Source organism: Xanthomonas sp. WHRI 10207 (assembly GCF_040202975.1).
In the GTDB taxonomy this organism is placed as follows: Bacteria; Pseudomonadota; Gammaproteobacteria; order Xanthomonadales; family Xanthomonadaceae; genus Xanthomonas.
The window spans coordinates 340,722-425,647 of the sequence record NZ_JBEGDX010000004.1; the positions used below are offsets into that span (position 1 = coordinate 340,722).

70 protein-coding genes, 4 other RNA genes and 2 pseudogenes (1 of these 76 only partly in view) are annotated in these 84,926 nt (G+C 65.0%); 25 read left to right on the plus strand and 51 right to left on the minus strand.

Going from position 1 to position 84,926, the window contains the following annotated elements; translation table 11 throughout:
* Nucleotides 1-635, minus strand: partial view of a transglycosylase SLT domain-containing protein gene (locus tag ABQU90_RS15815; protein ID WP_323522447.1) — the 5' end (the start) only. The gene continues 1,339 nt to the left of window position 1, outside the view; only the first 635 of its 1,974 coding nucleotides appear in the window; it begins with the start codon at nucleotides 633-635; its stop codon lies off the left edge, out of view.
* Nucleotides 636-906: 271 nt separating this feature from the next.
* Here ABQU90_RS15815 and ABQU90_RS15820 point away from each other — a divergent pair, with 271 nt between their 5' ends.
* Nucleotides 907-3,786, plus strand: coding sequence for a TonB-dependent receptor (locus ABQU90_RS15820; protein ID WP_323522446.1), 2,880 nt, complete (start codon nucleotides 907-909; stop codon nucleotides 3,784-3,786).
* Between the two features lie 204 nt (nucleotides 3,787-3,990).
* On the opposite strand, the gene ABQU90_RS15825 is transcribed toward ABQU90_RS15820, so the two are convergent.
* The 9 genes from ABQU90_RS15825 to ABQU90_RS15865 form a co-directional block, all read right to left on the minus strand.
* A complete protein-coding gene (locus ABQU90_RS15825) occupies nucleotides 3,991-5,193 on the minus strand; it encodes an FAD-dependent monooxygenase (protein WP_323522445.1) in 1,203 nt (400 codons plus the stop codon).
* A 58-nt stretch (nucleotides 5,194-5,251) separates the two neighbouring features.
* Nucleotides 5,252-5,704, minus strand: coding sequence for a MarR family winged helix-turn-helix transcriptional regulator (locus tag ABQU90_RS15830; protein ID WP_311238559.1), 453 nt, complete (start codon nucleotides 5,702-5,704; stop codon nucleotides 5,252-5,254).
* Nucleotides 5,705-5,896: 192 nt separating this feature from the next.
* Nucleotides 5,897-7,567 carry a choline dehydrogenase gene (betA, locus tag ABQU90_RS15835; protein ID WP_323522444.1) on the minus strand — a complete coding sequence of 557 codons (1,671 nt, stop codon included), beginning with the start codon at nucleotides 7,565-7,567 and terminating at the stop codon, nucleotides 5,897-5,899.
* A gap of 148 nt (nucleotides 7,568-7,715) precedes the next feature.
* Nucleotides 7,716-9,188 (minus strand): betaine-aldehyde dehydrogenase, encoded by a 1,473-nt coding sequence (betB, locus tag ABQU90_RS15840; protein WP_323522442.1) that lies wholly within the window; start codon nucleotides 9,186-9,188, stop codon nucleotides 7,716-7,718.
* Nucleotides 9,189-9,226: 38 nt separating this feature from the next.
* Nucleotides 9,227-11,206, minus strand: a complete 1,980-nt coding sequence (gene betT / locus ABQU90_RS15845) for a choline BCCT transporter BetT (protein WP_323522441.1) — start codon at nucleotides 11,204-11,206, stop codon at nucleotides 9,227-9,229.
* Between the two features lie 134 nt (nucleotides 11,207-11,340).
* Nucleotides 11,341-12,078, minus strand: coding sequence for an endonuclease/exonuclease/phosphatase family protein (locus tag ABQU90_RS15850; RefSeq protein ID WP_055848219.1), 738 nt, complete (start codon nucleotides 12,076-12,078; stop codon nucleotides 11,341-11,343).
* Between the two features lie 49 nt (nucleotides 12,079-12,127).
* Nucleotides 12,128-12,940, minus strand: coding sequence for a thiol:disulfide interchange protein DsbA/DsbL (locus ABQU90_RS15855; protein ID WP_323522440.1), 813 nt, complete (start codon nucleotides 12,938-12,940; stop codon nucleotides 12,128-12,130).
* A gap of 91 nt (nucleotides 12,941-13,031) precedes the next feature.
* Nucleotides 13,032-13,682, minus strand: a complete 651-nt coding sequence (locus tag ABQU90_RS15860) for a thiol:disulfide interchange protein DsbA/DsbL (protein WP_311238557.1) — start codon at nucleotides 13,680-13,682, stop codon at nucleotides 13,032-13,034.
* Between the two features lie 95 nt (nucleotides 13,683-13,777).
* Nucleotides 13,778-14,575, minus strand: a complete 798-nt coding sequence (locus ABQU90_RS15865; protein ID WP_055848228.1) for a c-type cytochrome — start codon at nucleotides 14,573-14,575, stop codon at nucleotides 13,778-13,780.
* 143 nt (nucleotides 14,576-14,718) lie between these two features.
* On the opposite strand from ABQU90_RS15865, the gene yihA reads away from it, so the two are divergent.
* Both yihA and ABQU90_RS15875 read left to right on the plus strand, forming a co-directional pair.
* Nucleotides 14,719-15,342: a ribosome biogenesis GTP-binding protein YihA/YsxC gene (gene yihA, locus ABQU90_RS15870; RefSeq protein ID WP_055848231.1), complete on the plus strand. Its 624-nt coding sequence runs from the start codon at nucleotides 14,719-14,721 to the stop codon at nucleotides 15,340-15,342.
* Between the two features lie 326 nt (nucleotides 15,343-15,668).
* On the plus strand, nucleotides 15,669-17,033 hold the full coding sequence (locus ABQU90_RS15875; RefSeq protein WP_323522439.1) for a glutamate--cysteine ligase: 1,365 nt from the start codon (nucleotides 15,669-15,671) through the stop codon (nucleotides 17,031-17,033).
* Between the two features lie 294 nt (nucleotides 17,034-17,327).
* Here the strand turns inward: ABQU90_RS15875 and ABQU90_RS15880 are convergent.
* The 3 genes and pseudogenes from ABQU90_RS15880 to ABQU90_RS15885 form a co-directional block, all read right to left on the minus strand.
* A pseudogene (locus tag ABQU90_RS15880) lies at nucleotides 17,328-18,374 on the minus strand (ATP-binding protein); the annotation flags it as partial.
* Nucleotides 18,375-18,457: 83 nt separating this feature from the next.
* Nucleotides 18,458-18,800 (minus strand): annotated as a pseudogene (locus ABQU90_RS22820) (two-component sensor histidine kinase); the annotation flags it as partial.
* Nucleotides 18,797-19,516 (minus strand): response regulator, encoded by a 720-nt coding sequence (locus tag ABQU90_RS15885; RefSeq protein WP_115513884.1) that lies wholly within the window; start codon nucleotides 19,514-19,516, stop codon nucleotides 18,797-18,799. The pseudogene ABQU90_RS22820 and the gene ABQU90_RS15885, both read right to left, overlap by 4 nt.
* A gap of 137 nt (nucleotides 19,517-19,653) precedes the next feature.
* On the opposite strand from ABQU90_RS15885, the gene ABQU90_RS15890 reads away from it, so the two are divergent.
* Nucleotides 19,654-20,754 (plus strand): glycosyltransferase, encoded by a 1,101-nt coding sequence (locus ABQU90_RS15890; RefSeq protein WP_323522437.1) that lies wholly within the window; start codon nucleotides 19,654-19,656, stop codon nucleotides 20,752-20,754.
* A 306-nt stretch (nucleotides 20,755-21,060) separates the two neighbouring features.
* Here the strand turns inward: ABQU90_RS15890 and ABQU90_RS15895 are convergent, their stop codons facing one another.
* Nucleotides 21,061-22,233: a TDT family transporter gene (locus tag ABQU90_RS15895; RefSeq protein WP_323522436.1), complete on the minus strand. Its 1,173-nt coding sequence runs from the start codon at nucleotides 22,231-22,233 to the stop codon at nucleotides 21,061-21,063.
* A 107-nt stretch (nucleotides 22,234-22,340) separates the two neighbouring features.
* Between ABQU90_RS15895 and ABQU90_RS15900 the strand changes: the two genes are divergently transcribed.
* The 5 genes from ABQU90_RS15900 to fghA all read left to right on the plus strand — a co-directional run bounded on the left by ABQU90_RS15900 (nucleotide 22,341) and on the right by fghA (nucleotide 26,455).
* Nucleotides 22,341-23,255, plus strand: a complete 915-nt coding sequence (locus tag ABQU90_RS15900; protein ID WP_323522435.1) for a LysR family transcriptional regulator — start codon at nucleotides 22,341-22,343, stop codon at nucleotides 23,253-23,255.
* A 219-nt stretch (nucleotides 23,256-23,474) separates the two neighbouring features.
* A complete protein-coding gene (locus tag ABQU90_RS15905) occupies nucleotides 23,475-23,750 on the plus strand; it encodes a metal/formaldehyde-sensitive transcriptional repressor (RefSeq protein ID WP_046963271.1) in 276 nt (91 codons plus the stop codon).
* 64 nt (nucleotides 23,751-23,814) lie between these two features.
* Nucleotides 23,815-24,924 carry an S-(hydroxymethyl)glutathione dehydrogenase/class III alcohol dehydrogenase gene (locus tag ABQU90_RS15910; protein ID WP_055848253.1) on the plus strand — a complete coding sequence of 370 codons (1,110 nt, stop codon included), beginning with the start codon at nucleotides 23,815-23,817 and terminating at the stop codon, nucleotides 24,922-24,924.
* Nucleotides 24,925-24,991: 67 nt separating this feature from the next.
* A complete protein-coding gene (gene gfa, locus ABQU90_RS15915) occupies nucleotides 24,992-25,567 on the plus strand; it encodes an S-(hydroxymethyl)glutathione synthase (protein ID WP_055850259.1) in 576 nt (191 codons plus the stop codon).
* 57 nt (nucleotides 25,568-25,624) lie between these two features.
* Complete coding sequence (gene fghA, locus ABQU90_RS15920; RefSeq protein WP_323522434.1) at nucleotides 25,625-26,455, plus strand: S-formylglutathione hydrolase; 831 nt, start codon at nucleotides 25,625-25,627, stop codon at nucleotides 26,453-26,455.
* A gap of 324 nt (nucleotides 26,456-26,779) precedes the next feature.
* Here fghA and ABQU90_RS15925 read toward each other — a convergent pair whose 3' ends face one another.
* Together ABQU90_RS15925 and ABQU90_RS15930 are read right to left on the minus strand one after the other, a co-directional pair.
* The gene (locus ABQU90_RS15925; RefSeq protein WP_055848259.1) at nucleotides 26,780-27,118 is read right to left on the minus strand and encodes a hypothetical protein; all 339 of its coding nucleotides are present in this window, start codon (nucleotides 27,116-27,118) and stop codon (nucleotides 26,780-26,782) included.
* Nucleotides 27,119-27,204: 86 nt separating this feature from the next.
* Nucleotides 27,205-28,149, minus strand: a complete 945-nt coding sequence (locus ABQU90_RS15930; protein ID WP_115513876.1) for a DegV family protein — start codon at nucleotides 28,147-28,149, stop codon at nucleotides 27,205-27,207.
* A gap of 581 nt (nucleotides 28,150-28,730) precedes the next feature.
* Here ABQU90_RS15930 and ABQU90_RS15935 point away from each other — a divergent pair.
* From ABQU90_RS15935 to ABQU90_RS15950, 4 genes are all read left to right on the plus strand, one after another.
* Entirely contained in the window at nucleotides 28,731-29,546 is an 816-nt protein-coding gene (locus ABQU90_RS15935) for a GH12 family glycosyl hydrolase domain-containing protein (protein ID WP_323522433.1), read from the plus strand.
* Nucleotides 29,547-29,902: 356 nt separating this feature from the next.
* A complete protein-coding gene (locus tag ABQU90_RS15940) occupies nucleotides 29,903-30,694 on the plus strand; it encodes a GH12 family glycosyl hydrolase domain-containing protein (protein ID WP_238151853.1) in 792 nt (263 codons plus the stop codon).
* 255 nt (nucleotides 30,695-30,949) lie between these two features.
* Nucleotides 30,950-31,025: non-coding RNA, sX9 sRNA (locus ABQU90_RS15945), on the plus strand.
* Nucleotides 31,026-31,091: 66 nt separating this feature from the next.
* Nucleotides 31,092-31,164, plus strand: a non-coding RNA gene (locus ABQU90_RS15950) — sX9 sRNA.
* Between the two features lie 4 nt (nucleotides 31,165-31,168).
* Here ABQU90_RS15950 and ABQU90_RS15955 read toward each other — a convergent pair.
* Nucleotides 31,169-32,770, minus strand: a complete 1,602-nt coding sequence (locus ABQU90_RS15955) for a rhamnogalacturonan lyase B N-terminal domain-containing protein (protein ID WP_323522432.1) — start codon at nucleotides 32,768-32,770, stop codon at nucleotides 31,169-31,171.
* 73 nt (nucleotides 32,771-32,843) lie between these two features.
* Between ABQU90_RS15955 and ABQU90_RS15960 the strand changes: the two genes are divergently transcribed.
* Nucleotides 32,844-32,920: non-coding RNA, sX9 sRNA (locus tag ABQU90_RS15960), on the plus strand.
* Nucleotides 32,921-33,124: 204 nt separating this feature from the next.
* On the opposite strand, the gene ABQU90_RS15965 is transcribed toward ABQU90_RS15960, so the two are convergent.
* The 6 genes from ABQU90_RS15965 to ABQU90_RS15990 all read right to left on the minus strand — a co-directional run bounded on the left by ABQU90_RS15965 (nucleotide 33,125) and on the right by ABQU90_RS15990 (nucleotide 38,221).
* Entirely contained in the window at nucleotides 33,125-33,466 is a 342-nt protein-coding gene (locus ABQU90_RS15965) for a PH domain-containing protein (RefSeq protein ID WP_323514825.1), read from the minus strand.
* Between the two features lie 22 nt (nucleotides 33,467-33,488).
* Nucleotides 33,489-34,244: a hypothetical protein gene (locus ABQU90_RS15970; protein ID WP_323522431.1), complete on the minus strand. Its 756-nt coding sequence runs from the start codon at nucleotides 34,242-34,244 to the stop codon at nucleotides 33,489-33,491.
* A 35-nt stretch (nucleotides 34,245-34,279) separates the two neighbouring features.
* A complete protein-coding gene (locus ABQU90_RS15975; protein WP_323522430.1) occupies nucleotides 34,280-34,699 on the minus strand; it encodes a ribosomal maturation YjgA family protein in 420 nt (139 codons plus the stop codon).
* On the minus strand, nucleotides 34,696-35,277 hold the full coding sequence (locus ABQU90_RS15980; protein ID WP_323522429.1) for a hypothetical protein: 582 nt from the start codon (nucleotides 35,275-35,277) through the stop codon (nucleotides 34,696-34,698). Before ABQU90_RS15980 ends, ABQU90_RS15975 begins: the two co-directional genes overlap by 4 nt.
* Before the next feature lie 269 nt (nucleotides 35,278-35,546).
* A complete protein-coding gene (locus tag ABQU90_RS15985; RefSeq protein WP_115554587.1) occupies nucleotides 35,547-36,827 on the minus strand; it encodes an amidohydrolase family protein in 1,281 nt (426 codons plus the stop codon).
* On the minus strand, nucleotides 36,824-38,221 hold the full coding sequence (locus ABQU90_RS15990; RefSeq protein ID WP_115554586.1) for an amidohydrolase: 1,398 nt from the start codon (nucleotides 38,219-38,221) through the stop codon (nucleotides 36,824-36,826). Before ABQU90_RS15990 ends, ABQU90_RS15985 begins: the two co-directional genes overlap by 4 nt.
* Nucleotides 38,222-38,361: 140 nt before the next feature.
* On the opposite strand from ABQU90_RS15990, the gene ABQU90_RS15995 reads away from it, so the two are divergent.
* Nucleotides 38,362-38,922: a DUF924 family protein gene (locus ABQU90_RS15995; RefSeq protein ID WP_055848284.1), complete on the plus strand. Its 561-nt coding sequence runs from the start codon at nucleotides 38,362-38,364 to the stop codon at nucleotides 38,920-38,922.
* A 97-nt stretch (nucleotides 38,923-39,019) separates the two neighbouring features.
* On the opposite strand, the gene ABQU90_RS16000 is transcribed toward ABQU90_RS15995, so the two are convergent.
* A complete protein-coding gene (locus ABQU90_RS16000; protein ID WP_323522428.1) occupies nucleotides 39,020-39,889 on the minus strand; it encodes a hypothetical protein in 870 nt (289 codons plus the stop codon).
* A gap of 98 nt (nucleotides 39,890-39,987) precedes the next feature.
* Nucleotides 39,988-40,914: a Grx4 family monothiol glutaredoxin gene (gene grxD / locus ABQU90_RS16005; RefSeq protein ID WP_055848291.1), complete on the minus strand. Its 927-nt coding sequence runs from the start codon at nucleotides 40,912-40,914 to the stop codon at nucleotides 39,988-39,990.
* Nucleotides 40,915-40,974: 60 nt separating this feature from the next.
* Between grxD and ABQU90_RS16010 the strand changes: the two genes are divergently transcribed.
* Nucleotides 40,975-41,790, plus strand: a complete 816-nt coding sequence (locus ABQU90_RS16010; RefSeq protein ID WP_115528897.1) for a polysaccharide deacetylase family protein — start codon at nucleotides 40,975-40,977, stop codon at nucleotides 41,788-41,790.
* Nucleotides 41,791-41,943: 153 nt separating this feature from the next.
* On the opposite strand, the gene ABQU90_RS16015 is transcribed toward ABQU90_RS16010, so the two are convergent.
* The 13 genes from ABQU90_RS16015 to ABQU90_RS16080 all read right to left on the minus strand — a co-directional run bounded on the left by ABQU90_RS16015 (nucleotide 41,944) and on the right by ABQU90_RS16080 (nucleotide 58,709).
* Nucleotides 41,944-43,452 carry a hypothetical protein gene (locus tag ABQU90_RS16015; protein WP_323522427.1) on the minus strand — a complete coding sequence of 503 codons (1,509 nt, stop codon included), beginning with the start codon at nucleotides 43,450-43,452 and terminating at the stop codon, nucleotides 41,944-41,946.
* Nucleotides 43,453-43,468: 16 nt separating this feature from the next.
* Nucleotides 43,469-44,314, minus strand: a complete 846-nt coding sequence (locus tag ABQU90_RS16020) for a hypothetical protein (protein ID WP_323522426.1) — start codon at nucleotides 44,312-44,314, stop codon at nucleotides 43,469-43,471.
* 11 nt (nucleotides 44,315-44,325) lie between these two features.
* Nucleotides 44,326-45,555, minus strand: coding sequence for a hypothetical protein (locus ABQU90_RS16025; protein ID WP_323522425.1), 1,230 nt, complete (start codon nucleotides 45,553-45,555; stop codon nucleotides 44,326-44,328).
* An 18-nt stretch (nucleotides 45,556-45,573) separates the two neighbouring features.
* Complete coding sequence (locus ABQU90_RS16030; protein WP_323522424.1) at nucleotides 45,574-46,881, minus strand: hypothetical protein; 1,308 nt, start codon at nucleotides 46,879-46,881, stop codon at nucleotides 45,574-45,576.
* A 51-nt stretch (nucleotides 46,882-46,932) separates the two neighbouring features.
* A complete protein-coding gene (locus ABQU90_RS16035; protein ID WP_055848303.1) occupies nucleotides 46,933-47,985 on the minus strand; it encodes a hypothetical protein in 1,053 nt (350 codons plus the stop codon).
* Nucleotides 47,986-47,996: 11 nt separating this feature from the next.
* Entirely contained in the window at nucleotides 47,997-49,901 is a 1,905-nt protein-coding gene (locus ABQU90_RS16040) for a hypothetical protein (protein ID WP_153066888.1), read from the minus strand.
* 28 nt (nucleotides 49,902-49,929) lie between these two features.
* Entirely contained in the window at nucleotides 49,930-51,369 is a 1,440-nt protein-coding gene (locus ABQU90_RS16045; protein WP_323522423.1) for a S8 family peptidase, read from the minus strand.
* Complete coding sequence (locus ABQU90_RS16050; protein ID WP_115513864.1) at nucleotides 51,366-52,145, minus strand: hypothetical protein; 780 nt, start codon at nucleotides 52,143-52,145, stop codon at nucleotides 51,366-51,368. Before ABQU90_RS16050 ends, ABQU90_RS16045 begins: the two co-directional genes overlap by 4 nt.
* Complete coding sequence (locus tag ABQU90_RS16055) at nucleotides 52,142-52,381, minus strand: hypothetical protein (protein WP_323522422.1); 240 nt, start codon at nucleotides 52,379-52,381, stop codon at nucleotides 52,142-52,144. Before ABQU90_RS16055 ends, ABQU90_RS16050 begins: the two co-directional genes overlap by 4 nt.
* On the minus strand, nucleotides 52,381-53,361 hold the full coding sequence (locus tag ABQU90_RS16060; RefSeq protein WP_323522421.1) for a hypothetical protein: 981 nt from the start codon (nucleotides 53,359-53,361) through the stop codon (nucleotides 52,381-52,383). Before ABQU90_RS16060 ends, ABQU90_RS16055 begins: the two co-directional genes overlap by 1 nt.
* A gap of 7 nt (nucleotides 53,362-53,368) precedes the next feature.
* Complete coding sequence (locus ABQU90_RS16065) at nucleotides 53,369-56,947, minus strand: papain-like cysteine protease family protein (RefSeq protein ID WP_323522420.1); 3,579 nt, start codon at nucleotides 56,945-56,947, stop codon at nucleotides 53,369-53,371.
* A 9-nt stretch (nucleotides 56,948-56,956) separates the two neighbouring features.
* Nucleotides 56,957-57,280, minus strand: coding sequence for a hypothetical protein (locus tag ABQU90_RS16070; RefSeq protein WP_323522419.1), 324 nt, complete (start codon nucleotides 57,278-57,280; stop codon nucleotides 56,957-56,959).
* A gap of 514 nt (nucleotides 57,281-57,794) precedes the next feature.
* On the minus strand, nucleotides 57,795-58,709 hold the full coding sequence (locus ABQU90_RS16080) for an AfsR/SARP family transcriptional regulator (RefSeq protein ID WP_323522418.1): 915 nt from the start codon (nucleotides 58,707-58,709) through the stop codon (nucleotides 57,795-57,797).
* A gap of 439 nt (nucleotides 58,710-59,148) precedes the next feature.
* On the opposite strand from ABQU90_RS16080, the gene ABQU90_RS16085 reads away from it, so the two are divergent.
* Complete coding sequence (locus tag ABQU90_RS16085; RefSeq protein WP_345785616.1) at nucleotides 59,149-59,286, plus strand: hypothetical protein; 138 nt, start codon at nucleotides 59,149-59,151, stop codon at nucleotides 59,284-59,286.
* 206 nt (nucleotides 59,287-59,492) lie between these two features.
* On the opposite strand, the gene ABQU90_RS16090 is transcribed toward ABQU90_RS16085, so the two are convergent.
* The 3 genes from ABQU90_RS16090 to ABQU90_RS16100 all read right to left on the minus strand — a co-directional run bounded on the left by ABQU90_RS16090 (nucleotide 59,493) and on the right by ABQU90_RS16100 (nucleotide 62,221).
* Nucleotides 59,493-60,164, minus strand: coding sequence for a methyltransferase (locus ABQU90_RS16090; protein ID WP_055850271.1), 672 nt, complete (start codon nucleotides 60,162-60,164; stop codon nucleotides 59,493-59,495).
* A gap of 135 nt (nucleotides 60,165-60,299) precedes the next feature.
* A complete protein-coding gene (locus ABQU90_RS16095; protein WP_323522417.1) occupies nucleotides 60,300-60,950 on the minus strand; it encodes an SGNH/GDSL hydrolase family protein in 651 nt (216 codons plus the stop codon).
* Nucleotides 60,950-62,221, minus strand: a complete 1,272-nt coding sequence (locus ABQU90_RS16100) for a pyridoxal phosphate-dependent aminotransferase (protein ID WP_055848333.1) — start codon at nucleotides 62,219-62,221, stop codon at nucleotides 60,950-60,952. The genes ABQU90_RS16095 and ABQU90_RS16100 overlap by 1 nt, the downstream gene beginning before the upstream one ends.
* A gap of 152 nt (nucleotides 62,222-62,373) precedes the next feature.
* Here ABQU90_RS16100 and rsgA point away from each other — a divergent pair, with 152 nt between their 5' ends.
* From rsgA to ABQU90_RS16115, 3 genes are all read left to right on the plus strand, one after another.
* A complete protein-coding gene (gene rsgA / locus ABQU90_RS16105) occupies nucleotides 62,374-63,465 on the plus strand; it encodes a ribosome small subunit-dependent GTPase A (protein WP_323522416.1) in 1,092 nt (363 codons plus the stop codon).
* Nucleotides 63,465-64,727, plus strand: coding sequence for a flavohemoglobin expression-modulating QEGLA motif protein (locus ABQU90_RS16110; protein ID WP_115513850.1), 1,263 nt, complete (start codon nucleotides 63,465-63,467; stop codon nucleotides 64,725-64,727). The genes rsgA and ABQU90_RS16110 overlap by 1 nt, the downstream gene beginning before the upstream one ends.
* A 160-nt stretch (nucleotides 64,728-64,887) precedes the next feature.
* Nucleotides 64,888-65,568, plus strand: coding sequence for a type 1 glutamine amidotransferase domain-containing protein (locus ABQU90_RS16115; protein ID WP_055848341.1), 681 nt, complete (start codon nucleotides 64,888-64,890; stop codon nucleotides 65,566-65,568).
* A gap of 8 nt (nucleotides 65,569-65,576) precedes the next feature.
* On the opposite strand, the gene ABQU90_RS16120 is transcribed toward ABQU90_RS16115, so the two are convergent.
* From ABQU90_RS16120 to ABQU90_RS16130, 3 genes are all read right to left on the minus strand, one after another.
* Nucleotides 65,577-65,649: non-coding RNA, sX9 sRNA (locus ABQU90_RS16120), on the minus strand.
* Nucleotides 65,650-66,405: 756 nt separating this feature from the next.
* Nucleotides 66,406-68,325, minus strand: a complete 1,920-nt coding sequence (locus ABQU90_RS16125) for an amylosucrase (protein WP_323522415.1) — start codon at nucleotides 68,323-68,325, stop codon at nucleotides 66,406-66,408.
* Nucleotides 68,326-68,360: 35 nt separating this feature from the next.
* Nucleotides 68,361-70,814: a TonB-dependent receptor gene (locus ABQU90_RS16130; protein WP_323522414.1), complete on the minus strand. Its 2,454-nt coding sequence runs from the start codon at nucleotides 70,812-70,814 to the stop codon at nucleotides 68,361-68,363.
* 266 nt (nucleotides 70,815-71,080) lie between these two features.
* On the opposite strand from ABQU90_RS16130, the gene ABQU90_RS16135 reads away from it, so the two are divergent.
* A complete protein-coding gene (locus tag ABQU90_RS16135; protein WP_323522413.1) occupies nucleotides 71,081-72,400 on the plus strand; it encodes an MFS transporter in 1,320 nt (439 codons plus the stop codon).
* Nucleotides 72,401-72,520: 120 nt separating this feature from the next.
* Here the strand turns inward: ABQU90_RS16135 and ABQU90_RS16140 are convergent, their stop codons facing one another.
* The 4 genes from ABQU90_RS16140 to ABQU90_RS16155 form a co-directional block, all read right to left on the minus strand.
* Entirely contained in the window at nucleotides 72,521-73,552 is a 1,032-nt protein-coding gene (locus ABQU90_RS16140; RefSeq protein WP_115554568.1) for a LacI family DNA-binding transcriptional regulator, read from the minus strand.
* A 402-nt stretch (nucleotides 73,553-73,954) separates the two neighbouring features.
* A complete protein-coding gene (gene phbB, locus ABQU90_RS16145; RefSeq protein ID WP_055848354.1) occupies nucleotides 73,955-74,695 on the minus strand; it encodes an acetoacetyl-CoA reductase in 741 nt (246 codons plus the stop codon).
* A gap of 169 nt (nucleotides 74,696-74,864) precedes the next feature.
* Nucleotides 74,865-76,193, minus strand: coding sequence for a CitMHS family transporter (locus ABQU90_RS16150; protein ID WP_115554567.1), 1,329 nt, complete (start codon nucleotides 76,191-76,193; stop codon nucleotides 74,865-74,867).
* Between the two features lie 216 nt (nucleotides 76,194-76,409).
* Nucleotides 76,410-77,603, minus strand: coding sequence for an OprO/OprP family phosphate-selective porin (locus tag ABQU90_RS16155; RefSeq protein WP_115554566.1), 1,194 nt, complete (start codon nucleotides 77,601-77,603; stop codon nucleotides 76,410-76,412).
* Nucleotides 77,604-77,858: 255 nt separating this feature from the next.
* Here ABQU90_RS16155 and ABQU90_RS16160 point away from each other — a divergent pair, with 255 nt between their 5' ends.
* The 4 genes from ABQU90_RS16160 to ABQU90_RS16175 all read left to right on the plus strand — a co-directional run bounded on the left by ABQU90_RS16160 (nucleotide 77,859) and on the right by ABQU90_RS16175 (nucleotide 81,819).
* Nucleotides 77,859-78,560, plus strand: a complete 702-nt coding sequence (locus ABQU90_RS16160; RefSeq protein ID WP_323522412.1) for a response regulator — start codon at nucleotides 77,859-77,861, stop codon at nucleotides 78,558-78,560.
* Nucleotides 78,553-79,938, plus strand: coding sequence for a sensor histidine kinase N-terminal domain-containing protein (locus tag ABQU90_RS16165; RefSeq protein WP_323516580.1), 1,386 nt, complete (start codon nucleotides 78,553-78,555; stop codon nucleotides 79,936-79,938). Before ABQU90_RS16160 ends, ABQU90_RS16165 begins: the two co-directional genes overlap by 8 nt.
* The gene (locus ABQU90_RS16170) at nucleotides 79,938-80,987 is read left to right on the plus strand and encodes an ABC transporter substrate-binding protein (RefSeq protein WP_323522411.1); all 1,050 of its coding nucleotides are present in this window, start codon (nucleotides 79,938-79,940) and stop codon (nucleotides 80,985-80,987) included. The genes ABQU90_RS16165 and ABQU90_RS16170 overlap by 1 nt, the downstream gene beginning before the upstream one ends.
* A gap of 193 nt (nucleotides 80,988-81,180) precedes the next feature.
* Nucleotides 81,181-81,819: a response regulator gene (locus ABQU90_RS16175; RefSeq protein WP_055850273.1), complete on the plus strand. Its 639-nt coding sequence runs from the start codon at nucleotides 81,181-81,183 to the stop codon at nucleotides 81,817-81,819.
* Between the two features lie 236 nt (nucleotides 81,820-82,055).
* Here the strand turns inward: ABQU90_RS16175 and ABQU90_RS16180 are convergent, their stop codons facing one another.
* The 3 genes from ABQU90_RS16180 to ABQU90_RS16190 are packed head-to-tail and all read right to left on the minus strand — an operon-like array spanning nucleotide 82,056 to nucleotide 84,071.
* Complete coding sequence (locus ABQU90_RS16180; protein ID WP_323522621.1) at nucleotides 82,056-82,427, minus strand: Atu4866 domain-containing protein; 372 nt, start codon at nucleotides 82,425-82,427, stop codon at nucleotides 82,056-82,058.
* 11 nt (nucleotides 82,428-82,438) lie between these two features.
* The gene (locus ABQU90_RS16185; protein ID WP_323522410.1) at nucleotides 82,439-82,984 is read right to left on the minus strand and encodes a nuclear transport factor 2 family protein; all 546 of its coding nucleotides are present in this window, start codon (nucleotides 82,982-82,984) and stop codon (nucleotides 82,439-82,441) included.
* A 16-nt stretch (nucleotides 82,985-83,000) separates the two neighbouring features.
* A complete protein-coding gene (locus ABQU90_RS16190; RefSeq protein WP_323522409.1) occupies nucleotides 83,001-84,071 on the minus strand; it encodes an aldo/keto reductase in 1,071 nt (356 codons plus the stop codon).
* Nucleotides 84,072-84,926: the final 855 nt, after the last annotated feature.

The window sequence follows — 84,926 nt, forward strand, 5'->3', positions numbered from 1 at the left end:
TCGGTGGCCAGTGCCAGATCAGCCGCCGGCAAGCCACGCGCCGCCGCACGCATCACTGCAGGCAGCTGCGCATCGGCAGCGGCTTCCACCCGCTCCCAGCGCAGTGCCGGGGTGAGTTCGCCGCGCGACTCCAGCCCCGCCACCACCGGCTCGCACGCATCCGGCAACGCCTTGCCGTTGCGCCACAGGGTGAGCGCATCGCGGCTCCACTGTGCGTCCAGCTTGCCGGTGGCCTGGCGCGCGGTCAGCTGCGCGCAGCGCAGTCCTACGTTCTCGGTGCTCTTCCAGTTGGCCAGCAACGTGGTCCAGTCCTGGCGGCGCGCGACCGCCGGCAACCAGGTGCTACGGAAGATCTCGGCCACTGGCTGGCCTGCGTAGCGCTGCAAGAATCCCTGCGCCTGCGCGTTGGAGACGTTGTCGATGTTGCGCTTGAGCGTGGCGTACTCCAGCCAGCCGTACAGCGGATGGCGGCTCAATGCCGAGAGCTGGGCGGGATCGGATTGGCCGCGCTCTGCGGCGGCGATTGCATCGCGCATGGCAGTCAATTGCGGATCCAGGCTTTGCGCATGCAGCGCAGTGCTGCCAAGGCACAACAGGCCGACGAAAACAGTGGCAAGACGCGGGAAATAAGTCATCGCGCGACTATACCGAAGCACGCCTGAGCGCTTGAGTGAATACGCATCGCGCCTGACAGCGCATGCCCTATCGATGCCGCTGTGCGTTCGTCGTCTGGACGATGCGCTTGCGCGTCTCTATCGGTATCTGCGCTCACACCATGCACTGCGACGCGAATCGCAGTGCTGCACCGCCAGATTGCGGTGCGTTAAGGTTTCGTTTACAACTTGGGCCGGACCGCAGGGCACGGGGGCGTGCGGACACTTAAAGATCCTTCTGGAGAGAGAAAGGATGAAGCGTCTGATTGGCCCGTCTCGGTCATGCCTGGCCGTGCAGTTGTCGTTGTGTCTGATTCCCACGCTGGCCTGGGCGCAACAGCCCGAGGCCGCCCCCGGTACGCGCACGCTCGATAGCGTGCAAGTCACCGGCACCCGCATCAGGACTGCCGAGCTGCAAGGCCAGGTGCCGATCCAGACGCTCAACCGCGCCGACATCGAGCGCACCGGCCTGACCTCGATCGGCGAAGTGCTGCAGGAACTCACCGCGTCCGGTTCGGCGCTCAACGCCAAGTTCAATTCGTCCGGCAATTTCGGTTTTCCGCCCGACGGCGGCGGCGTGGGCGCGGGTTCGGCGCAGGTGGATCTGCGCCACCTCGGCTCCAAGCGCGTGCTGGTGCTGGTCGATGGCATCCGCTGGGTCAATGAGTCGTCCGCCTCGGGTGTGGGCTCGTCGACCGACCTCAACACCATTCCGCTGGCGATCGTCGAGCGCATCGAAGTGCTCGAAGATGGCGCCTCGTCGTTATACGGATCCGATGCGATTGCCGGTGTGGTCAACATCATCACCCGGCGCAGCTTCGACGGTGCGCAGGTCACGCTCAACTACGGCCAGTACGGCAAGGGCGATGGCGCCAACCAGGGCGTGGATCTGGCCTGGGGCACCAGCGGCGAGGATTTCAGCCTGTTTTTAGGCGCCAGCTACGTCAAACAGGACCCGATCTATGCGCGCGACCGTGCGCAGGCACGCTTTCCGATCCCGGGCACCGGGCTGACCTTCGGCAGCTCGGCCACACCGGATGGGCGCTTTCAGTTCGTCGACCCCACGACCGGCGCGCGCCAGAATCTCACCCCCAATGCCGGCGTCGGCACGCCGCAATACGACGGTAGCGCGGGCTGCACGCGCAGCGACGACTACCACTGCTTCGGCACCGCAGACCGCTACAACTTTGCCGAGCAGAACCTGCTGCTGACACCGTCCGAGCGCAAGGGCGTGTTTGCGCAATTCCGCTATTACTTCAACGACGACGTGCAGTGGTACGTCAAGGCGTTGGGCAATCGGCGCGAGTCGACCAACCAGGCCGCGCCGGAGCCGATCTTTCTTGGCCCCGATGCCGGCACCGGCAATCCGCTCGCCGACAACATCGTGATTTCCGGTTTGAATCCGTTCAATCCGTTCGGCTTCGATCTGAATTCGGCCACCAACCTGATCCAGATCGGCCGGCGTCCGGTGGAAGGCGGGCCGCGTCGCTACGAGCAGCAGGTGGATACGCAGTACTTCGGCACCGGGTTGGTGGGGACCTTCGAAGCGGCCGCGCGTACCTGGTATTGGGACGTCAACGGCATGTACAGCAAGAACAAGGCCGAGCAGACCAACTACGGCAGCTACAACCTGTTCAACATCAATCTGGCGTTGGGCGATCCGGCTGCGTGCGCGGCGGTGGCCGGCTGCGTACCGCTGGATATCTTCAGCGGCGCGGGCAGCATCACGCCGGACATGTTGCGCTGGATCCAGCCGGTGGTGCGCGACCGCAGCCAGAACGAGTTGAGCCTGTTCACTGCCAACCTCAGCAGCGAATTGTTCCAGCTGCCGGGCGGCGCGGTGTCGTTTGCCAGCGGCTACGAATACCGCAAGTACGAAGGCTCATATCAGCCCGATCCGCTCACCGTGGCCGGCCGCTACAACGGCGTGCCGTCGTTGCCGACCTCCGGTAGCTACGACGTCAACGAGGCGTATCTCGAACTCAATATCCCGATCTTCGCCAACTCGTCGTTGGGCGACAAACTCGATCTGAATATCGCCGGGCGCTATTCGGATTACTCGACCTTCGGCGGCGAATTCACGCCGAAGTACGGCCTGCGTTGGCAGGTCACCGACGAGTTGGTGTTGCGGACCAGCTCCGCCGAAGGCTTCCGTGCACCGACCATCGGCGAGCTGTTCGGTTCGGCCGCGCGCGCCGATTTGCAGTTATCCGATCCATGCTCGATCGGCCTGGGCGGCACCGCCCCGCGCGGCAGTGCGGCCAACTGTGCCGCACTGGGCGTGCCGGGCGGCTATCAGCAGGCCAACCAGCAGATCTCGGTGACCACCGGCGGCAACGAGCAGCTGGACCCGGAGCGCTCGCGCAGCTTCAGTGCCGGCTTTGTGTTCAGCCCGGGATTTGCCAGCAACGCCAGCTGGTCCGACCGGCTGGACATGGAAGTGACGTTCTATCGCCATCATGTCGACGGCGCGATCCAGGCCATCAATGCGCAGACGCAGCTGGATCTGTGCGTGGACACGCTGGATGCGCTGTACTGCGACGGCATCGGCCGCGCGTCCACCGGCGGCATCAATGCCTTCAACAACCGGCTGACCAATCTAGGCTCGATCAAGACCGATGGTTGGGATGTGGATCTGTTCTGGACGCTGCCGGAAAGCGCGTTCGGCCGCTTCAAGTTGTCGTGGCAAAACACCTTCGTGGGCCGTTACGAAGCACTGGGTGCGGCTGGACAGCGGCAGCCGCAGGGGCCGGGCATCGAAGTGGTCGACAGTGCGATTCCCGAGTGGACCAGCAATGCCGTGCTGGATTGGTCGTTGGGCAATTGGACCGCATCGTGGACGGCGCGCCACATCTCCAAGCTCACCGAGCAGTGCGGCGATGCGGTGGAGTTTGCGGTGTGCTCCAATCCTGCCGTGGGCACCAATCGGCTGGACGCGATCACCTATCACGATGCGCAGGTGGGGTATCGCGTCGATTGGCTCAAGGGGCTGCAACTCACGGCTGGCTTGAACAACGTGTTCGACAAGGATCCGCCGCTCTGCCTGTCGTGCTCACTCAACGGCTATGACGCATCCACTTACGACATTCCCGGTGGGCGCTTCTGGTATGCGCGTGTGGACTTGAAGTTCTAGGGCGGCCGGACGCTGCGTGGTTCTTCAGTGAGAACCACGCAGGCTGATTGGGTCACTGCGGCGATGCGGAGGCGTCGTCGTCGCACCGCGCATGGTTATGGCAGGTGAAGCGCAGATGCCGGTTGCCGGCGTATCGCAGCGGGGCACTGCAGCGCGGGCGCGTTGTCGTGCAGTCGTTGTCGTCGATTGGCGACAACGACTGTTTCAGCGCGGCTCTACCGGCCGATAGTCCGGCAAGGCGATGCTGTTGGAATCGCGCGCAAAGCGGTTGTTGATGACGCGTCGGACAAGCGGGGTGCCAGCCAGGCGCATCGCGCCGCGCAACAGCGTCAGTCCAACGGCGGAGTGCGGCCAGAGCAGACGAGGGACGATCTTGGGAACGTTCTGCCCCTCTTTGACGAACGGGCGCATGATCCGTTCGTAGTGCGTAAACGCTTGCGTCGGCGCGCTGGCCTGGGCAAGTTCGCCCGCCAGTACATAGCTGCCCACCATCGCCAGCGTCGTGCCGATGCCCGACAGCGATGTGGGGCACCACGCGGCATCGCCGGTCAACACTACCCGGCCAGCGGACCAGCGCGGCATGCGCACCTGTCGCAGCACCTCGAAGTAGAAATCGTCGACATCCTTCATCGCCTCGAGAATGCGCGGGAATTCCCAGCCGTCGTTGGCAAATTGCGCTTGCATGTAGTGCCGTTGCCGCTCCGGGCTCCACGCGTTCTCGCCCTCGGGCCGCTTCTGCAGGCCGAGATAGGCGCCCAGCTTGCCGTCCAGGGCGGGCTTCAACGTCGCGCCGCGCCCACCCACCGTGTTGTATTGCCTGGCATAGGCACTGTCGTGCGGGAGTCGGGGGATGCTGAAGTACGCAATGGTCATGTCCATCCAGTACGGCACGTTCTCGCCGGGAAACACCAGCTCACGCGTGTGCGCACCAACGCCTTCGGCGACGACGACAGCGTCGTAGCGTGCGGAGTGGCCGCTGTGGAAGGTGACGTCGACGCCGTCCTGGTCCTGGGCGAGGTCGCAAATGCTGTCGCCGAAGCGATAAGGCACGCGCTCGCGGGTGGCGTCGTACAGGATGCGCGCGAGGTCGCCGCGACGGATTTCCAGATCGGCAGTGGGCCCGCCGTCGGTGTCGGACTCGTCTGCCTTGAAGCGCGCAATGACGCGATTGTCTTCGCCCACCCAATCGGTGCCGAGTTCCTTGGTGCTACGTTCGAATGCACGCGCCTCCAGTCCCATGCGGCGCAGCACCTCGCGCGCATTGCCGCGCACGTCGACGTTCTGGCCGCCATCACGAAACGCCGGCGCGCGTTCGACGACGTCGACCTCGACTCCGTAAGCATCGAGCCACCATGCCGCAGTGGTCCCGGCGACGCTTGCGCCACTGATGAGAATCCGACGGGACATGGTGCCGCTCCTGCAGTGAACGTATATCACGCATGATACTTAAATATCATGCGTGATGCTATTCGCTTGCGGCGGTTTCCAGATTGTCGATCAGTCGGCCAAGCAGAACAGTCAGCAGCGCGGCTTCTTCGTTGGAAAAGCCGGAGACGCCGACGGCATTGAAGTGAAGCAGCGCGGTGCGCCCGGTGGCAGCGGCGTCTTGGCCGGCATCGGTCAGCCGAACGGTGGCGGCGCGTTTGTCGCTGGACAACGCTTCGCGCGCAATCAGCGCCATCGCTTCGAGCTTGTCCAACAGCGCCACCATCGCAGGCTGCTTCACTGCGGAGTGGCGCACCAAGTCCCGCTGCAGCATCGGGCCTTTCCACGACAGCAGCAGCAACGGCGCAATCAGCGCAAGCGTGAGCCCGTGTTCGCGCAGGCGCGCGTCGACACTGCGATTGAAGACGCGCGCGGCATGGTTGGCCAGATAGCCGGGCGCGATGGCGGCTTCCGGGTGGATGTCCGAGTTCATGCTCGAAGCATATCCCACGCGTGCGGGGCGATGGCACCGCGCGACTGGGGCTGTCGCGCGGTGGGGCAGCGTGGCTTGCCCGTCATGGCAAGGCGTATGTTTCGACGATGGCGCAATGCTTGCGATGGGCTGCGGATGCGCGACGCGTCAGAACGCATCCGTGCATCCGCAGCCTTCAATCGTGGCCGATCGTTATCGACGCACCGGCGCGTCGCCGGCGATGTAGTAATCGGCCGTACTGCGCGCCAACGGCGCACGTCCCCGCATGCGGTCGGCGATCTTCTCGGCGATCATGATCGTGGTGGCGTTGAGGTTGCCGGTGATGATGCGCGGCATGATCGAGGCATCGATGACGCGCAGGCCTTCCATCCCATGCACGCGGCCTTGTCCATCCACCACGGCCATGTCATCGGTGCCCATCGCACACGAACACGACGGGTGATATGCGGTCTCTGCACGCGAGCGCACGAACGCGTCCAGCTCGGCGTCGGTCTTGCAATCGGCGCTGGGGCTGATCTCGCGTCCGCGGTAAGGGTCCAGCGCGGGCTGCGCGATGATCTCGCGGGTGATGCGGATCGCATCGCGAAATTCCTGCCAGTCCTGATCGGTGGACTGGTAGTTGAAGAGGATGGACGGATGCTGGCGCGGGTCGCGCGACTTGGCGTGCACATGCCCGCGGCTGGGCGTGCGCATCGAGCCGACATGCGCCTGAAATCCATGTTCCTTCACCGCATTGCTACCGTTGTAATTGATCGCCACCGGCAGGAAGTGGTACTGGATATTAGGCCAGTCGAACTCATCGCGCGTGCGGATAAAGCCGCCAGCTTCGAACTGATTGCTGGCGCCGGTGCCGGTGCCGGCAAACAGCCACTCGGCGCCAATCGCGGGTTGGTTCCACCATTGCAGCGCCGGATACAACGACACCGGTTTGGTGCAGGCGTACTGGATATAGACCTCCAGATGATCCTGCAGATTCTGGCCGACGCCGGGCAGGTCGTGGACCAGCTGGACGTCGAGTGCGCGCAGCAGATCCGGTGCGCCGACGCCGGAGCGCTGCAACAGCTGTGGTGAGGCGATGGCGCCGGCACAGACCAGCACTTCGCGGCGTGCATGCGCATCGATGCCCTCGCTGCTGTTGCCGACCAGGTAATGCACGCCGATCGCGCGCTTGCCAGCAAACAGGATGCGATCGGTGGTGGCGTGGGTGACGATGTGCAGGCCATCGCGCGGCTTTGCCATGTCCAGATACCCGCGCGCCGTGCTCGCACGACGGCCCTGTGGCGTCACGGTGCGATCCATCGGCCCGAAGCCTTCCTGCTGGTAGCCATTGAGATCGTCGGTACGCGGATAGCCTGCCTGTACGCTGGCATCGACCATCGCGTGGAACAGCACGTTGTTGTCGTTCTTCGGCGTGGCCACGCTCACCGGGCCTTCGCCGCCGTGATAATCGTTGGCGCCGATGTCGCGCGTCTCGGCCTTGCGGAAGTAGGGCAGCACGTCGCGGTAGCTCCAGTCTTCCAGACCCGGGCGTTTGGCCCAGTGGTCGAAGTCGAGCGCGTTGCCGCGGATGTAGCACATGCCATTGATCAGCGACGAACCGCCCAGGCCTTTGCCGCGCCCGCATTCCATGCGCCGGTTGTCCATATGCGGCTCCGGCTCGGTTTCATAGGCCCAGTTGTAGCGGCGGCCCTGTAGCGGAAAGGCGAGTGCGGCCGGCATCTGGGTACGGAAATCCAGCCGATAATCCGGCCCGCCCGCTTCGAGCAGGAGCACCGTCACGCCGGGGTCTTCGGTCAGACGTGCAGCCAGCACGTTGCCTGCCGAGCCGGCGCCGATGATGATGTAGTCGTATTCGCGTTGCATGGTGGTCTCCTGATGCGTGTGCGGTGCAGCGGCAGTCAAGGCACTGCGCAGTCGCTGTTCTGTGCGCGGCAACGTGCCGGTGCACGCAGCGCGTGTGTCGGGCGCAACGCACGCATCCATCGATCGCGTGCGTTGCGGCGTGGGCCGCTTAAAACACCGATGCGTAGCGTTCCAGCTCGACCTGTATCGACTTGGTGCGCGTATACGCCTGCAGGGTCGCCAGGCCATTTTCGCGCCCCACGCCGGACTGCTTGTAACCTCCCACCGGCATCGGTGCAGGCGACTCGCCCCAGGTATTGATCCAGCAGATGCCCGCTTCCAGACGATGGATCAGCCGGTGTGCACGCGCCAGATCGGGCGTGACCACACCGGCGGCCAACCCGTACGTGGTGGCATTGGCACGGGTCACTGCTTCGTCTTCGTCGTCGTAGGTGAGCAGGCTCAGTACCGGCCCGAAGATTTCCTCGCGCACGATCGCCATCACGTCGGTGCAATCGCTGAAGATCGTCGGTGCTACGTAGTAGCCTTGCGCCAGCGCACCGTCGCGTAGCCGCTCGCCGCCGCAGAGCAGGCGCGCACCTTCGGCCTTGCCCTGGTCGATGTAGTCCAGCACGCGCTGCATGTGCGCGGCGCTGACCATCGGGCCAAACGTCGTGTTCGTATCGAGCGGGTCGCCGATATGGATGCGTTGCACGCGTGCCAGCAGCCGCGCTTCGAAGGCGGTGCGTAGCGCACGCGGCACGAACACGCGGGTGCCGTTGGTACACACCTGTCCGGAGCTGTAGAAGTTGGCCATCATCGCGATGTCGGCGGCCAGATCCAGATCGGCATCGGCGCACACGATCAACGGCGATTTGCCGCCCAGCTCCATGGTCACGTCTTTCAGTGACGAACTCGATGCGCTGGCCATTACCTTGCGCCCGGTGGCGGTGCCGCCGGTGAAGCTGATCTTCTCGATCTGCGGGTGTTCTGTGAGTGCGGTACCCACGCTGGCGCCGTCGCCGGGCAGCACGTTGAACACGCCATCGGGCAGGCCGGCTTCAGTGAAGATTTCGGCCAGTTTGAGTGCGGTGAGCGGCGTCACTTCGCTGGGTTTGAAGATCATTGCATTGCCAGCCGCCAGCGCAGGCGCGGCCTTCCACAGCGCGATCTGGATCGGGTAATTCCACGCACCGATCGCGCCGACCACGCCCAGCGGCTCATGCCGCGTGTAGAAGAAGCTGCCTTCGCGCAACGGCACCTGCACGCCTTGCAGCGCCTGCGATACGCCGGCGTAATACTCCAGCACGTCGGCGCCGGTGACGATGTCCACGCTGCGCGTTTCGCTCAGCGGCTTGCCGGTATTGAGCGTCTCCAGCTCGGCCAGCACGTCGTTGCGCTCGCGCAGCAATGCCACCGCGCGCAGCAGGATGCGCGAGCGCTCCACTGTCGTCAGTGCCGCCCACACGCGTTGGCCGGCCTTGGCGCTATCGACCGCGGCGTCCAGATCGTCGGCGCCAGCGTTGTGCACATTGGCCAGCACTTCGCCGGTGGCGGGGTTGATCACTTCGAACGTGTGGCCGCCGCGGGCGGGAACATATCGGCCGCCGATGTACAGCAGCTGGTCGGGGAAACGTGGCATGACAAACCTCCTTGGGACGGTCGCCGCAGCGATGCAACTCAGCGTGTGAGGTGCAAAAACTGCAGGTGACGCTCGTATTGATCGATGATGTCGTTGATGATTTGTTCGCGGCTGTAGCCGACCAGGTCGTAGTCCTGACTGCCTTCGTACAGATAGACTTCGGCGCGGTAATAGCGCTGGTTGCGGAAACGCTGCGCCACAAACGACGGAGTGAGATATCCGCGCATCACCACCTGGTAGCGGAAGCCTTGTTGTTCGCCGTGATCGACGCTGATTTCCATGTCGCCGTCGTCGACCCGGCTGCTGACCTTCCAGCCTTCTTCCTGCAACTGTGCGGCCACCGCTTCGATCGCCGGGCGCACCTGGTCGTGCATGAAACGGTAGACCTCATCGCGCGCCGGGAAGTGCATCGCCTGGCCCAGGCGCTGGCGCCAGCCACCGTGATGACGCGATTGCCCGATGAGCGGGCTGGGGCTGTAGAGCTGTGCACGTTTGCGCTGCGATTCTTCGCTCAGCGCGCGCGACAGGCCCCAGGCCATCAGCAGCAACACCGCAGAAAACGGCAGCGATGCCAATACCACTGCCGATTTCAGCGCGTCCATGCTACCGGCCAGCAATAGACCTGCAGTGACCACGGCGGTGAGCACGCCCCAGAACACGCGCAGCCAGCGCGGGCCGTCGTCGTGCGGCTCGCCGCCGTGCGAGGACAGCGTGGACAGCACCACGGTGCCGGAGTCGGCAGAGGTGACAAAGAACACGAAGCTGATCGCCACCGTCACCGTGATCACGGTGCGGCTCCACGGGTAGTTTTGCAGCAGCGAGTACAGCACCGTCTGCGGCGCATCGATGGCCTGTTGCGCCAATGCGCCCTGGCCATGGTGCAGCAACTGATCCAGCGCGCTATTGCCGAAGATCGACAACCACGCCAGGGTGAATCCCAGCGGGATCAGCAACACGCCCAGCACGAATTCGCGAATGGTGCGGCCGCGCGAGATGCGCGCGATGAACAAGCCAACGAAGGGTGCCCAGCCGATCCACCACGCCCAGTAGAACACCGTCCAGTTGCCCAACCAGTCGGCACGGCCGCCATAGGCATAGACGTCGAAACTCTTGCCGACCACGCTGCCCAGGTAGTCGCCCAGGTTCTGCATCAAGGCATTGAGCAGGTATTGCGTGGGGCCGGCAAACAGCATGAACAACAGCAGCGCGATCGCCAGCAGCATGTTGATGTCCGACATCCAGCGCACGCCTTTTTCGACGCCGGACACTGCCACCACAATCGCCGCGCCCATCATCGCCGCGATCAGTGCGACCTGCACCCAATGCGTGTGCGGCACATCGAACAAGGTGCTCAGCCCGGCATTGAGATGCAGCACGCCAAAGCCCATGTCTGCGCCGATGCCGAACACCGTCGCCACGATGCCCAGCGCATCCACGGTGTAGCCGATCGGCCCGTTGATGCGCTTGCCGATCAGTGGATACAGCGCCGAGCGCAAGGCCAGCGGCAGGTTATGACGGAAGGCGAAATACGCCAGCGCCATGGCCGCCAGCGCGAACACGCCCCAGCCGTGCAGGCCCCAATGCAGAAACAGCAATTGCATGGCCTGACGTGCGGACGCTTCACCGCTGCCGGTGCCACCCTGGGGCGGCTGCAGATAATGGGTCAGCGGTTCGGAGACGCAGAAGAAGAACAGCGTGATGCTGATACCGGCCGCGAACAACATGCCGGCCCAGGAGAGATAGCTGAATTCCGGCTCGTCGTGATCGGCGCCGAGCTTGATGTTGCCGTAACTGGAGAGCGCAGTGCCCAGCACGAACACCAGATACAGCGTCATCGCCAGCAGGTAGTACCAACCGACATTGCGCGAGGCCCAGGTCTGCGCATCCAGCAGCACGCGGCCCGCGTCCAGCGGAAACAGCGCAACCAGCAAGGCGAATGTGCACACCACCGTCGCCGCCAACAAAAACACCGGCCGCAAGGTGCGCACCGGCAACGGCTGCGGTTCGACTGCACTCATACCGACGCACTCATAGGATGCGTATCACGTGACGTGCTCCCAACGAAAAACCGCCTGCGTTATCGCACAGGCGGTGTCTAGGGGGTGTCGTCGGTCGAGTTCGCCAGTGCGAACCCGTCGGCACTTTGCGTGCGCTAGCGCAACAACTGCAGCGGAACGCGGATGTCCATGCCCACTGCCAGATGATCTGAGAACGCGGCAGGAATCGCTTCGGTGTGCTCGATCACCAGACTGTCGCTGACCAGGATATGGTCGATCGCCCGGTCCGGGCGCCAGCTTGGGAAGGTGTGCACCACGCAGCTCGGCGGCTGCAATCGCGTATGCCGATACAACGCCTGCATCTCCGGCCGGTCGGCCACGCAGTTGAAGTCGCCCATCAGCATCGCGTTGGGATGCTCGGACAGCAGCTCGGCGATGAAGGCCAACTGGGCCATGCGCGAATTGGCGCCCAGCGACAGATGCGCCACCGCAACCGCGAGCCCATCGCGGCCTTGCCCGAACTTGGCCAGCAGGATGCCGCGCCCGCCGATGCGGCCGGGCAGGGCGTGGTCCTGGACTTCCAGCGGTTCCAGCTTGCTCAGCAATCCGTTGGCACTGGACGCCACCCCGCCCATGCGGCGGTTGGGCTGGTGGCTCCAGTAGTGGAAGCCGGCACGCTCGGCCAGATAGTGGGTCTGGTTGGTGAAGCCCGAGCGCAGGCTGCCTGGGTCGGCCTCCTGCAGGCCGACGATGTCGCGGTCGCCGGCCAGCTTGGCGATGCTGTCCAGGCTGGTGCGTTTGGCCCCCAGCGGTAACGCATGCGACCAGCTGCGGGTGACGTAGTCGCTGTAACGGCGGGTGCTGGAACCGGCCTGGATATTGGCGGTCAGCACCCGCAGGGTGCGCGAGTCCGAAGCGTTCACGATGCGGCGGTCGCCCCGATCACTTGGCCAGCGTGGCGCGTTCGCGCGCGATCAGGTGATCGGCGATGCGCAGCATGTCCGGGAAGCTCTTGCCCTTGACCAGGTACTTGCCGTTGACGATCAGCGACGGCGTGCCGGTGATCTGGCTACGGGTAGCGAACTGCTTGGCGCGGTTGGTCTTGGCCGAGACGCCGAAGCTGCTCATGGTGTCGATGAAGGTCTTCTGGTCCACGCCATACTTGGCGTAGAACGCGGCGATGTCCTGCACCGAATCCTTGCCGCGCTCGCCCTTGAGGGTCTGGTCGACGTGGATGGCCTTGTACAGCGCTTCGTGGGTCTTTTCCTGCACGCCCAGCGTCTCGGCGGCGTAGAACGCGCGCGCATAGTCATCCCACGGGCCACCGAACATCGCCGGGACGTAGACGAAATGCACGTCCGACGGCAGGCCGGCCTTCCACGGCCCGATCAGCGGCTGGAACGCGTTGCAGGCCGGGCAGACATAGCCGAACACCTCGGCCACTTCGATCTTGCCGGCAGCCTGCTGGTACGGCTGGGCTGCCTGGATGTCCACATAGTCGGTGCCGGCGACCGGCTCGGGGCCGTTCGGTGCGCGTGGGGCGGCGCTGGGCGCGGCGGCCGGCGGCGTGGTGGCGCTTTCGCCCACCGCAGGCGGGGCGGCCGGATCGGCAGCCGGGGCAGCGGCAGGTGCAGACGTCGTCTCGGCAGCCGGCGTTGCGGCGGCAGGTGCGGTGTCGGACGAGCCGTCCTGGGCCTTGCAGGCGACCAGGATCGGCAGCAGCGCCATCAGCGTCAGGGCGAAGCGGGTCTTCATCGGATTGGATCTCCAGCGTGGGGCGAGGAAAGGGCCGGACGGCCGCGGGGCGCATGATGCCACGGGCCGCCGTCGGTGGCGGTTACGCGGTTCAGCGCTTGGCAGCTGCGGCGTGCTCGCGGGCGATGAGGTAGTCGGCTACGCGCAGCATGTCTGGGTAATTGCGCGCGCCGATCAGATAGCGCCCGTTGACGATGATGGCCGGGGTGCCGGGCAGCTTGCTGCGCTTGGCGAAGTCGCGCGCGGCATCCAGCTTGGCGTCCACCGCCTGGCTTTTGTAGGTCTCGACGAAGCGCTGCTGCGGCACGCCGTAGTCGGCGTAGAACGCCGCCAGTTCTTCCGGTGCCACGTTCTGGGAAGGCACGCTCTGCTTTTCGTGGATGGCGTCGAACATGGCGCGGTGGCTGCGCTTGGCCACGCCGAGGATGTCGGCGGCGAAGTAGGCGCGCGCGAACGCGTCCCAGAACCCGCCAAAGGCTGCCGGCACCGGGGTGAAGCGCACATAGGACGGTTGCTTGGCCGCCCAGGCTTCCAGCGTCGGCTCGAAATGCGCGCAATGCGGGCAGGTGTAGCCGAACACTTCCACCACTTCGACCTTGCCGGCCAGTGGCGCATACGGCTGGCCGCCGTCGATCAGGGTGTAGTCCTCGCCTTCGACCGGCGGCGCCGTCTTGTCGGCGGCGCAGGCCACCAGTGGCACCAGGATCAACAATAGCAGGGACAAGCGGGAAAGCAGATTCATGCAGGCTCCGTGGGGATCTCAAGAGGGGGCGGGAAACGACGACGCCGGTCGCGGGACCGGCGTCGTGACACGGTGGAGCAGGTGGGCGCCTCAGCTCATGAGCGCGCCGGTGTCCCGGCGGGCGTCTGTGCAGCGGCGGCATCGTCGGCGCGGTCGTGCAGACCTTGCAGATAGCTGGACAGCGCCTGGATCTCCTGCTCGCTCAGCGGGCGTGCCACCTGCGCCATGATATTGAACAGCGCCGGATTGCGCTCCTGGGTGGTGCCGGCCTGGTAGTCCTTCAGGCGCCGCGCCACGTAGTCGGCATGCTGGCCACCCAGGCGCGGATACGCCGGGCCCGGATTGCCGCCACCGGACGGGCCGTGGCACGCCATGCAGGCCGGCACGCCGCGCGCGATGTCGCCACCGCGGTAGAGCTTTTCGCCGACCTCGTAGAACTTCATGCCCTGATACGGGCCCTCGGCGATCACTGCGTCGTCGGCGACCCCGGCGGACGCCTTCTGGGTGGCGAAGTAGGCGCCCAGGTCGCGCATGTCCTGCGCGGTGAGGTCCTTGACGAACGGCACCATCACCGCCGACATCCCGCTATTGCGCTCGCCGCTGGCGATCAGGGCCACCTGATGCGCAACGTAGCGCTCGGTTTGCCCGGCGATGCGCGGGTACATGGCCACCGCCGGATTGCCGTCGGGGCCGTGGCAGGCTGCGCAGGCGGCCGCCTTTGTCTGCCCGGCCTTGGCATCGCCCCAGGTGGTCTTGGCCAGATCCACCTCCAGCGGCGCAACGCGCACGGGCGGTGGATCGGGGATCGGCGTGACCGCCGATTGCGCAAACGCCACGGCGGCAATGACCGGCACGGCGAGGGCGGTGAGGACTAGCACACGAGCATGGCGCATCAGCTAAAGCTCCGTATGGACCCGGCCCGCGCGCGTTGGGTGCTGGCAGTGGCAGGCATGCTTGGATTATCGACACGCCTTTGCGCCAGGGTCAACGAACAGTGCAGCAAAACCGCCGGGCCCGAACGTGCGATCCTAGTGAGATGTCGCTCCTTATCGAACAAGCCCGCTACCACCTGTCCGCCCATAACGCCCGGCAATTGCCCGACGATGGCGGTTACGAGGTGGCCTTCGCCGGCCGCTCCAATGCCGGAAAATCCAGCGCACTCAATGCGCTGACCCGCCAGAACGCGCTCGCCCGCGTGTCCAAGACCCCCGGCCGCACCCAGCAGCTGGTGTTCTTCCAGATCCAGCCCGAGCGCTATCTGGTGGATCTGCCCGGTTACGGCTACGCCAAGGTGCCGCAGGACCTGCAGGCGCACTGGCAGGCCTTCATCGACCGCTATTTCCGCACCCGCGAGGCACTGCGCGGCCTGGTGGTGGTGATGGATATCCGCCATCCGCTCAAGGATTACGACCTGCAGATGCTCGGCTACGCCGCCGAACGCGGCCTGCCTGCGCACGGCTTGCTGACCAAGGCCGACAAGCTCGGCCGTGGCCAGCAGATGCAGACCCTGCAGAAGGTGAAGAAGGAAGTGACCTCGCGCTTCGGCGACAGCGTGACCGTGCAGACCTACTCCGGCGAATCGCGCCAGGGTGTGGACGAACTGCGCGGCATCGTCGGCGGCTGGCTGGGCCTGGGTGTGGAAACGCCCGCGGCCGAGTGATGCCTGGCGGCCGCCACGGCCGCGGCCCTTTGATGCGATGCAAGACGGCGAGCCAGTGCTCGCCGTCTTTGTGTGTGCCGGGCAGTACGGGCCTGTCGGCCGCCAGGGTCGACCGGTGTACCGGTTGCGGCCGGCTGGCGCATAGGCGGAGCGGTGGGCTGCGGTGATGCGCACTGCGGCCCATCCTGCGGCATGCGCATGGATGGAAATCTCAGACCCGGCCGGTGGCGGCAATACTTGCATGCCCTGCGGGTATAGTGCGGGCCTTGCGGTGGCTGGGAAGTATCCCCACATCGTCCCACCCCTTCACGTTTGCGAGCCTGCCCTTGTCGAGTCCCAGCCACGTTGCCGAAACGCCGATTACCGAACGCGCGGAACTGGTCCAGGTGCTGGCCTCCGGCGAAAAGCCCAGTGCGGACTGGCGGATCGGGACCGAGCACGAGAAGTTCGGCTTCCAGCTCGATGACCTGCGCGCGCCCACCTTCGAAGGCGCGCGTGGCATCCAAGCCCTGCTGACCGGGTTGACCCGTTTCGGCTGGGAGCCGGTGCAGGAAAACGGCCACACCATCGCGCTGCTGCGCGACGGCGCCTCGGTGACGCTGGAGCCGGCCGGACAGCTGGAACTGTCCGGCGCGGCGGTGGAAACCCTGCACGACACCTGCGTGGAAACCGGCACCCATCTGGACGAAGTGGCGCAGGTGGCCGGCGAGTTGCAGCTTGGGTTCCTGGGCATGGGCTTCCAGCCCAAGTGGCGGCGCGACCAGATGCCGTGGATGCCCAAGGGCCGCTACCAGATCATGAAGAACTACATGCCCAAGGTCGGCTCGCTCGGCCTGGACATGATGACGCGCACCTGCACGGTGCAGGTCAATCTGGATTACGCCACCGAAGCGGACATGGTGCAGAAGTTCCGCGTGTCGCTGGCGTTGCAGCCGATCGCCACCGCCTTGTTCGCCGATTCGCCGTTCACCGAGGGCAAGCCCAACGGCTACCTGAGCTATCGTTCGCACATCTGGACCGACACCGACGCCGATCGCACCGGCATGCTGGATTTCGTGTTCGAAGACGGTTTTAGCTACGAGCGGTACGTCGATTACCTGCTCGATGTGCCGATGTATTTTTCGTATCGCAACGGTGTCTATGTCGATGCCAGCGGGCAGAGCTTCCGCGATTTCATGCAAGGCAAGCTGCCGGCATTGCCGGGTGCGTTGCCGACGCTGCGCGATTGGTCGGACCACATGACCACCGCGTTTCCGGAAGTGCGCCTGAAGAAATATCTGGAAATGCGTGGCGCCGATGCCGGCCCGTGGAATCGCCTGTGCGCGTTGTCGGCGTTCTGGGTGGGCCTGTTGTACGACCAGATCGCGCTCGATGCAGCCTGGGACCTGGTGAAGGATTTCAGCCCGACCGAACGCCACGCCTTGCGCGACGGCGTGCCCAAGCACGCGCTGGGCCTGCCATTCCGCAACGGCACCGTGCGCGACCTGGCGGTGGAGGCAGTCAACATCGCCCGCGAAGGCCTGCGCCGACGCGCGCGCTTGAATGGCGATGGCCAGGACGAAACCGGCTTTGTCGACGTGATCGCCGAGATTGCCGAAAGCGGCGTCACTGCCGCCGAGCGCAAGCTGGCGCTGTATCACGGCGCCTGGAACGGCGATATCGACCGTGTATTCCGCGAGTTTGCGTACTGATTGAGTGATGTGCGGTCGACTGCGCGCCGTGATGCGGCGCGTGTTGCTGTGGGTCAGTGCGTGAGCGGTTAGCTGTCGGCAGTGAAGCCCTGGTTGTGTGCGGCTTCCACCCTGGGGCCCTGATGCGCACGGTCGCGCGCATTCTCCGCGTGGGTGACCGACGAGCGCGTTACCGACCCTGGCTCGGCGCGACAGCCTGGTAGCTAGGGGAATGCGTTGCCCCGTGATGCGCGCGATGAGGCCACTGCTGGTCGTGCGCGCTGATCCCTTGTCCCCGTCGGTTCCTGTCTGCGCTCAGCGCCGCTCCGGCATGCACGGCAGGCGCACCGTTACGCGCAGCCCGCCATGGGCGCGGTTGTCCAGGCGCAGGTCGCCGCCATGCGCCAGCACGATGCTGTGCGCCACCGACAAGCCCAGACCGATGCCACCGGTACCACGGTTGCGCGAAGACTCGCCACGCACGAACGGCAGTAGCAGTTGTTCGCGCTGGGTGGGGTCGATGCCGGGGCCGTCGTCGTCGATCCACAACACCCCATCTTCGCCATCGCGGGTGAGCTGCAGGCGCGCGCACTTGCCGTATTTCAGGGCGTTTTCGAGAAGATTCATCAGCGCGCGGCGCAATGCCAGCGGGTCGCCGTCCAGGGTGATGGTCGGGCCGGGCAGCAGCACCGCGTCGGCGCCGATATCGGTGGCGTTGTCGACCACGCTCTCCACCAGCAGGCGCAGATCCAGCGGCGCGCGCTCGCCGCGATGGCGATCGTTCTGGATGAAATCCAGCGCCGCGGAAATCATCGCCTTCATTTCGTCGATATCGGCCAGCGCCTTTTCGCGCAGTGGCGGTTGCAGGCCGTCCAGTCGAAACGACAGCCGCGCCAGCGGCGTGCGCAGGTCGTGCGCGATGGCCGCCACCATGTGGGTACGTTCGTTGATCAGCCGGTTCAGACGCCCCTGCATCGCATTGAACGAATCGGCGGCGCGGACGATCTCCGGCGGGCCGCTGCGTTGCAAGGCGGCGGCGTGGGGATTGCGGCCCAGCCGGTCGGCGGCTTCGGCAAAGCGCTTGATCGGCGCCGACAGTGCGCGCGAGAACCACCATGCCAGCGGCACATTGGCGAGCAGGCCGGCCAGGAACAGCAGCACGATATGGGTCTTGAACTCAGCCGACAGCCGCCGTCGCGGCGACTCCACCGTGCGCCAGCGGCCATCGGGCTGCTGCAGTGCGGCGGTGAAGCCGTCCAGCAGCGGCACGCCGGGGGTCAGGCGTTCGCTTTCCCAATCGTCCGGCGCCTGGTCCATGCGCAGCCCATTGCCGAACGGCGGGTCGCCAGCTGGGCGGCCGGACGCCCATTCCGGCGACATCCGTCGGATACCGTTGCTGTCCGCGGCACTGGCCGCGTGCTGCCGTCGCGGTCGGTCCGCAGCAAGCTGCGGGCTCTCGCGGTCGTCGGCACTGCGATAGAACCGCACGCGGTGCGCGTCGACATCCAGCCAGTGGGCCAGCAGCATTTCCGCGAAGGCGTCGCGCACCTGGCCAGGCGGCGCCGTTGGCACCTGCACGCTGTCGTGCACCTTGAGGGTCTGGGTGCCGGCGGGCATGCGCGTGGACAGCAGCGCCACCACTTCCGGCGGGTGCACCGGCGGCTCGTAGACGGGGGTGCGCATCACCAGCAGGGCGATGCCGATGGCCTGGGCGGTGAGCAGCGCCACCGCCAGCAGGACGAACGTGCGGGCAAAGATCGACAGCCCGCGACGTGCCGATTTGCTCACAGACGCGAGACGCCCGGCAGCAGCATGTAGCCTTCATTGCGTACGGTGCGAATCAGTTCGGTATGGACGCGCTCGTTGATCTTGCGGCGCAGGCGGCTGATCTGACTGTCGATGGCACGGTCGTAGACGTCGGTATCGCGGCCGCGCGCATAGTCCAGCAACTGGTCGCGGCTGAGCACGCGCTGTGGGTGCTCGACGAAGGTGCGCAACAGCGCGAATTCGCCGTCGGAGAGATTGATGAAGATGCCGGTGGGGTCGCGCAGGTCGCGGCGCACCACGTCCAGGCGCCAGCCGGCGAATTCGTAGACGTTTCCGCGCTGGTCGGCCTGCTCGTTGCTGGCTTGGCTGCGGCGCAGCAAGGCGCGCACCCGCGCCAGCAGTTCGCGCGGGTTGCAGGGTTTGGCCAGATAGTCGTCGGCGCCCACTTCCAGGCCGATGATGCGGTCGGTGTCGTTGCCCAGCGCACTGAGCATGATGACCGCTGGCGAACCGCGTTCGCTGGCCAGGGCGCGGGCTGCGCTCAGCCCATCTTCTCCCGGCATCATCACGTCGAGTACGATGAGGTCCGGGCGGCGTTGCGCCATGCGCGTGCGCATGTCCGCCACGTTTTCGGCAACGTCCACCTGGTAGCCATGCGCGCTGAGGAACTCGCCGATCAGCTTGCGCAGGTCCGGGTCGTCGTCGACCACAAGAACGCGGGGTTGTTGCATGTCCATGGGAATCATCGTCGGTGGCGCGGAGGTCGGACCGCGCAGGGTGGTGGCTACCGGATACATGATGCTCGCAGGTGCAAGGCTGGAACTCACATCATAAACATCAAATTTGTCAACTATTGGCACACGTGCAAGGCAACATGACGGGACGGGACATCACGCAGGACACCATCGCTTCGACACTGCGCCATCCCGATGGCGGGTTCGTGCATGACAAGGCGTTTCCGATGATGCGGGTGATCAGTCGCGACAACGGCGTGGGCCTGACCCGCGACATGGTACTGATGGCGCAGACCTTGCGCGCCGGCGGCGTGCCCGTGCAGGAGCTGGGGTTCACCAGCCAGCGGTTGCAGGACACCGGGCGCGAAGTGCGGCTATGGGCCAGTCGCGCGCTGTTCGGGCGGGTGCCGCTGCAGATCTTTTCCGAGCGTGTGTATGCGCGCTGCCTGCCGCTGGGGCAGATCAACCTGCTGGTGCCCAATCCGGAATGGCTGCTGCCCAAATGGCTGCCGTTGCTGCCGAAATTCGACGCGGTGCTGTGCAAGACCCACCATGCCGAGCGGATTTTCCAGAGCCTGGGCTGCACCACGCGTTTCATCGGCTTTACCAGCCCGGATCGCCACGATGGGCAGGTGCCGCGCCAGCGTGCGTTTTTCCATCTGGCCGGGCGCAGCACCGCCAAGGGCACCCGCGTGCTGCTGGAGACCTGGAAGCAGCATCCGGAGTGGCCGCTGCTGACGGTGGTGCAAAACCCGCGGACCGCCGGTAAACCGGTGGTGGCGCCGAATATCGATCACCGCGTGCGCTATCTCGACGATGCCGAGTTACGTCGGCTGCAGAACGCACACCTCTTCCACATCTGTCCCTCCGAGGCCGAAGGCTTCGGGCACTACCTGATGGAAGCGCTGAGCGTGGGGGCGGTGACCTTGGCCACCGATGGTGAGCCGATGAACGAGTTGGTCAAACCGGAACATGGCGTATTGATTCCGGTGGGCGACGTGCGCCAGCGACGCCTTGCGTCGTATTACTACGTGGACGCAGCGGGAATCGCGCAGGCGGTGGAGACCGCGCTCGCCATGCCGCAGGCCGCGCTGGATACGCTGTCGGCCAATGCGCGTGCGTTCTATCAGGCCAATGATGGCGCCTTTGCAGGGCGCTTCTGCAGCGCGGTACTGGCGTCTCTGCCGGAGCATGCGCCGCAACATGCTGTCTGCATCGCGCCGGTGGTGGTCGATCGTTGAGGGATTGACGCGCTTGTCAGCGCTTGTGGTCGTTACGACTGCATGCCGTTGCTCATCAACGGCATGCGCATCTTCCTCGTGCGCGGGTTCAAGCGGACGCTGCCATCGGAAGGTTGCAGCGTTACTGACGCTGCGCAGTTGACCCCGCTATTCGATCGCGCCGGCGCGCTGCCAGGCTTGCTTGGTACTCACAGTCGCGGCGTCGAATGCATGCAATGCACGATCGATTGGTCGCCGGCTAGATGAGCGTGCAGCGTTGGCGAAATCCAATGACAACGAATCGATCAATCACTCCTATTGCACCACTCACGGCGCGGTCGTTTCGCTGTGCAGCTCCGCAATGCAGGGCGACACAAATAGATTGCCGCGATATGCGCCGGCCAGCGTCCTGGCCGCGACGACTGCCCAGACCACACCAAGCACGGCCACCAGGGCGACGCCGAGTAGATTGAAGAACATCAGCTGCACTAGCGCGCCAAGTTTCAAGGTGGCCACGGCGTAGACGCCAAGTGGAAAGGTAAAACCCCACCAGCCCAGATTGAACGGCACCTCGGCACGGAAATAGCGTGCGGTGATAAGCACCGACAGCAGTAGCCACCAGGCGCCGAGGCCCCAGAACAGCACGCCGCCGATCACGCCGATGCCCGCCGCGATCTGCCCGAGCTCGGCCAGCCCGTGTGCAGCGAAGATCGCCGGGGCGTCGGCGCCCATCACCAGCATGCCCAGCGCACCGGTCGCGATCGGGCCGAGCGACAACCAGCTCGATGCCGCCATGCTGGCCGGCGGCAGCTGATGCAAGGCCATGCGCAGCAGCAGGATGACCAGGATGCTCATCGCCACCGGCACCGAATACGCCCACAACGCATAGCTGGCAATCAGCACCGCGAACCGGCTGCCTGCATCGGCAAGGTGCGGAGCCAGCAGCCCGCCGCTGGCCGCCGCCACTTCGGCCGCCACCACCGGCAACAGCCACACCGCGGTCATCTGCTCGATGCGGTGCTGCTGCCGGGTGAACATCAGATACGGCACGCCCACTCCGCAAGCCACGGCCATCGCCACATCCGCCCACCACAGGGCCTGGGCCAGCGGCAGCACGGCGCCGCCCCAACGTGGCATGCCGTACAGCAACAGACCGTTGATGATGGTCGCCAGGCCCATCGGGATGGTGCCCAGGAACATCGACGCGCTGGCGTGCCCGAAGATCCGTCTGGCTTCATCGAAGAACAGCACCCAACGCGCGGCATACAGCAGCGCGAAGACGACAAACAGCGCAACGTTGCACATCCACAGGCACGCGCCGATCGCCGCCAAGCCTGGAACAAGCCACGGCAGTTGCCCGAGCGCCAGGGCAAAAATGCCGGTGCCCATGGTGACCGCGAACCAGCTCGGGGTGAATTGACGGATGACCTCACGCGGGCCGGACAGTGCCTTGAAGGGGCGCAGCCACTGGGTGACTGGGAGTGCAGTGACGGTAGACATGGCGGCATGTGACGCAATGGGGAGGGCAGTGGCGACAGTGTCGAGCGCCAGTCCATAGCTGTAAAACGGGTAATATCGCTAATCAATACTTGTAAAGAAGGTAGATTGTGCGTCTGACGCTGCGGCAACTTCAGATCTTTTGCGCCATTGCCCAGCATGGCAGCACCACCAGTGCCGGACTGGTGGTGGCGTTGTCGCAGTCGGCCACCAGCGCGGCGCTCAATGAGCTGGAGCATGCGTTGGGCACGCAGTTATTCGATCGCGTCGGCAAACGCCTGGTGCTCAACGATGTCGGCACCGCGCTGCTGCCGCAGGCACGCAAGCTGCTCGATGGCGCACACGAGATCGAAGCGGGCTTCGAACCGGGCACCGCTGCCGCTAGAGGTCGCTTGAAAATCGGTTGCAGCACGACGATCGGCAATCATGTGTTGCCGCTGGTGCTGCATGCGCTACGCAAGCAGGCGCCAGCGCTGCGCGTGGATATGGAAAGTGCCAATAGCAGCACGATCGCGCGCAAGGTGGCCAACTTCGAGTTGGACATGGGGTTGATCGAAGGACCCTGTCATTTGCCGGAACTGCGTGCGGAGCCCTGGTTGCTGGACGAACTGCTGGTCGTGGTCGGTCGCCGACATGCGTTGGCCAAGCAGCCCAAGGTCGCGCTGGCCGACCTGCGCGACGCCGACTGGCTGTTGCGCGAGCCAGGCTCGGGCACGCGTGAAGAGGTCGAGCAGTTGCTGCTGCGGCATCTGCATGCGTTGTCCGATACCCGCCAGATCGGCAGCTCGGAAGCGATCAAGAACATGGTGGTGCAGGGCCTGGGTGTGAGTTGCCTGTCGCGCTGGGTTGTGGATGAGCTGATCGCAACGAAGAAGTTGAAGCCGCTGAGCGGCGGGCTGCCGCGACTGACCCGGCGGTTCTTTCTGATCGCGCATCGCGACAAGTTTTTTTCGCCGAATCTGCAGCGCTTTCACGACGCCTGCCTGCAGTTCAAGCTGGAGCGGGGCGAGCCTGCGCACCGTTAGGCATCGGCCATGCGCTGCTGCGCAATCGCGTGCGGCAATGCAGCAGGGTGATGCGCGCAGCAATGCCTGGATGTGACGCGAAGGCAGGACGGCGATGATGTGAGCGCGGTCACCTTCTGTTGCGTGCAGCGTGCGTATCGACTGCTCAACAGCCCTCGGCATCGCTTTTTCCATACAGATGCCTATACTGCCCCCCAGTATCTTGGGTCGAGGGCCGGCATGCCGCATTCGCCGCTGGAAAAGAAACGCGCACTGGCGCGGGTACGGCGGTTGCGTGGGCAGTGCGATGCACTTGAGCGTGCGTTGCAGTCGGGCGCAGACTGCGCCCCAGTGCTACAGCAGATCGCCGCGATCCGGGGGGCAGTGAATGGGCTGATGTCGCAGGTGCTTGAAGCGCATATCCGTGAAGACTTCGGGCATGCCGCTGCGTCCGATGCACAACGCGCCGAGCGGGTACAGGACTTGCTCGGCCTGGTCCGGTCTTACCTCAAATGAACTCCCACCGGGCCGGCGCATGCCGCGCCCGTCCTCGAACATCCTCGTCAGGAGCGCTATCCCAATGAAATCCCGTGCAGCAGTCGCATTCGGACCCGGCAAGCCGCTGGAAATCGTCGAGATCGACGTCGCACCGCCGAAGGCCGGCGAAGTGCTGGTCCGCATCACCCACACCGGCGTGTGCCATACCGATGCCTTCACGCTGTCCGGCGATGACCCGGAAGGTATCTTCCCGTCGGTGCTGGGCCACGAAGGCGGCGGCATCGTCGAGCAGATCGGCGAAGGCGTGACCAGCGTCAAGGTCGGCGACCACGTGATCCCGCTGTACACGGCCGAATGCCGCAAGTGCAAATTCTGTCTGTCCGGCAAGACCAACCTGTGTCAGGCCGTGCGTGCCACTCAGGGCAAGGGCTTGATGCCTGACGGCACCACGCGCTTCTCCTACAACGGCGAGCCGATCTTCCACTACATGGGCTGCAGCACCTTCAGCGAATACACCGTGGTGCCGGAAATCTCGCTGGCCGTGGTCAATCCCGAAGCGCCGCTGGAAAAGGTCTGCCTGCTCGGCTGCGGCGTCACCACCGGCATCGGCGCGGTGCACAACACCGCCAAGGTCAAGCCGGGCGAAAGCGTGGCGGTCTTCGGGCTGGGCGGCATTGGTCTTGCGGTGATCCAGGGCGCGGTGCAGGCCAAGGCCGGGCGCATCCTGGCCATCGATACCAACCCCGGCAAGTTCGACCTGGCGCGCAGCATGGGCGCCACCGATTGCATCAACCCGAAGGACTACGACAAGCCGATCCAGGAAGTCATCGTGGAGTTGACCGACGGCGGCGTGGATTTCAGCTTCGAGTGCATCGGTAACGTCAACGTGATGCGTTCGGCGCTGGAGTGCTGCCACAAGGGTTGGGGCGAGAGCGTCATCATCGGCGTGGCCGGTGCAGGCCAGGAAATCAGTACCCGTCCGTTCCAGCTGGTGACCGGCCGTGTGTGGCGCGGCTCGGCCTTCGGTGGTGTCAAGGGACGTACGCAATTGCCGGGTATGGTGGAGCAATCGATGAAGGGCGAGATCGATCTGGACCCGTTCATCACCCACACCATGCCGCTGGAAGAGATCAACGAGGCCTTCCATCTGATGCATGAAGGCAAGTCGATCCGCACCGTGATTCATTTCTGACCGTACGGCCAGGATCGGCGCGCGGCCGCTTCCGCGCACGCAGTACCCGATACCCGGGAGGGGCATGATGACTACCGTGTCGATTCATCCTTCGGTGGACAGTGGAGTAGCGCGTGGGGCGGCCGGCGGCTTTGCAGGCGGAACCCTGCAATGCCATTGCGCCAGCGACAAGGTAACCGTGGACGTGGCGGCGCAGACCGCGCACAACCATGCTTGCGGCTGCAGTAAATGCTGGAAGCCGGAAGGGGCGACCTTTTCCGTGATCGCGGTGGCGCCGCGCGACAAGATCACGGTGACCGCACATGCGGAGAAGCTCAAGATCGTCGATGAAAGTGCAACGATCCAGCGGCATGCGTGCACCGGCTGCGGTGTGCACATGATCGGCCGCATCGAGAAAAAGGATCACGCGTTCTACGGCCTGGATTTCATCCACACCGAACTGTCGCAGCAGTCGGGCTGGTCGCCGCCGGGCTTTGCGGCGTTCGTGTCGTCCATCATCGAAACCGGTACGCCGCCGGAGCAGATGGAAGGCGTGCGCGCGCGGCTGACCGAGCTGGGCTTGCAGCCGTACGATTGCCTGTCGCCGGGGTTGATGGACGCGTTGTCGGCCCAGGTGGCGCGTCAGAAGGGTCTGCTGCACTGACCCACCCTCCGCGCAGCCGGCGACGCCGGCTGCGCGGTCTTCTTTCGAAGGAATTCCATGGAACGTATCGAACACCGCGCCTGCTTCGGCGGTTGGCAGGACGTGTACCGGCATCAGTCGCAGGCCTTGGATTGCAGCATGACGGTAGGGGTGTATCTGCCGCCGCAGGCCGCCGAGGGTCCGTTGCCGGTGCTGTACTGGCTCAGTGGCCTGACCTGCACCGAACAGAACTTCATCGGCAAGGCCGGCGCGCAGCGCTACGCGGCCGAACACGGCGTGATCGTCGTGGCGCCGGACACCAGCCCGCGTGGCGACGATGTGGCCGACGCGGAGGGCTACGACATCGGCAAGGGCGCCGGTTTCTATGTCGATGCCACGCAGCAGCCGTGGGCAGCGCATTACCGCATGTACGACTATGTGGTGAACGAATTGCCGGCGTTGATCGAAGCGACATTCGCCACCACCGGTGCGCGTGCGATCAGCGGCCACTCGATGGGCGGCCATGGCGCATTGACCATCGCGCTGAAGAATCCGGGCCGCTATCGCAGCGTCTCTGCATTTTCGCCGATCGTGGCGCCGAGCCAGGTGCCGTGGGGCGAGAAGGCGTTTGGGCAGTATCTGGGCGACGATCGCGACAGCTGGAAGGCGTATGACGCCACCGCGTTGATCGCGCAGGCGCAGGAGCATTTGCCGCTGTTGATCGATCAGGGCGGGGCGGACGAATTCCTGGAAAACCAGCTGAAAACCGGGTTGTTCGAAGACGCTGCCAAGGCGGCGGCATACCCGGTGACCGTGCGGATGCAGCCGGGGTACGACCATAGCTATTACTTCATCGCCAGCTTTATTGGCGAGCATATTGCGCATCATGCTGCGGCATTGCGTGGTTGAGTGTGCTGTTATTGCGGTTGCAAGCGACTGTGATCCGGGATGCGCTCGCCGTGGATACATGTGCACCCTGCCGCATGTGCTGCGGTCGCCACTTGCTTAGGCTTGGTGCGTAGTTCCCTTCTCCCGTCGGGAGAAGGTGCCCCGCAGGGGCGGATGAGGGTACGGGCCACAGCTTGGTGCAGAGAGGGATTGCGTGAGTGGCTTCGCGCCCTACCCTCACCCCAACCCCTCTCCCGGCGGGAGAGGGGCTTTAAGCGGCACGATGCCTCTGACCGTACCTAGCGCAGTTGCTGCGCAGCGTGTCTGCCTATCTGATACACGCCGTCAACGTACGTCGCGCATTTCCCAGTGATGGCCGGCCAGGGCCTGCATGCGCTGCTTGAACAGATCGCCGGGGATGCTGGTGGTGGCGACCAGGTCGATGCGCAGATCGTCCTGCTTGCCGGTGACGGTGGCCGATGGATCGGTGATGCCCAGGCTGGGGTCCACCTCGTCCGGGTCGGCCTGCAGTTGGCGCCAGCGATCGAACCAGGCCGGGTCGCGCAGTGCGGCCTGCAACTGTTCGGCGAAGGCCTCGGCGCCGTTAGCGGTGAAGCTCACCGACGGCGCGCTGCCGCGGGCGAGCTTGGGGTCGGGCAGGCTGATCGAGTAGCTGACAGGCATGGACACACTCCGTTGAATGACGGCGGCACACTAGCCGAGGGCGGGTGAGAACGCCGTCGAAGGCCATGCGTCGTGACGCGCTTGCCTCAGGCGGAAAAACGGTGCGGTTCGGCGGCGAAAGCCACCGCCAGCGCGCCCTTGCCCACGTTGACCATGCCGGTCAGGCTCATCACGCTTTCGAACAATTCCACGCCATGGCTCTGGCAGGCGGCCTGCAGCGCGGCATAGCCGGGCAGGGCATGCAGCTCGGCCAGCTCGCCGCCATAGCCCACGCACACGGTGGGTGTCATCAGGCCCTCGCGGAGCTTGCGCACGGTGAAGCCGAACAGCTTCTCGGCCGACGGCTCGAAGCCCTTGAGCTTGGCAACCGGTTCGGTGACGCCGCGATACGCGCGCAGCACCGGCTTGATATCCAGTGCGCTGCCCAGCGCCGCGCCGATCAGGCCCACGCTGCGATCGCCCTTGGTGCGTGCACGTGCGCGCAGGTAATACAGATCGCGCGGAATCATGTAGCCGTAGGTGTGCTCGGCCAACTGCTCCAGGCGGGTGCGGATCGCTGCAACACCCTGGCCTTGCTCGCGCAGGCGTACCGCTTCCACCGCGGTGATGCCCTGGCCGGCAAACAGGTTCAAGGTATCGATCACGCGCAATGCGAAGGGCGAGCTGTGACCTGCGGCCTGACGGATCGGCTTGTAGTCGTTGAGGATCGCGAAGCTGGCCTGCATGGCGTTGTCGTAGATCTGGCTGCGCAGCTTGGAGATGGTCAGACAGAACACATGGTCGTAATCGATGACCAGACGCTGCAGGAACAGATCGCGGATCTGGTTGACCGAAAACGGTGTGGTCTCTGCCTCGTGGCCGCGCTCGGCCACATGCGCCTGCAAAAAGCTCAGCGTGGCTTCTTCATCGCGATGATCGGCCAGCACGGCCTCGCCGATACGGACGCTGATCGGCAGCACGATCACGTTGTTGCGTTGGATGAAGTCCTGCGGCAAATCGCACGCACTGTCCACCACGATTCCGATGCGCATCGTCGCCCCCTCCGGCTGTTGCGTCGTTTCCAACTGCGAACGCTATCGCAAAACGGTCGCCGCGCGTAGTCCAGCGGTCGGACCGGCCATGCCGGGAGGCAGCCAATGGCACCAAAACCTGTCTATCGAAGGGCGGTTCTTTACGATGCCCGCGGTGATCTGCGCGCTTGGCGTGTAGTGGTTGGGCAGGTTGGAGACGGCATGGTAGGTCCAGGTGGATTGGCAGGGACAGCGCCTCGCACGCAGGAACAAAGAGACGGCAGCGTCCGACCAGTGCAGCCTCCGGCCACCCGCGTCGACGCGACGACACGGGCATGTGGCTCTGCACCATTTGCGTGCGGCGCCAGGCCACGCACCTGAGCGGTACATGCCGGATCGACAGGAAGTTGGGTGCGAACTGAGGACCAGGGCACGCTCGGGGTGCAAGGTAGCGCCCGCTATCGCGCTTGGCACGGCTGTCCTGCCGGAATCGCTATAGCTCCTGCCGCAGTGCCGCTGCTAGGGTCGGCCGCAACCGCTGCAGGGCGGGTCCCGGGGGCGCCGCACTGGCGCCGCCGCGCTGAACACCATGGAGAGTCCACATGCACACCACCCTATCCAACACCCTCACACAGACCGGTGCACAGGCGCCCACCACACGGCGGCGCGCATCGCGCTGGTGGAAGGCCGCGCTGGCGATCGGCTTGGTGGCGCTGGCACCGGCGGCACTGGCCGGGCCGTACAAGATCTTTGGCAATCATTATGCGTGGGTCAATAATTTCAACGATCCCAACAACATCATCCAGGGCACCTTCGGCACCGGTAGCACGCCGGAGCTGACCGTCACCTTCAACTTCGCCGACTACAACCTGTATGGATATCCGGCGATCGTGCGCGGCTGGCACTACGACTGGAATCCGACCAGCGACAAGCTGTTTCCCAAGCAGATTTCCTCGATCAACTCGTTGCCGTTCAAGTTCAATTACAGCGCCGGCGGCACCAATCTGGCAGGCGATTTTGCCTACGACATCTTCTTCCGCTGGGACACGGCCAAGGGCAACCCGCAGCTGGAAGTGATGATCTGGGGCGACCATAACTCCTGGCCGATCGGCACGGTGACCGCCACCAAGGTGATCACTGCAGGCGGGCGCACGTTCGATCTGTGGGAAGGTTTCAACTCCGGTGCCGGCTACTACGTCTACACCTTCATCCCGACCGGCACCGCCGGCCAGCCGACGCTCAAGACCAGCGGCAATCTCAACATCGATGCCAAGCCGTTCTTGACCTGGCTGCAGAACAATCGCTCCAAGGATGGCCGCTACAACAACAGCATGTATCTGCATGCGGCCGAAGCTGGCTTTGAAGTGGTGCGCGGCAATGGTTGGGCCAAGGTCAGCGCCACGATGGATGCCAAGTAACAGCCCCTGATGAGCGGCGCATGGACCGTCAGCGACGCGGTCGGTCCATGCGCGGTGTGTCGTTGACGATATGCACCGCCGCCCGCGCGCTGCTACCTGCACTGCTACTGGGTTCAGTCGCATCGCAACAATGACGTGGTCGTCTGTGCGGCGCATGCAACGCATGTGCCGCGCATCGGATGAGGCCACGGTGATCGGTCTGCAGGGATGTCCATGTCCGCGCCCCGTCAGTGCGCGGGCATCCGGTACGGCGTGAAGGCGTCGTTGCGCCGGATGCATCCACGGTCATCGCCCACCCGCTGGCGTGTTGCCAGCGGGCGAGCGTGGCCCGCCTATCCATCATCGGAGTTCACCTCATGCACGTGCACGAACGTTTCCGTTTGCCCTTGCGTCGCGGCTTACTGCTGCACGCCACCACGCTGGCCTTGGTATTGGTTGCCTCCAGCGCCAGCGCCGCGACCGGCGAGACCAAGGTCTACGGCACGCAATACGCTTACAACAATAATTTCAACGACAGCAACAACAACATCAAGGCGACATTCGGGTCTGGCAGCACGCCCAGCCTGACGGTCTCCTACAACTTGCCCAGTGGGCAGTTGTACGGTTATCCGGCCATCTGCCGCGGTTGGCATTACACGATGAACCCGGCCACCGACAGCTATTTCCCGCATCAGGTCTCGAAGGTCGGCAGCCTGAGCGGCACGCTGGCCTTCACCACCAAGGGCAGCGGGCAGACCGGCGACTTTGCCTACGATCTGTTTTTCCGCAAGGACACCAGCAAGGGCAATCCGCAGCTGGAAGTGATGATCTGGGGCGCCAACAATTCGTACCCGCTGGGCACGTTGACCGCGTCCAATGCATTCACCTCTGGCGGCGTGACCTACGATCTGTGGGAAGGCAATAACTCGGCCGCCGGCTACTACGTCTACACCTTCATCCCACATGGCAGCGCCGGCAACAGCAACGCGCTTCCGGCCAAGGGCAACCTCAATGTGGACGTCAAGGCGTTTTTGACCAGGTTGCAAACGCTACGCGGTGGCGATGGTCGCTACAGCAGCGAGCTGTATCTGCAGGTGGTGGAAGGCGGTTTCGAGGTGACCGGCGGGATGGGGACAGTCTCGCTGACCGGCTCGATTGCGGCCAAGTAACTGCGACCACTCTCCATCGACGCGATGTGGCGATGACGTAGTCGATGCATGCGTCGCGCAACGTGGCGTATGTGTGTGCGCCACCTGATGCGGCGCCTCAAAAGATGACACCAACAGCTTGAGTCATGGTCACCACTGCACGTGCGTGTGTGCAGTGGTGGTCATGTAGGTGCTTCCAGGCCGCAAGCGATTTAGAGCCGCTAACAAACCGACAATGCTCACCGCCAGGCAGGCGCGGCCGGTGCTCGGTGCGGCATGTGCCATGCGTGCACTCCGGTTATGAGCGCGCCGTCCACATCCACCTGACGACTACTCTCTGCGTTTTGTAGCCAGTCTTAGAACAACTAAAAACGACAGTACTCACCGCCAGGCATGCACGGCCGGTACTCGGTGCGGCATGTACTCAGCGTCCACTCCGGTTCTGGGCGTGCCTTACCCACCTGACGACTGCTCGCTACGTTTTGTTGGCCGCTCCTAGAGCGCCACTAACTGGATGCTGTCGAACACCACCGCAGGGCTGAGGAAGCCGTTGTCCGGCGATCCCGATGCAAGCCCGATCTCGATGCGGTTGCTGCCGGCCTGCAGCGCCGACGCGGGGATATCCACCTCATACAGCGTGTTGTTGCCGCGCGTGGTGCCACGGGTGATGCCGCGCGTCTTTGGTTGGTTGGGTGCGGCAGGAAGCGGGCCATTCCAGCGTGCGTTGACGGCGATCTGCGGGCGCGCGCCGACCTGCGCCAGCGGCACGAAAATACGCAGGCGATAGCTGCGGAGTTCATTGGAGGCCAAGGTGAAGTCGATGCGGCTGGGCGTGTTGATGCTGCGCCACTGCACAGCCGGAAAGCTTCCCACGCTGCTCGACCCGACGGTGTAAGTGACCGGTGTCCAGCGCATGCGCGTGTCGGAAGGGTGCGCGCGCGGCAATAACTCGGCATGGCGAAATCCGGCTGGCGTGCCGTCGAGCACACCGATCTGCCACTTCACCGTGCCCGGCAACGCCACTGCCTGCAAGGCCGCTTGCGCGGTGGCATTGGCGAATACTTCGACATCGCGTTGCGCCACTTCCAGTTCGCCTTGATACAGCGTCATGCGATAGCGGCCCGGCCGCACGCCGGCAATCTGGTAATCGCCGCTGCCGTTTGCAGTGGCCCAGTATTGCGCCTGCTCGTTGCGCAGGCCGATCACGGCCGGCTGGCCGGACAGCACGCCGCTGACCCGCCCGCTCACTGCACCACGCCCGCTGCCGGCCAGATAGCCGCTCAATCCCAGCGTTGCGTCGACAAAGTCGGTGCTCAGCTGCGCACTGCTCGGTGCGCCGCCATCGGTAAACAACAGGCCGTACACACCCTGCAGGCCGCCGCGAAATGCTTCGGTCTGGGTATGGTCGGAATACATGTAGTTGTAGAGCTCATGCGTTACGCGGGTTTTCTGTGTGGCGATGTCCTTGAAGAACGGACCACCAGCACTGCGCTCGCGGTTGCCCATCAGCATGAACACTGCAACGCCCGAGCCGCTGACGCCATGCACCTGGTCGTCGATCATGCGGCGCGCCGAATAGAACTTGGAGCTGGTGCGTCCGTCCGGCAGCAAAAACACGTCTTCGCCTTCGATCACGGTGCCGACATTGGAGTCGGGTTCCTGCTGCGCGGTGGGCAGCTTGGCGACGTTCAAGCGCGCGATGAAGCGCAGCTCGCCCACCGGCAGCAACGTCGGCGCATAGGTGGCCATATAGATCGCATTACGGCCCTTGCGTGCGATGTAGTACTGGGTCAGATCGCCGGCCTTGGCCGACACCACGATCGCCCCGCCCACGACGCGTGCCTCCACGTTGGCGCTGCCCAGTCCCGAGGCGATATGCGAGCCCTTCGATTCGGTGGTCTGCAGCTCGTTGTCGCGGTAGCGCATCGACACGATGTCGCCGTTGTTGGCGTTGACCGAAAACACCAGCTCGGCGCCGGTGTCCACCACCACGCGGTCGCCGCTGCGGGTGAATCCGAAGGCGGCCATGGCAGGCGCGCTAACGCTGCCGTACAGACACAGCGCGCATGCCAGCGTGCGCAGGGTGGAGTGGCGCATGTTCAGTTCCTTAGAGCAGCTAATAAACCTACGGTGCAATCGCCAGGCAGGTGCGGCCGGCGCTCGGAGCGTCATGTACCACTCGAATGCTCCGGTTCTGAGTGCGCCGTGCACACCGACCTGACGATTGCTCGCTACGTTGTGTTAGCCGCGTTTAGTTGAGGGGAGGACGTGGCCGTGATGCCGATGCGCGATGCTAGGCGGGCTGGACCTTGGCTGCGACCGTCGAAGATGCAGAGCGTGCGCCCGGTTCAAACTTCAGCAATGAATCTAAGTACGGGTCACGCTTGTACTGCGACCTGGAGACGGCGCGTTGCTGCATGACCGCGATGGCTGCGTTTGGTCGCAGCTGTTTCAGGGCTGCTCGGCTTGGCTCAGCGCATCACGTGCGTTGGCGATGGCGTCAATCCATTGGTCGCGTTTGCCAATCACAAACCGGTGCTCGTCGCCGTTGTCCACCTGCACCGCCAGCGACGTCGGTGCCACCGGCAGCAGCCCGAACAGCCGGGTCCAGCGCGGTTGCAGCGACACGATCTGGCTCAGCGGAACAGTGAGCGAACGCGTTTGCACATTGAGCGCGTGCGGCTGGAACAACAGCGCGTTGGCGGTGAGGATCAGGCGTCCGCCCACTGCCTCTATCCCGCGCTGCAGATTGGCTGGTGCCTGGCGCAATACCACGCGCTGGATCGAGCGCAAGCCGCCGCCTTCAAACATCATGTCACTGGGAGGGGTCGGCGGCATCGCAAGCACGGCGCGGCTGCCAATCCCATGCACCTTGCGCGTTAGCCAGACGGACCTGCCAGCGCTGGGTGTCGTCGCTCAGACAGGTTGCCGTGGCCTGCAGTTGCGTGCCGAACCACTGCGGTGCGCTCAGTTCGGCGATACCGGTGGTGGCATCCTGGCTGAGCAGCATGCTGGTGGTTGAGATCAGCGTGCGCTTGTTGAAATCCAGGACGCGCCACTGCTCGCCGTCCATGCCGTCGACTTGTACAACGGCCAGATAGCGGCTGCGGTCCGGCGAAATCACCACCTGGGTACCGCCGGGGAGCTGCTTGCCGCTGCGGGTGTCGATCAACACGCCGGCAAAGCTGTCGCCATCACGGTGATGCAGCAACACGTAGGCATCGCGGCGATCGCAATAGCGGTACTCGGCGCCATCCAGCGGCTCATCGTAGGGTGGGCTGTCGTCGAACAGCTGCGTGCCCGCATCGGTTTTCACTTCCAACCGATGCGCCCCCACGCGCCGCACGCGATCGCCGGCGCCTGCGGCAATGGCGGCGGTTTCCTGCGCTGCATCGTCCAGATCTTCGCAGTGCAGCGTCAGTGCTGTGCGGGCAGGCGTCGTGGCGGCAGCAGCGATCGCCCCGGCACTCGAGGGCGGTGCAGGCGTTGTATCGCGTCCACATGCGCCCAGCGCAATTACGGTGGCAAGGGCGGCGCAACGGGTGATGGTCGAAACCAGAGGGGTAGGCATGGCAGTCCAGGGCGAACGGGATCAATCAACCAGCATCAATCAGTTAGGGACGCTGCAGGCATTGCGCGTCGTCGAGGTCGCAACAGCGCATCGCAGCCAAAGGACATCACGCCGCCGATGGCATACATCAGCACGTCGTGCAGCGTTGCGGTGTTACCGAGCGCGATGTAGGTCGCACTGCCTGGGCGCAGGCCGAGCCGGTCGGCCAGATGAATGGCCTGCAATCCTTCGATCGCGCAACCGATGCCCACGGCCAGGAGGCAGGCCCATCCGGGCGGGCAGCCAAACACGCCGCGCAGGCCGCAGTAGACCAGTGCCACGGCGAGTACATCGCCCAGGCTGCCGCGCACCCACGCACCGCCGATCCATCCGGCAGCGATCGCCACTTCGATCAGGAATAGCGCCACGGCCACCAACACGTAGCCCGCACGCGCGCGGATTGACAGGTCGCTCATGGCGTCTTTGCGGCCGGCCGCTGACGGCCCATGGTGAAGGAACTGACGAGCGGAATGCGGATGCCGCGCTGGCGGTCGTTGACGGTGACCTGCACCTGCCAGCGGCCGGGCGGGTCGCTGGCCTCCGCACGCACGCCCAGGCTGACCTGCGCCAGATAGACATGGCGCGGATCGCCCTCGATCTGTGTCTGCAGACACGGCGCATCGACGGTGTTTTGCTCGGCATGCCCGGTGGGGTCGATGACGCGGATGCTGCACACCACATCGGCGTGCCGTTGCGCATCCAGCCCCGGGTTGGACAGGAAAATCAGCACGAACAGCGTGTCGCCGGTGGCGACGTGGTCGACCTCGTTGAAGTGCGGAGCGGTGTCGCTGGGCGTGTTCCACTTCTGCTGCCAGTCCGCATCCGAGGTCAGTAGCAGGCTGGCGCCCATGTCCTGCACGGTCTTGCGGCTGGGCGATTCTGCAACCGCTTCGCCCTGCGCGTTGATCCATCCCGATTGCGCCATGCCCGAGAGCGGCATCAAGCCCAGGGAGGCAGCGATGATGGATGGCATCAGGCGGCGCGGCAGGCGCATCGGCAGTCCTTGCAAATGGTGCCGGCACGCTGCCGGCGAGGGTGGATGCGCGGGCCGACGCATGCGCGGGCCTGCGCTGGCGAAACCATTGCGATACACGACACGCATCCACACAGGCGGCACGCACGTGGGGCAGTGAAATGTGCAGCAAGTGATCCCCAGTTGAGCGTGGCCGGCGCAGAAGAATCGCAGTGTACGAGGCGTCCATGTCGATTCCGAGCACCGGCCGCGCGCACCTAGCGGCCGCCCAGTTGGTGTGTTCGCTGGTCTTATTTCAAATACGCACGCGGTAGCGGTCCAGCCTGCTGCATGTAGCGGTCGCGCAGTTCGGTCTGACGCGAGCGCATCGGCATCTCGCGCCCGCCCAGCCACACCTGCTCGGCGTAATGCGCCACATCCAGCGGGTCGCCGTCCCAGAGCACCAGATCGGCCTGCTTGCCCACTGCAATGCTGCCGATACGATCGGCCACGCCGAAGATCTCCGCGGGCACGCGGGTCAGCCCGGCCAGCCCGGATTCCCACGGCAAGCCATTGGCTACCGCATTGCCGGCCAGCTGACGCAGCTTGCGTGCGTTGTGCGAGGCATCGCCGCTCTGGGTAAAGCTGACCTCCACACCGGCGGCGCGCAGACGCGCGGCGTTTTCCAGCGTGGCGCCGATCTGATCGAAGGTCGATGGCAGATCCGCCAAGGCGTTCACCAACACCGGCACCTTGGCCTGCGCCAGTTGCGGCGCCAGCTTCCAGGCTTCGGCACCACCGGCGATGGCGATGCGGACCTTCTCGCGCTGCGCCCAGCGCAACAACTGCCGGATGTCGGCGGCGCGTTCCACTTGCACCACGATGCGGCCTTGCCCGGCCAGATACTTGGCCAGCACGCTGCGGCCCATCGGGGTCAGCAAGGCATGTGGCGAATCCGCCGGCACGCGGCCGCGCGCTTCGGCCACCAGCTGATCGAGCAGCATCCATTGCGCTGCACGCGAGCTGCCGGTGAGATCGGATGCTGCCGCGCCAATACGGATGAACAACGCATGCGGGCCGACCGGGTCCGGGCTGCCGTCCAGTCGCACGATGCCGCCCTGGCCGGCGATGAAGGCGCCGCTGGTGGTGGCGCCGAGCGCGGTGAAGCCGATGCCTTCCACGCGCGCCACCGGCACCAGCACCGAGTCGGGGTTGTAGGCCAGGGTGACGTCGAACTCGGGGCGCATCGGTTGCTCGGCCAGCTTGAGGCCGCTGTCCACGGTGCTGTCTTCGCCGGACACTTCTTCGATACCGATCTCGGTGATGCCGCCGAACAAGGCCGGTGTCAGCGGACGTCCCTTGGCATCGACCACGCGGCCATCGGCAGGCGCGGCGAGGTTGCTGCCGATCGCGCGGATCACGCCGTTTTGCACCAGCACATCGGTGTGTTGCAGCGTGCCCTGCGCGGTGGCGGTGTGCACGGTGGCATCGCGGATCAGCACCTGCTGTGCGACGGCAGGCAGTGCCAGCGCGGCCATGACCAGCGCGCTCAACGCGCGCAGACGCGGGCGTGCGAACCAGGCGCGGCTCATCGTGCCACCTCCTGGCCCAGCATGAAGTCCGACACCGGCTGCAGGGCGCGGTTATGCCGGTCGTAGACCTGCGCGCCGTCGATATACACCTGTTCGGCCAACGCATAGGAGCTGAAGGGATTGCCGTTCCACACCACCACATCGCCCATCTTGCCCGGCTCCAGCGCACCGGTCTGTTGCTCGATCCCGAGCGCCTTGGCGGCGTTGCTGGTGAGCCAGCGGATGGCGCGTTCGGGCGCAATCTCGGTGCCGCTGCGGCGTGCGTTGGCGATCACCTTGGCGGCCTCCTGGTTCAAGCGCTGGATGCCTTCTTCCGAATCCGAATGCACGATGGCGCAGCTATTGGCCGGGCGGTCGACCATGGCGATGTTTTCCTGGATGCCGTCGAAGGCTTCCATCTTGAAGCCCCACCAATCGGCCCACAGCGCGCCGCAGACGTTTTCCTGCGCCAGCCGGTCGGCCAGCTTGTAGGCCTCCACGCCGTGGTGGAAGGCGGCGATGTGGAAGCCGAATTCCTTGGACAGGTCGAGCATGGTCGCCATTTCGTCGGCGCGGTAGCAATGGATGTGCACGCGGATATCGCCGTTGATGGCGCCGGCCAGCGTGTCGAGTTTGAGGTCGCGCTTGCCGCCGGCATCGCCGCTGCTGTCGTTGTCGCCGCCGCTGCTCCACCAGTGGCGCTTCTTGGCAGTCTTTTTCGGTGCGTTCTTCTGCAGATATTCGGCCGCATCGATGAACGCGGCGCGGTAGCCGGCCACATTGCCCATGCGCGTGGCGGGGCCGCCCTTTTCGCCGTAGACGCGCTTGGGGTTTTCGCCGCAGGCCATCTTCAGGCCCCACGGCGCGCCGGGAAATTTCATGCCCTGGTAGGTAGTGGAAGCCACGTTCTTGAGCGTGACGCCGCGCCCGCCGATCAGATTGGCCGAGCCCGGCAGGATCTGCAGCGAGGTGATGCCGCCAGCCAGCGCAGTGCCGAAGCCCGGGTCCTGCGGCCAGATCGAATGCTCGGCCCACACGTTCGGGGTGACCGGTGCGGTCATCTCGTTGCCATCGCTATGCGCGCTGACGCCGGGGCTGGGATACACGCCCAGATGCGAGTGCACGTCGATGATACCGGGGGTGACCCACTTGCCGGTGCCATCGATGCGGCGCGCGTCGGCGGGCGCTTCGAGTGCGCGGCCTACCGCGGCCACCTTGCCGTCGCGCAGCAGCACGTCGGCATCGTCCAGCCGCTGCCCGGTGCCGGTCAGTACCGTGGCGTGCTGGATCAGCACCGGACCGGACGCGAGCGCATGGTAGGTGCTGGGGTATGGGTCTTGCACAAACCGCGATGCCGCAGACGCAGGCCCGCACAGCAGCGCCGCGCCAAGGGCGGCGAACAGAATGGAACGCATGGATTTCCCCGGTGAAACGAAAGCGTAGGCCGCAAACCTAGCCGCCAGCGCCGTACTTGCCAAGTGCTGGAGGTCGGGGAGCGGTGGCCTCATCACATGCGCACGTGCATGCTGTGCCGTATTCGTCAGGGGGAACGTCGATGATTGCCAAAACAGAGCGCAACAAACAGGCCGATGTGGTGCTGGCCTTCTGGGAACTGGCCGGCTCCGCGCGCTGGTTCACGCATAACGATGCGTTCGATGCCAACTTTCGCCAGCACTTCAGCGAGCAGCATTTTGCCGCCGCCCGCGGCGACTACGCGGACTGGATGGCGCGTGCCGAAGACGCACTGGCGCTGTTGATTCTGCTGGATCAATTCCCGCGCAATGCGTTCCGGGGCAGTGCGCACGCCTACGCTACCGACGGGCTGGCGTTGCGTTACGCCAAGCAGGCGCTCGAGCAGGGGTTCGATCAACAGGTCTCGGCGCAATTACGGCTGTTTTTCTATCTGCCGTTCGGGCACGCAGAGGATCTGCAGGAGCAGGCGCGCGCCATGCAACTGACCGCTGCACTGGACGATGCGGAGGCCACGCGCTGGGCGGCGGAGCATCAGCAGATCATCCAGCGCTTTGGCCGCTTTCCGCACCGCAATACGGTGCTGGGACGCGAGACCACCGCCGAAGAGCAGCAGTTTCTCGATGACGGTGGATTTGCCGGTTGAGCACCGGCGTGGCCTGTCCACGCCAAGTCCGTTGAGCCCGAATCTGCGCCCCCTGCGCGATGCCGCAACCGGCATCGCGCAGATGGCAGCAAACCGATCAGCAGCCGCCCGGCAATCCTTCCGAGCGCCAGCCGGTGCCTTCGCCGAGCAGCAGATAGAAGCCGTAGCTTTCGTAGCCGCTTTCCGACAGTACGAAGTCGAGCGTGCCATTGCCGTCGATATCGCCGAACTGCAGCAGGTGCGTGCGCAGTGGCAGGTCTTCGCAATCGTCGCAGCCACTGGCTGCGCTGCCGCGGCGGAACTGCCAGTGGTTGCCGTCGTGTTCGAAGATCGCCAGCACGACGAGCACGCCGGTCGGGTTGTCCGGGTTGCCGGTCTTGGTCGGGTGGTTGGAGGTGAGCACCGCCACGCGCCGCTGCGGCTGCTGTGCATCGGTCACGATCTGCAGTGACGCCGTGTCCTGCGCACGGTCCGCAGCGAAGGCCGCCAGCGCTTTGGACAATTCCGCCGGCTTGACGGTCTTGCGCAACTGCGCGGTGTCGCCGACCTGACGCAGCAACTCGGTCTGTTCGGCAGCGGTGGCGGCGCGGCCGGCGAAACGCTTGCCCGGATTCAGATCCACTGTCGACAACAGCGGCGAGTGCGACAGCGCGGGGTTGCCCTTCAAGCGCAGTTTCGAGGTGCCGCCGCACATGCTGTTGTCGTCCACGGTCAGTGCAGCAAGCCGCACGTTGGCGGTGGAGACACCGTTATCGAAGGCCTGCAGCGGCTGACTCAGCAGCGACTTGGGCATGGTGGAGTCTTTGGCCACGGTCTTGCCCAGCCACACCGGAATGTATTCCAGCGGATCCTCGGACGGCTGGCTGTCGTAGGTCTGTACCAGCAGCACAGCGCGCGCGGGTTCGGCGGCCTGTGCGGCCAGCGGCAACAGGGCGGCCAGGGCGAGCGTTATCAGAGAGGGTTGCATTGCGGTGGGGTCCTTGTGGGTGTCGATCCATGAAAAAACGGACGCTCCAAGGAGCGCCCGTTTCGGTATGCAGTGGTGCGTGGCGTGCCTGGCCGCGCTCAGTATTTCGCCACGCCGTTGTCCACCTCGTCCGACCAGGCGTCGATGCCGCCGGTGACGTTGTAGACGTTGCTGAAGCCCAGGCCGCGGAAATGCTCGGCCGCCTGCAGGCTGCGCCCGCCGCGATGGCACAGGAACGCCAGCGGGGTGTCCTTGGGCAGTTGCTCGATCGCCAGGCGCTCGTGCGCATCCAGGGTGCGGAACGGTGCATTGACCGTCGCCAGGGCACGTTCGTCGGCCGGACGGACATCCACCAGGGTCAGGCTGCCGGCCTTGAGGCGGTCGTCGGCATCGCGCACCGACAGCTCCTGCACCGGCTTGGGCGCGTTGGGATTGTCGATGGCCAGGCCGCGGCCACGGATGTCGTCCACCCAGTCGATGGTGATGCCGTCGGCGCGGCGCGCGCTGGCCAGGTCGAACTGCACGCGCAGGCCGTTGGATTCGGCCGCGATGGCGTTCGGGTTGGTCGGCGCCAGCTGGAAGTTCGGCTGGAAATTCGCATCGATGGCCAGCGTCAGCGACGCATCCGGGGCATCGGCCAGCGCGCCCTTGAGCATGTCCACCGCGGCCGGGGTGATGGTGATCTTCGGCGGGCTGCGATCCGGCGCCTGCAGGCCGAGCATCGTGCTCAGCTCGCCGCTGTCGGCCATCTGCAAAATGATGTCGCTGCCGCCGATCAGCTCGCCATCCACGTACAGCTGCGGAATGGTGGGCCAGTCGCCGTACGCCTTGATGCCCTCGCGGATCTCCTGGTCGGCCAGCACGTTGACGTGGGCATAGTCGATGCCCAGTCCGTCCAGCACGCCGATTGCCTTGGCCGAAAAACCGCACTGCGGCATGCTGGGCTGGCCTTTCATGAAGAGCACCACGCGGCTGGATTGCAGCAGCGTATCGATACGGGAACGCAGGGCGGGATCGAGGGACATGGCAGCACTTCGGTGAGAGCGTGGAGACTGGGCATTCTACGCCGCGTGGCATCATGCGGCATGACCACGCCGGAAACGCTGTATCGCATCCCCTCCCACCCCTACCGCTGGGTGGGCTTGTTTGCCCTCTCGCAGGTGGCGGTGGCGGTGCTGTGGTGGCATCTGGGCTGGGCCTGGGGCCTGCCTGCGCTGCTGCTGTCGCATGCGGTATTCGTGGTGCCGGTCTTCCTGCCGCGCGCACGCTTGTACGCGCCGGTGGTGGCGCGGCTGCCCGGTCACGCGCCGCAGGTCTGGCTGACCATCGACGATGGCCCGTCCGACGACACCCCGGCCATTCTCGAATTGCTCGATGCCTACGATGCCAAGGCCACCTTCTTTGTGGTCGGTGCGCGTGCCGAGCAGCGGCCGGAGCTGGTGCGCGAGATCGTGCGCCGCGGGCACGGCATCGGCAACCACAGCCATACCCATCCGCAGGCCTGGTTCTGGGCGTTGGGGCCGCGCCGTATGGCGCAGGAAATCGGCCTGGCGCAGCGCACCCTGGCCAGTATCACCGGGCAGGCGCCACGGCTGTACCGCTCGGTGGTCGGCATGACCAACCCCTTCGTCGCCTCGCCGCTGCGTGCGCACGGGCTGACCCGCGTGGCCTGGAGCGCGCGCGGCTTCGACGGCGTGCGCTGCGAACCGGACGCCACTGTTGCGCGGATCGTGCGCGACCTGCGCCCCGGCGCGATCGTGCTGCTGCACGAAGGCGCCGCGCACGGCCATAACCTGACCATCCTGCGTGGCGTGCTGGAGGCGATGCGGGTGCGTGGGCTGGTGGGAATCGTGCCGATGGCCAGGGCGTCGAGCAGTTGCAACGACTCTCACAGTTCCTAGCTGAGCGACATCCTGAGATTCAGTGATGGCGGTGACGATGGCCTGCCTTCGCGCAAGGGTGCGGTGGTGCGGCGCTTTTGCGGGGCGCTGCTGTTGATGCGATGGCGTTGAACCGGATCAAGCATGGCGTAGCCTCATCTGCATGGGGCTGGATCAGGCCCTGGGTGCCGCTGCTGCTGGAGCCGGGCGCGTCGCCGCTGCGGGAGGCGTGGTTGTGCTGGACGCGGGTGTGGGCGACTGGCGACCGGCCGGCATGCCGCTCGCTGCGCTTGCTCCGGTGGGTGCACGACTACCGTCTGCCCTGGCTGCTGCAGCACTCGGCGCAGCCGCTGCAGGGCTGCGTGGGGCGGCCGCAGACGGTGCTGTCGGTGCGGTAGGTGGCGGGCGCGCCGCCGCAGGTGCGGGTGTGGCGTTGGTCGGCGACGGGTTTGCCGGGCGTGGCGCGGTGCTGCCGGCGATTGCGGTGTCCATGCCGCTGCGCCGTTCGCGCTCGCCGGTGAGCTGCGCCTGCAGGCGCGCAGTACGCGCCGCACTGGGGTCGGGGATGTCCGCAGAGGGATTCAAGGTGGCGCTGCGAATGCGATCCGCCTGCGCTTGCGCGGCCATCTGGTTGAGCGGCAGATAATCGCTGTGGAAGTTCAGTTCCACCGAAGAACTCAGATCCAGATCGGTATTCATTTCTTCGGTGCGCTGCGAGCGCTGGGTGGAGACATAGCCGATGTTGTTCTCGATCTCCGCACTCGCGCCCCACGCACCCATCCCGAATTTCCCCGAGGCCTTGACGCGGTTCTGCATGCTGAACTGGCTGCCGCGGTCTTCATTGGCGGCACTGCGCGTATCGATATGAAAACGCATCGCGGCATTGATGCGACCGCTGTCCACCACGATGCGCTGCATGCCCATCGCCACCATCGTGGCCAGCATCTGTTGGCGCTGGCGGGCCAGGTAACGGCGTGCCAGTGGAACCAGCTGCTCCGGGTTGGAGGCGTCCACCGATTCGTCGTCGGCCAGACCCAGCGTTGCGCGGATGTCGTCAGCCACCGGCATGCTGGCGCCAGAACGCAGGCGGAGCCGCTGTTGGTCCTGTTCGTCCGGGTCGGGCATGTCGGCTGGATCCGGTGCGTCGTATTCGATCGCTTCGGGAAAATGCTCTGCCACCCACTGGCGAACCTGCGCGAGACCGAATTGGGTGCGCTCGAAACCGCTGGCCGACGCCGAAACGGCGCCCAGCAGTTCGACGTATTGCTGCATTTGCTGGGCGTTGGAGTCGAGCATCGCGCGAAACACGCCGTTGATCAGATCGGTGACAAAGCGTGGAAACGACACCGCGTTGAGCACGCCGCGCGTGGTGTCGGCAATCCGCTGCGCAGCGTCGCCAAATGCGGGTTGCTGCTCTTGCGCGCGCGCCAATACCGCCGGCGCGGTCCGAGCGATCTGTTGATCTGCGGCATGTTCCTCGGCAAGCAGATCGGCTGCCAATGCCGACACGGTCACCATGGAGCGTGCCAGCGCCTGACGGTCGTGCGGTGTCAGTGCCTGGTAGTGAGGCGCGCGTTCGAGCACCTCGCGCACGGCAGCGCGAACCCAGGGCTGTGGCGCATGCCCTGGCGGCATGCTCGATGCGGTGAGCGAGGTCGGCGGCAGGATGCGGGCGGCAGGCATGACGGGGCCTCCAGGCCTAGGCCGCCGGCTGCCGAAGCGACAGCAACCAGCGCTGCGCAGCGGCCATCACTGCGCCATCTTCGGCGCGTGCGGCCTCCAGACCGAGCGGCATGGCCAGGTCCTGTGCGGCCAGCCATGCCAGCACCTGCTGGCCGTTGCGCCCCTGCTCGGCGAAGGCCTGTGAGTGCGCAGTGCCGGGATTGGCCACGCCGATCAACATCCACAGCGACTGCACGCCGAAGGCCAGTTGCAGTTGGCGGTCGCGCAGCATGCCCAACGCAGCGTTGAGATTGTCCACGATCTCGCGCGCGGCCATCGCCGCCATCGCATCGGCACGCTGCGACAGAAACTCGCCCATCGCCTGCGCGGTGGCGGCCAGGGCGACGTCTTCGCGCATGTCGCGGCCATCTGCCTCGGCGACGATCGCAGTGCATAACGCCTGCATCAGACGATCGAAATGCGGTTGTTCGAAAACGCGCTGGAAGATCGCATTGCGCTCGGCCGCGCTGAGTCGTTCGCGGCGGCTGCGCCAGAACGTGGCAAGCGATTGCGTGCCAGGCCCGAGCGGTTGGGTGATCGCGCCGCTGGCAAACAGCGCGGCGATTTGCTCGGCAGCGGGCAAAACGCCAGCCTGTTCCAGCGCAGCGGCAAAATACAGTGGTGCAACTGCCAGCAGGCGCGGGCGATCCTGCGCATCCGGTGCGCCGGGCGGCAGGTCGATCTCGCCCAGTTCGGCCAATGTGCGGGCCATCGCCGCGTCGTGCACCCCCACGTTTGCCTGTGCCAAGGCCAGCGCCTGCAGCAAGGTCGCGTAGGGATGCGGCCAGGCTGCAGCGATGCGGGGTGCAGAGGGCGGGCGCATGCGGCGATTCCTCAGACGGCCGGTGCGGCGGCCGGACGACCAGCGGCCGGTGGCGGATTCGGGTTGAACGGTGTGGCATTGCCCTGGATGCTGGCGATCATGCCGGGCGAGGCCAGTTTTTCCATCGGGAAGTAATCGGATTTGAAGTTCACCCGCACCTCGCCGGTCAGTTTTGCTTTCATCTCCTGATCCGAGGACGACTCTTCGTTGACCGAGGATTGCACCGTGGTCATGTGCCGCTGCACATTGGTGTTGACGGTGCCGGCAGCCCCCCAGCCCAGGTTGATGCCGGCGCCGGACTTGCGGCGGTTGTAGCTGGATTGCGTGTCGTACAACGAAGCGCCCGCGGTGCGCTGCGCAGAGTCGGAGGCACGGAAGTCGAACACCACCTTGGCATTGATCGCGCCATCGGTCACCACGATGCGGTTGATGCCCATGATCACCATCGACGAGAGCAGCTGTTGGCGGCTGCGTGCCATCTGCAACCGCGCGCCTTGCACCAGGCGTGTTTCCTGCTCCGGGTCGGACAGGTCGGTGATGGGCTGGGCCAGCTGCATGTCGTCCTTCATCTGCGCCAGTACGGCGCCGGCCTGATCTTCGTCGCGCACGCCCACGCGCGGGCCGGCATCGCCATCGGTCTCGATGGTCAGCGCCTCCGGAAAGCGTTCCACCAGCCAGTCGCGCGCATTGTTCATGCTGATGTTGTCGGTAGCGAATTGATCCACCGTCTGCGCCACCGATTTGAGCAATTCGCCGTAGGCATTCATCTGCTGGATGGAGGCATCGACGATGGCCTGGAACACGTTCTGGATCAACCCGCCGACGAAGGCAGGAAAATCCACCGAGCCGATGTACTTCTTGAAGTTGTCGCCGCCTTGTTCCACCGAGGCGGCAGTGAAGTCGCTACCGGCAAACGTACCGATCTTGTCGGATGCCTTGTTCTTGGCCTGGCCAACGGGGTCGGCGAGTGCGCGCGCGCTTGGCGGCGTGTCGCGCGCAAGGATGCCCCCATCGGTGGACAGCTCCTGTTTTGCCAGTCCGTCGGGGTTGGACATGTAGGACGCAACGCGCACCATATTGCGTGCCATTTCCTGCTGCTCGGCCACTGGCAACTGGCGGAAGCCAGGCGAGGATTCCAGCAGGCGTCGCACCTGCGGCCGCACGGCCGCCAGGGTGTCGTCATCGAGCCAGGCGGGGTGACCGGAGGTCGCACTGAAACTGTCTGTGGCAAGTGCATGCATGGCAGTGGTGATCCCAGGTCATGCCGCAGGTGGAGCGGAGGGCGCAGCAGCGGTGTTACTGCCAGGGCGGTTGGTGGCCAACGATTTCACCATGCCCGGTTGCGCATTCATCTGGATCGCCGCAATCGACTCGGGATTGGCCAGTTTTTCCAGCGGCAGGTAATCGCTCTTGAAGTTCACCTCGACTTGTCCTGCCAGGCTTGCCTTGGCTTGCAGCGAAGAATCGCTCTGCAATTGCGAGGTGCTCATCATCTTGATGATGGGTTGCTCGTTGTACTTGTAGCTGCCCTTGGCGTAGTAGCTGCCATCGCGCTTGTCGCTGGAGCCGTCGGCACTCTGGCTAGAGGTGCCGCCATCGCTCTTGTAGTCGTAATCGCCTTCGTAACCGCGCGTTTTCTGCACGTTGCCGAATATATCCTTCTGGTGGTCCATCTTGCTGGCACTGTAGCGATAGCGGCTGTCGTCGCGCGCCTGGAAGTCGTACAGCACCTTGGCCGAGATGCGCCCGTCGGTGACCACGATGCGGTTGATGCCCAGCATCACCAGCGTGGCCAGCAACTGCTGGCGGCCGGTGGCGATCTGGGTACGTGCAGCGGGCACCAATACCGCTTCGACCAGATCGTCATTGAGCGTGGTGACCGGTTTGTCCAGCGGCAGCGATTGATTGACGCGTGCGATGGCGGCGCGTTCGTCGACATCCTGGCGCATCACCACGCGCGGTTGCGGTGGCGCACCGGTGTCGCTGCTGCCACCGAAATCGCCGAATGCATCGTCTCCCATCTGCAGCTGAAAGATGTCCGGAAACTGTTCCACCAGATGATCGCGGCCCTGATTCTGGGTGGTGTTGTCGTCGCGAAATTGATTCAGACTTTTGGACACGTCGGCGACCAACTTGGCATACGCCTCCATCTGCTCGATCGACGAGGTGACGATGGAGTGGAACACGCCATTGATCAGCCCCGAGACGAAGGTGGGGAAATTGACCGCTGCCATCAGTGCGCCGGCCTGCTGTACGCCGGTCTTCAGGGCCTGTCCGAACTCTGGCTGTTCTTCCTGTTTCAGTGGCGTGGAATCTTCGCCAGCCATCGCGCGCACGGGCGCGCTCTGCTGTTTCAGGCGTACGCCATCAGGTTCGGCGAGATAGGCGCCGATCTGCACCAGCCCCTTCGCCAACACTGCGCGCTTGTCGGCAGGCAGCTCATGAAACGCGTCGCTGCGTTCCAGCAACTGACGTACGGCCAGGCGTGCGGCGTCGTGTGTTTCGCGGTTGCCAGGCGGTGTGGCCGTGCGCGCGCTGGATCCGGCTGCGGGAAAAATGGCACTCATGGCAACTCCTGCACGACAGGGGGGCGATGGAAGGGCGATAGGTGATGCGACTCATTGCAGGGCGCGCGCGTCTTCGATGGCTTCGCGCATTTCGAACTCGATCGGTCGTACGTACAGGCTGATGCGTGCCGGCGAATTCGGCGTCACCCGGATACTGAGCACGGAGAAATGCCCTTGTTGCTCGGCATCGTCCATGCCGAAGGCATCCAGCCAGCGCGCCAACGCGGCGAGTTGCCGGGGGCGCTCGGCCAAACCCAGTTTGAGCAGATCCAGAAAACGCGCCGGCAGGTCCGGAATGGCAGCGAGCAGGACTTCCAGTTTCAACTCCGCACCATCGGGCGCATCGCGCAGGCCGATCAGTACACCACCGGCCGGCAGTTCGAACCGCCCACCCAGGGCGACACCGACCACGCGCATCAACCCCGGCAATTGATGGCCGATGCCAAGCCGGTTCATCAACGGGCCCAGTCCATTCACCGCCAATGCGCCGCGATGCAAGAACGTCACCCGCTGGCTGCCGGTATCGCGCTTGCAGCCGATCGAGGTGAAGATCGGCACCAGTCCGGGCAGTTCGTCGCAGGCCAGCTTGGTCAAGCGCGACAACGCGGGCGCCAAGGCATCGATCTGATTGGGCAGCAGCTCGTAGTAGATCTTGGTGGCGTAGAGCCCATCCTGATCGAACGCGCTACCGAACCAGGCGCCGTAGTTCATCCAGCTCAAGCCGCCGAAGCCGCGCCATGCTTCGCTGCGCCTGTCGAACCAGCGCAAGGCATCCTGGCCGAAGATCGGCGCGATCAACCTGCGTGCTTCGCGGGTGGCTTCATCGCGCCGTGCCACCGGCGAGGCCTCCGGGCCCAACGGTTCGATGGTGAAGCGCAGCAGGTTGGGTTCGGATTCTGAAAACGAGGGTTCGTAGGGCACCGCACCGGGTGTGAGCGAGTTGCGTGCGTACGACACATCGTCGTCGGGCAGGTAGAAGGTGCGGTCGATCAAGCCATCGACGTAGGGCAACGGGTCTCGGGTGCCCAGCGCCTTGGCCGCCGAACGCAGCGATTGACGGACCAGATGTTTGACCGCCTGCGGGCGATCGTCATGAGTGCGCATGCGCGTGCTCCTTACAGACCGGGCAGGCTGATGCCCGCCTGGTTGAGCAGATCGCGCGCGGCCTGCGGCATCTCGATCGGACGGCTGGTAATCACCGGCGATTCGGCTGGTTGTGCGTACTGCTCGACGCTGTTGTCCTGTACGCCGCCCACCGCAAGCCATTGTTCGCACGCCTGCAGCAGATCCCAATCGGTGGGATCGACGGTGGGTTGGTCGCTGCCGCGCAGCTGCGGGTTGGTGAGTGCGCTGATCGAAATGACTTCGCCATAGCGGCCTTCCAGGCGTTGTCGCGTATTGGCGATCCAGCGAATGATCACCGCACCGGCGCGGGCCTGGGTCCGGAAGCGGCTGGTATTGCGCGGGCCTCCCAGGTAATTGGCGTTGACCTGGTCGATCACCTGCCACATGTCGCGTGCGCCGAACGCGCCACGCACTTCCGGGTCGCTGAGCAGGTCGCGGTATTCCAGGATCATCTGCTGCAACTCGGTGGCAGCGAAGTAGGCGATGCCGTAGCCGCTGCGCGACAGGCTGGCGCCCAGATCGCGTGCGGCCTTGCGCACCTGCTCCTGCGAGACCGCCACCGGTACGTTGGTGCGCAGCATGCGGTCCACACTCAGTTGACGTCCGAACGAAGACACCGCCGACAGGAAGCGCAACCACAGCTCGTTGAACTCGCGATTGGGTTCGTTTCCGTTCGGGTCGCCACCAGGTGCGCCGAAGCAGCGCATGTACAGGTCGCGGCGCTCGCCTTCGGTGATGCGTTCGGCGGCCGTCTTGTAGTAACGGAACAGATAATCGCCGGCTTTGCCGCGTCCCAGCGGCAGCATGCCGCTGCGGAACAATTCGACGATGCGTTCCACCACCTGCGGCATCCGCGTCTCTTCCAGCATGTAGGCGAAGTAGATCGCCTGCACGGCGTTGAGATTCTCACGCACGATTTCCACATCGGTTGAATCTTCCAGATCGGGCAGGATGATTTCCATCGCCGACGGGGGCGCGCCGGCCACCACGCCGGTCTGCATCTCGTACCCGTTCTGCAGATGACTGGCCAGCCAGGCGTTATCGGCACCGATGCCGTTGCTGGCAAGGCGGCGCACGGTGGCGGCGAGATTGCGCGAACTCAAGGCGCAGACGGTGTCTTTTGCGGAAGGTCGGAAGTCGGTGTCGGTGCTGTAGCGGTCGCGTCGGTCTTCAGGATTGTCATCGGGCCACTCGCAACCGACGATATCCGCATCGATCAGCCCGGAGGCGATCTGCGACTGGATGGTGACCTGGTAACGCGGCACCAGCAGCTCGAAGGCGGCGTCGAACAAGGCGCGGTTTTCGCGGTACTCGCCTTGTGCGGCGCTGACGCGTTGCACGAATCCGCGCAGGCTGGCGTCGGTGTAACCATCGAGCTGCAGCAGCCCGCAGATGCCGATGATTTCGCGCTCGTCGCAGCCAAGCGGGCCGCGTAATTCCTTGGGCGAGCGTTGCGAGCCGATCAGGCCGTATTTGTGGACGTTTTCCGTCGCACAGGCAAGTTTGTTCCAGTCCTTCTGTTGCTGGGTCGCAGTCACCAGCTGGTAGAACGGATCGACCACCACGTCGCTGGACAGCTTGGTCTTGATCTGCGCCAGTTCGTCGAGTTGCCGCGGACTGAGCCCGCCGCTGGTGTCGGCAGTCTTGTCGATGGTCTGCAGCACCTGGCGGCGTGCACGCAGTTCCTGGCGCTTCTTGGTTTCGCGCTCGCCGAGATCGACCAGCAGGATGCGATTCATGGTGTTCACTCCGGGATCGGACGGTTTGGGTGAAGGAGATTTGCTGGAGGCGGTGCTGCTGGCCGCGGCCGCCTTGCTGCGACCGTTGGAGCGTGGTTTGGCTGCCGGGGCGACCGTCTTAGGGGTGGACTTCTTGGTAGTGCGCTGGGTCGCCATCGAACGTTCCTCGGCAGCGGGTGGGAGGTCAGGCCGCCACCGGCGCGGACGACGCCGGGACGGTGGGGGAATCGGCTGCGCTGTCTTCGTCGCGCAGTTGCAGGTCCAGATAGGCATCGAGCGCGCGGAGCGCGGCATGCGCATCGAGCACGCCGGCACCGCAGTCCGCGACGCCGGCACCGCCAAACGGGCGCGCGCTATCGCACAGCAACTGCCGGGCGGTTGCGCCATCCAGTGGCCAGGCGCGGCGTTGCGCGCGCGCTGCGAGCAAGCCGCACGCCGCCGCAACGAAGGGGGCGGCAAAGCTGGTACCCGAGGCGCTCTGGTAGCCGTCCAAGGCACAGGTGCGGATGTCGCGTCCCGGCGCGCACAGGGCAACGTGCGCACCGCGCGTGCTGAAGCTGGCGGGCACCAGGTGCGCATCGATACCGCCCACGGCGATCACGCCGTCGTGTGCAGCGGGATAAAAACGCTCATGCAGCCCGGAGTTGCCGCTGGCGGCCACCAGCACCACGCCACGTGCCAGCGCGTAGCGCACGGTCTCTTCGTGCGGTGCGGGCGCATCCGGCAGCAATGCCGATTCCGGCGTGCCGAAGCTCATGTTGATGACTTTCACGCCCAGATCGATCAGACGCTTCATGCCGGCATCGATGTTGTCCAGCGCACCAACGCCGACGCGGCGATCGCCAGCCTCCAGCGCGGCGCCCAGCACGCGCGCCGGGGTGAGCCCGCATGCGCCTGCGCCACCGGGGGCGATCTGGCGGCCGCTGGCCACCAGGATGCCGGCACAGCCGGTGCCATGGCCTACTTCGTCCTGCGGACGTTCGCCGGCACGGCGATAGTCGCCGACCAGCGACAACCCGCCGACCGTTGCCGGGTCCAGATCCACGCTGTCGAATCCTGCGCGCAAGTGTCCGGCCAGTTCGGGGTGCTGCAGCGCCACGCCGGTGTCGGCAAGGCCGATCAGCACCGCCGGATCGCCCGGTTCCAGTTGCAAGGCCTGCGGCAGACGAATGGCCTGTTGCGCCCAGCTCTCGTGTGCGGCCAGGTGCGCTGTCGGGCCCGCAAGCGTGCGCGGGGTGCTGCTCAGATAATCGGCACCGACCCGCTCTACGACCGGGATTTCGGCCAACGCCCGCAACAGCGCAGGCAGCCGGGCGCCATCGCGTAATTCCACCCGCAAGACCCGCGCGACACCACTCAGTTGTTCGATGGCATCGAAGCGCTGTGCGCCACTGCGGCGGCTTTGCTGGCGGCCCAGGCGCGCGCTATGCAGCCGCACCGCGCGGAAGGCATCGCCGTGGTGACGCAACAGCCGGTCGATCGGCCCGTGGTCCACCGCGTCGCTCATCGGTGTGCCGTAACCCTGCACCGCACGCAGCCCGGGCAGATGCTCGGGCACTTCGCCTAGTCGCAGCGTCAGCAGCAGGCGGCGTGGCAACAAGGCGGCATGATGTGAGACGGTCATGTCTGCGCACTCCATTGACCAAGACTGCCTGCGCGCAATGGCACGCAGGCGCTGCGCCCATCCTCGAAGTCCAGCTGCGCATCGCAGCCAAGTTGGCTGGCCAACGGTGCCAGCACCAGCTGTCCGTCATCGGCCGAGACGATGGGAATGTCGATTCCCGCCGCACGCACCAGCGGTAGCCTGCCGCTGCGCAGTCCCGGTGCGCTCAGGTGCACCCGCGTGCCGCTGTTGCCATCGCCATCGCTCGCCTGCACACGCGTCACACGCGGTGCGGCGGCACGTAGCAGCGCCTGTTGCAGGCGATTGACCGGCATCCGCGACAGCCGTGCGATGACATCGGCGCCCGCGGTTTCCTTGAGCTCGTTGAGCTGGGTAACGGTGCGCACGCCGATCCGTTCGAGCTGGCGTTGTTCCTCATCGGAGAACTGGTCGCCAAGCGCGGTCTTGAGACTGAATTCGGATTCGTCGGCGCGGAAATCTGCCGCGTTCTCTTCGATCATCGGTTTGGTGATCGTGGTCAACGCCAGCCGCACGGTACTGGCTTCGCTTTCGCCGGGACCCGCCGGGCGCAGATAGACATCGTCGTCGAGCATCTGCACGAACACGCGTAAGTCCAGCGTCACGTCTTTCACCGCAAAGGTCAGCGGCAATTTGCCAACACGTGCCTTGATCGTCATCGCGGCCTGCGCCTTGTCCAATTGCTCGGTCAATGCCTGGATGAACAGGTCCAATGGAACGCCGAGGGTTTGCAGCAACGGTGGCAGTTGCGCGCTCATGACTGTTCTCCCAGCTGCCAGGCCACATGCAGCAGCGACGGCGCAGCGTTCCAGTGATTGATGGCGAAGCTGCGCGGCACATCGGCCAGCAGGCGGCAACCACCGTCGCGCAGGATCGGGCGCAGCTCCAGCGGCAGGCGCATTTCCACATGCGTCAACTGCATGCCGGCGCGGTTTTCGATCGCCACCAGGCCAGCATGCAGTTCTTCCAGCAATCCGGACAGTTCGCGCAACATCACGCCGCTCCTTCAGCGGGCGATGGTGCCGCCGGCGCCGCCGCGGCGGGCGCGAGGTTACCGGCGGCAGCACGCATGGCGGGTGCGTTGCGTTGCACCAGCGCCACCTTGGCGGCATCTGCCAGGCGCTCCAGCGGCAATGTCTCGCTGACGAAATTGAGCTTGACCTCGCCGAACAGATCGGCGCGCACGTTCGATTCGTTCTGTGCATTGACCTGCAATGTCGACACCATGGTCGAGGTCTGCCCGGCATAACTGGAGGAGCCGCGTTCGCCCCAATTGTCTGCCTGCGCGGGATCACTGCCGGTGGCATAGCCGACCTTGGCCACATCTTGTGCAGCGGCGCGAAACATCACTTTGCTGCTGATGCTGCCATCGCGCACCACCACCCGGTTCATGCCCAGCAGCACCATCGTTGCCAGCAGTTGCTGACGTTCGCTGCCGACCTTCAACCGCACTTGCGGCAGCACGCGTTGTTCGAGCAATTCGGCGGTGAGTTCCTCGTCGGCCAGCCCATAGTCGGCCAGCCATAAGGGTTGGCTGCCAGTCGTGCGTGGCACCAGCTCCGGCACGGTGCGCGCGCCGCCATCGGGGAGCAGCAAGACGATATCGCCGGGATAGTGCGTGGCCAGCCAATCGCGCGCCTGATTGAGCGAGACGTTGTCCTCGGTGAACTGATCCACCGTCTTGGACACCGCGGCCACCATGCTGGAATAACTTTCCATCTGGCGGATCGAGGCATCCACGATGGCGTCGAACGTGCCGTGCACCAGTTGCGCGACAAAGCCCGGAAAATCCACCTCATTGACCATCGCACCGGTACGCCGCGCGATGGTCTCGGTCGCCTGAGGCTTGACCGTGGCCGTTGCCGTTGCTTCGCCAGCCGGCGGCGTTGCCGCGGTCGGTCCGGCCAGCGCACGCGCTGCCGCCGCAGTGGGGCGCTGCGGAAAGATCAGGTTGCGGTGGCCTGGAGCGCTCATGACCCGCTCAGCCCGCGACCACGGCGTCGGCCGGTTGCGCGACCCAGGTGTTGCTGCGCTCATGCCGCCCATCGCCGAGCAGACGCAAGGCGATCCGTGCCTGCGGGTTGCCCTGTGCGAGCCCGCTGAAGCGGTAGTCCACGATGACGGCCAGCGCCGCAACACCGCTTACTGCATCCGCATCCTCGATACGCGCCGTCACCTCGACGCCATGGCTTAGCAGGGGCGGTGTGCCGGCGGTGATGCGAACCTCGCCGACGCTGCCGTGATCGGCAGCAAACTCCAGCGTGATCGGCAGCGGAGTCGCTGCACCCTCCAACGCCGGCCAGTCGTCGAGCACAACACGGACATCGATGGCGGCGTTGCCGGAATCGATCGGCGTGGACACGGCAGGCTTGCGGCCTTCCAGCTGGTCGAGGGTCCAGCGACAAGCGCCCGCACTGCCGCGCACCACACTCATGCGGGTACCGGCCACCCGGCTGGGCGTCACTGGCTCGCGCTGTTCGCCGGTGGCAGACGTTGTCTCCAATGCCTGCGCACGCACCGACGCTGGCGGCCTGGCCAGGCGCAACTGAGCACCGCCAAGCGATGCGGCGTGCGTGCTCGCTGCCGGTAGGTACAGCACACGCCAGTCGCCATAGTCGTCGGCAGCCATTTCACCGAATGCGCTTGCAAATTCCTGGAACGGCAACCAGTCGGCATAGCCCTGGTTGGGTGGATTGAAGACGACCGGATCGTTGTCGAAGGTCTGACGCGTATCCCAGGGATTGAGGATGTTGACGATTGCGCTCGACGGATCGGCCAGATCGCCAGAGATACCGCTGAGCACCACCGCATGCGGCGCACCCACGATGACCACCCATAGCGGGCCATGCCGGTTCAACCAGTCCGCCCACTGTTGCGGCGTGTGGTACAGGCTGGTGTTGGAAGGTTGTTCGATGGCGTTAAAGCCATAGCGCTGTCTGACAGCGTCCAGCAACTCGAAGCTATAGGACGTCGACAGGGTGGTGCCGACCTCGTTGGCCAGCGTTTCCGGGTCGATCGACGCGTGGCGCCGATACGACAACAGCATCGCCATCGCCGCCGCCCAGCAGGCGCGCTTGTCCGGTTGCGCGATCAAGGGCACGTCGTATTCGTGGACGGGCGCATCGCTCAGCGAACGCGTGGACAACGACTGCGCAGTGGTCGGGTAGAGGATGCGCACCACCTCCGGATGGAAGCGTTCGCTGAAGGGAGCAGGCGCGCTGGCGCTGCCGCCGCCATCGCCGGCCATCAGCCAGCTAACGAGCTTGTCCTGGAAGCTCTTCCAGAGCCGGTCGGCAGCAAAAAAGCCGATAAACGCGCCTGGTCCACCGGTCCAGCGGTCGGCACCACGGGTGTAGAACACGGTGGTGCCGTTGTCATCGCGGATTCCGAATTCGCGGTGACCGCTCACTGGATGATCACCGGACCACTCGGTATGCACAGTGGTGAAACGCCAACGCGTCGGCTCTACCAGGCTTACGACAACCGACGCATTGTCGGGACCACCGATATTGACTTTGAAGACGGTGCCGACGGGAGTGGACGACTCCCATCGAATGTCGTCCACACCGCTGTCGTACGGGATGAATTCGCTGTAGGCGGTATCGACAAAATCGTTGAGATGCAGTCGTAGGTGTTCGAGAACCTCAGGACCGCTCCAACCATCGGGCAGACGCTCGCAACGCACTTCATAGCGGTCCAGGCTGAGTTCGCCCTGTGCATCTGCGATGCGTTGAACCGACATCCCGCGTGCGCTGACGGCCTGTTCCACCGCGGCCGGTGCGCGCCAGTTGAACAGATCGGCCCACTGCGGCGCGTAGCGCTGCGCGCGTTCCACATCGTCCGGCCCGATGATCAGTGCGCGGGCGTTGGTGGTGCTGCGTGGTGGTGCGGGTCGCGCATGCGATGGGGACATTGCCTGCCCGGTCTGCACGGCGGAGGCAGACCGGCGCGGCGTGGCGCCATTCTGCGAGCCCTGTACGCCCAGCGAGAAGCTGACCGCCTGGCTCCAGTCCAGTGCTTGCTGGCGGATCCAGGCCAGCTTTGCGTCAGTCATGCGGCAACCCAGATTGGTCGTCGCGTCATGTTGGGCCACATGCACGCCGACCACGTGGGCACGCGGTGCCTCGGTGGTGTCGATGTAGTACACCGGCGAGCCGCTGGTGCCGCCCAACGACTGCACATCGTAGGCAAACGTGTCGTCTGTCGTGAGCTGGCGGATACGCCCGCCGTGCATGTGCTGGCGATCCGGGTCGATAACGGCATTGACCACGGTGCCTGCAGTGCTGCTATCGAGCGAACGCGCTGCATAGCCGCTCACGACGATCTGTTCTTCGCGCGATTGGGTCAGTTCTTCCAGAATGTCGAAGTACTGCGGGTAGGCAACCGCGTTGGCCTCCGGCACGCGAATCAGCGCCATATCGAAATCGCGTTGGGATGCGTTGTATGCGGGATGGATGACCCATGCATCCGAAGTGACCTGAAAGCGTCCGAACGGCTCGCTTTCGGTGGTTGTTCCTGCATCGTGTTTGCCGGGCACGATGATCAGCGCACGCTTGCCATCTACTACGTGGGCGGCGGTCAATAGCAGACGCGGCGCGATGAAGAATGCGGTGCCCGCCGGTTCTCCTTCATCGCTGTCATTAAGACGTCGCACCTGGCAGATCGCGCTGTAGGGCGCAACGGTGGTATTGACGACGCCAAACACCCAGCGCGCACTGCTGGCAAAGAACGCCAGCTGTGCCAGGAGCGCTTCGCCCAACGTTGTGGGGCTGTCGTATTGATCGATCACACGCAGTGCGTTGACCGGGGCCGAGCCATGACGTGGCGTCTGCGTCGAAGACGGCGCGCGCACAACTGGCGCCGAGCGCAGCGTCGGGACCGCCTGCGATGCGGGGCGCCAGCTCTGCGCGGCTGCGGTTGCTGCTGCGGCATCGGGCGATGAGGACGCGGCCGGCGTTGATGCCTCTGGTGACACGGTGGCGGCCGGCGCGGTTTGCGCGGGCGGCGTTGCGGAGGCAGGGGTTTGCCACAGCTCATCCGAGTACCCATCGCTGTAGCCGCCGCGGCCCGGATCGGTGGCCGGCGCAACCGCAGCCGCCGGCGCCGCGCCGGCCACCGCATCGGCGCCCCATGCCAGCGACGCGCTGTCGCCGCCGTAGCCGTTGTTGCCATCGCTACGCGCGGTACGTCGCAGGCTGCGTTCGGTCAGCCCGGACAGCGAGACGTACATATTGCCGCGATCGGGCATCTGCACCTCGATCGGCCGCGCGCGGTCGCGTTCGCTATAGGTCGCCAAGCCGAAGTACAACCGCGGCTGCCCGACAAAGCGCGCAACCACACTCGGCGGTACCAGATACATCGCATCGCGCCCCTTGGTGCCGGGCTGCACAAGACTGGAAAAGAACGTGCGCGAGGTGCGGCGGGCGCGGTTTTCCGGCTTGAGCAACTCCGGGTCGGTGGCCAGCCCGATCTCGAACAGCGGGGTGTCGCTGCGCACGCTGAAGCTCAGCACATTGAAGCGGTCGTTGACGCTGTCGCGGGTGGCGCGGATGCGGGCCATACGGAACTCCTAGCGGCGCTTGCGGGGTGGAAGAGCGGCGTGCGGCGGTGGCGTGGAGACGGGAGAAGCGGGCTTAGCTGCAGCGGGATTCGGTGCGCTGTCGATGTCGGTCGCGATGTGTTCCCAGAAGCGTTGCTGGGTGTCGATGCCGATACTCTCCAGATGGGGTTGCATGAAACTCATGGCCTGCTCGAGATGACGGAAGAACGTGCGTTCACCGGATTGCACGTGCTCGATCGAGCCGCGCCACTCCCGTACCGTGTCGTCGCCGTCGCCACGCTCTCCCCAAACCCGGACGATGAAGGCGGCGGTTCGGTCCTCCAGCAGTGCCATGCCCGCGCTCCGGGTGAGGTGGATTCACGCTAGGCCGCCTGCATCACCGATGCATCACCGCCAGATCACCGGTGAATCACCGCGCCGTCTTCCTGTGTGATGCAGCAGTGATGCATCGCGACGTGCAGCGCAGGCAGCGTCGGTCCACACGCCTGGTTGCCGGGGCGCGTACGGGTTGGAAAAGGGACAGCGTGCGGAAGTGCTGGCGCGTCACCAGCTAGTCGCCACGGTGGCTCCAGCCGGTATCCCAGTCGGGCAGCGCAGGTTGCAGAGAGGGTCGGTCGCGCGCATCGCGCAGCAGCGGCACCTCGATCGGTTCGCACGCCGGGACGGTGGCATTCGCCTTATGCGGCGGGCCGCACTTCGTACGCCATGCGCCGGGCTCGCCGATGGTGCAGCAAGGCTGCTGCGCGCGATGGACCGGGCTGGTTGCAGCAGCGCAGCGCCGCAACGAACACGCAGATACCCACGCGCTCGGCATCGGGCAGCGCGGCGTGCGCCAGTGTTGGAGAACTCAGGGTTCCAGGAACTGCAGGCTCAATTGCAGTTGCGCATCTGCCGCGGCCAGGCCACGACGTGCGTTTTCGATCAGCATCTGTGCGTGCTGACCGGCGCTGTCGGCAAACGGGAAGGGGCGTGCAGCAGGCGCAGGCACCGTGTCTTCTACGCTCGTCCCGATGGCACCGTCGGCAATGCGGTGATAGAGCGTCATCGTTTCGCGCATCGGTTGGATCGCCAGCTCGCGCCGCAACAGCTCGCGGCAGCGCTCGAACTGGCATAAGGCATGTGCGCGTTGTCCGTTGAGTACGAACAATTGCATCAGTGCGCGGTGCACATCTTCGCGCAGCGCGTCGCTGTCCAGAATCGCTTGTGCATGCCGGATTCCTTCGCTGTAGTCGCGCCGGATCGTGGCGATCTGAACCAGGCGCCAGAGCGCGTTGAGATAACTGCGGCGATGTTTTTCGCGTTCGCGCAGCGCCCAATCGTCGGAGACATCCATCAGGATGTCGGAGCGGTACAGCGCGACGCCGCGTTGCAGTCCGGCGATTTCCGCCTCGGTCATCTGCTCGGGCGGCTTGCTCAGGCCTGGTGCGATGTCCTTGCTGAATTCGGCGACATCGAGCCAGACGTCCATCGGGCCATCCAGGCCGATCGCGCCGCGCCGGTCGCACACGATCAGATCGCCGTGATCCAGTGGCGGGGATTCGACGATGCGGCGCAGGCGCCACAGGGCGGTATTGAACGATCCCGCCGTCGCGCCGGCATCGCGTTCGGGCCACAGGCTGGCAATGAGCTCGCCACGACTGAAATACCGATGCTGGCCGATGGCCAGATAGGCCAGCAGACTGCCGCAACGTCCGGAGACCGCAACTGCGCGTCCTTCGTCCTGGGCAACGGAAACCGAACCGAACAACCAGATCCTGAACATCCTCGCCATCCTCGCTCGAATGCAGCCAATGTCCATTCGGCACACCTACGCCTGCGGCCCCTTCCGCGAGCGCCCCATGGTGGGCAAAAAGTCCGATCCACACCGATACGAGACATCCCCTTGTTGTCCCGGCATCCCGTGCCGTAGGACGGCCGGCGTGTGAGGGCGCGATCATGCCACGGCTGTTCGCGCAGGCGTAGCGATGGCGGACAGACGGCAGTCGCGTGTCAACCGCGCAGCGGAGGCGCTGCGTCAGCATCGCTGACCATGCAGTCGACATCCTGCAATCGACACCATGCGACGTTTGTCCTCCAAGGCCGTTTCCCGCGGCTGCACGCGACGGCTTCCCGGGCGAATGCGCGGCATCGCGCGCGGATTACCAGGCACGGCCTGCGTGGCCGTTTTCGACGGGGCGGCTGCGGGCGAAGGCGGGTAGGCGATGCGCCTGCGTATTGACAGCGATACCGACTGGAAAAACACCTGTCAGCTTGTGTCGGCAAATTCGTCCGAGCGCTGCGGCCGCACCACGCCGTACGCTGGTCTGATGTTCGATCTGCACGATCGCTATTCGTTGTAGGTCAGCTACACCGGCATCTTCAAACCACGGAACAACCGCGACCGTGGTGGCTGCTATCTCGCCCTGCTGGAAGGCAATCGCTACGAAGTCGGAGCCAAGGGAGTTCCAGGCACTACGTTGCGTCCGTCGCGTGCGCACGTCAGCGATGGAGACGGTGCATGCAGACGGCGCATCTGCTTGCACCGCTGTCGCCAAGACGGCAGCGCTCAGCGCGGTTCGGCCACGATCAACCAGTTGTTGAACGGCGTGTTGCCGTACAGCGGCGCAAAGGTTGCGCGCAGGCCGGCCGCATCCAGGTGGGCCTGCAGGCTGTCGCGGGTGGGGTAGCTGCGCGGCATGCGCTGCATCCAGCCGCTCAGATGCGCCAGCACGTCGGTCACGCGGCTGGTGCGTCCGCGGCCGCTGGCATCGCCCAATGCGCTACGAATCACCAGCTTGGCGCCGGGTGTGAGCATCTGCGCCACGCTGCGCAACAGGCTGGCCTGCATGTCCGACTGCAGATACTGCAGCACGTCCAGAATGGTGACGCTGCCCTGATGCTGCGGCCACGCGATGCTCAGATCGACCACTTCGAACTTGGTATTGCCCAGATGCGAGCGTTGCGCAATGTGCTGCGCGCGGCGGATCTTGGAAGCATCCACATCCACGCCGTGATACGCCAGCGCCTGGCCATCGGCACGCAATGCATGCGCCAGCAAGCCCAGCCCGCAGCCCAGATCCAGCACCGGCGCAGTTGTGCTGCGCAGCTCGGCCAGCACGCCGGGATACAACGGGTCGGTGCGCAGTTTGGCTTGCGTGTAGTAGTAATCGTAGCGGTTGCCGAGCGGATGCTTGGGCAAAAAAGCGCGTGCGATCGCCAGCGCTTGGGCGCGGCTCATCGGTTGGGTGGCGGTGCTGTGCAATGTCGTTCCTTGGCAATCAGGCGTGCTGCACGGCTAGCTTAGAGCCAGTCGCCCCGATTGCGGTAGGCCCGGTTGGCGGTTTCGCGATGCGCGGCTGCGCGTCGTGGCGCTTTAGGCAGGCGTGTCCACGGATCCGACAGCGCCCAGCGCATCGCGCGCTGCGGGCAGCGCCATCGCTGCCCAACGCGCATACATCGCACCAGAGGGATGCAGGCCATCGTCGACCAGCATGTCGACAGCATCGCCGCCATCGCGACTGGTGGCGGTGATGTCGACAAACCGCACTGCGCGCGCTGCGCAACGCTCTGCCGCCACGCTGTTGAAAGCATCGATCTGCGCCGCGATCAGCCCCGCATCGCCGCCTTGCGCATGCGCGAATGGTGTCAGCCCCCAATCCGGAATCGACAGCACTACCACGCGCGCGGCATGACCACCGGCAAACCCGATCGCACGCTGCAACAACGTATCGAACTGGCTGCGGTATTCGTCCAGCGAGCGCCCGCGATACTGGTTGTTGACGCCGATCAGCAGACTGACCAGATCGAATGTGCCCTGCGGTGCGGCCGCGTCGATACCGGCCTGCAATTCGTCGGTGGTCCAGCCGGTGGTGGCGATGATCTGCGGTAGCGCCACGTTCCAACCGTGGGCACGCAGACCATCGACCAACTGCATCGGCCAGCGCTGCGCAGGCTCGACGCCTTCGCCGATGGTGTACGAATCGCCCAGCGCCAGATAGCGCAGCGGCGTACCAGGCGCCGCCATCAAGCGACGCTGCGCGACTTGAGTGGCACCACTTTGGTCACGGCCTCGGCACGGCGTGCCAGTGCGCGGTCGATGCGCGCAAATACATCGCGCATGACGCTGGCTTCCGGCATCAAGGTCACGCGGAAGTGATGGCGGTACGGCACGTTGAAGCTGGAGCCGGGCACGACCAGCACGCCTTCTTCGTTCATCAGGTCCAGCGCGAACTCGTGATCGTCGAAATTGCGTGCGGCCGCGCCGACCACTGCCGGAAATGCGTACAGCGCCCCGGCCGGTGCGACCAGCTGCAGATGCTCGCTGGCCGCACAGGCCTCGATCACCGCACGGCGGGTTTCGTACAGACGGCCACCGGGCGCGCACAACGCGGAAATGGTGTCCGGCCCGTTGACCGCGGCATCGATGGCGTACTGCCCCGGCACGTTGGCGCACAGGCGCAAGGCGCCGAGCAGATCCATCGCGTTACGCAGATCGTTGATGCGCGATTGCTCGCCCGACAGCAGCGCCCAACCCACGCGCCAGCCACAGGCGCGGTGCACCTTGCTCAGCCCGCCGAAGGTGATGCAGGGGTGCGCACCGGCCAGCGGCGCCACCGGCACGAAAGCCGCGCCGTCGTACAGCACCTGGTCGTAGATTTCGTCGACCATCAGCAGCAGGTTGTGTTTGGTCGCAATCGCCACGATGCGCTCTAGCAACTCGCGCGAATAACTCGCGCCGCTGGGATTGTTGGGGTTGATCAGCACGATGGCGCGGGTGCGTGAGGACACCAGCGTCTCGATCTCCACCGGGTCCGGCTGGAAGCCGTTCTCCGGCGCGCAGCGGTAATACACCGGACGGCCATCGTTGAGGATGGTGGCCGCCGACCACAGCGGGTAGTCGGGCGAGGGCACCAGCACTTCGTCGCCGGGGTTGAGCAGGGCGCGCAGCGAGAGGTCGATCAGCTCGCTGACCCCGTTACCGACAAAAATACGGTCAGGGTGGGCATCGGGGTGCTGACGACGCGAATACGCCTTGGCGATCGCCTCGCGCGCTTCCGGCAGGCCCTGCTGATGGGTATAGGGATCGGTGCGACCCATGTCGTCGGCAATCGCGCGCTGCAGATGCTCCGGCGCGCGGAACCCGAATGCACCCGGGTTGCCGATGTTGAGCTTGATCAGCTTGCGGCCCTGCGCCTCCAACTCCCGCGCTCGTCGCGCCAGCTCGCCCCGGATCTCGTAGCGGACTTCGGACAGACGCTCGCGGATGGCGAGCGGCTTTTGCGGGGTAGTGGACATGCGACGGGCCGGTTGTAGGCGTGAGGCTTGGCATGGTAGCGGAAATATGACAAGCGGACATGCTTGCATCGGCAACGATGTCAAGTGGGGCTTCAAGCCCGGCTGCAGGTCGATTGCACAAGCCCCTGCGTCCAGCCAGCTAGAATCCCCCGATGAGCGACACATCCCCCAACTACTCCACCCTCCAATCCATCGGCTGGCCCTGGCCCGGTCCTCCTGAGGAGGCTGCGTGGCAGGCGGTGTTTGCCGCGCATCCGCAGGCACTGCCGGCGCGGGTGGTGGAACAGCACCGTACCGGCTATGTGGTGGCCGATACGCCGGAGGCCAGCCTGAAGGCTGAGTCGTTGCCGGAGTGGCAGCGGCCGCGCTTCCCGAGCCATGAGCGGGCGGCGGTGGGCGATTGGGTGCTGATGGAGGGCAAGCGCATCGTGGCGCTGCTGCCGCGGCGCACCTCGATCAAGCGCGGGGCGGCTGGTGAGCATTACCACCAGCAGGTGATCGCGGCCAATATCGATACGGTGTTCATCGTGTGCGGGCTGGATGCGGACTTCAATCCGCGCCGCATCGAACGCTATCTGCTGCTGGTAGGGGGCGGTGGCGCGCAGCCAGTGGTGGTGCTGACCAAGGCCGATCAGACCGAGTACGCCGAGGATGCGTTGGCGGTATTGGAAGAGCTGGAGGCGCAGAACATCCCGCTGCGTGCGGTCAATGCGAAGGATCCAGAGAGCGTGGCAGCGCTGCGGCCGTGGTTGGGCGACGGGCGCACGGCGGTGCTGGTGGGCTCGTCCGGTGCGGGCAAGTCGACGCTGACCAATACCTTGCTCGGCACGCAGAAGATGAAGACCAATGCGGTGCGCGAAAACGATTCGCGTGGCCGGCATACCACCACGTACCGTGCGTTGATCCCGTTGCCAACCGGCGCCTGCCTGATCGATACGCCCGGCATGCGCGAGCTCAAGCCAACCGGTGAGGAAGACCTGGCTGAAGGCGGTTTCTCTGATGTGGAAGCGTTGGCGGCGCAGTGCCGCTTCAACGATTGCGCGCATATCGCCGAGCCCGGTTGCGCGGTGCGCGCGGCGATCGAGGCCGATACGCTGGATCCGGAGCGTGTGGCCAATTACATGAAGCTGCGCGAGGAAGTGGCCAGTGCGGCCGAAAAGCTCGCCACCCGTGTTGCGCAGAACAACCGCGGCAAGGGCTCGGGCAGGCGGCCGGCCAGCGTCGATCGTCCCGGACGGCGCTGATGCCATCGCGCAAGGGGCCGCCGGACATCGTCCATCACGCGGCGCTGGATGCGCGCCTGGTCAAGGCCGTGCGCGGGGTGCGCCTGCTCGCCCTGGCGAGCTGGCCGCGCTCGCTGCAGGAGCCGTTTCTGCAGAGTGTGGCGCGCGGGCAGCCGGAGCTGCCGCAGGTGGACTACCCGGCGCTGGATTTTGGCGACACCCGGCGCGAGCTGGCCGCGATTGCGAAAGCCGCCGACCCGCATCACCCGATCGGCGCGTATCTGATCGATTCGACGCATAGCTGGAGCCTGGCGGCCGGTCTGCTGGAATCGCTGGGCACCAGTGCGGTCAGCGACTATTCGGCGCAGTTGTTCGGCGTGCCTGACGACCCGATGCCGGGCAACGGCCCGACCACGCGCGAAGCGGCGCGGCATTTCATCCAGATCGCGCAGGAACTCGATCGTGAGCTGCTTGCACCGGAAGAGCAGGTGCCGGTGTCTGCCACCGCCTTGCGCATGCAGCTGCAGAACGATCTGGATGCGTTCTTCGAAGGACGCGTCATCACCGTCACGCTCGATCCGGATCTGCTCGCCAAGGCCGCGGCCGGTGCGCACCGGATCCGTTTGCGCACCGGCGCTACCTTCAGCGATTACGACCGTGCGCAGCTGTTTCATCACGAGGCGCTGGTGCATTCGCTCACTGCGCTCAATGGCCGCGCGCAGGTGCATCTGCCCAGCCTGGGCATTTCATCGCCGCGCACCACCGCAACCCAGGAAGGCCTGGCGACGTTTGCGGAGCAGATCACCGGCAGCATCGATATCGAACGCATGAAACGCATCAGCCTGCGCATCGAAGCGATTGCGATGGCGCGCTCGGGCGCCGACTTCATTGAGGTGTTCCGCTATTTCACCGAGAGCGGGCAGAGTGCAACCGAAAGTTTTTCGTCGGCGCAGCGCGTATTCCGCGGTGTGCCGACGGCAGGCGGCGGTGCGTTTACCAAGGACACCGTCTACCTGCGCGGCCTGGTCGCGGTGCATACCTTCTTCCGGCATGCCTTGCAGCGCGACCAACTGCAGCTATGCCGTTATCTGTTCGCCGGCAAGATGGCGTTGGGCGATGTGGCGCGGTTTGCACCCTTGTTCGACAGCGGGGTGCTGGTCGCGCCGCGCTGGCTGCCGCCGTGGGTGAGCCGGATCAGCGGGCTCGCAGGCATGCTGGCGTTTTCGCTGTTTGCCAATCGCATCCGCATGGATCAATTGCAACCGCCGGCAATGAATGTCTGAGATGGCACACAGCGTTCGGTGAAATGCACGTGCGCGATCACATCTTGATCGCGTCGGTGAACCTGCGCATGCAAGGCCGCGCGTTCTACACGATGTTGCAACGAACCGGACTGCACACTGCACGCCTCGCCCGTTCTGGGCCATAACACGAGGCAATGCGATGAAAATCTTGATGGTGCTCACGTCCCACGACCAGCTGGGCGATACCGGCAAGAAGACCGGCTTCTGGCTGGAAGAATTCGCCGCGCCGTACTACGTTTTCAAGGACGCTGGCGCCGACATCACCGTGGTCTCGCCGAAGGGCGGCCAGCCGCCGCTGGACCCGAAGAGCGATGAGCCCGATGCGCAGACCGAGGCCACCAAGCGCTTCAAGCAGGATAGTGATGCGCAGAAGGTGCTGGCCACCACCCATCGTCTTGCTGACGTCAAAGCCGACGATTTCGATGCGCTGTTCTATCCGGGCGGCCACGGTCCGCTGTGGGATCTTGCCGAAGACAAGCAGTCGATCGCGCTGATCGAAGCCTTCGCCGCCGCCGACAAGCCGCACGGCCTGGTCTGCCATGCGCCGGGCGCACTGCGTCACGTCAAGGGCAGCGATGGCAAGCCGCTGGTCAACGGTCGCCGCGTCACCGGTTTCACCAATGGCGAAGAAGAGGCAGTCGGTCTGACCAAGATCGTGCCGTTCCTGGTGGAAGACGTGCTGACCGAACTCGGTGGAAAGTACGAAAAGAAGGCCGATTGGGCAGTACATGTAATTGCCGACGGCACTCTGGTGACCGGCCAGAACCCGGCGTCGTCGGAAAAGACTGCAGAAACCCTGCTGACGCTGTTGAAGGGTTGAGTGAGAGCGGCCAAGAAGCGCAGCGACTAGTCGTCAAGCGTGGACGGCGTGCTTAGGAACCGACGTGCACGAGTGGTGCATGTCGATTCCGAGCATCGTCCGCGTTTCCCTGGCGACTACCCGCTAGCTTTGTTGGCTGCTCTTTGCTGCCTACGCGTTGTCGAGGCGCTGTATTAGTGGTGCGCGTGGTTTGTGCAGCAGCCTTCGCGGATGCGTGTCGCTGCTGCAAACTCAAGCTCGGCTGAGCGAGCAACGCTATTGCACGCGTGATAGCGAATCGGCACCTCTGCATGGGTGCTGCCGAGTACTGGGAGGCCTAGCCATTCCCGCGCAAGACACTCCAGCGCAGTGGCTTAAGACATTCCAGCGCAGTGGCCGTAAGGCGCGCCCACGCGATGACGTAAGGACGCGTGGTACCAATGCAGTAACGCTAGCCCTTCTCCCGTCGGGAGAGGGGTTGGGGTGAGGGTACGGTTGACGCATCGCCAAGACCCCGCGCCCGCATCGTTCAAACAAAACGCACCAACCAGCTCCCGTACTGCAGGCAGTGCACGGCGGAGGTCATCGACCAAGACCAGCAAGTGCCTTGCTCAAGCAAAACGTACCAACCAGCGCCCGTACTTTAGGCAGCGCGAGGCGCAGGTCATGGATCAAGACCGGCAAGTGCGTTGCTCAAGAAGAACGTACCAACCAGCGCCCGCACTGCAGGCAGCGCAAGGCGCAGGTCATCGACCAAGAACCGCAAGCGCCTTACTCAAGCAACATGTTTCAACTAGGCCCCGTATTGCAGGCAGTGCAGAGCGCAGGTCATCGACCAGCACCCCGCACCCGCATCGCTCAGTCGATACGTTGCAACCAGCGCACCGCATACCCAGGCAGCGCAAGACGCAGATCATCGCCTAGCGGTTCTGCAACTGCATCGTGCTTGTCGGCCAACACCTGCCACCGGCCACTCAGCTTGCCTGCAAGCGTCACGTCGAGCGGTTGATCGCTGAAGTTGTGGACGGCGACAAAGCTGTCGCCACGCGTCAGCGCAAACAACTGCGCGTTCTCCAACGCAACACTGCCCAACGGTTGATCCGCAGCAAGTGCCGGTAGTGCCGTGCGTTGCTGGATTAATGCGTGCAACCGCTGATAGACCTGCCCGCTCACGCTGTTGCTGTCGTGGCGCTGCGCGGCGCGCTGCCAGTCCATTGCCGGGCGATGCAACCAGCGGCCTTCGTGCTGGCGCTGTGCATCCACGCGGTAGCTGATGTCGTTGGGCAATGCGAGTTCGTCGCCCATGTAGATCAGTGGCACGCCCGGCATCGCCAGGGCAACCGCGTAGAGCAGCACCAGCCGGTCCACTGCCATGGCCAAAGCCGCCGCATCACCCGCATCGTGCGCCGCCTGGATGCCGGCGAGTGCGGCCGCCATGCCGTTGGTGCCGTGTACGCCATCGCCGCTGCTCTGGAAGCTTTCGCCACGCGCGTAGCTGCCCGGTAGCGCATTGGCGTAGAAGCGCGCGACATCGCGCAGCGAAAACGCCGGTTGCGTGGCATTGCCCGCGGCTTCGTGCTGCAGCACATTCCAGCCGATGTCGTCGTGGCAACGCACGTAGCTCAGCCATGCGCAGTTGGCCGGCAGCGGCGGGCTGTGTGCAATGACCTGATGCAGAATATCGCCGCGTTGCAGCGCCAGTGCCGACCACCCAGCTGCCATCAGCGTGCTGTGGTAGGCCAGGTGGCATTCGTGGCCTTGATCGGCGCCGCTGCCGAAGTAGGGCGGCAGTTGACTCATCGGCACGATGGCTTCGGCCTTCATCGCCACCGACGGCGCAACGATGTCGGCGACCGCACGCAGCGCCACCAGCAAGGTATGCGCCTCGGGCTGGTTCATGCAGTCGGTGCCGGTGCGCTTCCACAGATAGGCGGTGGAATCCAGGCGGAACGCTTCCACTCCGAGGTTGGCCAGCTGCAGCATTGCCAGCGCCATGTCGCCGAACACGGCTGGGTTGCTCCAGTTCAAATCCCATTGGTAGGGATAGAACGTGGTCCACATCCATTGTGCGGTGTCGTCCACCCAGGTGAAGTTGCCCGGTGCGGTATGCGGAAACACCTGCGCCAGCGTTGTTTCGTATTGATCGGGCAGACTGCGGTCGGCGAAGTGATGGTAGTAATCGAGATAGCGTGCATCGCCAGCGCGTGCGGCTTGTGCCCAGGCGTGATCGTCGGCGGTATGGTTGAGCACGAAATCCGCACACAGGCTGATGCCCGATGCGCGCAGCCGCGTGGTGAGCGCAACCAGGTCGTCGTTGCTACCCAGGCTCGGCTCCACCTGGCCGTAGTCGCTGACCGCAAAGCCGCCGTCGTTGTCGCCGGCGCGTGCGCGCAGAAACGGCAGCAGATGCAGATAGCGCACGCCCAGTTCCTGCAGATACGGCACGCGCTCGGCCACGCCCTGCAAAGTGCCGGCGAAGCGGTCCACGTAGGCGCTGTAGCCCAGCATGTGTTGTGCGCCGAACCAGCCCGGCTTGCGGGTGGAATCGAGCTGTTGCAATGCCTGCGGGCGGTGTTGCGCGCTGCTGCCGAGCGCGCCCAACCACTGCGTCAACCACGCTGCGTAATCGGGGCGTTGCCCATACAGCGACTGCAGTGCATCCAGCAGACGTGGTGCGTGTTCGTCAAAGCGCGCCAACAACGGCTCGGCGCGCTGTGCATCCAGCGGCGCGGCAAAGGCCGCGCGTGATGCGGTGGAATCGATGGGGGAGGTGCTCATTGGAAGCCGCCGGACCTGGGCCCGGCGCGGGGTCCTTAGAAGTCGTAGCGCAGGCTGATGCTGGTGGTGCGGCCGGCAATCGAGCGCGCGCGGATGATGCCGTTGGCCGGAATCGTGGCTTCTTCGGCTTCGGTCAGACCAAAGGTGTTGAACAGGTTGTTGACGTTGAGTGCGACGGTGAGCGAATCGGTCACGCGGTAGTCGCCGAACAGGTTGACCTGCGTGTAGCCGGGCATCTTCAGCTGGTTGGAATCCTGCGTATAGGCGTCGGTGGTGCCGATCAGATTCACGCCGAACTGGTAGCCGTCGCCGCGATAGCTCGGGGTGAGCTGCCAAACGAAATCAGCCTGGCGACGCGGCACATTGCCGGTATTTTCCGGGGTGATCTGGTCGCGGGAGATCTCTGCATCGGTCCAGGTCAGGCCGCCGTTGACGGTGAAGCCCTCGTAGCGGTAGCTGGCTTCCAGCTCCACGCCGTGCGCTTTGTAGCTGCGGTTGAAGAAGCGCTGGCTGGTGACTTCGAAGTTCTGTTCCTGGGTGCGTGCAGAGAAGGCGGTGGCGAACAGGCTCAGCCCGTCGCGACGCCACTTCAGGCCGGCTTCGGCCTGGCGCACCACGTTGACGCCTTCATCGGACGACACCGAGCCGTCGTCGCGCACCACGCCGAACAACAGGCGATCGGCATTGGCGCGTGCGCCGCGGCTGATGCGGGCGAACGCGCCTAGATCGTCGCTGATCAGATAGTTGCTGCCCAACGAATACGACAGGTAGTTCCAGTCGTAGTCCACCGGGCGTGCGTTGGCGGTGTCCACGGTGGCCACGCGCTGTTCCACCGGCTGGATCACGCCGTCGCCGTTGACGTCCAGGTTTTGCGCAATCGCAGTGCCGCTGTAGTTGCCACGCGCATCGCCCATGTCGTAACGCAGGCTGCCGTCGATGCTGAACTTGCCGCTGTCGAAGGTGAGCGCGACATACGGCGCGTTGACGTCGTAACGCACGTCGTAGCTGCGGGTGATGCAGCAATCGCCCCAGAACGGCGTGCCGTAGGCATACAGGCCGTTCTGCGAGCGCGACACGCCTGCTGCGTCGACCACGTTGAGCAGGCGCGAGTCGCGACCCAGGCTCTGCACGTAGGAGTTCCAGGTCCAGTCCATGTCGATGGTCTGGCGCGAGCTGTAATAGCCCATGCGCAGATTCAGTGTGCGGCCGTCGCCATCGAACTCGCGCGAGAGGCTGAGGTCGTTGGTGACGTTGCCCAGATCGTTGATGGCGACGTTGAACAGATGCGTGCGGATGGCATTGCCGGTGTAGGCCTGGCCGGCATTCGGGCCACCGGCCTCCACCAGCTGCGCGCCGGCGCCACCGATGGACGATGCCAGCGAGGTGGCGTCGGTGACTTCGGCCGGGAACGGGCTGACGAAGCGGCCACTGTTGTCGGCGATACGGAATTTATCGCTCAGGTTCCAGCCATTGCCCAGGTCGAACCAGGCTTCGGCGCCGATGGTGCGCGAGATCGGGTGCATGCCGTCGCCCAGGTCGGTGCGGCGCGGCTGATTGTTGCCATTCAGGCCGACATCGGTGCGGAAATTACGGCTGTACAAGGTGTCGTTGCCTGGATCGAAACCGGGGAAGCCGCCCAGGTCCGGCGAGCCGTCGCGGCCACGCACCGAGGTAGGCACCGGTAGATAGCCGGCTGCGCGGTCGTTGAGGTATTTGCCGTACACACGCACGTAGCCGTTCTCGAACAGACGGGTGAGGTTGGCCTTGAGTTGGCCGCCCTTGTCGGTGGTGTAGCCGGCATCGCGCACGCCGTCGCCCTGGCGGAAGAAACCGCCGATGTTGAACTGCCAATGCTCGGCGAACGGCGCGCCGTAATTGAAGTCGATGCGGGTGTTGTCGTAGTCCAGACCGCGACTGACGCCGACGCTGCCGCCTTCGGTATCGCCGGTCTTGCTGATGAAGTTGATGATGCCGCCGGGCGCATTGCTGGTGAACGTCGACGCCGAGCCGCCGCGGATGGCTTCGATGCGATCCATCGTGAAATCCGAGCGCAGGAAGATATCGGCGTTGCCGAAGGCGATATCGCCGAACTCCATCACCGGCAAGCCGTCTTCCTGCAGCTGCAGGAACTTGGCGCCGCCAGAGGCCACCGGCAGACCGCGCACGGCGATGTTGGCGTTGCCTTCGCCACCGCTGGATTCGGAGCGGATGCCGGGAATGTTGCGGAAGATTTCGGCGGTGCTGCGCGGCGCCGATTGTTCGATCGCCTCGGCGCCGACGGTGCTGACCGACACGCTGGACTTCAACTTGGTGGTGGCGGTGGAGGTGCCGGTGACGAACACCGAATCCAGATTGACCGCGGCGCTGTCGGCAGCCGGCGGAGTGGCGGGCGCGGCAGCGGCGTCCTGGGCCAGCGCGGCGGGCGCGCACAGGCAGGAAACGACCGCGCAGGCCAGGGCATGCAGGCGCAGGGTGTGCAAGGTGGACATCGCGATTCTCTCTCTCACAGGTGGTGGTATGCCGACGCCTGCATCGTCCCCTCCCAGGGAATGGCCGTGCGGCCTGCAGTGCGAGCGCAGTAATACGCTCGAATACAATCGATTGCAATCTTGCGTTGCAGCATTTGAATCGTATTCGTTTGTCTCAATTTTCTTAAAGGTCGCGTGTTGCGGCGCAGCGTTACAATCGATTGCATAAGTCGCAGGGTACAGTGCGCTGCGGCCACTGGGAGCCGCACCGATGCCCAGGGCCTTGCATGTCGTCGACCGCTCCTCCGCTTTCTTTCGCGCGCATCCTGGCGCTCAACGCCGGTTTCTTCGGCGTGCAGTACAGCTTCGGGTTGCAGCAGAGCAACATGAGCCCGATCTACAACTACCTGGGCGCCGACCACGCCAGCCTGCCGTATCTTTGGCTGGCCGGGCCGATCACCGGGTTGGTGCTGCAGCCGTTCGTCGGCGCGTGGAGCGATCGCTCGGTGACGCGCTGGGGCCGCCGCATGCCGTACATGGTGCTGGGCGCGCTGGTGTGCAGCCTGTGCCTGCTGGCGATGCCGTTCAGTACCGCGTTGTGGATGGCGGTGTGCCTGCTGTGGGTGCTGGATGCGGCCAACAACGTGGCGATGGAGCCCTACCGTGCGTTGGTCAGCGACGTGCTCGCGCCACCGCAGCGGCCACTCGGGTATCTCACGCAGAGCGCGTTCACCGGCCTGGCGCAGACGCTGGCCTATCTCACTCCACCGTTGCTGGTGTGGTTCGGTATGAATCAGGATGCCGCCAACGCGCACCATATTCCGTACATCACCATTGCTGCGTTCGTGATCGGCGCGGGGTTTTCCGCCGCGTCCATCCTGATCACCGCGCGCAGCGTACGCGAGCCTGCGATTGTGCCGGCCGAGATTGCGCGCATGCGTCAGACCGGTGCCGGCCTGGGCGCGACCGTGCGCGAAATCGTCAGCGCCCTGCGCGCGATGCCGCCGACCATGCGCCAGCTGGCGCCGGTGATGTTGTTCCAGTGGTACGGGATTTTCTGCTACTGGCAGTACATCGTGCTGTCGCTGTCGACCACCTTGTTCGGCACCACCGACGCCACCTCGCACGGGTTTCGCGAGGCTGGTCTGGTCAATGGGCAGATCGGTGGGTTCTACAATTTCATCGCGTTTCTGGCGGCCTTTGCGATGGTCCCGGTGGTGCGCCGCTTCGGCCCCAAGTACACGCACGCAGCCTGCCTGCTGGCGGCCGGCGTCGGTATGTGGGTGTTGCCGGGCATCGAGAACCGCTGGTTGTTGTTGTTGCCGATGATCGGCATCGGGCTGGCCTGGGCCAGCATGATGGGGAATCCGTATCTGATGCTCGCCGACAGCATTCCGCCCGAGCGCACCGGCGTGTACATGGGCTTGTTCAACCTGTTTATCGTGCTGCCGATGCTGATCCAGATCGTCACCCTGCCGCTGTATTACGAGCGGTTGCTGCACGGCGACCCACGCAACGTGATCCGTCTGGCCGGTGCATTGATGCTTGCCGCAGCGATAGCGATGCTATGCGTGCGTATTCGCAAGCCCAAGGCTGTAGCGGTGTAACCGCTGCGTTGCGTTGTTATGCCAGCACAGTAGCGAGTATGAGCGCGCGGCCGCCGCCGCACAGCGCGCTCAGGACGCACGCTCTTACGATTCCCGATTCCCGATTCCCGATTCCCAGCCTCACGCCGACTCGCGCACCACTAGTTTCACCGGCATTTCAACCGATTGCACCGCCTCGCCTGCGATCAGCGCCAGCAGCCGGTCCACCAGCAAGCGCGCGGCCAGACCGAGATCCTGCCGCACGGTGGTCAGCGGTGGCTGGCTGTAGGCGGCCAGCGGAATATCGTCGAAGCCCACCAGCGAGATGTCCTGCGGCACGCGATGGCCGGCTTCGACCAGGGCGCGGATGGCGCCCACGGCGATCACATCGGAGGCCGCAAATAGCCCATCCGGTGGGTCGGTCTTCTTGAGCATGGCGCGGGTGAGGCGGTAGGCGTCTTCGCTGACGAAATGGCTGCGCGCATGCAGGCGGGTGTCGAATTCCAGCCCGTGCTGCTCCAATGCGTGACGGTAACCGGCAAAACGCGGCGCCACTTCGGGTAACTGGTCGTCGCCCAGAAATGCGATGCGCTTGCGGCCGCTGGCGATCAGGTGTTCGGTGGCGAGCGCGCCGCCCTGAAAATTGTCGCTGCCCACGCTGATGTAGGCCTGCCCATCGATGCGGCTGCCCCACACGGCCATCGGCAGGCCATCGCGCGCGGCTTCGTCCAGCGCGGCATGTTCGGAACTCTGCCCGAGCACGATCACGCCATCGGAGCGGCTGCCGCGCGCAAGCTGTTCCACCCAACCATCCTGGTGCCGGTCCAGCTTGGACAGCAGCATGCTGTAGCCGCGTCCGGTGAGTTCTTCGGCCAGCAACGCCAGCATGGTCATCAGAAACGGATCGGACAGCGGTTGATCCAGTGCGTGCATCATCGGCACCGCAACGCTCACCGTGTTGGAGCGTTTGGCGCGCAAGCTGCGTGCGACCGGGTCGACCTGGTACCCGGCATCGGCGGCAATTTGCTTGATGTAGGCGCGGGTGCGCTCTGCCACCACCGGGCTGCCGGCAAGCGCACGTGACACGGTGGACTCGGACACGCCCGCCATGCGGGCGATGTCGGCCATCTGCGGGCGTGCATTCTGCGAGGTGCGTTCTGAGGGTTTGGCCATGGCAGCGCACTGCGGAAAAGCCAGAGTGTAATCAGTTCGCACTAGAGGCGGGTTGTTCGCGTAGTGGCGGCCGCTTGTGCGCAACCGCGCAACGCCATCGCGCACACCAGTCCTAGCTTTGTGATCGCGGTTGGTTGTCGCGTGCCGGGAGGGTGCTGCGGCTGGGCAGGGCGTCATTGTGCATCCGCACGTGCGGGCCAAGAACCGCCAACAACACGGAGCGAGCGCCAAGCAGGTGTGGGCGGTGCACAGCAACCGGAGTGTGACGCCTCAGACCTGCCGATGCCGAGCATCGGCCGCTCCCGTTTGCTGGTCGCGAAGTCGTTTGGTTGGTCGCGTAGCGTGATCGCGGCTGGTGTGCCGAGGTGCACTCCGACAAGCGCTTGCGGCCCACGGTCCGTGTCAGCCCATGTAGAGGCCGCCGTTGACCGCGTAGTCGGCACCGGTCACATAGGCGGCATCGTCGGAAGCCAGCCACGCGCACAGGCCAGCGACTTCAGCCGGCTTGCCCAGCCGGCGCATCGGCACCGAGGTGGCCAGGCGGTCGAGCACGTCCGGCGGAAAACTGCTGATCGATGCACTGGCGATATAGCCAGGCGAAATGGTGTTGACGGTGACCCCGCGCGAAGCGACTTCCTGCGCCAGCGCACGGCTGAAGCCATGCATCGCGGCCTTGGCGGTGGCGAAGTTGATTTGCCCGATCTGCCCCTTGTGCGCGCTGACCGAGCCGATATTGACGATGCGTCCCCAACCACGCGACGTCATGCCATCCACCACCTGCTTGGAGATGTTGAACAGCGAATGCAGATTGCTGGCGATCACCGCATTCCAGTCGTCGCGCGTCATCTGCCGGAACAAGGTGTCGCGGCTACCGCCGGCGTTGTTGACCAGGACATCGATTTCGCCGACTTCGGCCTTGACCTTGGCGAACGCGGCAACCGTGGAATCCCAATCGGCGGCATTGCCTTCGGAAGCGACAAAGTCGAAGCCCTGCTCGCGCTGCTCGCGCAACCAGGCCGATTTACGCGGCGAATTTGGCCCGCAACCGGCAACCACGGTATGCCCGCTGCGCGCCAGCTTCTGGCAGATCGCGGTGCCGACACTGCCCATGCCGCTGGTGACGTATGCAATGCGAAGCGTCATTGGTGTAACTCCTTTGGAGTTGGGAATGGGGGAATCGGGAATCGGGAGTGGGGAATCGGTAGAGCAGGAGCCGCCTTTGCGGCCTGCGTTCTCCATGTGGAAGTCAGGAACCGTCACGACCGCACAGCGCCGCTCTTACGATTCCCGATTCCCGATTCCCGGCGCGCGATCAGCGCGCCAACGGAAACAGACCAAACAACAACCCGCCGCCAAGCATCAGCATCGAAATCAGTACCGCCCACTTGAGCGTGAAGCGTTGATGGTCGGCAAAGTCGACCTTGGCCAGGCCGACCAGCAGATAGGTCGATGGCACCAACGGGCTGAGCAGATGCACCGGTTGCCCGGCGAGCGAGGCGCGGGCCATTTCCACCGGGGTGATGCCGTAGTGGCCGGCCGCTTCGGACAGGATCGGCAGCACGCCGAAGTAGAACGCGTCGTTGGACATGAAGAACGTAAACGGCATGCTGACGATCGCCGTGATCACCGCCAGATACGGGCCCCAGCTATCCGGGATCACTGCCAGAAAACTGCGCGACATCGCCTCCACCATGCCGGTGTTGGACAGGATGCCGGTGAAGATGCCGGCGGCAAAAATCAGCGACACCACCGACAACACATTGCCGGCGTGATTGACCAGACGGCGGCGTTGCTCGGCCAGGTTGGGGTAGTTGATCATCAGTGCCAGCGCGAAGCCGATCATGAACAGCACCGGCATCGGCAGGATGCCCACCACCAGTGCGGCCATCAGCGTCAGGGTCAGGATCAGATTGACCCACAGCAACTTGGGACGCTTCATGTCCTCGGTGTCTTCCACGCGCGGCAAGGCGTCGTTGTCTTCGGGGATGCTGGTGTCCAGCCAACTGCCATCGGCCGGCAGGCGCACCACGCCCAGGCGGCGGCGCTCGCGCATGCCCAGATACCAGGCCAGTGCGATGATGCCGGCAATCGCCAGCAACATCGCCGGCACCAGCGGCACGAACACATCGGCCGCATCCACGTGCAGGGCAGTAGCGGCGCGTGCGGTCGGGCCGCCCCACGGAGTGAGATTCATCACACCGCTGGCCAAGATGGTGACGCAAGTGAGGTTGAGTGCATTCATGCCCAGGCGCTGGTACAGCGGCAGCATCGCCGACACGGTGATCATGTAGGTGGTGGAGCCGTCGCCATCGAGCGAGATCAGCATCGCCAGGATCGCGGTGCCCATCACGATCTTCAGCGGGTCGCCCTTGACCAGCCGCAGGATGCGCCCGACCAGTGGATCGAACAGTCCGGCATCGATCATCACCCCGAAGTAGAGGATGGCGAACATCAGCATCACGCCGGTGGGCGCGATCTTTTTGATGCCCTCGAGCATCATGTCGTTGATGCCGGTGCCGAAGCCGCCCAGCAGTGCGAACACGATCGGCACCGTGATCAGAGCCACCAGCGGCGACAGCCGCTTGCTCATGATCAGGTACATGAAGGTGATCACCATTCCGAAACCGAGCGCGGTCAGCATGCGGGCAAATCCTTTGGGGCGTGCAGCAGGGAGAGGGTGGAGCGCACCGCTGCGCAGGGCGCGCTGCGGTGGTGATGCGGAAACCTAGAAACGCCAGTCATTACGCGACTGCCAGAACAGCAAAGTTGAACGCCGTTGCGCGTGTAAGGCGCTCGCGCTGCATCGCTGCGACGCGTGACAAAACACCTTGAAAACCTGGCGCGTCGCAGCAGCGCATCAGAAGTCGTACTGAAACCGGCCGGTCACCGCCAGCGTGTGATCGACCACCGCATTCATCGTGCGGTCGCGGTTGCGGCTGTCGATCACGTTGAGCATCACGCGCAGGTTGGGCTTGAAATACCAGTTGCCGCCGAGTGTCCACGACTGCGTGCTGGCATCGATGAAGTTTGGCTGGCCATCCAGATTTTGGTCGCCACGCATGTAGTCGTAGCGCAACGCCAGCTCGAACGCGCCGCTGGGGCGATTGGGCGTCTTGATGCGGCTGAAGCGGCCGGTCTTGCGATCGTAGCCGCGCGATTCGCCGGTAACGAACCAGCTGACCAGGCCATAGCTTGCCAACACCTTGGCATGCTGGCTGCCATCGTCGAGCAGGCCGCCGCTGAATTCGCTCTGCCACGACCACGGGCCCAGCACTTCGGCATATTCCAGCGACCACTTGTCGAAGTCGGTATCGCGGCCATCGGCAAACCGCGCCAAGGTGATGCGGCTATTGTTGGCCAGATCGTTTTCAGGGCGCGGGCGGATCAACAGGGATGCCGCACCATCGCTGCCCGGATGCGAATAGCGCTCATGCGCCAGTGAAATGCCGAGGTGGCGCAGGCGCGCTTCGCCCATCTCCGGCGCAAAGGTCAGACGTGTCCCCAGCGCACCGCCCTTGGTGGACGAGTTGTCGATGCTTTCCAGGCTGTAGAGCGCCGTGGACCAAGTGGCATCGGGGCGATTGGCTTGCCAGGAAATGGCCTTGCGATAGATCGGCGCCAGTGTGGTGGAGGCATAGCCGCGTTCCAGAAACGGGCCATAGTTGGACCCGGTGCGGTCGTCCAGCGAAAAGTACTGTTTGAACTGGCCCACGGTCAGCGTGCCGGCAGAAAACTTCTTGGCGATATAGACATCGCGCGCCAGGATGCCGCGGCTGCCGGATTCGTACTGCAGGCCAGCAAATTCCGCCTCGGCCTTGTAATTGAAGCCATAGAACTTGCCTGCCACATCCAGCCACACACGGCGGAACTGGGTGTCGTTGCGCTCGGGCGTACCGCGTTCGTCGTTGTCGAACACGGTGAAATCCCAGTGCACGCGCCCGCCTACCTCGGCAGTGACCGGGCCCGCGTCATCGGCCGCGTGCGCCGCCGGTGCCAGGCAGATCGCCGCGCAGGCGGTGAAGGCGCGCAGACGCAAAGTGTCGTTGATCACAGACCCTCCCAGGTACATGTGTGAATCACGTTCAGCGATGCACCACGACGACTGCCGTGGCGCGTTGGCTGCAGCCTAGTCCCGCAAAGCTGTCATGGACCTGTCGTTTGGGGCGGGGATTGGGGAGTGGGAATTGGGGATTCGCAAGAGCTAGAGCGCAAACGTGGCAAGCTTTTGCTTTCGTGGCCTGTTACCTTCCGGCGGCGGCCAACCGCCGTTACGAATCCCCAATCCCCACTCCCTAATCCCCGCCCAATGCGCCTGCTGCTAGTCGAAGACAATGCCGATCTCGCCGATGCCATCGTGCGGCGCATGCGCCGTAGCGGGCATGCGGTGGATTGGCAGGCCGACGGGTTGGCGGCGGCCAGCGTGCTGCGCTATCAGAGCTTCGATCTGGTGGTGCTGGATATCGGGCTGCCCAAGCTCGATGGGCTGCGCGTGCTGGCCGGGATGCGCGAGCGTGGCGATACCACGCCGGTGCTGATGCTCACCGCGCGCGATGGCATCGAAGACCGCGTGCAGGCGCTGGACGTGGGCGCGGACGATTACCTGGGCAAGCCGTTCGATTTCCGCGAATTCGAAGCGCGCTGCCGTGTGTTGCTGCGCCGCAATCGCGGGCAGGCCAGCGAGGTGGTGCAGATCGGCGGATTCGTGTTCGACAACGCTGCGCACACGGTGATGCTCGACGGTGCACCGATCGAATTGCCCAACCGCGAATACCGCCTGCTGGAAATCCTGATCGGGCGGCTGGGTCAGGTGGTCGGCAAGGACGACATCGGCAACGGGCTATTCGGCTTCGACGACGATGCCGGGCCCAATGCGATCGAACTGTATGTGGGCCGTCTGCGCCGCAAGCTGGCAAACGCGCCGTTACGCATCGTCACCGTACGCGGTGCCGGTTACAAACTCGAAGAAGCCGACCCGCATGCGCCGGTGGAGCCAGGTAGCGATGGCTGAGCCGCTGACGGTGGCGCCGTCGATCCGGCGCACCTTGCTGCTGTATCTGGGTAGCCTGTCGCTGCTGGGCGCGGTGGTGCTGTTTTTTGCGGCGCGCGATTACGGCGAGCGTGCGGCTAACCGGTCTTACGATCACCTGCTGGTGTCCTCGGCGCTGTCCATCATCGATAGCGTGGCGCTGGTCGGTGGCGACTGGCAGGTGGATCTGCCTTACGCCTCGCTGGATCTGCTTGGCATGGCGCCGGAAGATCGCGTGTTCTACCGCGTATTCGATGCGCAGGGCCGCACCATCACCGGCGAAGACACGTTGCCGTTGCCGGCGCGCGCGCCCAGCGATGAGCGCCCGTTGTTGTTCGATGCGCAGTACAGCGGCGAGCCGGTGCGCTTTGCGGTGGTGATGCATCGCGTTGCCTCGGCCTCGGGACAGGGCGAGGTGCGCGTGCAGGTGGGCCAGACCCGGCGCGCGCGCGATGCGGTGGCGCGCGATGTGGTGCTCAATGCCTTGGTCGCAATCGGTGTGTTGTCGCTGCTGGCGTTGGGATTGGTGTGGCTGGGCGTGTACCGCGCCTTGCGGCCGTTGCAGCGCATCGAGCGCGACCTGTCGCGTCGCGAGCCATCGGATCTGAAGCCGCTCAACGTGCCGGCGCCGCAGGAAATGCAGTTGATGGTGACCGCGCTCAATCGCTTCATGGCGCGGCTGTCGTCCAGCAACGAGACCTTGCGTGCGTTCATGGCCGAGGCCGCGCACCAGATGCGCACGCCCTTGGCCGCGTTGCGTGCGCAGGCGCAGCTGGCCATGGACGACGACGATCCGCGCGACATGCAACGCAGCCTGGCCGCGATCGAGCGCAACGCCAGCCACATGAGCCGCCTGCTCAATCAATTGCTCAGCGATGCCAGCGTGATCCATCGCTCCAACCTGCAGCGCTTTGCCACGGTGGACTTGGCCGAGGTGCTGCACCAGGCATTGCATGAAGCGCTGCCGCGCAGCGAAGGCGCGCCACGGGTGCAATTGGCTATCGACCCGCAACCGGCGCTGCTGCGCGGCGACGCGTTGCTGCTGCGCGAAGCGCTCAAGAACCTGATCGACAACGCCTGCAAATACGGCGCGGGCGCGCCGCTGCAGGTGGCGCTGACCAGCGATGGCAATCAGCACGTGCTGACCATCGCCGATCACGGGCCGGGCATTCCGGCCGCCGAAGCCGAGCGTGTATTCGAGCGTTTCGTGCGCGGTCCGGATGCACCCGCGGGCGGCGCAGGCCTGGGGCTTGCCATCGTCAAGCGCGTGGTCGAAGCGCATGGCGGGCGCATCGATCTGGCCAATCGCATCGGTGGCGGGTTGATCGCCTCGTTGCACTTCCCGGGAGGAACCGCGTGATGCGCAGGCTGTGGGTGATGCTGTTGCTGCTGGTGCACGGCATGGCGTGGGCAGCGCCGGGCGATGTGCGGCGCTTTCCCGCGCAGGGGCCGGTGCATGCGCAGCTACGCGTGCAAGGGTCCACCGATCTGGAAGTGTTCGGCGCAGTCATTCAGGACTACCAGCGCCTGCATCCGGGCACCGAGGTGATCTACGAAGATGTGATTGCCTGGGACATCTATGCGCGCTACCTGCATCCGGGTGCCGGTGCGCCGATGGCGGATATGCTGATCAGCGCCAGCATGGATCTGCAGACCAAGCTGGTGAACGATGGGCACGCGCTGGCCCACCGCTCCGCGCAGACCGAAGCGCTGCCGGCCTGGGCGCAATGGCGGCACGAGGTCTTCGGCATCAGCTACGAGCCGGTGGCCATCGTCTACAACACGCGCAAACTCGACCCATCACGCGTCCCGCGGACGCGACGCCAGCTGCTGGCGTTGTTGCGCGCGCCGGATGCGCCGTTGCGCGGCAAGGTGGGCACCTACGATGTGGCGCGCAGCGGGGTGGGCTATCTGTTCGCCACCCAGGACGGGCAGGTGGGCAGCATTGCCGGCGCGCTGCTGGCCGCGTTGGGCGCAAATCAGGTCAAGCTGGAAGAGCGTACCGGCACCTTGCTCGACCGCGTCAGTCGTGGCGAGTTGCTGCTGGCCTACAACGTGCTCGGTTCCTACGCGCAGGCGCGCATCGATGCCGGTGCGCCGCTGGGCATCGTGCAGCCGCAGGACTACACGCTGGTGGCGCTGCGCACCGCGGTGATTCCCAAGACCGCACCGCACGCACCGGAAGCGCGCAGGTTTCTCGACTATTTGCTGTCGCCACGCGGGCAGCAGGTGCTCTCGCGCGAAGCGCGGCTGATGCCGATCCTGCCGGCCGCCGGTGGTCGTGGCGGCTCGGCGCAACCGCCGTTTCGGCCGATTCCGCTCGGCCCCGGCCTGCTGGTGTATCTGGACAAACTCAAGCGCCGCCAGTTCCTGGAAGCGTGGCGTGCGAGTACGCAGCCGCCGCGGTAGGGCGTGGCATTCGCGGTGATGCAGAGCGTCATGCTGGTGTGGTCGTTGCCGGCCAGCATCATCGGCGGTCGCACAATGCCGATACAGTGGTCGCCTGCTCCGCACAGTGTCAGCGGGCCTCAGCCACTAGCCGTGGGCAGCCAGCCAAGCGCAGGTGCGGCACACCGACGCGCCCATGTGCCAGACTTGGCAGATGGCCGATCTCACCATTCTCGTCGCCGACGACCACCCGCTGTTCCGTGCCGCCGTGATCCACGTGCTGCAGCAGACCCTGCCGCAGGCGCAGGTCGTGGAAGCCTCCAGCGCCGCCACGCTGAGTGCGATGCTGCGCTCGCACCCGCAGGCCGAGCTGGTACTGCTGGATCTGGCCATGCCGGGCGCGCGCGGCTTCTCGGCGCTGTTGCATGTGCGCGGCGAGCATCCGGATATCCCTGTGGTGGTGATCTCCTCCAACGATCACCCGCGGGTGATCCGGCGTGCGCAGCAGTTTGGCGCGGCCGGTTTCATTCCCAAATCCACGCCGGCCGAATCCATCGGCACCGCCGTGGCTAGCGTATTGGATGGCGGCACCTGGTTTCCGCCCATGACTGCCGAACGTTCGGAGGCCGACGCGCAGCTGGCCTCCAAACTCGCCCAGCTCACCCCGCAGCAGTTTCGCGTGCTGCTGAGCCTGGCCGATGGCCTGCTCAACAAGCAGATCGCCCACGAACTCGGTCTGGCCGAAAACACCGTCAAGGTGCACGTCACCGCCATCCTGAAAAAGCTGGACTGCTACAGCCGTACGCAGGCCGCGGTACTGGTCAAGGCGCTTGAGCCGGAAGGCGAGGGCTGAGGGCTCGGCATCGCTGACGGGCTTGGAGCGGCAAAAAAAGTCGCGAACAGTCGTCAGTTGGGTGTGGACGGCGTCCTCATCATCGAAGTGTGCGAGTGGTGTGTTCCGCAGAGAGCACCGGCCGCGCAGTTATTGTGTTGGCTGTTCTTGGTTGAGCGGGGCAGGCCGCGGACTGAAGATCGACGCGGCCGCGCCCATCGCGATCTCGAAATGCGAGGTGCCGTCCATGACGTATGTCATTCCGCTCGCTGGCGATAGAACACCATGCCGCCGTGGTGCAACTCGTCTGTGCTGACAAAGCGGCCGTCGGCAGTGAATCCGCTGTCGTCCCAGTAGTGGATGGTGTTACCGGTCACTTCATAACGGCCCTGGTAGGCGCTTTGCCGTGCATGGCGTGCTTCGTCGTAACGGCCGTTGGCCAACAAGGCTTGGCGGATCTGCCCATCGCGGGTGACCCACATGCCGACGTAGGAATGCTGTTGCATGGGCGTGGCTCTGTGGAGTGGGGAAGGCGTCGCCGCCACATGGCGTGCAGCGGCAGCAAGCGGTGTGGCGTTGCAGAGCACGGCGGCACCTGCGCCGAGTGCAACGGCAATAGCGGTGCTCATACGTGTATCGGTCATGTGTCTGTCCTGCGTTGCAGTTGGGCGGGTGCACGCTGCAGCACCGCGTCGTAGGCGGCCAGATCCAGGTACGCATCGACCTGCACGGCCTTGCCGTCGCGCATGCGCAGGATCCACACGTAATGATTGCGATAGCGACCGCCGTTGGGCAGGTCGGCGGCGCCTTGCCATTGCACGATGACGTGTTCGCCATCGGCCCAGAGCTGCCGCTGCAGTGGGCGCAGCGGCGACGCCAGGCGCTGGGTCAATGGGCGCACGGCCGTGTCGATCAATGTGTCGCGGCCACGCAAGGTGCCTGCGCTCGGGCCGGAGCCGTGGATGGTCCACACCACGTCCGGCGACAGCAGTTCTTCGAAGAATCCGGTGCCGCCTGCCTGCCAGCGTGCGAATGCGGCATCGACGCGTTGCGTATTGCATATCTGCTGCGATGTGCCGGCGCAGCTGTCGGCGGTGGCTGTGGGCACCGGAGCGATTGCCCCGGCTGCAGTGAACGCGCTGGCGGCGATGAACAGTGCTGCCGCGATGGCGGATGGTCTGGTCATGTGGTGCTCCTTCGCGTCAGCTGCGCAGTTGCAGCGCGTGCGTGCCGTAGATCAGCTGCTGCGCCATCGGCCGGCCGATGAAACGCTCCGGGAAGATCGGCGCCAGGCCGCTGACCCGATCCAGCTGCGCCAGTTGGTCGTCGCTGAACACGATCTCCAACGCGCCGAAGTTGTCTTCGGCCTGTTGCAACGTGCGTGCGCCCATCACCGGCGAGACTACCGCCGGATTGCGCAAGGTCCAGGCAAGCGCCACCTGCGAGCGCGAGGCGCCCAACTCGTCGGCCACCGTGCCAACCACATCGGCGATCTCCAACGAGCGCGCAGTGAGATGCCCGGTCGAGGCGATCACGCCCTTGCGGCTAGTGGATACATCCGCCGCGTTGTCGTCGGACAGATCCGCGCGGCTGTACTTGCCGGTCAGAATGCCGCCGCCCAGTGGCGACCACGGCAATACGCCAAGTCCCAGCTCGCGCGCCATCGGTAGCAACTCATGTTCGACGGTGCGCTCGACCAGGCTGTATTCGATCTGCAGCGCGACCAAGGGCGACCAGCCACGCAGATCGGCCAGCGTCTGCAATTGCGCCACGCGCCATGCCGGCGTGTTGCAGATGCCGATGTACAACACCTTGCCCGACTGCACCAGATGCTCCAGCCCGCGCATCACTTCGTCCGGCGAGGTGGTGAAGTCCCACGCGTGCAGATACAACAGGTCGATGCGATCGGTGTCGAGTTGACGCAGGCTGGTCTCCACCGAGCGGATCAGATTGAGACGGTGATTGCCGCCGGAATTGATGTTGTCCGCATCGCGCGCCATGGTGAATTTTGTCGCCACCACAAAGCGCTCGCGATGCGGCTTGATCAGTCTGCCGACGATGCGCTCGGAGCCGCCGTTGGTGTAATTGACCGCGGTGTCGATGAAGTTGCCGCCGCGATCTGCGTAGGCATCGAAGATGCGCTTGGCTTCGCCTGCATCCGCGCCCCAGCCCCATTCCTCGCCGAAGGTCATGGTGCCCAGCGACAGCGGCGAGACGCGCAGCCCGGAGCGGCCGAGCAGGCGATAGTGGTCCAGAGAAAGTGTCTGACTCATGCGTTGTATCTCCCGGCAGTGGTGTCGTGCGTCATGCGATGTACTGTGCCGCCGGCCGGTGAGTCAGCGTGAGCCTGGTGATCCGGCATCCTTGCCTGATCGTCCGAATCGTCAACGCAGCATCGTCACGCAGCCGCAGCCGCAACCGCTTGCATGCACTGCAGTGTTCGGTTCGATGTGCGCGGGGTGTTGCCACGTCGAGTGCAACGCGCCAACGATCACGCACGCAGCGGTCGTACGGCCCCTGCAGTGAGTGCGCGTATCAGAGACAAGGCGGTGCGCCTTGTTGGGTTGGCGAGTGAGCGACCAAGACGCCAAGATCTGCGACTTCGCTGCGCAGGGTCCTTGCCCGCACACCCTCGCGTGTCACGCTGCAAGTACGTCGATGTGGGCTCTTCTGCGGCATCCATGCTGCGTAAGGTCCCGCGACTGTGGGCGGGCAGGGGCTAGTCGAGTTGATCGGTGTGCATAGCTTTCGATAAAACAGTTAGCAAACTGTCTGGTGCGGTGTCATTACCGCACTCTCGACGCTGTGAGTTTGCTGCAGGGCCCTTGCCCGCCCACCGTCGCGGGACACGCCGTGAATCCATTCCTGGAGGCTCTTACGCGGCATCCATGCCGCGTAAGGTCCCGCGACGGTCGGCGGGCAACGGCTAGTTGAGTTGATCGGTGTGCATAGCTTTCGATAAAACAGTTAGCAAACTGTCTGGTGCGGTGTCATTGCCGCACTCTCGACGCTGTGAGTTTGCTGCAGGGCCCTTGCCCGCCCACCATCGCGGGACACGCCGCAAGTACGTCCCTGTAGGCTCTTACGCGGCATCCATGCCGCGTAAGGTCCCGCGACGGTGGGCGGGC

Bases quoted from the DNA above. Each gene is read 5' to 3' on its own strand.
- ABQU90_RS15820 (WP_323522446.1), top strand. From the start codon at position 907: ATGAAGCGTCTGATTGGCCCGTCTCGGTCATGCCTGGCCGTGCAGTTG.
- ABQU90_RS15825 (WP_323522445.1), bottom strand. From the start codon at position 5,193: ATGTCCCGTCGGATTCTCATCAGTGGCGCAAGCGTCGCCGGGACCACT.
- ABQU90_RS15830 (WP_311238559.1), bottom strand. From the start codon at position 5,704: ATGAACTCGGACATCCACCCGGAAGCCGCCATCGCGCCCGGCTATCTG.
- betA (WP_323522444.1), bottom strand. From the start codon at position 7,567: ATGCAACGCGAATACGACTACATCATCATCGGCGCCGGCTCGGCAGGC.
- betB (WP_323522442.1), bottom strand. From the start codon at position 9,188: ATGCCACGTTTCCCCGACCAGCTGCTGTACATCGGCGGCCGATATGTT.
- betT (WP_323522441.1), bottom strand. From the start codon at position 11,206: ATGAGTGCAGTCGAACCGCAGCCGTTGCCGGTGCGCACCTTGCGGCCG.
- ABQU90_RS15855 (WP_323522440.1), bottom strand. From the start codon at position 12,940: ATGAAGACCCGCTTCGCCCTGACGCTGATGGCGCTGCTGCCGATCCTG.
- ABQU90_RS15860 (WP_311238557.1), bottom strand. From the start codon at position 13,682: ATGAATCTGCTTTCCCGCTTGTCCCTGCTATTGTTGATCCTGGTGCCA.
- ABQU90_RS15865 (WP_055848228.1), bottom strand. From the start codon at position 14,575: ATGCGCCATGCTCGTGTGCTAGTCCTCACCGCCCTCGCCGTGCCGGTC.
- yihA (WP_055848231.1), top strand. From the start codon at position 14,719: ATGTCGCTCCTTATCGAACAAGCCCGCTACCACCTGTCCGCCCATAAC.
- ABQU90_RS15885 (WP_115513884.1), bottom strand. From the start codon at position 19,516: ATGGACATGCAACAACCCCGCGTTCTTGTGGTCGACGACGACCCGGAC.
- ABQU90_RS15890 (WP_323522437.1), top strand. From the start codon at position 19,654: ATGACGGGACGGGACATCACGCAGGACACCATCGCTTCGACACTGCGC.
- ABQU90_RS15895 (WP_323522436.1), bottom strand. From the start codon at position 22,233: ATGTCTACCGTCACTGCACTCCCAGTCACCCAGTGGCTGCGCCCCTTC.
- ABQU90_RS15905 (WP_046963271.1), top strand. From the start codon at position 23,475: ATGCCGCATTCGCCGCTGGAAAAGAAACGCGCACTGGCGCGGGTACGG.
- ABQU90_RS15910 (WP_055848253.1), top strand. From the start codon at position 23,815: ATGAAATCCCGTGCAGCAGTCGCATTCGGACCCGGCAAGCCGCTGGAA.
- gfa (WP_055850259.1), top strand. From the start codon at position 24,992: ATGACTACCGTGTCGATTCATCCTTCGGTGGACAGTGGAGTAGCGCGT.
- fghA (WP_323522434.1), top strand. From the start codon at position 25,625: ATGGAACGTATCGAACACCGCGCCTGCTTCGGCGGTTGGCAGGACGTG.
- ABQU90_RS15925 (WP_055848259.1), bottom strand. From the start codon at position 27,118: ATGCCTGTCAGCTACTCGATCAGCCTGCCCGACCCCAAGCTCGCCCGC.
- ABQU90_RS15930 (WP_115513876.1), bottom strand. From the start codon at position 28,149: ATGCGCATCGGAATCGTGGTGGACAGTGCGTGCGATTTGCCGCAGGAC.
- ABQU90_RS15935 (WP_323522433.1), top strand. From the start codon at position 28,731: ATGCACACCACCCTATCCAACACCCTCACACAGACCGGTGCACAGGCG.
- ABQU90_RS15940 (WP_238151853.1), top strand. From the start codon at position 29,903: ATGCACGTGCACGAACGTTTCCGTTTGCCCTTGCGTCGCGGCTTACTG.
- ABQU90_RS15955 (WP_323522432.1), bottom strand. From the start codon at position 32,770: ATGCGCCACTCCACCCTGCGCACGCTGGCATGCGCGCTGTGTCTGTAC.
- ABQU90_RS15970 (WP_323522431.1), bottom strand. From the start codon at position 34,244: ATGCCTACCCCTCTGGTTTCGACCATCACCCGTTGCGCCGCCCTTGCC.
- ABQU90_RS15975 (WP_323522430.1), bottom strand. From the start codon at position 34,699: ATGAGCGACCTGTCAATCCGCGCGCGTGCGGGCTACGTGTTGGTGGCC.
- ABQU90_RS15980 (WP_323522429.1), bottom strand. From the start codon at position 35,277: ATGCGCCTGCCGCGCCGCCTGATGCCATCCATCATCGCTGCCTCCCTG.
- ABQU90_RS15985 (WP_115554587.1), bottom strand. From the start codon at position 36,827: ATGAGCCGCGCCTGGTTCGCACGCCCGCGTCTGCGCGCGTTGAGCGCG.
- ABQU90_RS15990 (WP_115554586.1), bottom strand. From the start codon at position 38,221: ATGCGTTCCATTCTGTTCGCCGCCCTTGGCGCGGCGCTGCTGTGCGGG.
- ABQU90_RS15995 (WP_055848284.1), top strand. From the start codon at position 38,362: ATGATTGCCAAAACAGAGCGCAACAAACAGGCCGATGTGGTGCTGGCC.
- ABQU90_RS16000 (WP_323522428.1), bottom strand. From the start codon at position 39,889: ATGCAACCCTCTCTGATAACGCTCGCCCTGGCCGCCCTGTTGCCGCTG.
- grxD (WP_055848291.1), bottom strand. From the start codon at position 40,914: ATGTCCCTCGATCCCGCCCTGCGTTCCCGTATCGATACGCTGCTGCAA.
- ABQU90_RS16010 (WP_115528897.1), top strand. From the start codon at position 40,975: ATGACCACGCCGGAAACGCTGTATCGCATCCCCTCCCACCCCTACCGC.
- ABQU90_RS16015 (WP_323522427.1), bottom strand. From the start codon at position 43,452: ATGCCTGCCGCCCGCATCCTGCCGCCGACCTCGCTCACCGCATCGAGC.
- ABQU90_RS16020 (WP_323522426.1), bottom strand. From the start codon at position 44,314: ATGCGCCCGCCCTCTGCACCCCGCATCGCTGCAGCCTGGCCGCATCCC.
- ABQU90_RS16025 (WP_323522425.1), bottom strand. From the start codon at position 45,555: ATGCATGCACTTGCCACAGACAGTTTCAGTGCGACCTCCGGTCACCCC.
- ABQU90_RS16030 (WP_323522424.1), bottom strand. From the start codon at position 46,881: ATGAGTGCCATTTTTCCCGCAGCCGGATCCAGCGCGCGCACGGCCACA.
- ABQU90_RS16035 (WP_055848303.1), bottom strand. From the start codon at position 47,985: ATGCGCACTCATGACGATCGCCCGCAGGCGGTCAAACATCTGGTCCGT.
- ABQU90_RS16040 (WP_153066888.1), bottom strand. From the start codon at position 49,901: ATGGCGACCCAGCGCACTACCAAGAAGTCCACCCCTAAGACGGTCGCC.
- ABQU90_RS16045 (WP_323522423.1), bottom strand. From the start codon at position 51,369: ATGACCGTCTCACATCATGCCGCCTTGTTGCCACGCCGCCTGCTGCTG.
- ABQU90_RS16050 (WP_115513864.1), bottom strand. From the start codon at position 52,145: ATGAGCGCGCAACTGCCACCGTTGCTGCAAACCCTCGGCGTTCCATTG.
- ABQU90_RS16055 (WP_323522422.1), bottom strand. From the start codon at position 52,381: ATGTTGCGCGAACTGTCCGGATTGCTGGAAGAACTGCATGCTGGCCTG.
- ABQU90_RS16060 (WP_323522421.1), bottom strand. From the start codon at position 53,361: ATGAGCGCTCCAGGCCACCGCAACCTGATCTTTCCGCAGCGCCCCACT.
- ABQU90_RS16065 (WP_323522420.1), bottom strand. From the start codon at position 56,947: ATGGCCCGCATCCGCGCCACCCGCGACAGCGTCAACGACCGCTTCAAT.
- ABQU90_RS16070 (WP_323522419.1), bottom strand. From the start codon at position 57,280: ATGGCACTGCTGGAGGACCGAACCGCCGCCTTCATCGTCCGGGTTTGG.
- ABQU90_RS16080 (WP_323522418.1), bottom strand. From the start codon at position 58,709: ATGTTCAGGATCTGGTTGTTCGGTTCGGTTTCCGTTGCCCAGGACGAA.
- ABQU90_RS16085 (WP_345785616.1), top strand. From the start codon at position 59,149: ATGCGCCTGCGTATTGACAGCGATACCGACTGGAAAAACACCTGTCAG.
- ABQU90_RS16090 (WP_055850271.1), bottom strand. From the start codon at position 60,164: ATGAGCCGCGCCCAAGCGCTGGCGATCGCACGCGCTTTTTTGCCCAAG.
- ABQU90_RS16095 (WP_323522417.1), bottom strand. From the start codon at position 60,950: ATGGCGGCGCCTGGTACGCCGCTGCGCTATCTGGCGCTGGGCGATTCG.
- ABQU90_RS16100 (WP_055848333.1), bottom strand. From the start codon at position 62,221: ATGTCCACTACCCCGCAAAAGCCGCTCGCCATCCGCGAGCGTCTGTCC.
- rsgA (WP_323522416.1), top strand. From the start codon at position 62,374: ATGAGCGACACATCCCCCAACTACTCCACCCTCCAATCCATCGGCTGG.
- ABQU90_RS16110 (WP_115513850.1), top strand. From the start codon at position 63,465: ATGCCATCGCGCAAGGGGCCGCCGGACATCGTCCATCACGCGGCGCTG.
- ABQU90_RS16115 (WP_055848341.1), top strand. From the start codon at position 64,888: ATGAAAATCTTGATGGTGCTCACGTCCCACGACCAGCTGGGCGATACC.
- ABQU90_RS16125 (WP_323522415.1), bottom strand. From the start codon at position 68,325: ATGAGCACCTCCCCCATCGATTCCACCGCATCACGCGCGGCCTTTGCC.
- ABQU90_RS16130 (WP_323522414.1), bottom strand. From the start codon at position 70,814: ATGTCCACCTTGCACACCCTGCGCCTGCATGCCCTGGCCTGCGCGGTC.
- ABQU90_RS16135 (WP_323522413.1), top strand. From the start codon at position 71,081: ATGTCGTCGACCGCTCCTCCGCTTTCTTTCGCGCGCATCCTGGCGCTC.
- ABQU90_RS16140 (WP_115554568.1), bottom strand. From the start codon at position 73,552: ATGGCCAAACCCTCAGAACGCACCTCGCAGAATGCACGCCCGCAGATG.
- phbB (WP_055848354.1), bottom strand. From the start codon at position 74,695: ATGACGCTTCGCATTGCATACGTCACCAGCGGCATGGGCAGTGTCGGC.
- ABQU90_RS16150 (WP_115554567.1), bottom strand. From the start codon at position 76,193: ATGCTGACCGCGCTCGGTTTCGGAATGGTGATCACCTTCATGTACCTG.
- ABQU90_RS16160 (WP_323522412.1), top strand. From the start codon at position 77,859: ATGCGCCTGCTGCTAGTCGAAGACAATGCCGATCTCGCCGATGCCATC.
- ABQU90_RS16165 (WP_323516580.1), top strand. From the start codon at position 78,553: ATGGCTGAGCCGCTGACGGTGGCGCCGTCGATCCGGCGCACCTTGCTG.
- ABQU90_RS16170 (WP_323522411.1), top strand. From the start codon at position 79,938: ATGCGCAGGCTGTGGGTGATGCTGTTGCTGCTGGTGCACGGCATGGCG.
- ABQU90_RS16175 (WP_055850273.1), top strand. From the start codon at position 81,181: ATGGCCGATCTCACCATTCTCGTCGCCGACGACCACCCGCTGTTCCGT.
- ABQU90_RS16180 (WP_323522621.1), bottom strand. From the start codon at position 82,427: ATGAGCACCGCTATTGCCGTTGCACTCGGCGCAGGTGCCGCCGTGCTC.
- ABQU90_RS16185 (WP_323522410.1), bottom strand. From the start codon at position 82,984: ATGACCAGACCATCCGCCATCGCGGCAGCACTGTTCATCGCCGCCAGC.
- ABQU90_RS16190 (WP_323522409.1), bottom strand. From the start codon at position 84,071: ATGAGTCAGACACTTTCTCTGGACCACTATCGCCTGCTCGGCCGCTCC.